Origin of the sequence: Xylanivirga thermophila, from assembly GCF_004138105.1 — a bacterium.
In the GTDB taxonomy this organism is placed as follows: Bacteria; Bacillota; Clostridia; order Caldicoprobacterales; family Xylanivirgaceae; genus Xylanivirga; species Xylanivirga thermophila.
Genome location: NZ_RXHQ01000003.1, coordinates 1 through 115,343 on the forward strand (window position 1 = coordinate 1; position 115,343 = coordinate 115,343).

At 35.1% G+C, this 115,343-nt stretch carries 115 protein-coding genes and 2 other annotated features (1 of these 117 running past the window's edge); of the genes, 106 read left to right on the forward strand and 9 right to left on the reverse strand.

Going from position 1 to position 115,343, the window contains the following annotated elements:
* Positions 1-574: transposase (locus tag EJN67_RS02245; protein WP_165000684.1), on the forward strand; the 574-nt coding region annotated here is incomplete at its 5' end.
* A 180-nt stretch (positions 575-754) separates the two neighbouring features.
* On the opposite strand, the gene EJN67_RS02250 is transcribed toward EJN67_RS02245, so the two are convergent.
* Positions 755-1,618 carry an ABC transporter permease gene (locus EJN67_RS02250; RefSeq protein WP_243641207.1) on the reverse strand — a complete coding sequence of 288 codons (864 nt, stop codon included), beginning with the start codon at positions 1,616-1,618 and terminating at the stop codon, positions 755-757.
* Between the two features lie 24 nt (positions 1,619-1,642).
* Positions 1,643-2,623: an ABC transporter substrate-binding protein gene (locus EJN67_RS02255; RefSeq protein WP_129721741.1), complete on the reverse strand. Its 981-nt coding sequence runs from the start codon at positions 2,621-2,623 to the stop codon at positions 1,643-1,645.
* Between the two features lie 260 nt (positions 2,624-2,883).
* On the opposite strand from EJN67_RS02255, the gene EJN67_RS02260 reads away from it, so the two are divergent.
* From EJN67_RS02260 to EJN67_RS02525, 53 genes are all read left to right on the forward strand, one after another.
* Positions 2,884-3,726: a MurR/RpiR family transcriptional regulator gene (locus tag EJN67_RS02260; protein WP_129721742.1), complete on the forward strand. Its 843-nt coding sequence runs from the start codon at positions 2,884-2,886 to the stop codon at positions 3,724-3,726.
* A gap of 27 nt (positions 3,727-3,753) precedes the next feature.
* Positions 3,754-4,677, forward strand: a complete 924-nt coding sequence (gene murQ, locus EJN67_RS02265) for an N-acetylmuramic acid 6-phosphate etherase (protein WP_129722278.1) — start codon at positions 3,754-3,756, stop codon at positions 4,675-4,677.
* Positions 4,678-4,757: 80 nt separating this feature from the next.
* Positions 4,758-5,717, forward strand: a complete 960-nt coding sequence (locus tag EJN67_RS02270; protein WP_243641208.1) for an ABC transporter permease — start codon at positions 4,758-4,760, stop codon at positions 5,715-5,717.
* A 19-nt stretch (positions 5,718-5,736) separates the two neighbouring features.
* The gene (locus tag EJN67_RS02275) at positions 5,737-6,630 is read left to right on the forward strand and encodes a carbohydrate ABC transporter permease (protein WP_129721744.1); all 894 of its coding nucleotides are present in this window, start codon (positions 5,737-5,739) and stop codon (positions 6,628-6,630) included.
* Between the two features lie 50 nt (positions 6,631-6,680).
* Positions 6,681-8,318 (forward strand): extracellular solute-binding protein, encoded by a 1,638-nt coding sequence (locus EJN67_RS02280; protein ID WP_129721746.1) that lies wholly within the window; start codon positions 6,681-6,683, stop codon positions 8,316-8,318.
* 93 nt (positions 8,319-8,411) lie between these two features.
* Entirely contained in the window at positions 8,412-9,404 is a 993-nt protein-coding gene (locus EJN67_RS02285) for a GNAT family N-acetyltransferase (RefSeq protein ID WP_165000685.1), read from the forward strand.
* 2 nt (positions 9,405-9,406) lie between these two features.
* Positions 9,407-10,108 carry a PIG-L deacetylase family protein gene (locus tag EJN67_RS02290; RefSeq protein ID WP_129721750.1) on the forward strand — a complete coding sequence of 234 codons (702 nt, stop codon included), beginning with the start codon at positions 9,407-9,409 and terminating at the stop codon, positions 10,106-10,108.
* A 15-nt stretch (positions 10,109-10,123) separates the two neighbouring features.
* Positions 10,124-11,203 (forward strand): serine hydrolase domain-containing protein, encoded by a 1,080-nt coding sequence (locus EJN67_RS02295; protein ID WP_243641209.1) that lies wholly within the window; start codon positions 10,124-10,126, stop codon positions 11,201-11,203.
* Positions 11,204-11,228: 25 nt separating this feature from the next.
* Positions 11,229-12,311, forward strand: coding sequence for a DUF871 domain-containing protein (locus EJN67_RS02300; RefSeq protein WP_129721753.1), 1,083 nt, complete (start codon positions 11,229-11,231; stop codon positions 12,309-12,311).
* 3 nt (positions 12,312-12,314) lie between these two features.
* Positions 12,315-13,463 carry an exo-beta-N-acetylmuramidase NamZ family protein gene (locus EJN67_RS02305; RefSeq protein WP_129721756.1) on the forward strand — a complete coding sequence of 383 codons (1,149 nt, stop codon included), beginning with the start codon at positions 12,315-12,317 and terminating at the stop codon, positions 13,461-13,463.
* Between the two features lie 63 nt (positions 13,464-13,526).
* Positions 13,527-15,113 (forward strand): beta-N-acetylhexosaminidase, encoded by a 1,587-nt coding sequence (gene nagZ, locus EJN67_RS02310; RefSeq protein WP_129721759.1) that lies wholly within the window; start codon positions 13,527-13,529, stop codon positions 15,111-15,113.
* 4 nt (positions 15,114-15,117) lie between these two features.
* Positions 15,118-16,047 (forward strand): BadF/BadG/BcrA/BcrD ATPase family protein, encoded by a 930-nt coding sequence (locus EJN67_RS02315; RefSeq protein ID WP_129721762.1) that lies wholly within the window; start codon positions 15,118-15,120, stop codon positions 16,045-16,047.
* Between the two features lie 88 nt (positions 16,048-16,135).
* Positions 16,136-17,326 (forward strand): anhydro-N-acetylmuramic acid kinase, encoded by a 1,191-nt coding sequence (locus EJN67_RS02320; protein WP_129721765.1) that lies wholly within the window; start codon positions 16,136-16,138, stop codon positions 17,324-17,326.
* A gap of 178 nt (positions 17,327-17,504) precedes the next feature.
* Positions 17,505-18,563: a Gfo/Idh/MocA family protein gene (locus EJN67_RS02325; protein ID WP_129721767.1), complete on the forward strand. Its 1,059-nt coding sequence runs from the start codon at positions 17,505-17,507 to the stop codon at positions 18,561-18,563.
* Complete coding sequence (locus EJN67_RS02330) at positions 18,560-19,423, forward strand: Gfo/Idh/MocA family oxidoreductase (protein WP_129721770.1); 864 nt, start codon at positions 18,560-18,562, stop codon at positions 19,421-19,423. The genes EJN67_RS02325 and EJN67_RS02330 overlap by 4 nt, the downstream gene beginning before the upstream one ends.
* Positions 19,424-19,516: 93 nt before the next feature.
* Positions 19,517-20,314, forward strand: a complete 798-nt coding sequence (locus EJN67_RS02335) for a PHP domain-containing protein (protein ID WP_129721774.1) — start codon at positions 19,517-19,519, stop codon at positions 20,312-20,314.
* A 15-nt stretch (positions 20,315-20,329) separates the two neighbouring features.
* On the forward strand, positions 20,330-21,685 hold the full coding sequence (locus EJN67_RS02340) for an ADP-ribosylglycohydrolase family protein (protein ID WP_129721777.1): 1,356 nt from the start codon (positions 20,330-20,332) through the stop codon (positions 21,683-21,685).
* Positions 21,686-21,773: 88 nt separating this feature from the next.
* Positions 21,774-22,805, forward strand: coding sequence for a Gfo/Idh/MocA family protein (locus tag EJN67_RS02345; protein WP_129721780.1), 1,032 nt, complete (start codon positions 21,774-21,776; stop codon positions 22,803-22,805).
* 28 nt (positions 22,806-22,833) lie between these two features.
* A complete protein-coding gene (locus EJN67_RS02350) occupies positions 22,834-24,201 on the forward strand; it encodes an FAD-dependent oxidoreductase (protein ID WP_129721783.1) in 1,368 nt (455 codons plus the stop codon).
* A gap of 2 nt (positions 24,202-24,203) precedes the next feature.
* Positions 24,204-25,022, forward strand: coding sequence for an MBL fold metallo-hydrolase (locus EJN67_RS02355; RefSeq protein ID WP_129721786.1), 819 nt, complete (start codon positions 24,204-24,206; stop codon positions 25,020-25,022).
* Positions 25,023-25,133: 111 nt separating this feature from the next.
* Positions 25,134-26,147, forward strand: a complete 1,014-nt coding sequence (locus tag EJN67_RS02360) for a LacI family DNA-binding transcriptional regulator (RefSeq protein ID WP_129721789.1) — start codon at positions 25,134-25,136, stop codon at positions 26,145-26,147.
* A 24-nt stretch (positions 26,148-26,171) separates the two neighbouring features.
* Entirely contained in the window at positions 26,172-26,954 is a 783-nt protein-coding gene (locus EJN67_RS02365; RefSeq protein WP_129721792.1) for a sugar phosphate isomerase/epimerase family protein, read from the forward strand.
* 11 nt (positions 26,955-26,965) lie between these two features.
* Positions 26,966-27,829 (forward strand): sugar phosphate isomerase/epimerase family protein, encoded by an 864-nt coding sequence (locus EJN67_RS02370; protein ID WP_129721795.1) that lies wholly within the window; start codon positions 26,966-26,968, stop codon positions 27,827-27,829.
* 12 nt (positions 27,830-27,841) lie between these two features.
* Positions 27,842-28,999: a Gfo/Idh/MocA family protein gene (locus tag EJN67_RS02375; RefSeq protein ID WP_129721798.1), complete on the forward strand. Its 1,158-nt coding sequence runs from the start codon at positions 27,842-27,844 to the stop codon at positions 28,997-28,999.
* A 179-nt stretch (positions 29,000-29,178) separates the two neighbouring features.
* Positions 29,179-29,952: a uridine phosphorylase gene (udp, locus tag EJN67_RS02380; RefSeq protein WP_129721800.1), complete on the forward strand. Its 774-nt coding sequence runs from the start codon at positions 29,179-29,181 to the stop codon at positions 29,950-29,952.
* Between the two features lie 17 nt (positions 29,953-29,969).
* Complete coding sequence (locus EJN67_RS02385; protein WP_129721803.1) at positions 29,970-31,142, forward strand: phosphopentomutase; 1,173 nt, start codon at positions 29,970-29,972, stop codon at positions 31,140-31,142.
* 127 nt (positions 31,143-31,269) lie between these two features.
* The gene (gene gcvT, locus EJN67_RS02390; RefSeq protein WP_129721806.1) at positions 31,270-32,364 is read left to right on the forward strand and encodes a glycine cleavage system aminomethyltransferase GcvT; all 1,095 of its coding nucleotides are present in this window, start codon (positions 31,270-31,272) and stop codon (positions 32,362-32,364) included.
* Positions 32,365-32,397: 33 nt separating this feature from the next.
* The gene (gene gcvH / locus EJN67_RS02395) at positions 32,398-32,772 is read left to right on the forward strand and encodes a glycine cleavage system protein GcvH (RefSeq protein ID WP_129721809.1); all 375 of its coding nucleotides are present in this window, start codon (positions 32,398-32,400) and stop codon (positions 32,770-32,772) included.
* Between the two features lie 2 nt (positions 32,773-32,774).
* Complete coding sequence (gcvPA, locus tag EJN67_RS02400; RefSeq protein WP_129721812.1) at positions 32,775-34,124, forward strand: aminomethyl-transferring glycine dehydrogenase subunit GcvPA; 1,350 nt, start codon at positions 32,775-32,777, stop codon at positions 34,122-34,124.
* Complete coding sequence (gcvPB, locus tag EJN67_RS02405; RefSeq protein WP_129721814.1) at positions 34,121-35,596, forward strand: aminomethyl-transferring glycine dehydrogenase subunit GcvPB; 1,476 nt, start codon at positions 34,121-34,123, stop codon at positions 35,594-35,596. The genes gcvPA and gcvPB overlap by 4 nt, the downstream gene beginning before the upstream one ends.
* Positions 35,597-35,608: 12 nt before the next feature.
* Positions 35,609-36,268, forward strand: coding sequence for an L-serine ammonia-lyase, iron-sulfur-dependent subunit beta (gene sdaAB / locus EJN67_RS02410; protein WP_129721817.1), 660 nt, complete (start codon positions 35,609-35,611; stop codon positions 36,266-36,268).
* Between the two features lie 13 nt (positions 36,269-36,281).
* Positions 36,282-37,160 (forward strand): L-serine ammonia-lyase, iron-sulfur-dependent, subunit alpha, encoded by an 879-nt coding sequence (sdaAA, locus tag EJN67_RS02415; protein WP_165000700.1) that lies wholly within the window; start codon positions 36,282-36,284, stop codon positions 37,158-37,160.
* A gap of 225 nt (positions 37,161-37,385) precedes the next feature.
* Positions 37,386-38,999, forward strand: coding sequence for a Na/Pi cotransporter family protein (locus tag EJN67_RS02420; protein ID WP_129721822.1), 1,614 nt, complete (start codon positions 37,386-37,388; stop codon positions 38,997-38,999).
* Positions 39,000-39,140: 141 nt separating this feature from the next.
* Positions 39,141-39,404 carry a DUF4321 domain-containing protein gene (locus EJN67_RS02425; RefSeq protein ID WP_165000686.1) on the forward strand — a complete coding sequence of 88 codons (264 nt, stop codon included), beginning with the start codon at positions 39,141-39,143 and terminating at the stop codon, positions 39,402-39,404.
* 77 nt (positions 39,405-39,481) lie between these two features.
* Positions 39,482-40,510 carry a rod shape-determining protein gene (locus EJN67_RS02430; RefSeq protein ID WP_129721828.1) on the forward strand — a complete coding sequence of 343 codons (1,029 nt, stop codon included), beginning with the start codon at positions 39,482-39,484 and terminating at the stop codon, positions 40,508-40,510.
* A gap of 13 nt (positions 40,511-40,523) precedes the next feature.
* A complete protein-coding gene (mreC, locus tag EJN67_RS02435) occupies positions 40,524-41,378 on the forward strand; it encodes a rod shape-determining protein MreC (protein WP_129721831.1) in 855 nt (284 codons plus the stop codon).
* A gap of 15 nt (positions 41,379-41,393) precedes the next feature.
* Entirely contained in the window at positions 41,394-41,900 is a 507-nt protein-coding gene (gene mreD, locus EJN67_RS02440) for a rod shape-determining protein MreD (protein ID WP_129721834.1), read from the forward strand.
* Between the two features lie 803 nt (positions 41,901-42,703).
* The gene (locus tag EJN67_RS02445) at positions 42,704-45,160 is read left to right on the forward strand and encodes a penicillin-binding transpeptidase domain-containing protein (RefSeq protein WP_165000687.1); all 2,457 of its coding nucleotides are present in this window, start codon (positions 42,704-42,706) and stop codon (positions 45,158-45,160) included.
* A gap of 84 nt (positions 45,161-45,244) precedes the next feature.
* Positions 45,245-45,898, forward strand: a complete 654-nt coding sequence (minC, locus tag EJN67_RS02450) for a septum site-determining protein MinC (protein ID WP_129721840.1) — start codon at positions 45,245-45,247, stop codon at positions 45,896-45,898.
* A gap of 21 nt (positions 45,899-45,919) precedes the next feature.
* Entirely contained in the window at positions 45,920-46,723 is an 804-nt protein-coding gene (minD, locus tag EJN67_RS02455; protein WP_129721843.1) for a septum site-determining protein MinD, read from the forward strand.
* Positions 46,724-46,738: 15 nt separating this feature from the next.
* Positions 46,739-47,026 (forward strand): cell division topological specificity factor MinE, encoded by a 288-nt coding sequence (gene minE / locus EJN67_RS02460; protein ID WP_129722287.1) that lies wholly within the window; start codon positions 46,739-46,741, stop codon positions 47,024-47,026.
* A gap of 97 nt (positions 47,027-47,123) precedes the next feature.
* Positions 47,124-48,272 (forward strand): rod shape-determining protein RodA, encoded by a 1,149-nt coding sequence (gene rodA / locus EJN67_RS02465; protein ID WP_129721847.1) that lies wholly within the window; start codon positions 47,124-47,126, stop codon positions 48,270-48,272.
* A 13-nt stretch (positions 48,273-48,285) separates the two neighbouring features.
* Positions 48,286-48,717, forward strand: a complete 432-nt coding sequence (gene mgsA / locus EJN67_RS02470; RefSeq protein WP_129721850.1) for a methylglyoxal synthase — start codon at positions 48,286-48,288, stop codon at positions 48,715-48,717.
* A gap of 106 nt (positions 48,718-48,823) precedes the next feature.
* A complete protein-coding gene (locus EJN67_RS02475) occupies positions 48,824-49,633 on the forward strand; it encodes a M23 family metallopeptidase (protein ID WP_129721853.1) in 810 nt (269 codons plus the stop codon).
* Between the two features lie 21 nt (positions 49,634-49,654).
* On the forward strand, positions 49,655-50,530 hold the full coding sequence (locus EJN67_RS02480; RefSeq protein WP_129721856.1) for a site-2 protease family protein: 876 nt from the start codon (positions 49,655-49,657) through the stop codon (positions 50,528-50,530).
* 98 nt (positions 50,531-50,628) lie between these two features.
* On the forward strand, positions 50,629-52,488 hold the full coding sequence (locus EJN67_RS02485) for a TIGR03960 family B12-binding radical SAM protein (RefSeq protein WP_279387709.1): 1,860 nt from the start codon (positions 50,629-50,631) through the stop codon (positions 52,486-52,488).
* Positions 52,466-53,143 (forward strand): TIGR03936 family radical SAM-associated protein, encoded by a 678-nt coding sequence (locus EJN67_RS02490; RefSeq protein WP_129721858.1) that lies wholly within the window; start codon positions 52,466-52,468, stop codon positions 53,141-53,143. The genes EJN67_RS02485 and EJN67_RS02490 overlap by 23 nt, the downstream gene beginning before the upstream one ends.
* Before the next feature lie 17 nt (positions 53,144-53,160).
* Entirely contained in the window at positions 53,161-54,756 is a 1,596-nt protein-coding gene (locus EJN67_RS02495; RefSeq protein ID WP_129721862.1) for an Rne/Rng family ribonuclease, read from the forward strand.
* A gap of 465 nt (positions 54,757-55,221) precedes the next feature.
* Positions 55,222-55,301, forward strand: a sequence feature (ribosomal protein L21 leader region).
* 13 nt (positions 55,302-55,314) lie between these two features.
* Positions 55,315-55,626: a 50S ribosomal protein L21 gene (gene rplU / locus EJN67_RS02505; RefSeq protein ID WP_129721864.1), complete on the forward strand. Its 312-nt coding sequence runs from the start codon at positions 55,315-55,317 to the stop codon at positions 55,624-55,626.
* 15 nt (positions 55,627-55,641) lie between these two features.
* On the forward strand, positions 55,642-55,977 hold the full coding sequence (locus tag EJN67_RS02510) for a ribosomal-processing cysteine protease Prp (RefSeq protein ID WP_129721867.1): 336 nt from the start codon (positions 55,642-55,644) through the stop codon (positions 55,975-55,977).
* Positions 55,978-56,277 (forward strand): 50S ribosomal protein L27, encoded by a 300-nt coding sequence (gene rpmA, locus EJN67_RS02515; RefSeq protein ID WP_129721870.1) that lies wholly within the window; start codon positions 55,978-55,980, stop codon positions 56,275-56,277. It abuts the gene before it with no gap.
* A 106-nt stretch (positions 56,278-56,383) separates the two neighbouring features.
* Positions 56,384-57,658: a GTPase ObgE gene (obgE, locus tag EJN67_RS02520; RefSeq protein ID WP_129721873.1), complete on the forward strand. Its 1,275-nt coding sequence runs from the start codon at positions 56,384-56,386 to the stop codon at positions 57,656-57,658.
* Positions 57,659-57,685: 27 nt separating this feature from the next.
* Positions 57,686-57,868, forward strand: coding sequence for a hypothetical protein (locus EJN67_RS02525; protein ID WP_129721876.1), 183 nt, complete (start codon positions 57,686-57,688; stop codon positions 57,866-57,868).
* Positions 57,869-57,915: 47 nt separating this feature from the next.
* On the opposite strand, the gene EJN67_RS02530 is transcribed toward EJN67_RS02525, so the two are convergent.
* Positions 57,916-58,833, reverse strand: a complete 918-nt coding sequence (locus tag EJN67_RS02530) for a hypothetical protein (protein ID WP_129721879.1) — start codon at positions 58,831-58,833, stop codon at positions 57,916-57,918.
* A 114-nt stretch (positions 58,834-58,947) separates the two neighbouring features.
* On the opposite strand from EJN67_RS02530, the gene nadD reads away from it, so the two are divergent.
* From nadD to leuS, 4 genes are all read left to right on the forward strand, one after another.
* Positions 58,948-59,580, forward strand: a complete 633-nt coding sequence (gene nadD, locus EJN67_RS02535) for a nicotinate-nucleotide adenylyltransferase (RefSeq protein ID WP_129721882.1) — start codon at positions 58,948-58,950, stop codon at positions 59,578-59,580.
* 2 nt (positions 59,581-59,582) lie between these two features.
* The gene (gene yqeK, locus EJN67_RS02540) at positions 59,583-60,149 is read left to right on the forward strand and encodes a bis(5'-nucleosyl)-tetraphosphatase (symmetrical) YqeK (protein ID WP_129721884.1); all 567 of its coding nucleotides are present in this window, start codon (positions 59,583-59,585) and stop codon (positions 60,147-60,149) included.
* 56 nt (positions 60,150-60,205) lie between these two features.
* Positions 60,206-60,559, forward strand: a complete 354-nt coding sequence (rsfS, locus tag EJN67_RS02545) for a ribosome silencing factor (RefSeq protein WP_243641210.1) — start codon at positions 60,206-60,208, stop codon at positions 60,557-60,559.
* Between the two features lie 247 nt (positions 60,560-60,806).
* Positions 60,807-63,284 carry a leucine--tRNA ligase gene (gene leuS / locus EJN67_RS02550; RefSeq protein ID WP_129721887.1) on the forward strand — a complete coding sequence of 826 codons (2,478 nt, stop codon included), beginning with the start codon at positions 60,807-60,809 and terminating at the stop codon, positions 63,282-63,284.
* 27 nt (positions 63,285-63,311) lie between these two features.
* Here leuS and EJN67_RS02555 read toward each other — a convergent pair whose 3' ends face one another.
* Positions 63,312-64,658 carry a D-alanyl-D-alanine carboxypeptidase family protein gene (locus EJN67_RS02555; RefSeq protein WP_129721890.1) on the reverse strand — a complete coding sequence of 449 codons (1,347 nt, stop codon included), beginning with the start codon at positions 64,656-64,658 and terminating at the stop codon, positions 63,312-63,314.
* A 148-nt stretch (positions 64,659-64,806) separates the two neighbouring features.
* Here EJN67_RS02555 and EJN67_RS02560 point away from each other — a divergent pair, with 148 nt between their 5' ends.
* From EJN67_RS02560 to EJN67_RS02600, 9 genes are all read left to right on the forward strand, one after another.
* Entirely contained in the window at positions 64,807-65,415 is a 609-nt protein-coding gene (locus tag EJN67_RS02560) for a helix-hairpin-helix domain-containing protein (RefSeq protein ID WP_129721893.1), read from the forward strand.
* A gap of 64 nt (positions 65,416-65,479) precedes the next feature.
* Positions 65,480-66,169 carry a response regulator transcription factor gene (locus tag EJN67_RS02565; protein WP_129721896.1) on the forward strand — a complete coding sequence of 230 codons (690 nt, stop codon included), beginning with the start codon at positions 65,480-65,482 and terminating at the stop codon, positions 66,167-66,169.
* Positions 66,156-67,625 carry a sensor histidine kinase gene (locus EJN67_RS02570; protein ID WP_129721899.1) on the forward strand — a complete coding sequence of 490 codons (1,470 nt, stop codon included), beginning with the start codon at positions 66,156-66,158 and terminating at the stop codon, positions 67,623-67,625. Before EJN67_RS02565 ends, EJN67_RS02570 begins: the two co-directional genes overlap by 14 nt.
* 157 nt (positions 67,626-67,782) lie before the next feature.
* Complete coding sequence (locus EJN67_RS02575; protein WP_165000688.1) at positions 67,783-68,799, forward strand: GerMN domain-containing protein; 1,017 nt, start codon at positions 67,783-67,785, stop codon at positions 68,797-68,799.
* A gap of 34 nt (positions 68,800-68,833) precedes the next feature.
* Positions 68,834-70,366 (forward strand): GerMN domain-containing protein, encoded by a 1,533-nt coding sequence (locus EJN67_RS02580; RefSeq protein WP_129721905.1) that lies wholly within the window; start codon positions 68,834-68,836, stop codon positions 70,364-70,366.
* 201 nt (positions 70,367-70,567) lie between these two features.
* A complete protein-coding gene (gene hydE, locus EJN67_RS02585; RefSeq protein ID WP_129721908.1) occupies positions 70,568-71,635 on the forward strand; it encodes a [FeFe] hydrogenase H-cluster radical SAM maturase HydE in 1,068 nt (355 codons plus the stop codon).
* 14 nt (positions 71,636-71,649) lie between these two features.
* Positions 71,650-72,438: a DUF368 domain-containing protein gene (locus tag EJN67_RS02590; RefSeq protein WP_165000689.1), complete on the forward strand. Its 789-nt coding sequence runs from the start codon at positions 71,650-71,652 to the stop codon at positions 72,436-72,438.
* Between the two features lie 108 nt (positions 72,439-72,546).
* On the forward strand, positions 72,547-73,653 hold the full coding sequence (locus tag EJN67_RS02595) for a hypothetical protein (RefSeq protein ID WP_129721914.1): 1,107 nt from the start codon (positions 72,547-72,549) through the stop codon (positions 73,651-73,653).
* A gap of 57 nt (positions 73,654-73,710) precedes the next feature.
* On the forward strand, positions 73,711-74,532 hold the full coding sequence (locus EJN67_RS02600) for an endonuclease/exonuclease/phosphatase family protein (protein ID WP_129721917.1): 822 nt from the start codon (positions 73,711-73,713) through the stop codon (positions 74,530-74,532).
* A gap of 68 nt (positions 74,533-74,600) precedes the next feature.
* On the opposite strand, the gene EJN67_RS02605 is transcribed toward EJN67_RS02600, so the two are convergent.
* Positions 74,601-75,962, reverse strand: a complete 1,362-nt coding sequence (locus EJN67_RS02605) for a peptidoglycan-binding domain-containing protein (protein WP_129721920.1) — start codon at positions 75,960-75,962, stop codon at positions 74,601-74,603.
* Between the two features lie 184 nt (positions 75,963-76,146).
* On the opposite strand from EJN67_RS02605, the gene EJN67_RS02610 reads away from it, so the two are divergent.
* The 13 genes from EJN67_RS02610 (at position 76,147) to EJN67_RS02670 (ending at position 89,289) form a co-directional block, all read left to right on the forward strand.
* A complete protein-coding gene (locus EJN67_RS02610) occupies positions 76,147-77,829 on the forward strand; it encodes an ABC-ATPase domain-containing protein (RefSeq protein WP_129721923.1) in 1,683 nt (560 codons plus the stop codon).
* A gap of 63 nt (positions 77,830-77,892) precedes the next feature.
* Positions 77,893-79,716, forward strand: coding sequence for a translational GTPase TypA (gene typA / locus EJN67_RS02615; protein WP_129721926.1), 1,824 nt, complete (start codon positions 77,893-77,895; stop codon positions 79,714-79,716).
* 112 nt (positions 79,717-79,828) lie between these two features.
* Positions 79,829-80,248, forward strand: a complete 420-nt coding sequence (locus EJN67_RS02620; RefSeq protein ID WP_129721928.1) for an ATP-binding protein — start codon at positions 79,829-79,831, stop codon at positions 80,246-80,248.
* 126 nt (positions 80,249-80,374) lie between these two features.
* Complete coding sequence (gene thrC, locus EJN67_RS02625) at positions 80,375-81,883, forward strand: threonine synthase (RefSeq protein ID WP_129721931.1); 1,509 nt, start codon at positions 80,375-80,377, stop codon at positions 81,881-81,883.
* 5 nt (positions 81,884-81,888) lie between these two features.
* Positions 81,889-83,463 (forward strand): NAD+ synthase, encoded by a 1,575-nt coding sequence (locus EJN67_RS02630; protein ID WP_165000690.1) that lies wholly within the window; start codon positions 81,889-81,891, stop codon positions 83,461-83,463.
* Between the two features lie 24 nt (positions 83,464-83,487).
* Complete coding sequence (locus tag EJN67_RS02635; protein WP_165000691.1) at positions 83,488-83,826, forward strand: STAS domain-containing protein; 339 nt, start codon at positions 83,488-83,490, stop codon at positions 83,824-83,826.
* A 196-nt stretch (positions 83,827-84,022) separates the two neighbouring features.
* Positions 84,023-84,244 carry a spore coat associated protein CotJA gene (locus EJN67_RS02640; RefSeq protein WP_129721941.1) on the forward strand — a complete coding sequence of 74 codons (222 nt, stop codon included), beginning with the start codon at positions 84,023-84,025 and terminating at the stop codon, positions 84,242-84,244.
* On the forward strand, positions 84,237-84,503 hold the full coding sequence (locus EJN67_RS02645) for a spore coat protein CotJB (protein ID WP_129721944.1): 267 nt from the start codon (positions 84,237-84,239) through the stop codon (positions 84,501-84,503). Before EJN67_RS02640 ends, EJN67_RS02645 begins: the two co-directional genes overlap by 8 nt.
* Position 84,504: 1 nt before the next feature.
* Complete coding sequence (locus tag EJN67_RS02650; RefSeq protein ID WP_129721947.1) at positions 84,505-85,077, forward strand: manganese catalase family protein; 573 nt, start codon at positions 84,505-84,507, stop codon at positions 85,075-85,077.
* Positions 85,078-85,185: 108 nt separating this feature from the next.
* Entirely contained in the window at positions 85,186-85,968 is a 783-nt protein-coding gene (locus tag EJN67_RS02655) for a L,D-transpeptidase family protein (RefSeq protein ID WP_243641211.1), read from the forward strand.
* Positions 85,969-86,088: 120 nt separating this feature from the next.
* A complete protein-coding gene (gene polX / locus EJN67_RS02660; RefSeq protein WP_129721953.1) occupies positions 86,089-87,789 on the forward strand; it encodes a DNA polymerase/3'-5' exonuclease PolX in 1,701 nt (566 codons plus the stop codon).
* 12 nt (positions 87,790-87,801) lie between these two features.
* Positions 87,802-89,034 carry a GTPase HflX gene (hflX, locus tag EJN67_RS02665; protein ID WP_129721956.1) on the forward strand — a complete coding sequence of 411 codons (1,233 nt, stop codon included), beginning with the start codon at positions 87,802-87,804 and terminating at the stop codon, positions 89,032-89,034.
* 66 nt (positions 89,035-89,100) lie between these two features.
* Positions 89,101-89,289: a ferredoxin gene (locus EJN67_RS02670; RefSeq protein WP_129721959.1), complete on the forward strand. Its 189-nt coding sequence runs from the start codon at positions 89,101-89,103 to the stop codon at positions 89,287-89,289.
* 30 nt (positions 89,290-89,319) lie between these two features.
* On the opposite strand, the gene EJN67_RS02675 is transcribed toward EJN67_RS02670, so the two are convergent.
* Entirely contained in the window at positions 89,320-90,711 is a 1,392-nt protein-coding gene (locus EJN67_RS02675; RefSeq protein ID WP_129721962.1) for a glycine--tRNA ligase, read from the reverse strand.
* A 49-nt stretch (positions 90,712-90,760) separates the two neighbouring features.
* Positions 90,761-90,930 (reverse strand) — a binding site (T-box leader).
* A gap of 186 nt (positions 90,931-91,116) precedes the next feature.
* Between EJN67_RS02675 and EJN67_RS02680 the strand changes: the two genes are divergently transcribed.
* The 6 genes from EJN67_RS02680 (at position 91,117) to EJN67_RS02705 (ending at position 95,375) form a co-directional block, all read left to right on the forward strand.
* Positions 91,117-91,383, forward strand: a complete 267-nt coding sequence (locus EJN67_RS02680; protein ID WP_129721965.1) for an HPr family phosphocarrier protein — start codon at positions 91,117-91,119, stop codon at positions 91,381-91,383.
* 38 nt (positions 91,384-91,421) lie between these two features.
* On the forward strand, positions 91,422-92,510 hold the full coding sequence (locus tag EJN67_RS02685) for a DNA polymerase IV (RefSeq protein WP_129721968.1): 1,089 nt from the start codon (positions 91,422-91,424) through the stop codon (positions 92,508-92,510).
* 46 nt (positions 92,511-92,556) lie between these two features.
* Entirely contained in the window at positions 92,557-92,847 is a 291-nt protein-coding gene (locus EJN67_RS02690; RefSeq protein ID WP_129721970.1) for a hypothetical protein, read from the forward strand.
* A 124-nt stretch (positions 92,848-92,971) separates the two neighbouring features.
* Complete coding sequence (locus EJN67_RS02695) at positions 92,972-94,546, forward strand: MASE3 domain-containing protein (RefSeq protein ID WP_165000692.1); 1,575 nt, start codon at positions 92,972-92,974, stop codon at positions 94,544-94,546.
* 21 nt (positions 94,547-94,567) lie between these two features.
* Positions 94,568-94,828, forward strand: a complete 261-nt coding sequence (locus EJN67_RS02700; protein WP_129721976.1) for a TM1266 family iron-only hydrogenase system putative regulator — start codon at positions 94,568-94,570, stop codon at positions 94,826-94,828.
* Between the two features lie 10 nt (positions 94,829-94,838).
* On the forward strand, positions 94,839-95,375 hold the full coding sequence (locus EJN67_RS02705) for an ECF transporter S component (RefSeq protein ID WP_129721979.1): 537 nt from the start codon (positions 94,839-94,841) through the stop codon (positions 95,373-95,375).
* Positions 95,376-95,412: 37 nt separating this feature from the next.
* On the opposite strand, the gene rpmB is transcribed toward EJN67_RS02705, so the two are convergent.
* Positions 95,413-95,604 carry a 50S ribosomal protein L28 gene (gene rpmB, locus EJN67_RS02710; protein ID WP_129721982.1) on the reverse strand — a complete coding sequence of 64 codons (192 nt, stop codon included), beginning with the start codon at positions 95,602-95,604 and terminating at the stop codon, positions 95,413-95,415.
* A 187-nt stretch (positions 95,605-95,791) separates the two neighbouring features.
* Between rpmB and EJN67_RS02715 the strand changes: the two genes are divergently transcribed.
* The 7 genes from EJN67_RS02715 to EJN67_RS02745 all read left to right on the forward strand — a co-directional run bounded on the left by EJN67_RS02715 (position 95,792) and on the right by EJN67_RS02745 (position 102,066).
* Positions 95,792-96,142, forward strand: a complete 351-nt coding sequence (locus EJN67_RS02715) for an Asp23/Gls24 family envelope stress response protein (protein WP_129721985.1) — start codon at positions 95,792-95,794, stop codon at positions 96,140-96,142.
* Positions 96,143-96,181: 39 nt separating this feature from the next.
* Positions 96,182-97,858, forward strand: coding sequence for a DAK2 domain-containing protein (locus EJN67_RS02720; protein ID WP_129721988.1), 1,677 nt, complete (start codon positions 96,182-96,184; stop codon positions 97,856-97,858).
* A 55-nt stretch (positions 97,859-97,913) separates the two neighbouring features.
* Positions 97,914-99,971, forward strand: a complete 2,058-nt coding sequence (gene recG, locus EJN67_RS02725) for an ATP-dependent DNA helicase RecG (RefSeq protein WP_129721991.1) — start codon at positions 97,914-97,916, stop codon at positions 99,969-99,971.
* A gap of 90 nt (positions 99,972-100,061) precedes the next feature.
* A complete protein-coding gene (locus tag EJN67_RS02730; RefSeq protein ID WP_129721994.1) occupies positions 100,062-100,262 on the forward strand; it encodes an alpha/beta-type small acid-soluble spore protein in 201 nt (66 codons plus the stop codon).
* Positions 100,263-100,553: 291 nt separating this feature from the next.
* Positions 100,554-101,114, forward strand: a complete 561-nt coding sequence (gene rsmD, locus EJN67_RS02735; protein ID WP_165000693.1) for a 16S rRNA (guanine(966)-N(2))-methyltransferase RsmD — start codon at positions 100,554-100,556, stop codon at positions 101,112-101,114.
* Positions 101,111-101,593 carry a pantetheine-phosphate adenylyltransferase gene (gene coaD / locus EJN67_RS02740; RefSeq protein ID WP_129722000.1) on the forward strand — a complete coding sequence of 161 codons (483 nt, stop codon included), beginning with the start codon at positions 101,111-101,113 and terminating at the stop codon, positions 101,591-101,593. Before rsmD ends, coaD begins: the two co-directional genes overlap by 4 nt.
* A 23-nt stretch (positions 101,594-101,616) precedes the next feature.
* Positions 101,617-102,066 (forward strand): ATPase, encoded by a 450-nt coding sequence (locus EJN67_RS02745; protein WP_129722003.1) that lies wholly within the window; start codon positions 101,617-101,619, stop codon positions 102,064-102,066.
* 4 nt (positions 102,067-102,070) lie between these two features.
* Here the strand turns inward: EJN67_RS02745 and ylbJ are convergent, their stop codons facing one another.
* Positions 102,071-103,297 carry a sporulation integral membrane protein YlbJ gene (gene ylbJ / locus EJN67_RS02750; RefSeq protein ID WP_129722006.1) on the reverse strand — a complete coding sequence of 409 codons (1,227 nt, stop codon included), beginning with the start codon at positions 103,295-103,297 and terminating at the stop codon, positions 102,071-102,073.
* A gap of 106 nt (positions 103,298-103,403) precedes the next feature.
* Here ylbJ and EJN67_RS02755 point away from each other — a divergent pair, with 106 nt between their 5' ends.
* The gene (locus EJN67_RS02755; protein ID WP_279387710.1) at positions 103,404-104,162 is read left to right on the forward strand and encodes a patatin-like phospholipase family protein; all 759 of its coding nucleotides are present in this window, start codon (positions 103,404-103,406) and stop codon (positions 104,160-104,162) included.
* Here EJN67_RS02755 and EJN67_RS02760 read toward each other — a convergent pair.
* Positions 104,157-105,413: a nucleotidyltransferase gene (locus tag EJN67_RS02760; protein ID WP_129722012.1), complete on the reverse strand. Its 1,257-nt coding sequence runs from the start codon at positions 105,411-105,413 to the stop codon at positions 104,157-104,159. The two genes, EJN67_RS02755 and EJN67_RS02760, sit on opposite strands and share 6 nt — an antisense overlap.
* Positions 105,414-105,555: 142 nt before the next feature.
* On the opposite strand from EJN67_RS02760, the gene EJN67_RS02765 reads away from it, so the two are divergent.
* The 12 genes from EJN67_RS02765 to fabF all read left to right on the forward strand — a co-directional run.
* Positions 105,556-106,377 (forward strand): MBL fold metallo-hydrolase, encoded by an 822-nt coding sequence (locus tag EJN67_RS02765; RefSeq protein WP_129722015.1) that lies wholly within the window; start codon positions 105,556-105,558, stop codon positions 106,375-106,377.
* Between the two features lie 204 nt (positions 106,378-106,581).
* Positions 106,582-107,574 (forward strand): phosphate acetyltransferase, encoded by a 993-nt coding sequence (pta, locus tag EJN67_RS02770; protein WP_129722018.1) that lies wholly within the window; start codon positions 106,582-106,584, stop codon positions 107,572-107,574.
* 13 nt (positions 107,575-107,587) lie between these two features.
* Positions 107,588-108,796: an acetate kinase gene (locus tag EJN67_RS02775; protein WP_129722020.1), complete on the forward strand. Its 1,209-nt coding sequence runs from the start codon at positions 107,588-107,590 to the stop codon at positions 108,794-108,796.
* A 75-nt stretch (positions 108,797-108,871) separates the two neighbouring features.
* The gene (locus EJN67_RS02780; protein WP_129722022.1) at positions 108,872-109,393 is read left to right on the forward strand and encodes a YceD family protein; all 522 of its coding nucleotides are present in this window, start codon (positions 108,872-108,874) and stop codon (positions 109,391-109,393) included.
* Between the two features lie 2 nt (positions 109,394-109,395).
* Complete coding sequence (gene rpmF, locus EJN67_RS02785) at positions 109,396-109,581, forward strand: 50S ribosomal protein L32 (RefSeq protein ID WP_129722025.1); 186 nt, start codon at positions 109,396-109,398, stop codon at positions 109,579-109,581.
* A gap of 146 nt (positions 109,582-109,727) precedes the next feature.
* Complete coding sequence (gene fapR, locus EJN67_RS02790; protein ID WP_129722028.1) at positions 109,728-110,288, forward strand: transcription factor FapR; 561 nt, start codon at positions 109,728-109,730, stop codon at positions 110,286-110,288.
* A 13-nt stretch (positions 110,289-110,301) separates the two neighbouring features.
* Positions 110,302-111,309 (forward strand): phosphate acyltransferase PlsX, encoded by a 1,008-nt coding sequence (gene plsX / locus EJN67_RS02795; RefSeq protein WP_129722031.1) that lies wholly within the window; start codon positions 110,302-110,304, stop codon positions 111,307-111,309.
* A 4-nt stretch (positions 111,310-111,313) separates the two neighbouring features.
* Entirely contained in the window at positions 111,314-112,309 is a 996-nt protein-coding gene (locus EJN67_RS02800) for a beta-ketoacyl-ACP synthase III (protein WP_129722034.1), read from the forward strand.
* Positions 112,310-112,345: 36 nt separating this feature from the next.
* A complete protein-coding gene (fabD, locus tag EJN67_RS02805) occupies positions 112,346-113,281 on the forward strand; it encodes an ACP S-malonyltransferase (RefSeq protein WP_129722037.1) in 936 nt (311 codons plus the stop codon).
* A gap of 1 nt (position 113,282) precedes the next feature.
* The gene (gene fabG / locus EJN67_RS02810; protein ID WP_129722041.1) at positions 113,283-114,026 is read left to right on the forward strand and encodes a 3-oxoacyl-[acyl-carrier-protein] reductase; all 744 of its coding nucleotides are present in this window, start codon (positions 113,283-113,285) and stop codon (positions 114,024-114,026) included.
* Positions 114,027-114,061: 35 nt separating this feature from the next.
* On the forward strand, positions 114,062-114,292 hold the full coding sequence (gene acpP, locus EJN67_RS02815; protein WP_129722043.1) for an acyl carrier protein: 231 nt from the start codon (positions 114,062-114,064) through the stop codon (positions 114,290-114,292).
* A 67-nt stretch (positions 114,293-114,359) separates the two neighbouring features.
* Positions 114,360-115,343, forward strand: the 5' portion of a protein-coding gene (gene fabF / locus EJN67_RS02820) for a beta-ketoacyl-ACP synthase II (protein WP_129722046.1). The gene runs 258 nt beyond the window's last position; the window shows 984 of its 1,242 coding nt (coding positions 1-984); the start codon lies at positions 114,360-114,362; its stop codon lies beyond the right edge, outside the window.

Consider the following 115,343-nt stretch of genomic DNA (forward strand, 5'->3'; position numbering starts at 1 on the left):
CGTAACAATGCTCACCGTTTATATCTCTATGGTTAAAAACCTCCAAAATAGTCTTACTAAAATCTTAAAGGCAATTCACCAATTAATTGACGATGACTTGTCAAAGGATGTGCCTGTAATATCCCCGGCTCTTGAACTTCTTCAAAGTATCCCTGGCATAGGCTTTCTTACAGCTGCTACTATCATTGCTGAGATCGGTGATTTCACAGCTTTCTCGAAACCAAAAAAACTAGTTGCATACTTTGGAATTGACCCTTCAGTGATACAGTCTGGAGAGTTCACCGGTACCCGTAACAAGATGTCTAAAAGGGGCTCAAGGCTGCTTAGGAGGGTGCTCTATACTACAGCTCTTGCCAATATCCGAACTAAACGCAACAACGAGCCATGTAATCCTGTACTGATGGATTTCTATAAGAGAAAGTCACAGAGCAAGCCTAAAAAAGTAGCTTTAGGAGCAGTTATGCATAAACTCGTTTATATCATCTTTGCTGTTCTTAGGGATAGAAAGCCTTTTGAACTACGTACTCCCGAAGAACATGCTAAAATGCTTACAAGAAAGCATACTGCAGCTTAGCAATATTTGTATTTGATATTTAGTTTTCAAAGTTCATTTAACTTATCTTGACCGGCTATTTAAAATCAACAATCTCTAGGTGGTCTTGCTGGCATGCTATTTTTTGATCTCTTAGTGCAAGAACCCTCCGAGAAACTTTCAAAATTATTTTATAAAAGTACTTGACTTTAATTAGCTGGTCTAATTATTCAATGAAAGTTTTACTTTGTCTTTAACCTGGGGAACAACCAAGGTGATTATTACTAAAACCGATGTAAGCAATTTTAAATCGGTACTGTTTAATCCAAGTCTTAAAGCGATTGTAATGCACATCCTGTATACGAATGATCCCAATATTATTGAAAAAGTAATAGTGGATAATTTGGTACCTCCAATGAGCATTTCACCTATTATAACCGATGCCAATCCGGCTACTATAGTTCCTAAACCCATTCCAATGTCTGCAAAACCCTGATACTGTGCAACTAATGCACCGGATAGGGCAATTAGCCCATTGGATAGGCCAAGACCTAATATCTTCATAAGTTCTGTATTGACTCCCAAACTCCTTATCATCTGGGCATTGTTGCCGGTGGCTCTCAGGGCCAATCCCAGTTTAGTGGACAAAAACCAGTCCATTATAAACTTTAGGGCAAAGACCAATATGATGAACAGGAATAAATACATGTACTTACTGTCTATACCCATATTTTCAATAGGGGAGAACACATTTTTCTGATCTAACAGACCTATATTGGATTTACCCATTATACGAAGATTAACGGAGTATAGGGCTGTCATTGTAAGTATGCCTGATAAAAGTTCATTTATATTTCCTTTGGTATTTAGAATGCCTGTTATACATCCGGCTATACATCCGCATCCAAAGGCTATAATCGTAGCTAGCCAGGGATCTGTTCCTTTTGTAATAAGAATTGCAGCTACTGCGCCGCCTAGGGGGAAGCTCCCATCTACAGTTAAATCGGAGAACTTTAGAACTCTAAAAGTAATATATACGCCCATAGCCATAATGCTAAAGGCAAGACCTTGTTCTATAGAAGGCATGAAAATTTCACTCCACATATTATATCACCTCAATATTTCTGCATCGTTCATTATTTCATCTGGTAACTCTATACCTAAGCTTCTCAGTGTCTTTTGATTTACTGCAATGGTTAATTTATCAGACATCTGAATGGACATATTGCCGGGCTTTGAACCTTTCAATATATCAATGGCCATTTTCCCGGTTTGTCTTCCAAGATCATAATAATCTATTCCCTTTGTAAATAGAGCTCCACCTTCTACATGTGCTTTTTCCGCACCTATATGTGGTATCTTATTATCCATGGCCACCTTGGCAACGGCATTTATGGATGATGCTACGGTATTATCTGTAGGGGTATATATAATATCTACTCTACCGACCAAAGACTGGGCAGCTTGATTTACTTCGCTTGAGTTTGTTACAGTTGCCTCTATTATTTCAAGTCCAAGTTCCTTTGCTGATTTTTTTGCAAGGTCTACCTGGATAAGTGAATTTGCTTCACCTGCATTATAGAGCATACCTATCTTTCTGGCGCTTGGAAATGTATTGTGAATTATTTCCATTTGTTCTTTTACAGGAGTTAAATCACTAGTTCCTGTGATATTACCTCCTGGATTATCCATTGATTTTACCAGTTTACAATCTACAGGATCGGTAACTGCCGTTATTAATATGGGCTTATCTTTAATAGTATTAGCCATAGCCTGTGCTGTATTTGTAGCTATAGCAAAGACCATATCTAGATTTTTTGAATCAAATTGTTTTGCGATGGTATTTAAATTGGCGGGTTCGCCTTGGGCGTTTTGAATATATAGCTTTATATTTTTGCCATCTTCATACCCATTTTCTCTTAACTCGTCTATAAAACCTTCTTTTGCAGAATCAAGGGCAGGGTGCTCCACAATTTGAGCTATACCAATTTTTAATACATCATCTGACGAACTGCTTGGATTGCTAGAGCATGCCATAAGGCTGCATAAAATTGTAAGTGAAATTAAAAATGACAATAACCGTTTTACCATACTACTTTTCCTCCTTTTTTGGGAAGAATGCTAGGCACAAAAAAAGCACCCAGTAAGAGCGCTATCATACTCCTACCATTCTACCATGCTACACAATATAATATTTATATTATATATAATATCGTTAAATTGTCAAAAGGTCAATCTATAAACTGTATGAAACTTTTTTACGTTTTTTTAAAAAATATATTGAAACTTTTTTACGTACGTGCTATAATAAAAATGCAAACATTCCATATATAGAAAAGGGATGAATAAATGTGAGAGATATCATTTTTAACATTAATGAGTTAAAGGATACATTTACACCCTCAGAATCAAAAATAGCCCAGTATATATTAGAATATCCACAGCAAGTAACAAATCTTACTATTAATGAATTAGCGAGGGTATGTAATACAAGTGAAGCAAGTGTCGTGAGATTCTGTAAGACATTAAATTTAAAAGGATTTCAGGACTTAAAAGTTAAGATAGCAGCTTCTATTGCTATCAAACATAAAGAACTTGATGGGGGCATAAGCAAGGATGATTCGCTATCTACAATTGTACAAAAGATTGGGAATTTTAATAAACAGGCGATAGAGCAGGCATCATCTGTACTTGATTTAAATGCACTAGAAGAGGCTGTAGAAGTATTGTCAAATGCCAGGAGAATAGATTTTAGTGGGCTAGGGGCATCGGGTATAGTAGCTTATGATGCTATGACAAAATTTATGAGAATCAATGTACCATGTAATTATTACAGCGACAGTCATCTGCAGCTGACATCTGCAGCAAATTTGACAAGGGATGATGTAGCGGTAGGAATTTCCTATTCAGGCAATACGCGTGAAGTTGTGGATGTTTTAAAGATAGCAAAAGAAAAGGGTGCTTATACAATAAGTATTACAAAAGTAGGAAATTCACCTTTAGTTGAGACTGCGGATATAAATTTATATGTATCCTCTCAAGAAGCCATTTTCCGTGCAGGAGCCATGGCATCTCGTATAGCGCAGCTTAATCTAATTGATATATTGTTTGTAAGTGTAGCTATTAAAAAATATGATGAAGTCATCGGTTATCTAGAAAATACCAGTGGGGCTACATCTATTAGAAAAATATAAAATAGGAGTTGTTGAAGAATGGATGAAATGCTTTATTCGTTGATTACAGAGCAGCAAAACAGTGATAGTTTAAATATTGATACCATGAATACCATAGATATTTTGAAAATTATGAACGAAGAGGATAAGAAGGTAGCCTATGCAGTAGAAAGGGAGTTAGGTGAGATTGCATCTGCTATAGATGCAATAGTAGAGAGAATGCAAAGGGGAGGTAGATTACTATACTTTGGTGCAGGAACTAGCGGTAGATTGGGTATACTTGATGCAGCAGAATGTCCACCTACATTTGGTACCCGGCCCGAATTGGTGCAGGGTATAATGGCCGGTGGAGGTGCTGGTGCCTTTAATATCGCTAGGGAGGATATAGAAGATCATAAAGAAGAGGGTGCGGCAGACGTTGTAAAAAACAATATTACGCAACTTGATTCCATAATAGGGATCTCTGCCAGCGGCCAGGCACCATATGTATTAGGAGCATTGGAAGAGGCAAAAAAAAGGGGCGCCCTTACCATATCTATAGCATGCAATGAACAAGCCCTTCTAGATGATGCGGCAGACATAAATATAAATGTGGTAGTGGGACCTGAAATAATAATGGGTTCTACCAGACTTAAAGCCGGAACAGCACAGAAGATGGTACTTAATATGATATCTACAGCTACCATGATAAAGATGGGAAAGGTATATAGAAATCTTATGGTGGATGTAAAGCCTAAAAATAAAAAACTGATTGAACGGGCAAAAAGGATTATAATGCTTGCAACTGGCGTTTCGTACGAAGAAGCTGATAGATATTTCAATTTAAGCAACAAAAATGCAAAGATAGCAATAGTAATGATAGAGGCGGGAGTTTGTTATGAAACGGCATGCGAATTATTAGAGAAGGGAGATGGCTTTGTAGCACAGGCTATAGAAATCTATCAAACTAATATGGGCAATAACGAGATTTGAACTATGTAGCCCTAGAGTTTAGTAACTTTAGTATTATACTTTACCGTTTCGTAATAATTCATATAGAAAGAGGGGGTAAAATGGAGATTGTCAGCACCAAAAAGCAAGACAATGTGGTTAAGCGTAGGCAAGATTCTAAAAAGATGCGAGCTAAGATGTGGAAAGATAGGTATATGTATCTTATGATCCTTCCTGTAGTTATATACTATATAATATTCAAATATTTACCGATGGGATGGCTAAGAATAGCCTTTTATGATTTTAAAATTCTAAAAGGTATAAAAGGTAGCAAATTTGTAGGATTAAAACATTTTAAAGCATTTATTAATAATCCAGATTTCTTGAAAATTATGTGGAACACGTTATATATTAATATTTTAAGTTTACTTTTTTGTTTCACAGCACCAATTATTTTTGCCCTATTATTAAATGAACTTTTAGGTGGCAAATTCAAAAAAACAGTTCAAACAGTTAGTTATTTACCACACTTTTTATCAATGGTAGTAGTTGTTGGCATGATTAAAAATATTTTATCACCTTCTATTGGTGTAGTTAATGCTATAAGAAAAGCCTTTGGAAATGAAGCAATTTATTACTTAGGAGAAGCTAAATATTTTCGACCTATAATGATTCTATCGGGAATTTGGCAAGAGATGGGCTGGGGTTCAATTATATATCTATCTGCATTATCTGGAATAAACACAGAGCTATACGAGGCAGCAGTAATTGATGGAGCAGGACGCTTTCAACAGGTTTGGCATATAACAATACCAGGAATTCTTAACACTATCATAGTTATGCTTATATTGAGGATTGGTTCTTTATTGTCGGTAGGATTTGAAAAAGTATATCTACTGCAAAACCCTCATAATATTGCGGTGTCAGAGGTTTTATCTACCTACGTATATAAAATGGGTATGGTAAATAGCAACTATAGTCTTGCAACAGCAGTTGGTATGTTCAACGGAATAATTAGCTTAATTCTTGTTTCATTAGCTAATCAACTAAGTAAAAAATATTCTGAAATAAGTTTAATATAGTAAAGAAAGGAGATCTCAAATGTCGATTTCCAATAAAAATAGTAAAGGGGAAAAAGTATTCGATGTAGTTAATATAATTCTTATGTTAATATTGAGTATTATATTTATTTATCCAGTATTAAACGTGTTAGCAATTTCTTTAAGTGGAAGTTCACCAGTTTTACGAGGAGAAGTTACATTTTTTCCAAGACAAATTACTGCTACAGCATATGAAAATATATTTGATAATAAGCATATATGGATATCTTATGCAAATACTATCTTTGTAGCAGCTGTTGGATGTATTCTAGGTTTAGGCATGAGTTCTCTTGCAGCGTATCCTATGGCATTTGGTGACTTTTACGGTAAAAGAATATATAGCTTTTTAATTTTATTTACCATGTGGTTTGGCGGCGGTTTGATACCAACATATCTAGTTATGAGAAATTTAAAACTTATAGATTCTCATTGGGCATTGATTTTAGATTCTTTAGCGCCGGCTTATTATATTATCATATTGAGAAGTTTTTTTATGAGCATACCTAATTCATTGATAGAATCAGCAAAGCTCGATGGAGCAAACGATTTTGTTTGTCTTGCAAAAATTGTTATACCTGTATCTAAACCCGTACTTGCCACTGTAGCACTTTGGTTTATTGTAGGACATTGGAATAGCTTTTTGCCGCCTTTAATGTATCTAAATGATAGAAATAAATATACTCTGCAAATAGTATTACATGATATTGTATTACAAGCATCAGGTAAACTATATGAAGTCGAAGGAGCAGTACATGCTGGAGAAGGTAGTATGGTTATACCACAGCAGGTACAAAATGCAGTTATTTTCGTATCATTAATCCCAATGCTTATCGTTTATCCGTTTCTTCAACAGTATTTTGTGAAAGGTGTAATGATTGGCTCTGTTAAGGGTTGATCTTACATTTTATAAATCAATATAAAAAGGAAAGGGGTATTAACACGATTATGAAAAGTAATATGTCAAAGAAAATCATAAGCCTAATACTAGCCTTGATGATGTTGGCAGCTGTATTTACTGGCTGTCAAAAGAATGACTCTGATGCCAAAACATCAGACAAAACATCAGATGTATCAGAAAATACAAACAAAGAGGATGATAAAAAAGAAGACGAAGGGAAAGACGGAGAAGAAGGCGAAACTTTATTTAAGGATACCTTTAAATTTAGCTACATGGGAACTATTTGGGGAGTACACCCGGAAGATGGTAATCCCATATTTGATGAACTGATGAAAAGAACAAATACAGAGATTGATTTTCAATGGTATCCAGTAGCCAATTATGAAGATAAGGTTTCTGTAACATTGGCTTCTGGCAATATACCAGATATGATTGCAGGTGGAGGTACCACCACATTACTAGAACAGGAGGCAATTATACCTCTTGATGATTTACTAGAAAAGCATGGACAAAATATTCTTGCAAATTTAAAAGAGGAAGATTATCCTTATATGAGAGTAGCAACAGATGGCAAAATCTACTCTGTTCCATTTATACTTGATTTTCCGCCTGCATATGCTATGCAAGTTCGTAAAGACTGGCTAGATAAGGTAGGAATTAATGAGATACCTGACACATGGGATGAATGGAAAACAGCATGGAAGGCTTTTAAGGATCAAGATGCAAATGGCGATGGAGATTCAACAAATGAGATCCCATATGCAGGAGATGTTTATTCATTATTGCCTGCGTTTGGTATTAATGTAGCCAACAAAATTGGTTTTACACAAGATGCTGATGGGAATTATACTCTGATGTACGAATTACCTGAATTCAGAAAGTATTTGGAGGAAATGCATAATTTATACAAAGAAGGTTTACTTGATAAGGAATTTGCTACACGGGGAACCTTCGTTGATAATCCTGAACTTGAAAAAGTATGTGATGCTAATTTGGCAGGCTCGATGATGACTTGGGCTGCTAATACTAGGAGAACTACGGAGGTAGTACGCGAGGTAGATCCAAATGCAGCCTTGATTGGAGTAAAGCCTATTCAAGGTCCTGATGGAAAGCGTGGAATACCATCTAGGGTAAGGGTTAGTCCTACCGCGTCAATAACTGTCGCAGCAGAAGATAAAGCAGAAGATATTATTAAATTCTTCAACTATGTATTTAGTGAGGAAGGAATTAAATTAATGTCATATGGAATCGAAGGGGAGCACCATGAGATAATCGATTCAAAACCTTCATTGAAGGCACCTTACAATGAGTCTTTTGAAAATGCTAGGGAAGTTGGACTTAACTTTACTCCATTCCCCCATTTCTTTATGGAAGATGCATTTATGCAGATAATGATGGGAGGAAAGAAATATGAGGAACTTCCAGAGCCTATGAAGTTTTTCAGTGATGCGTTATATGCTGGAGAAGATTACTTTTTTACTCCTACTCCTACTCTAAGCACTGAAGCCTATACTGAAAAGCAAGGACAGATATTTCCGAAACTAGAGGCGTTGCTTGCATCATGTGTAACGGGGGATATTTCTGTTGATGAATTTTATGATGAATATGAGAAGTTAAAACCTGCAGGATTGCAAGATATATTGGACCAGGGCAATGAAGCATGGAAGATGGTAAAAGGAAAGTAAAGATTATTAATATTAAAATTTAACAGGAGGCAATTGACTAATCAATTGCCTCCTATCTCTTAAAAGTAAAAGATAGTGCAAAGGGGAATGAGCATGAAAATAGTAAAATTCAATGATAGCTATATTTCCGATGTAGTAAAACTATGGAATAAAAGTGCAAAGGCAGAGATGCCATATAAACCCTTTACAGAGGCAAGTTTTAGAGATAAATTCATAAATAATCCTCATTTTAGCTATGAGGGCACATTTGTAGGCATAAAAGATGAAAAAGTTATAGCGTTTGCAAATGGTATATTCAAGAAAGAATTTTTACCTGGAGAGACTTATGAAAATACTCCTGGATATTTAACCTTTATATTGGTAGATAAGCCTTATAGACGCAATGGGTATGGAAGTATGATGTTGAAGTCTGTGGAGGATTATTTTATAGCATGTGGGAAAAAACAGGTGCAGATAATCTTTTTTAACCCCATAAACTTAGAATGGTATATACCAGGTTCAAAAAATCACGATCATCCAAATGCCCCTGGTGTAGATATGGATGGGCCTGGATATGAATTTTTAAAAAAGCATGGATATGAAAAGAGAAGTAGGGAAGTATCCATGTATTTAGACCTATCCAAATATGAGCTTAGTGAAAAGACCATATCAAAGCTAGAAGAATTAAAAGCTAAGGGGATTTATATAGAATATTACAATGAAGACAAACATTATGGTTTTGACCAGTTCTTTGATAATTTGAAAAATGAATATTGGAGAAAGGATATAAAGGACAATCTTGCACGCCCGAACCCATTACCTGTAATTGTAGCCAATGATAATGGCAAGATATGTGGTTTTACAGGGCCTATAGATGTGGAAAAAAGCGGTAGAGGATGGTTTTGTGGTATAGGCGTGGATCCTGGCTATGGAGGAGATGGTATAGGTACCACATTATTCTGTATGCTTATGAAGAGTTTTAAAGATATTGGGGCACAGTTTAGTTCCCTTTTTACAGGGCTAGATAATCCGGCCAGAAAGATATATGAGAGGGCAGGATTTACAGTTGTAAAGACTTGGGCAGTTATGAGAAAGGAGATAATGTAGTTATGGAAAGGAAAAAACTTCATATAATGGCTATAGGAGCCCATGTGGGGGATGTGGAGTTATCCTCAGGCATAACCCTTGCAAAACATGCGATATTAGGTGACGATATAACCACTGTAGCACTTACTGCAGGGGAGAGGGGGGCACCATCTTCCATACCAGTAGAAGAATTTAAGGAAATGAATATAGATTCAGCCTCTCAGTTTGCCAAAATGCTGGGAGGAAGATCCATAGTGTTGAATTATAGGGATGGGGAGGTACCTGAAAACGAGGACATAAAATTCCAGATATGTGATATAATAAGAATGTATAAGCCTGACGTGCTTATAACCCACTGGAAAAATAGTATTCATAAGGATCATATGACTACCCACAGAGTAGTAGTTGATGCACATTTCTATGCTGCCCTTGGTACAATGGAGCGTTCAAAACCAGCCCATTGGGCTAAAGGTCCTTATTTTGCAGAAAATTGGGAGGACGCGCAAGGATTTGAACCATATGTATTTATGGATGTTACCGAAGGTTTTGAGCTATGGAAGAGTGCTGTTAGAAAATTATGGCTTACCGAAAATTCTCCGTGGTTTAAATATCTAGATTATTATGATGCTTTAAGCAAGGCACGGGGTGCACTTATCCATAAGGATAGGGCAGAGACATTTGCTATTGATCCATCACAAATGAGGATGGTACTATCATCATTTTAAAAAAGGTAGATGATAATGTTGAGATTGGATAAAAATTTGCTTGATAATGCTTTAGAACTCATACAGCAGGGGGTTAACAAAGGGTATTTCCCAGGGGCAACTGTGGCTATAGGCGATAGGAAAGGGGTATATGTAGTACGACAGTATGGGAAGGCATGTATATACCCTTCCATTGCTGATCTTGATAAGGACACCCTATATGATCTTGCTTCACTTACCAAGGTAGTAGGTACTACGACACTATTTATGAAGTTTTTGGAGATGGGTTTAGTCACCCTAGATGACAGGGTGGAAGAATATATGCCAAAGTTTTCTTGCGGTAAAAAAAGCCAGATTAGATTATTTAATCTTTTGACCCATACATCGGGACTGCCTGCCTATTTGCCACTATATAAGATGTGCTGCGATTATAATGATGTCATAAGGTGCATAGGTGATGTAAACCTAGAATATGATCCAGGTACAAAGGTTGTATATAGTGATTTAGGTTTTATACTCTTGAGATATATACTTGAAAAGGCAGGTCATGCCTCTTTTGAACGGCTATGTGATACATATGTATTTAAGCCTATGGGTATGGAGAATACATGCTTTAATCCCAAAACTAAAAATGTAGCTGCTACTGAAATAGACATAAATACTGGGCGTGTTTTAATTGGTAAGTGCCATGATGAAAATGGTAGATTTTTAAGTGGAATCTCAGGTCATGCGGGACTCTTTTCAAATATATGTGATCTTATAAATTTTTGTAATATGCTTATAAACAGGGGGACTATTTTGGAAGGAAGATTTTTATCAATCCCTGCATTTGAAATGATGACGCGAAATTATACTGCCGGTTTGAATGAGGACAGAGGTATTGGTTGGTGCGTAAAAGGCAGCGGAGGAAGGATTTCATCAGGTGGGGACTTAGTATCTCCTAGTGCATTTGGACATACAGGATTTACTGGTACATCTATCTGGGTGGATATACCACATAATATCTATATTATATTACTCACAAATAGGGTGCATCCGTCTAGGAGAAATGACTCAATAATAAGGTTTAGGAGGGTATTTCATAATGCTGTATTGTCATCTATTGTAGATGACTAGATTTATTTATTGGGAGGGCTATTAAGTGAATATTGGTATATCGGTATTTGCAGGTGATAAATACGATGTGAAATCCAATATGGAATATATAGATATTGCTAGTTCTTTAGGAGTATCAAGAATTTTTACATCGTTTAATGCTGTAATGGGAAATGAAACCGATTTAAAATATGCTATGGAGATAATAAAATATGCCAGGTTAAAAAATATGAATATTATGACCGATGTATCACCAAAGGTATTTTCCTTGTTAGGTGCCGATTTAAAAGATCTGGCGCCTTTCTATAGGTTAGGTACATCTTATATAAGATGTGATTATGGTTTTGATGCAATGAATATAGCAGAGATGTCAAAGAATGATTATGGTATAGGTATTGTTATAAATGCAAGTACTGTAACACAAAAAGAGATAGAAGAAATATTGATATACGCTGGAAATATAAAAAACATAAAAGCTTGCCACAATTTTTATCCCCATCCATATACCGGACTTTCCTGTAGCTTCTTTAATGAAAAGACAAAAATGCTTAAAGAATATGGTGTAGAGGTATCAGCTTTTATACCATCTCAAGTGGGCAGAAGGGGACCTTTATATGAAGGGCTGCCTACTATAGAATACCATAGAAATATGAAACCGGTTTTGGCAGCAAGAGATTTGGTATATGGAAATATGATAGATGCTATATACTTTGGCGATGCCTATGCTTCAACAGAGGAACTAGAGGGAGTCTTAAAAATAGATCCAGATGTGGTGGAATTGGAGATAGAGCTTACTAAAAATGTCTCAAATATAGAGAAAAATATCATATTTTCTCCGTATCATATAAACAGATTGGATGCTTCTGAATATATAGTTCGTTCAGGCAATTCTAGGTTAGAATGGCCTGAAAAGATACTTCCGTCTAATTGTATAGAACGGAATAAGTATGCAGTAACTATAGACAATAAGGGAATGGGGCGATATATGGGCGAACTTCAAATAGTAAGGCAATCCCTTCCATCAGATCCAAGGGTAAATGTTGTTGGAACCATGGGCAATGAAAATACTTTATTACTTGATTATATACAACCAGGGAGAAAATTTAAATTTATTAGGAAGGGTGGATGAGCTATGGATAGGGTAAAGAATGGGATAGATATAATTAGGGATAACAAAAATAAAATAGAAGGTCTGAGAATAGGACTTATAACAAATTATACAGGAGTAGATGAAAGTCTTAACAGCACTATTGACATATTGAACAAAGTGGGCAGACTTGTGTGCCTTTTTTCGCCTGAACATGGGGTGAGGGGAAATTTTCAGGCAGGTGCTCATGTACCTGATTATATTGATGAAAAAACTGGAATTAAGGTCTATAGTCTATATGGTGATATAAAAAAGCCTACCGGCAGGATGATTAAAGATATAGATACTATTATTTTTGATATGCAGGATGTGGGGGTAAGATTTTATACATATTTGTATACGATGGCATACGCTATGCAATCGGCAAAGGAATTCGATAAAAAGTTTATAGTCTTGGATAGGCCAAATCCCATAGGGGGCATGAAAGTAGAGGGGAATATATTGGATAGCAAGTTTTCATCGTTTGTTGGTATGTATCCAATACCTGTAAGATATGGATTGACAATAGGCGAGCTTGCTATGCTTTTAAATCAAGAGTTTGGTATAGGATGCGATCTTGAAGTTGTAAAAATAGCGGGCTGGCAAAGAAGGATGTACTTTGATGATACGCAACTTAATTTTATAGCCCCATCGCCTAATATTCCCAATGTAGACACAGCTATTCTATATGCAGGTACCTGCTTTTTTGAGGGGACAAATGTTTCGGAGGGAAGGGGTACTACCCAACCATTTCAGATAATAGGTGCTCCTTGGATAGATTGTTATCACTTGGCAGAAGAATTAAATGCATTAAATTTAGAAGGTGCGATATTTAGACCTCACTATTTTACACCTACTTTTTCAAAATATAAGGGTGAACTGTGCAGAGGAGTACAAATTCATATAACAGATAGAGAAGCTATAGAACCATTTAAAATTGGTATATATTTAATATCTAAAATATATGAAAATTATGATGAATTTGAGTTTTTGCCTCCATATAAGGAAGGTGGCAGATGCTTTTTTGATTTATTGGCAGGTACTAACAAATTGAGAAAATCCGTTATTGACGGTACTATTGAGGATTATATTGAAGAGTGCAAAGAGGATTTGAAGAAATTTAAAAATATCAGAAGAGAGTATATGATTTATTAACTATTATATAGAATATATGGTATAATTGTATAATGTTATATTTGTATCTATGGGGTGATGAGCATGAATATTAAGGATATGTCATTGGATCAAAAAATAGGCCAGATGCTTATGATAGGTTTTCATTCTAAAAAATTTGATAATCATATCAAAGAAATGCTATATGAACACTATATAGGAAACGTCATATTATTTTCTAGGAACATAGGATCTAAAGATGAAATAATAGAATTAACTGAAGATATTCAAAAAAATGCCATGGAGGTTTTGGGGATCCCTGCCCTTATATCCATAGATCAAGAGGGAGGAATGGTGACTCGAATATCGAATGGAGCTACATTCCTTCCTGGAAATATGGCTATAGCTGCTACAAATGATCCTAAAAATGCATACATAATAGGTGAGATAATGGGAAAAGAGCTAGGGGCTCTGGGAATAAATATGAATCTAGCCCCTGTATTGGATGTGAACAATAATCCATTAAACCCTGTAATAGGAGTACGATCCTATGGTGAGGATCCAAAGAATGTAGCAGAATTTGGAACAAACTATATTAGGGCATTACAGGAACAAGGCGTAGTAGCGACTGCCAAGCATTTTCCCGGGCATGGGGATACGAAGATTGATTCTCATGTAGATCTCCCCCTTGTTTTGCATAGTATGGATAGATTGGAAGAGATAGAACTATATCCATTTAAGGCTGCTATAGATAGTGGTGTAGAAGCAATTATGACTGCACATATTATTTTCAAAGCATTGGAACATCAAGGTAGACCTGCTACTCTGTCACATAATATAATTACAGGACTTTTAAGGAATAGACTTGGATTTAACGGGATTGTAATTACCGATTGTATGGAGATGAGCGCTATAGCAAAATATTTTGGTACGGCAAATGCTGCAGTTATGGCTGTTAAGGCGGGAGCTGATATGATTTTAGTCTCACATACAAGGGAAAAACAAATTGATGCTGCAAGGGCAATAAAGCAGGCTGTTTTAAAAGGGGATATTCCGATTGAAAATATAGATATGTCTGTACAGAGGATTCTGAGTATAAAACGCAAATATAGTATAGGGAATTATTCATTTAACGGTGCAAAGGGTTTAAATGATATTCTAGGCAATAGAGACCATATTGAAAAGGCAAAAGAGGTAAGCCTAGAAAGTGTGACAGTTGTAAAAGATGATAAATGTTTATTACCTATAAAGACCAAGAATATTTTGGTCATATCACCTGAACCGGTACTAATGACAGGTGTAGAAGATTGTAATACAGAAATGGATTCATTTGCGCAGGCGTTGACGGATGAATTAGGTGGCATATACAGTATAATGGACATAAATCCCAATGGAGACTATATAAAAAATATTTCGGTGAAGGCAAAAGATAAAGAACTTATAGTAGTCGGGACGTACAATGCAAATTTAAATGAGGGTCAAGTAAAGCTTATAAATGAATTGTACAAATGTAACCAAAATATTATAGTCGTAGCCTTAAGAAATCCTTATGATATTTCCAAATTCAAAGAAATACCTACTTACATTTGTACCTATGAATATACGCCTCTATCTATTGCAAGTCTAATACGGGTATTAGCCGGTTATAAAATGTCATTAGGAAGGGCACCGGTTACTATTGAAGAGAGGTGAAAACATGAAATATGTGATAGGTATAGATGGAGGAGGTACTAGCAGTACCCTCAGGATATTAGATGAACAAGGAACGGAATTAGGAAGTGGAGTAGGGGGCCCTACAAACATGAGTGCTCAGCCTGTAGAGGAGGTGCGAAATACCCTTGATAATCTCATTATAGGTTCTATAGAGCATGCAGGGCTTAGTATAGGTGAATGTAATGCCCTATGTATCGGTACAGCGGGTGCAGGTAGGGCATACCAAAGTACAATATTAAAAGGTATTATTAAGGATATAGGCATAAAGAAAAATGTGATTGTAAGGAATGATGCAGATATTGCCTTGGTGGCGGGAGCGGGCAAGGAAGAGGGCATAATAGTCATAGCAGGTACAGGATCTATAGCCTATGGCAGCACGTTGGAAGGGAAAAGTTACAGGACAGGAGGCTGGGGCCATATTGTAGGAGATGAAGGAAGTGCTTACTATATCGGCGCAAGGGCATTAACTGAGGCCTTAAGGAGCTATGATGGACGCAGAGAGTCTACTCTACTTTTACCTATGCTAATGGATGCAATAAATGTAGATGATGTAGATCATATGATAAAATATATATATGATGATGGCTTTTTAAAAACTAAAATAGCAAAGTTGGCCAAAGTAGTAGATGAGGCTTATAAAAAAGGTGATCAAACTGCAAAGGAGATATTGAGTGATGGTTCATATGAACTATTTCTATTAGCGGATGCAGTTGTAAGAAAATTGGGCTTTAATGATATCACCACTACGCTGGTGACTAGCGGCAGTGTATTGCTTAAAAACGATTTTGTATTTAAAAATTTTAAAAGATATGTAGAACAAAATTATCCTAAATTGCAAATAGTAAAACTAGATAAGGATGCTGCCTATGGAGCGGCATATATTGCACTTCAGTCTTTGCACGTCTATAGCTAATTGTTTTTTAACTAAGCATTATGTTGGATTTAACCCGACTCATGCTTAGTTTTATTTTATAAATATTTTTGTTGAGGTGTTATGTCATATGCATAAATTAATACGGGTATTAAAAAAAGATATAAAGCTGGTAGTAGGTTTAATGTCGGGTACATCCGTAGATGGTGTAGATGCTGCTTTGGTTAAGATTCATGGGAATGGTATGGATACAAAAACAGAAATGATAGCCTTTAAAAACTATCCGTATGATGAGCAAGTAAGGAAAAGGATATTTGAACTGTTTGTACCTGAAACATCCACTGTAGACAAGGTTTGCCATATGAATTTTCTGTTGGGAGAGATATTTGCCAGGGCAGCATTGGATATAATAGCTGAAGCCGGATATACACCTGAGGATATAGATATTATAGGCTCACATGGCCAGACAATATATCATATGCCTAATCCTATAGATGATAGTGGATATAATGTTCGATCTACCTTGCAAATAGGTGAGTCAGCGGTTATAGCTGAACGAACCGGTATTATAACTGTTGATGATTTTAGGGTACGTGATATGGCAGCAGGGGGTCAGGGCGCCCCCCTTGTTCCCTATACTGAATATATGATATATAGGGATAAGAATAAAAATATAGCCCTACAAAACATAGGAGGTATATCGAACGTTACGGTGATTCCTGTTAATTGTAGTATGGATGAGGTTTTTGCATTTGATAATGGGCCGGGCAATATGGTAATAGATGAGGTTGTAAAAAGGATAACAAATGGAAATCAGAATTATGATAAGGATGGGCAAATGGCTGGGAAAGGTACAATAAATGGTATGTTGCTTGATTATCTTATGGATGATAAGTTTTTTAGATTACCATTACCTAAAACAACGGGTCGAGAGTACTTTGGTAGTGCATATGTAGATAGGCTTATGAATAGGGCTAGGGAGCTTAATATAGAACGGGAAGATTTGGTGGCAACTGTTACTGCTCTTACAGCTAAATCAATAGCTGATAGCTATAAATATTATATTTTGGATAAATATAGATTAGATAGGGTCATAATAGGGGGAGGCGGGAGCTATAATAAAACCCTTTTAAAATTTATTAAAGGCTATCTTAAGAATATAGAGGTAATTACTCAAGAAAATTTGGGATTTAGTAGTGATGCAAAGGAGGCTGTGGCATTTGCCATACTGGCAAATGAAGCTATAAATGGGTATGCAAATAATATTCCAAAGGTGACGGGAGCTAAAAAGCCGGTTGTAATGGGTAAGATAGTAATATGAAAAAATGATCAAAAAGCAAGCACAAAAAGACAAAGACATAGTAAATACAGATGATATACTTAAAATAGTATTTATTTTTATATGTTAAATTATATAGTTTATGGCACATAATAGTTTATGGCACATAATTATATGCATTCTAAATCAATTTAAAGAATTTAGGGGAGGTAGTGTAAATATGGAACAAGTTACTGTAGCAGTAATAGGTTGTGGAAGTATAGCGCGTAATGCACATCTGCCATCATATGCTAAAAATCCGAGGGCAAAGATAAAATATGTTGTAGATATAAAGCCTGAGGCTGCAAAAGAAATGGCGGAGCAGTATAATGTACCAAATGTTCTTACAGATTATAGAGATTTACTTGATGATGATGAGGTAGAGGCAATATCTATATGTACTCCAAATTATACACATGCACCTATAGCTATAGATTGCTTGAATGCTGGGAAAAATGTTCTATGTGAAAAACCTGCTGCAATAAATGCTGAGTTGGTTGAAAAAATGAAAAAGGCAGCCGATCGCAATAATAAGGTGCTTAATATTGGTGTTGTAAATCGCTTTGATAGTGTAGTGAATAAGATAAAAGATATGATAGATGCAGGAGAGTTAGGAAATTTATATCATATATACTGTTCTTTTCGTTCTCATAGATCTATACCGGGCCTTGGTGAATGGTTTACTACTAAATCCATGTCAGGTGGTGGAGTACTTATAGATTGGGGTGTCCATTTTCTTGATCTTATATTCTATTGTATCAGCCCTGAAAAAATATTGACTGTATCTAGCAATGCATATAGCGAACTTGCAAAGAATATGCGGGAATACGTCTATGAAAGTATGTGGGCAGGTCCACCAAACTATAATGGGGTTTATGACGTAGAAGAATTTGTAACTGGACTTATACGTACTTCAGGTCCTACCATAAGCTTAAATGGTGCATGGGCACAAAATATAAATGACCCGGCAATGTTTATAGAATTTATGGGTGATAAGGGCGGTATAAAGTTGCAATACGGTGGAGATTTTACTTTTTATACTACAAAGGACGGAAAACTATATCAAGAGGATTCTTCAGTAGCCCATAATGATAAATTTTATGATGAACTGGATAGTTTTCTTAAATCATCTATAGAGAACCGAAAAAACAGGGCAAATGTAGATAATATACTAATAACTGCACAGGTCATGGATGCCATATATAAATCGGCACAACTGGGTAGAGAGGTGGTACTGTGAAACATATAGGTTTCATTGATTATTATATTGATGAATGGCATGCTAATAATTATCCCGCATGGATTAGAGAAAATATAACTAAAAAGGGATGGGATTGGGATATAAGCTATGTATGGGCTGAAATTGATAATCCTAATGGACTGGATACTGATAGCTGGTGTAAAAAATATAATGTAGAGCGTGTAGATACCATAGAAGAACTGGTAGAAAAGTCAGATTTTATAATGGTTTTATCTCCAGACAATCCCGAAAATCATGAAAGATTTTCAAAGCTAGCATTGATGTCAGGTAAACCGGTTTATATAGATAAGACTTTTTCGCCAGATCTTGCTTCAGGGGTTAGGATGTTTAAAACTGCTGAGCAATATAACACCCCTATGTTTTCGAGTTCAGCGCTTCGTTTTGCCGAGGAGCTTTCTATCTATCCTGATTCAGATGTAAATCATGATAGTATAGAATATGTAGCTACTATGGGACCGGGGTATTTTGACAATTATGCAGTTCATCAAATTGAAATGATAGTGTCATTAATGGGAGTCGGAGCAAAAAGGATTAAAAGTTTGTCTTCTACAAATGGAAGGTTCTTATCAATAGAATATAATGATGGACGAAGGGCCTCTATGCTCCAGATTCAGGATATGCCATTTCAGTTATCTATGCAGCTAAAAGATGGCAAGGGAATATTTATAAAGGAATGTTCTGATACATTTCCCAGGCTTATCGATGAAATAATGAACTTTTTTAATACTAAAGAGATTCCTGTAGCCCAGGAAGAAACCCTTGAAATAATGGCTATTATAGAGGCAGGTAACAAGGCTTTAAAAAATTATGATACTTGGATAGATATATCCCACTATTAAAACAACCTAGTGATGCTCCTTCTTGTCAAATATTAAATTCAAGGAGGAGCATCTTGATATAATTAAAATTTTGTTATGCTTTGAGGTGAAATTATGATAATAGATCACGATTTGCATATACATACAAATTTGTCTTCATGTTCAAACGATCCAGATGCTATTCCTTCCAAGATTATAAAAAAAGCAAGGAAAAATGGATTGAAAACTATAGGATTTTGCGATCATTTTTGGGATGAAACTGTGCCAGGAGCCTCTGGATGGTATAAAGGTCAGGACTTCACACATGTATCCCTTATAAGGAATCAAATACCAAGAGATAAAGAAGGTATAGATGTTTTAATAGGTTGTGAGACGGAATATTGTGGAGGAGGCAAGATTGGCATATCCAAAGCTAGAGTAGAAGAATTTGACTATGTTTTAGTTCCCATATCCCATTTTCATATGAAAGGATTTGTTGTACCGGATACGAATTTGAGTTTTGAGGATATGGCGAATTTGCTAGTTGAAAGATTTATCGAGGTCTTGCAACTAGATATAGCAACAGCAATACCACATCCTTTTTATCCTGTAGGTTATACTCAATATGTAGATGAGATTTTATCATATGTAGAGGATAATGCTTTTTACGATTGCTTTAATATGGCAGCAGATAAAAAGGTGGGGATTGAGGTGTCTAATGTAATGTTTCCCGGAAGCCGTGGCAAGAAATATGATGGATTTCATGATGAAACTTTTTTACGGATTTTGAGTATTGCAAGGGAATGTGGATGTATGTTTTATTTTGGTAGTGATGCCCATGAATTGGATTCCATAGGGTTGGTTAAAAATCTTGGACCTTATGCCCAAAGGATTGGAATAGCTGAAAAACAACTTATGTTAAATATATTATAGAAAAGGGAGATATATATGCATATTACATATTTAACTTTTGCTGAGAGATTATCTGTGGAGATTCTTCAAAGTGCAGATGAAGGAAAGAATATAGAAAAATATATGAATGCAGTTAAGGAGATAAAAACTTTAGATGACAATAAAAAAGAAGAAAAGTCAGCACAGCTAATAGATGAACTGATCTCTATTAATGCAGTAAATGCCCAGATTGATGAACCTTCAGATATTGAAGATATAAGGAAGAGGAGAAGTTCAGGTCCTAGAAGAATGCTTGTAAACATGGATGATGATATACTATATGATAAGATATTTGGAGCGTGGTTAGGAAGATGTAGTGGATGTCTTCTAGGGCAGCCTGTGGAGGGTTGGTATAGAGATAGGATATGGGGATTTGCTAAAGATACTAATAATTATCCAATAAATTATTATTTTTCATCTAAAGTGCCAGATGATATTAGGAAAAAATATAATATAAAAGACGATGGAATTGTGTATAGCTCAAATAAAATAAATTGGATCAATAATATAGAGCATATGGTGGAAGATGATGATACAAATTATACCATATTAGCCTTGTCTATAATTAACCAGTATGGACTTAATTTTACATCAGAGAATGTTGCAGAATCATGGATGTTTAACCTACCTATTTTACATACCTGCAGCGCCGAAAGGGTAGCTTACCAAAACATATCTAATATGATGGATGCACCTCAATCTGCCATATTTAGGAATCCATATAGGGAGTGGATTGGAGCACAGATAAGGGCAGATTTTTATGGATATATAACTCCTGGATATCCTGAATTGGGTGCAGAGATGGCATGGAGGGATGCAAGAATATCCCATACTAAAAATGGTATATACGGTGCCATGTGGGTAGCAGCTATGTTATCTGCTGCAGCTATAACAGATGATATAGAAGAGGTTATAAGGGTAGGGTTATCGGAGATACCTAAAGATAGCAGGTTGGCCAAAGGAATAAATAAAGTTTTTGGATGGCAAAAGGAAGGTTTGAAATGGGAAGAGGCTATAGATAGATTGCATGAAGAATACGATGAAACTATAGGACATAACTGGTGTCATACTATACCTAATGCAATGATTGTAGCAATTTCGCTTATCTATGGTCATGGGGATTTTGAACGATCTGTAGGCATAGCTATATTAGCAGCTTTTGATACGGATTGTAATGCGGCTACAGTAGGTTCTATTATAGGTATGTTACAAGGGGCAGGCAATTTACCTTATAAATGGATAGAACCTTTAAAAGATACTATAATATCAGGTGTACAAGGTTTTGGAAAGATAGCCATATCGGAACTTGCAAGGCGGACTATTCCCTTTGCTAGAAGGACAATGCAATTATAATACCACACAATAAATATACCTAATATATATGCTATAATATAAAGAAAAAGAAGGTTTTTAATATAAAAAATATAACGGGGTGAAAAAAATGGAAAAAGTAAAAGTAGCAATGGTTGGGTGTGGGAGGATTTCAGAGGTATACAGAGAAGTATTTAAAACTTTAAAAGATAAAGTAGAAGTAAAATATTCAGTGGATATTGATAAAGAACGAGCTGAGGAGTTTGCTAGTCATTTTAATGGCTGTAGAGCCATCACGGATTATAAGGAGATACTTGATAGTGAGGTAGATATAGTACATTTGGCTACTCCACATTATTTGCATCCAATAATGGCAATTGATTTTATGAATCACAAGCACCATGTACTTACGGAGAAACCAATGGCTATCACACTAAAAGACGCCGATGACATGATAAAGACATCTGATAAAAATGGAGTAAAACTAGGAGTTATTTTTCAAACACGATATGTAAAAGGTTGTATGGAGCTGAAAAAGTTTATTGAAGAAGGTAAACTAGGTAAAATCTTAGGTGCTAGATCATATCTTTCATGGTCACGCCCTGACAGTTATTATGCAGAATCTAACTGGAAAGGTACATGGGATAAGGAAGGCGGCGGTGTACTGATAGATCAGGCCATCCACAGTCTTGATAGAGTACAATGGCTAGTTGGCTCTAATATTCAGTGGATTGAAGGGTCAATGGCTAATCGTATGCATCAGGTTGTTCGTGTTGAAGATGTTGCTGAGGCACTTGTAAAGTTTGAAAATGGATGCTTATATCAGTTATATGCATGTAATGCTTATCCTATAAATGCACCTATAGAGATTGAAATTGTAGGTGAAAAGGGAAAGGTAGGTCTTGTGCAGGATCTGGCATGGGTAGAATTAGAAGGTCAGGAACGTTATGAAATTCATGAGGGATATGATGGATTGTATGTAGGACCTAGTTATTGGGGCAGCAGTCATATCACTCAAATAAAGGATTTTTATAAGTCTGTTATGGAAGATAAACCCGTGGCTATAGATGGACGTGAAGGCCGTAAAGCGCTAGAACTTGTACTTGGTATATATAAATCAGCCAGAGAACATAAAAGGATAGATTTACCATTCGAAGATTGATATGTAATAATATGGAGGATTTTTAATTATGAGGTCTATTTGTGAGCATGAACGGGTAATACCTATAATAGTTGAAACCGATGTCTTAGTGGCAGGCGGGGGCACGGCAGGTGCTGTTGCAGCCATTTCGGCAGCTCGTGAAGGAGCAAATGTAGTATTAATTGAACAGTTTGGAGGGTTAGGGGGAACTGCTACACAGTCTCTAGTTACCCCTATGATGCATACTTATATAGAAAACAACCCCATGTGTTCATCTATAAGCCAGGAGATAAATGACAGACTGATAGAAAGTGGATATGGGTATAAGGGGAACAATGGTAATGGAGGATATTTTGATCCGTTAATGTTAAAGTATCTGTTGGAAAAGATGGCTGTAGAATCGGGAGTTAATCTTTTATACTATACATTTGTATCAGATGTTATTATCAAAGATAATAAAGTACAAGGCTTAATAATAGAAAACAAAAATGGCCGTAATGCCTTGCTTGGAAAAGTTATTATTGACTGTACAGGAGATGCAGATTTAGCCTGGAAGGCAGGGGTTCCATGTGATAAGGGCGATGAAGATGGGAAAAATCAGCCATTATCCTTAAGATATTTAGTAGGTGGAATAGATTTAGAGAAATTTAGTGATTTTATAAGAAACTATGATAAAAACTTTCGTTATAAAGAATCCATATTCTATTCAGCAGTTACATCCAAGGGGGACGGTGTATTAGATCCTGTATTCAAAGAAGCTATTAAAAAAGGAGATTTAACGGAAGAAGATGCAATATATTGGGAAATTTTTGGAGTTCCCGGTAGGTATGATACTTTAGCTTTTAATTGTCCTGAATTTTTTGAAGATGTGGATGGTACCAATGCATATCATCTTACCAAAGCACAGATTAAGGGCAAAGAAGCTATAATGCGACATTTGAAATTTTATAAAAAATATTTTAACGGGTTTGAAAATGCATATGTTTCAGAAATAGCTCCCATGGTAGGGATTAGAGAGTCAAGGAGGATAATTGGTGAATATAAGCTTAGTGATGAAGATGTATTACTAAAAAGAAAGTTTAACGACTATATAGCTAAATCTAATTATCCGGTAGATATCCATGGCAAGACTCTAAAATATGAAGATTTAAAAGCAGTAGAAGATGATAGACCGTATTATGAAATACCGTATAGATGTTTATTGCCCGTTGATATAGAAAATATGCTTGTTGCCGGTAGATGTATCTCCGCCTCATTTTTAGCCCAATCATCACTCCGCATTCAACCAACTGTTAGGGCAATTGGCGAAGCAGCAGGTATTGCAGCAGCTATTGCAGTAAAAGAGGATATATTATTGCAGCAAATAGATGGGACTAGAATTCGAGAAATTATGATTGATAGGGGAGGCAATTTCTAAAAATGAATATTAAATTTTTAGGTACTGCAGCGGCAGAAGGTTGGCCGGCCTTATTTTGTCAATGCGATGCATGTAAGCGTGCACAAGAATTAGGTGGTAAGAATATAAGAACTCGTGCGTCCTGTCTTATAGATAATAGATATCTAGTGGATTTTTCACCTGATACATATATGCATAAATTAATATATAATCTTGATTTATCGCAGGTTGAGAGTTGTTTTATCACCCATTCCCATTCTGATCATTTTCATCCCCTTGATTTTGAGATGCGACTAGATGGGTTTGCTCATATAAAAGATAGAATACCTCTTAATCTATATGGAAATAGCAAGGTAAAGAAGCTATTTGATTATGCCCTTAGTGGAATGGATTTTACAGACGTAGTAAATTATCATCTTTTACAGCCATTTGATGAAGTAGAGGCGGGAGATGTAAAATTAGTAGCACTTCCAGCAGACCATGATAAGAGGGAGGACTGCTTTATATACATTATAGAGATAAATAGGAAAACTCTTTTATATGGTCATGATTCAGGGTATTATCCAAAAAAAACATGGGATGAATTAGAAAAATATATATTCGATGGTGTTATATTGGATTGTACCTTTGGCCCTAAAGATTGTCGTTCGGGGCATATGGGGCTTTCAACAGATATAGATGTAAAAAATAGGTTTTTAGAGATCGGCTCAGCACATAATAATACTAAGTTCATCATCACTCATTTTTCGCATAATATGAAGCTTATGCACCATGAAATTGAGAAAATAGCAAAATCCCATGGCTTTATAACGGCATATGACGGATTAGAAGTTGAAATATAAAAATAAAGGAATTGATGTTTTATAAAAAGCATGCCATAATTATATTATAAACGATGGTGTGCTTTTTTATAATTAAAAAGGTAACCGATTACCTAGTTGGAGGTAAAGCAAATGGCTACGATTTATGATATAGCAAAAAAAGCAGGTGTATCTGTAGCTACGGTATCCCGTGTATTAAACGGAGTGGATCACCCTATAAAAGAAGAGACTAGAATAAAGGTATTAAGTGTAGCAGAGGAACTAAATTATCATCCAAATACAATTGCAAAAAGTTTGGTGGGGGGAAGGACATATACTATAGCCTTTCTTATTCCCAGCATTGCAAATGACTTTTATACCCAATTGGCAGAGGCTATAGAGGATAAGCTCCATGATAGGGGGTATATTACTTATCTTTGTAATACAAAACGTAATATAGATAAAGAGACTAAATATGTTGAGAGCATCATCGAGAGAAAGGTAGACGGGGTAATATTTAGTCCTACTAGAGTAAGACCAGAAGATAATAGGCAGAATAAAAGAAATATAGAAGAGTTAATAAAAAACAATGTACCAGTTGTAGCTTTTGGTAGTCATTTTGAAGGTGTCAGTCAAATCCATATAAACACATATGAAGGATCTATTAAGGCTACCAGCTACCTTATAGATTTAGGGCATCTAAGAATTGGGTTTGTAGATGGGTTAATGGCAGGTACCAGACGGAGCAGACGAAAAGGCTATATGGCCGCATTAAAAGACAGTTATATAGGAGTAGATGATGAGCTTATTGTTTCAGGGGATTTAACCTTGCAAGGGGGATATGAATGTACGAAAACTTTATTATCTTTAAAAGATCCTCCTACAGCCATAATTACCGTTAATAATCTTATGGCAATGGGTGCGCTGAAAGCTGCTGGAGATATGGGCGTAAATGTACCAAATGAGTTATCTGTAATAGGATTTGATGATAGCGTATTGGCACAAATAATAGAGCCGTCCCTTACGGTTGTCAGACAACCGTTGGGTATTATAGGCGATTTAGCAGAGCAACTTTTAATGGAGCAAATAGAAGATGATGCCTCAATTAGAACTGTAGAAGTAATGCCCGAGCTAATAACAAGGCAGTCTTGCCATAAAGTGAATTAAAATAAATATATGAGGTGATATGTTATGAGTTATCCAATTATTGCTGCCCAGCTTTATACTGTTAGGGATTTTACCAAGATTCCTAAGGATATAGAAAAGACTTTTAAAAAGTTGAAAGAAATAGGCTATAATGCTGTACAGGTATCAGGTATAGGTCCTATAGAACATGAACGCTTAAAACATATGGCAGATGAAGCGGGGCTAAAGATTTGTGCTACCCACATATCCTTTGATAAATTGGAAGATGACTTTGATGATGTGGTAAAGCAGCATAAATTATGGGATTGTGAGTACGTAGGTTTAGGTAGTATGCCTGGAGAATATCGCACTAATGAAGAAGGATTTAAAAATTTTGCCCACAAAGCATCTGAGATAGCTAGAAGACTCAATGATCAGGGCCTTAAGTTTGTATATCATAATCATAATTTTGAATTCACACGATTTGGTAATACAACGGGGATGGATATATTATTTAATGAAAGTGATCCAGATGCCTTTCAGTTTGAAATGGATACATTTTGGGTTCAGGCGGGAGGCGCAAATCCAGTAGACTGGATAAAAAAGTTAAAAGGTCGTATGGAAGTTATACATTTTAAGGACATGGCAGTAGGCTTGGATATGAAACCCATAATGTCAGAGGTAGGAGAAGGAAATCTAAACTGGAAGGATATAATAGATGCCTGCAAGGATATAGGAGTGAAGTGGGCACCTGTAGAGCAGGATATATGTAAGAGAGATCCGTTTGAGAGTTTATCCATTAGCCTAAAAAATTTAAAAAAGATGGGGTTGTCATCTGAGGTAAAATAGGAGGTTACCATATGGATAAGTTTATTTTAAGTGGTTTTGCAGATGAGATAGATATGGATTTAAACATCCAGATGGATGTGATGGATAAATGTAATATTAAGCATATTGAGATGCGAGGTGTCGATGGAAAAGGATTGGTAGAGCACGATAAGGAAAAAGTAAATGAAATCAAAAAGAGGTTGGATGATAGAAATTTTAGAATATCCGCTATAGGCTCTCCCATAGGTAAGATTGACATAACTGATCCCTTTGAAGAACATTTGGATCTTTTCAAATATACTATTGATATTGCCCATACTCTGGATGCAAAATACATTCGTATGTTTAGCTTTTTTATACCAAAAGGGCAGGATCCATATATATACAGGGACGAGGTTATAAACAGGTGGGAAATGTTTGTAGACGCCGCAAAAGACTCAGGGCTTGTATTATTACATGAAAATGAAAAAGACATATATGGAGATACTCCAGAACGGTGTCTTGATCTGTTAAAAACCCTTGATTGTCCTTATGTAAGGGCTACATTTGATCCTGCTAATTTTGTGCAGTGTGGTGTAGAAGTCTATCCACATGCCTTTAATATGCTAAGACCGTATATAGAATATATGCATATAAAAGATGCTTTATCTAGAGATGGAAGCGTAGTGCCTGCAGGATATGGGGATGGAAATATAGATAAGATAATAGGGGAATTATATAAAGAGAATGATAATCCTATGTATTTGTCATTGGAGCCACATCTTGGAAAATTCGCAGGTTTAGTAGCTCTGGAGAAGGATAATAATCGAATAGAAAATTTGCCATCTAGTGGCGAAGAAAAATTTATTACAGCGTTTAACGCACTTAAAAATATATTATCAGAAATTGTAGATTGAGGGTGATATAATATGGATACAGTACGAATTGGGGTCATAGGTATAGGTAATATGGGAAGTTATCATGCCTTATACTTGGCAAATGGAGAAATAAAGGGTGCAATTCTTACTGCTGTGTGTGATATAAATCCTGAACGCATTAAATGGGCAAAGGAAAATTTAAAGGGAGATATAAGGCTATTTGACAATGCAGATGACCTTTTTGAATCAAACTGTGTAGATGCAGTAGTTATTGCTACTCCGCATTATGATCATTCACCTATTGCCATAAAGGCTTTTGAGCATGGGTTACATGTGCTTACTGAAAAGCCTGCTGGTGTTTATACAAGGCAAGTAAGGGAGATGAATGAAGCTGCAGAAAAAAGCGGAAAAGTATTCGGCATAATGTATAATCAGCGTACCAACCCACTATATCAAAAGGTAAGGGATCTGATAACATCGGGGGAATTGGGTGATATTAAGAGAACCATATGGATCATAACCAACTGGTATAGGCCCCAGAGTTATTATGATTCAGGTGGTTGGAGGGCTACCTGGGCGGGAGAAGGTGGAGGAGTACTCCTAAACCAGGATCCCCATCAATTGGATTTATGGCAATGGATGTGTGGTATGCCAAAGAGAGTGAGGGCATTTTGTGCATTTGGTAAGTATCATAATATAGAAGTTGAAGATGATGTTACTGCTTATGTAGAATATCCCAATGGTGCTACAGGGTTATTTGTAACATGCACTGGTGAAGCTCCTGGTACCAATCGATTTGAAGTATCTGGAGATAGGGGTAAACTCGTGATTGAGGATGGAAAGCTTATATTTTGGAGACTTCGTACACCAGAGAGAGAGTTTAATAGCACATTTAAAGGAACTTTTGGTGAGCCAGAATGCTGGAAATGTGAAGTGCCTATAAAGGGAAATGAGACGGGACATAGAGGAATAATGCAAAATTTTGTAGATGGCATATTAAAAGATAGCAATCTGTTGGCACCTGGTATTGAAGGAATAAATGGCCTTCAGATTTCAAATGCCATGCACCTATCATCATGGACGGACAACTGGGTGAATATACCGGTAGATGAAGATTTATTCTATGAAAAGCTAGAGGAAAAGATAAAAAACTCTAATTTCAAGAAGATAATTAAAGAACAGGTAAGCAGTGTAGAAGGTACGTTTTAATAACATTATTGATAAATTTTAATCGCGTCCTATATAGTATACAGTTTTGATTGTCTACTATATGGGATGTTTTTTTGTGTTAGAAAAGGAAATGATCCTATATAGATAGATGTAATTTATGATTTAAATACATTTTTCCATGGTATAATAATATAAGAATAAATAAGGGAGAGATACATATGGTATACAGTGATAATGAACTTCAGTACCATATTCAGTGTAAAAAAGGAGATATAGGGCGCTATGTAATATTGCCTGGAGACCCGGGGAGGTGTGAAAAAATAGCTAAATATTTTGATAGGCCTAAGGAAATAGCCCATAACAGGGAGTTTGTTACTTATACAGGCTATTTGGATAGACAGAAGGTTAGCGTAACATCTACAGGTATTGGGGGGCCGTCTGCTGCTATAGCTTTGGAGGAGCTGGTAAGGGCTGGCGCCGATACTTTTATTAGAGTTGGTACATCAGGTGGCATGGATATAAGAGTAAAGGGAGGAGATTTGGTAATACCAAATGGCGCTATAAGATATGACGGTACGGGAAGAGAATATATGCCTTTAGAATTTCCGGCAGTATCAAATTATGAAGTTTTGACTGCTCTAGTAAACAGTGCATCGGACATGGGATATACATACCATGTAGGTGTAGTTCAGTCAAAAGATTCATTTTATGGTCAACATGAGCCGGAAAAACAGCCTGTTGCTTATGAACTTATAAATAAGTGGAATGCCTGGATGGTGGGAGGTGCATTAGCTTCCGAAATGGAGTGTGCTACTCTTTTTATAGTAGCAACTGTTTTAAAAGTACGTATAGGTGCAGTGATTTTAGCTATGGCCAATCAAGAAAGGCGAAGACTGGGGATGGATGACCCAAAGGTATATGATACTGAAGGTGCGATAAAGGTGGCTCTAGGAGCAATGAGGAATCTTATTAAACATGATAAAAATCTATAAAAGAGAAGGGATAGGGTATGAAAGATAGAAGAGTTGTACTTATAGTTTTGGATAGTTTAGGGATAGGTTATATGCCCGATGCTCATCTATACGGGGATGAAGGGAGCAACACCATTTGTGCATTGACCACAGCCCCTAATTTTAAGATAGAGACGTTAAAAAGATTTGGAATGGGTTGTATTGACGGTATAGATTGTCTACCTAAAACCGATGCACCCATAGCCAGTTTTGCTCGTATGACTGAACAATCAAAGGGTAAGGATACTACAACTGGACATTGGGAGATTAGTGGTATTGTAACACCAACCCCCTTTCCAACATATCCTGAAGGATTTCCAAAAACAATAATAGATCAATTTCAAAAAGCTATAGGGCGGAAGGTGCTATTTAATAAACCTGCATCCGGTACTGAGGTTATAGAGAAATTAGGTGAAGAACATATGTTGACAGGACAGCCCATAGTATATACATCGGCAGATAGTGTATTCCAAATTGCTGCCCATGAAGAAATCATTTCTATAGATGAATTATATGAATACTGCAAGATTGCCCGGGAAATCTTAAAAGGTAGGCATGCTGTTGCTAGGGTAATAGCCAGACCTTTTATTGGTGAGAAGGGAAGTTTTAAAAGGACAGACAGAAGGAGAGATTTTTCACTTGCTCCACCAGCTTCTACAGTGCTCGATGCTATTAGATCATCTGGATATGATGTGATAGGAATAGGCAAAATAAATGACATCTTTGCAGGCAAAGGCATAACCTATAGTATTCATACCCATGATAATATAGATGGTATGTCAAAGATAGAGCTGGCAACAAAAGAATATAAAAAAGGTCTTATTTTTGCCAACCTTGTAGATTTTGATATGTTGTATGGCCATAGAAACGATGTAGTGGGATATGCAAATGCGCTTATGGAATTTGATAAATGGCTGGGAGATTTTATAGGCAAACTAGAAGAGCATGATATGCTAATTATAACTGCTGATCATGGATGTGATCCTTCAACTCCTAGTACTGATCATTCAAGAGAATATACGCCTATGCTAGTATATGGTAAAGGAATAAAAGCAGGAGCAAATTTGGGAACCAGGGATACTTTTGCCGATATTGCAGCTACTGTAGCGGAATATTTGAATGTTGATTACAATACACCTGGTCAAAGTTTTCTAGAGCAAATATTGATATAGAAAAGCATTAAAAGTTATGCTATACTGAAGTTGTAAATTAGGCAAAAAGTTAATATGACAGAGGCAGATAAAAATTACTTGTTGTATGCCTCTGTTTTTTAGTATTATATAGGAAGGAGCAATTAAATTGAAGAAAACGCCTCTATATGATAGACATGCTGTATTGGGTGGGAAGATTATAGATTTTGGGGGTTGGTCTCTACCGGTTCAATATACAAGTATTATAGAAGAGCATAACACGGTTAGAGAAAAGGCTGGGTTGTTTGATGTTTCGCATATGGGAGAAATATTAGTATCAGGCAGGGATGCTCAAGGGTTTATTCAGTACATGGTTACAAATGATATATCTAAAATGCAATCAGGTAGGGTTATGTATTCGCCTGTATGTTATCCTACAGGAGGTGTGGTAGATGACATACTTATTTATAAAAAAGGAGATGAAGAGTATCTTCTAGTGGTAAATGCAGCAAATACCGATAAGGATTTTGAATGGTTTATATCCAATAAAAAAGGACAGGTAGATATAATAAACAAATCAAACGAATATGCACAATTAGCACTTCAAGGACCAAATGCCCAGAGTATACTGCAAAACGTTGTAGATATTGATCTTAATGATCTGAAGTTCTTCAGATTTTTAGAAAATGTAAATATATGCGGTATTAATGCATTAATTTCTCGTACGGGGTATACAGGAGAGGATGGATTTGAGCTATACATATCTCCAAACGATGCGGTATATGTATGGGATATGTTATTGGAAAAAGGAGAGGGATACGGTTTAAAACCAATTGGCCTTGGAGCAAGGGATACTCTACGATTTGAAGCTGCATTACCCCTTTATGGACAGGAAATATCAGAGGATATCTCACCACTAGAAGGGGGATTGGGATATTTTGTTAAGCTTAAGAAGGACAGTTTTGTAGGTAAAGATGCATTGCTTCAACAAAAACAAGAAGGTGTTTTAAGAAGGCTTATAGGTTTTGAGATGGTAGGACGTGGACTTGCCCGCAGTCATTATAAAATAGAAATAGATGAAGTGGAATTAGGTTTTGTCACTAGTGGTAATTTTTCACCTACCTTAAATAAAAATTTGGGCATGGCTATTATAGATGAAAAATATGCAGTTGAAGGACAAAAAATATGTGTTATAGTAAGAAACAAGCCCATTGAGGCTAAAATAATAGAGATCCCATTTTATAAAAAACAATATAAAAAATAATACGATATTAACTATATAAGGAGGTTTAATATTATGGGAAAATTGAAGTATTCAAAAGATCATGAATGGGTAAAGATTGATGGTGACAGGGCATACATAGGAATTACCGATCATGCTCAGAAATCATTAGGGGATATAGTATTTGTGGAGCTACCGGAAGTAGATGTGGAATTAGATGCAGGAGATCAGTTGGCGGTGGTAGAATCAGTAAAAGCTGCATCTGATGTTTATTCTCCTATTTCGGGGACTGTTATAGAGGTAAATGAAGAATTAGATGCATCTCCTGAGCTAATAAATGAAAATGCATATGATAGCTGGATTGCCATACTTAGCATAAAGGATGTATCTGAGCTTGATGAACTTATGGACGAAACAGAATATGAAAAATTCTGTAAAGAGGAGGATTAAACATGTCGGGGTATGTACCTAATACTTGGGAAGAGCAGAGTAAAATGTTATCAGAATTAGGATATCATCATATGGAGGAGCTCTTTAATGACATACCGGATAGTTTAAAGTTAAAGACAGACATGGACTTGCCAAAGTCCATGTCTGAGATAGAACTTAAAAAACATATGCAAAGTTTGGCGAATAAAAACAGAAATATAGAAGATAATGCTTGCTTTTTAGGGGCAGGTGCATATGACCATTATATACCAAGTACAGTGGATTATGTATTGAATAGGGGAGAGTTTTATACAGCATATACACCATATCAGCCGGAAATAAGTCAAGGAACTCTTCAGTCAATATTTGAATATCAAACTATGATATGCGAGCTTACAGGTATGGAGATATCCAATGCTTCTATATATGATGGGGCAACTGCACTAACGGAAGCTGCACTTATGGCATGTGGAGTTACAAGACGACAAGAAGTATTGGTAGCATCTAATGTGCATCCAGAAGCAAGACAGGTTTTAAATACATATGCTTCTTGTCGTGGAATAAAGGTGACAGAGATAGCTCACAAAGAGGGCATAGTGGATTTAGATTTACTAAAGAAGGCTTTGTCCAATGATGTTTCTGCCGTGATTGTACAAACTCCAAATTTTTTTGGTTTTATTGAGCAGATACAGCCTATTATAGAGCTTGTTCATGAATATAAGGCTTTATTTATTGCATATGTTGACCCTATATCCCTTTCTATATTAACACCACCTGGTAACTTTGGTGCGGATATAGTAGTTGGTGAAGGTCAGGCGCTTGGTAATCCTTTGGGATTTGGAGGCCCATATTTGGGTTTTTTTGCTACTACCCGAAAGCTTATGAGAAAAATGCCAGGTAGGGTTGTGGGTGAAACTCATGATTTGGATGGAAAGCGTGGTTTTGTTTTGACCCTACAGACACGTGAGCAACACATAAGACGGGATAAGGCAACTTCAAATATTTGTTCAAACCAAAATTTAAATGCATTGGCTGCTGCTGTGTATATGTCTACGTTGGGGAAATGTGGTATAAGGGAAGTGGCTAAATTATCCCTTAACAAGGCCCATTATCTGTTTGAAAAGTTAGTATCCATACAAGGAGTGGAACCGGCTTTTAGAGATTCTCCGGTATTTTTCAAGGAATTTCCCTTAAGCATATCTATTCCTCCTTTGAAACTTAATAAAAAACTATTAGAATACAATATCATAGGTGGATATGAATTAAGCAGTGTTTATCCTGAAATTTCTAATGGTTGGCTAATAGCAGTTACTGAAAAGCGAACAAAGGATGAAATGGATCGGCTGGTAGAAAAGGTGGGTGAACTTGTATGAATAGGAAAAAAAGACCTCTTATATTTGAATTGAGCCATAAAGGGCGAAAAGGATATTCATTACCAAACTGTGATGTGCCAGAATATCATTTAGAAGAGAAATTACCAAGAAAATATATAAGAACGGAGGAAGCAGAACTACCAGAGGTCAGCGAAGTAGACATAATAAGACATTATGTGTCACTATCAAAGCTTAATTACGGAGTGGATACAGGATTCTATCCTTTAGGTTCTTGCACTATGAAGTATAATCCAAAGATAAATGAAGTTGTAGCAAAATTATACGGTTTTACATCTGTACATCCATATCAATCAAAGGAAACGGTTCAAGGTTGTCTTGAACTTATGTATAATTTGACAGATATGCTATGTGAGATAACTGGAATGGATGCAATGACACTTCAGCCAGCAGCAGGTGCCCATGGAGAGCTTACCGGTCTTATGCTTATAAAGGCTTATCACAGTAATAGAGGGGATACAAAAAGAACAAAGATTATAGTACCTGACTCTGCACATGGTACTAATCCTGCATCGGCATCTATGGCAGGTTTTGATGTTGTGGAAGTGAAATCCAATCCAGATGGTGGTGTGGATTTAGAATCATTAAAAATGGTCATGAATGATGAAGTAGCGGGTCTTATGCTCACAAACCCAAATACACTAGGGCTATTTGATAAGAACATAACTGAAATTTCAGATATAGTTCATGAAAAAGGTGGGCTTCTATATTATGACGGGGCTAATTTAAATGCCATAATGGGGGTAGCACGTCCAGGAGATATGGGGTTTGATGTGGTACATTTAAATCTTCATAAAACATTTAGCACTCCTCATGGAGGAGGCGGTCCTGGAGCGGGTCCAGTAGGTGTAAGAAAAGGTTTGGCACAATTTTTACCTGTACCGGTTATAGCACATAAAAATGATATATTTTATTTGAATTATGATATGCCACTTTCTATAGGAAAGGTAAAATCATTTTATGGTAATTTCAATGTCTTGGTAAAGGCGTATGCATATATATTATTACTAGGTTCTAGAGGATTAAAAGAAGCTTCACAGAACGCTGTGCTGAATGCGAATTATGTTATGCATAAACTTAAAGATCATTATATAGTACCTTACGGTAATCGAATCTGTATGCACGAATTTGTGCTGTCGGCAGAAAATCAAATGCAGTATGATATATCTGCTTTAGATATAGCAAAAAGGCTTATAGATTTAGGAATTCATCCACCAACAATATATTTTCCGTTAATAGTAAAAGAAGCCCTTATGATAGAGCCTACTGAAACGGAGAGTAAAGAAACCCTTGATGAGTTTATAGAGATGATGATACAAATTGCAAACGAAGCAAAAGAAATGCCTGAAAAGCTCAAAAATGCACCATGTGAAGCTCCCGCCCGTCGCCTAGACGAAGCAGAGGCAGCTAGACACCCCATCTTGAGATGGAAAAATGTAGACTATAAAAAATAAGAGGTATGCTTTATGGATGTATTTGATATTATAGGTCCAGTAATGGTTGGTCCATCAAGCTCCCATACAGCAGGAGCAGTACGAATAGGCAGAGTAGCGAGGGTGATACTTGGAGAACCTGTTATAGAGGTAGATATTGTATTTCATGGCTCGTTTGCAAAAACTTATAAGGGACATGGTACTGATAGAGCTGTCATTGGTGGTTTACTAGGTATGGGCACCGATGATCCTCGTATAAAAAATAGTTTGGCTATAGCACAATCACAGGGTATGAAATTTTCATTCGATACTGCAGATCTTGGAGATGTCCATCCAAATACCACTCTTATAAGGGCTTATGGAATAGATGGTAAAAAAATAGAGGTAATGGGTAGTTCCATAGGCGGTGGAAGTATTATAATAAAAAAGTTGAATGGATTGGATGTAGATTTTACTGGAGATTTAAATACTATTATAGTCTTTCATAAAGATGCCCCCGGTGCAGTAGCTAGTGTCACTAATTTGCTTGCGGGTAAACGTATAAATATAGCGCAGATGAAGGTATTTCGCTCCCGCCGTGGAGGGGATGCTGTAATGGTTATAGATGTAGATGATGAACCGACAAAGGATGTGGTTGATTCCATATCTACATTATCTAGCATAAAAGAGACAGTGGTTATTTCACCAGTATGACAGGAGGTTTTTAATAGTGTCCAATTTTGACTCTGTGCAAGATCTTATTGAAAAAGCTAGCAAATGTTCTATACCGATATATGAGGTAGTATTGGAGGAACAGGCTATAGAGATGGGTAAATCAAAAGAAGAGCTATACAATGATATGGCTAGAAATCTTGAGATAATGGAGCAATCAATAGCAAAGGGGATAAAACCTTATGTCAAATCCCAAAGTGGACTTAGCGGTGGAGATGCCTATAAATTACAATCTGCTTTTGAAATGGGCATTACAATAGGCGGGAGTATGCTGGATAAGGCTCTTATAAAGGCATTAGCAATATCAGAAGCGAATGCATGCATGGAACGTATAGTGGCTGCTCCAACAGCAGGATCATGCGGTATTATACCAGCTGTAATTCTCACCATCATGGAAGAAAAAAACATCAGTAGGGACAAGGCAGTTATGGGTCTTTTTACAGCAGGTGGCATAGGCATGGTAATTGCAAAAAGAGCAAGTGTTTCCGGAGCACAAGGAGGCTGTCAGGCTGAGTGCGGGAGTGCATCTGCTATGGCTGCAGCAGCATTAGTGGAGATGATGGAAGGCACTCCCGAGATGGCGGGACATGCATGTGCAATAGCACTTAAAAATGTACTTGGGTTGGTATGCGACCCAGTAGCTGGACTGGTAGAGGTACCATGTATAAAGCGAAATGCTATGGGTGCTGCAAATGCCCTTGTTTCTGCAGATCTTGCCCTAGCAGGTATAAAAAGCATTATACCAGTTGATGAAGTGATAGATGCAATGAAATCAGTAGGAAATTTGATGATGCCGGCATTGAAGGAGACAGCGGAGGCAGGTTTGGCTGCTACGCCTACTGCTTGCAAACTTACAAAACATATATTTAGTTAGGAGTATATGCAGTAAATGGAGTATAATAAATAATCCATTTACTGCATATTGAATTTTTATGGAAGGTACCTGCTTTTCTGACCATTATACATAAAAAAACTTCCAAATACATATAAATCTTAATAAGAGGCCATATTGTCGAATTATGGGGGTTTATTTTATATATTATTTCATATATAATAATTTTCGATGTATAAAGACGAAATAAAGACATAGGAGGAGATCATGGATTTAAAGATGCTAATCATGCTAGCAGGAGGATTAGGTTTGTTCCTCTATGGCATGAAGATGATGGGCGATGGCCTTGAAAAAGCGGCCGGTGACAAATTGAAGAGATTATTGGAGGCATTGACTACCAATAGGATTATGGGAGTTTTGGTAGGTACTGCTGTAACAGCTATAATACAGAGCTCTAGTGCAGTTACCGTTATGGTTATAGGCTTTGTAAATGCAGGTCTTATGACCCTTGAGCAAGCTGTCGGGGTTATTATGGGTGCCAATATAGGTACTACTATTACATCTCAGCTGATAGCCTTTGATCTATCTGGTGCAGCTCCCGTAGCTGTATTTTTAGGTGTTGGATGTATATTTTTTTCTAAGAGAAAATCGTTTAAAAAATTTGGTGAAATACTAGCAGGGTTTGGTATATTATTTATGGGATTGGATATTATGTCATCTTCAATGGCACCTCTTGGGACTAATGAACAATTTCGAAGTCTTATGGTTAAATTCGAAAATCCCATATTAGGTCTTTTAGCTGGTATGCTTCTTACTGCACTTATTCAAAGTTCCAGTGCTTCAATTGGTATACTTCAGGCATTGGCTATGCAGGGTGCTATAACACTTGATTCTGCTATTTTTATATTATTTGGTCAAAATATAGGTACATGTGTTACTGCACTTATTGCAAGTATAGGAACCACTACTACTGCTAAGAGAGCTGCAATTATGCATCTTTTATTTAATATACTAGGTACTATTTTGTTTACTATACTTATTGTTGTAGGAGTACCTTATGTTCCGTTTATTAAATCACTAAGTCCAAATGATGCAGTAAGACAATTTGCAAATGCCCATACTGCATTTAATATAATAAACGTAATTTTGTTATTACCATTGGCAAATTATTTGGTTACCCTTTCTAAAAAGTTAGTGCCGGGAAAAGAATCCGACTCTGAGGGTATGCATCTTATGTATTTGGACGAGCGTATAATGGAAACTCCTCCAATAGCTGTAGCACAGATATTAAAAGAAGTAGGTAGGATGGGCGATCTGGCCAGGCAAAATGTAGAGGTTGCAATGAATGCGTTTTTAAATAGGGATGAAAATGCTACGGAAGATATATATAGAAGGGAAAAGCTTATAAATTTTTTGAATAAGGAAATTACCAGATATCTGGTTATGGCAAATGGACTATCCCTTCAAAATTCTGATTTAAAGCTTATCGGCAGTCTTTTTCATGTAGTTAACGATATGGAACGGGTAAGCGATCATGCAGAGAACTTGGCTGAATATACTGAATATATAGTTGAAAATAATATAAGCTTTTCTCCAGCGGCTATTGAAGAAATGCAGGATATAAACATAAAAGTGATAAATATGTTAGAAGATTCCATAGAAGCGGTAAAAAAGAGGGATAAAGTTTTAGCAGCTAAGGTTCAACCCCAGGAGCGGAAGGTGGACGAGCTCGAAGAATTGCTCAGACAAAGTCATATAGATAGATTAAATAAGGGTGAGTGCACGGTAAATTCGGGAGTGGTATTTCTAGATGTGGTTACTAATCTTGAGAGAATAGGTGACCATGCTAGCAATTTAGCTTATTCTGTAATTGATAACTAATAAATCCAAAACGGTAACATTTTTTTGATAGAATGTGACAATTTTTAATTATATGTAAAAAAAAATTTAAAAAGCTTGTAATCCGATTTAAAAATGTTATACTAAAATAGAAATGTGTTTTTCAAGGGAGGCTTTTTTAAAGTGCGAAGGGCGAATTCCAAAGGGGCTGGTACCCTTTTCTTATTTTTATTAGCTGGTGTTATTGTAGGTAGCACAATAGGAAATATACTAGGTTCATATTTTGATCTGGATATCTTCAATAAAAGTATAGAAATTGGTACACTGGATAAACCATTATATTTGGATTTGTCCATTTTACGTCTTACCTTTGGTTTGACATTTATTATCAACTTTGGGACAATACTAGGTGTTCTGTTGGGAATATATTTCTACCGTAAGGCATAATTTTAATTGTTATCAAATATGCACTTATTGGCTATAATCTATAAATATACTAAGCTTGGAAGGAGTACAAAAAGTCGATGGGTATCTTCAATATGTTTTCTAAGGATTTAGGAATTGATCTTGGAACAGCAAATACATTGGTGTATGTAAAGGGTAAGGATATTGTAATTAGAGAACCTTCAGTAGTTGCGGTTAGAAGTGATCGCAAACAGGTATTGGCAGTTGGTGAAGAAGCAAAACGTATGATAGGTAGAACCCCTGGAAATATAGTGGCTATACGTCCGATGAAAGAAGGGGTTATTGCTGATTTTGATGTCACGCAGGAGATGCTTAAATATTTTATAAAGAAATCAATGGCAAAGAGTATGCATGCCCATCCTCGCATAGTAGTGTGTGTGCCATCAGGTGTTACAGAGGTTGAAAAACGTGCAGTAGAAGAAGCTACCAGGCAGGCGGGAGCAAGGGAAGCATATCTAGTCGAAGAACCAATGGCAGCGGCTATAGGTGCAGGGTTACCTGTAAATGAACCTACTGGAAGTATGGTAGTAGATATAGGTGGTGGCACTAGCGAAGTGGCTATAATTTCCCTTGGGGGCATTGTAACTAGCAAGTCACTGCGAGTAGGTGGTAATAAGCTTGATGATGCTATTATATTCTATATCAAAAAAGAATATAATCTCATGATAGGTGAAAGAACGGCAGAGGAGATAAAAATAACTATAGGTTCAGCATTTCCGAAGGAACAAGAACAGGCTATGGATATACGGGGAAGAGATTTGGTAACAGGCTTACCAAAAACTTTAAGAATAACATCTACAGAGATATTGGAAGCATTAAAAGAACCTGTAAATAGTATCGTAGATGCTATAAAGCTTACTCTGGAAAAAACACCTCCGGAACTTGCTGCTGATATAATGGATAAAGGAATAATGCTCACAGGTGGCGGAGCTTTGCTAGAAGGAATGGATAAGCTTATAAGGCAAGAGACGGGTATGCCTGTGCACATAGCAGAAAATCCTTTAGATTGCGTGGCAATTGGAGCTGGTAAGGTAGTAGAAGAGATTGAGACACTAAAGAAAGTGGCTATTTCTAGTAGAAATTCATAAGGGGGTGTTTTAATTGCCCCAGTCAACCAAAAAGCGCTCTTTTATAATAATTATTATAGTCTGTGCTATTTTGATAGCTCTTATGGTTTTTACGTCTGAAAATCGTCGTAGCAATATGACTGGTATAGAAGGTTTTTTAGGTGAGTTGATAAGGCCTGTGCAGAAACTATTTTATACTATTAATTCTTCTGTTTATAGTCTGTTTGCAGGTATCGGTGATAATATAAATATGAAAGCCGATTATATAAGCCTTCAAAAGCAAGTGGAGGATCTTGAAAAAGAGCTTTTAAATAAGCAGGAGATTGAAAAACAAAATCAGCGTTTAAAAGAACTTTTAGATTTTTCAAAGGAAAATGAAGATTTTGTTGTGACAGGTGCTCGGGTGATTGGAAAAAATGAAGGTGGATGGTTCAACGTTATTATTATAGATAAGGGTAAAAATCATGGGGTAGATGTAAATATGGCAGTAGTTACTGGTAAGGGTTTAGTCGGCAGGGTGTTTCAAGTAGGATCTAATTGGGCAAAAGTTAGGACTATAGTGGATGGACAAAGTGGTGTAAGTGCTATTGTAGAACGTACGAGGGATAATGGTCTGGTTAAGGGAAATAATAGTATCGGTGATGAGGATGGTATGTGCAGAATGGTTTTTCTGCCTACAGATTCAGACTTGATAGAAGGAGATAAGGTCATAACTTCAGGGTTAGGGGAAATATTTCCTAAAGGCATATATATAGGAGAGGTAAAAAAAGTTGTAAAGGAAAAACGTGATTTTTTCAAAACGGCAACTATTGAACCTGGAGTAGATTTTAAGAGACTTGAAGAAGTACTGGTAATAAAGCATGTTCACCATTTTGAAGAAACAGAGTAGGGGATTTGTTGCATTATGAGGATATGGATAATTTTACTTATTTTAATATTTAATGTAGTAATTCAGTCTACTTTGTTGCCCTTTATAGAAATAGGCGGGGTGATGCCCGATACGTTGATGATGCTAGTTATATCCTTTTCGTTGCTGTCTGGGAATCCAACCAGCGCAATTATAGGACTATGTGGAGGACTGTTGCAGGATATATTGTTTGGAAGCCAATTAGGCATATGTGCATTCCAATATATGGTGATAGGCTATTTGGTAGGATTAACCCGTGAAAATTTATATGTTGGACCTGTTATGTTTCCTATGGTGTTTGCAGCAACTGGTATTTTTATAAAACAGATAATGATGTATATATATGCTTTTTTTGTTAAGATGAATTTGCCTATAGGTGATGTTATGCTAAAAATAGCATTGCCAGAGGCTATATATACTGCGATATTGATGCCTATAATATACCATTATATACTAAAGCTATATAAGCATAAATTTATGACAAAAAGGATATATTTTAGATAAGAAGATAACTAGGGAGACATAAAATTAAGAAGTGGGATTTTATAAAGAATAGATATACCCAATTGGGGTTACTATTCTTTTTTTTATTTATTATATTAATAGGCGATATAAATCAATCCATTTTGGAAACTGTTAATATCATTAAATGGATTGATGAAAAACTTAGTAATAAAACTACCATATAAAAAGTCCACATATAAGGAAATAGATGTTAAAATATTAATAGTAGTTTTAATGAATAATTATACAAAAATAGATTGGAGGGAGTACTATGTGCTATGTCCGTGGCAAAATGCTTGACTTTATGCAAATGCAATTTTGTTTTCATTTCCAAGAAGCGGATTAAAGAAGTGAGATCAATATGAAAAAACATTTGCTTTGTTGCTTGCCATTGTTATGTGATTTTGCATTTTTTCTCCTGACTTTGCGACGACAATAGTATGCAGATTGCTATGTTGGATAGCTGTTGTCTTTAGCTCCGATAACATAGAAAATAAACTTATGCAGGATTACAGTGTGGTTTCAGAACTGACTTTCTAATTTATACATTTGGTATATAGATGGGTGTTCATTCCTGTATCTACTTTTAAGATGGTATAGTGAATATTGCTGGATTAGAAGAGTAAATTATAGCATCGGATAATATAGTTGTGTATAAAGGTTAATATACAAAAATATCAAATGTAAATGCTACAGCTACAAACAATTGAAAAACGTTTTAATTAAACTCTTTTTTATTTTTATTATGCATGATACAATATAATAGACATGCTATGATATATTTGAGGAAAAGGTGTATGATTATGAAGAAGTTTTTTAAAAGCAGGTTTTTTGTGTTTTCTCTCATATGTGTATGCTTATTTACAACATTGGGTATTCGTTTGGCCTATTTAACCTTGAAAAAAGGAGAGACATACTATGTTTTATCTCAGGAACGAAAATCCGTAAAATTGACTTTAAGAGGCAGAAGAGGAAATATTTTAGATCGAAACGGTATTCCCCTTGCTATTAATAGACAGATATATGTAGTTGAGATTGATGGGCAGCAGATACCAAACGATCCCAAACAGCTTAATAATATGCTTATAAACCTTATAAATATAGTAGAAGGCAATGAGGATAAATTGGTGGATAATCTACCGATAAAATACGATAAACCTCAGGGCTTTTATTATGATTTGGGCAACAGTGATCCTGATATTCAAAAAAATAGATATAAAAGATGGGCAAGGGATGCAAATATTAAAGGTGATAATTTACCGGCTGATGAAGTTATGAAAAAGCTTAAAGAGAGATTTAAAATAGATGATAATATCCCCGATGAATTGGCACGTAAGGTTGTCTCCATAAGAATGGATTTGTATATGAACAGATATAAAGAATATAGGCCTATACGGGTAGCAGAAAATATAAATGCTAAAACGGTGGCTCAAGTAGAAACGTATCTTGCAGATTTACCTGGAGTACAGACCAGGGTGGAAAGTGGCAGATATTATCCTATGGGCGATACTGCTTCCCATATAATAGGTTACGTTGGTAGAATATCTCAAGAAAAGGCAGAAAACTGTGAAAAAGAGGGATATGATGTATCAAGCGATAAAATAGGTATAAATGGTATTGAGGGCGCCTTTGAAAAATGGCTAACAGGTAGTACTAATGAAAAGCATGGTCTTCTCTGGGCTGAAGTTAATTCTTCCGGCAGGATAGCCAAAGTACTTAAGGAGGAGCCACCGGAGGATGGCAATGATATATATCTTACTCTAGATAGTAGATTGCAAAAATGTGCTGAAGATATATTGGCAGAAGAGATAACCAAAATGCAAAATGGTATGGCTCCATATGATGGAGAACGTAATAGGGCACCGCTTGCTAAAAATGGTGCAGCTGTGATTATCGATGTACATACAGGCGAGATACTCTCCATGGCTAGCTATCCTTCGTTTGATTTGAATCTATTTGTAGATGGTATATCAAGTAAGAATTACAACAAATTAGTTGATGATCCTGCTAAACCATTATATGGGCTTGCATTTCAGGGAGGGATCGCTCCTGGTTCGGTTTTTAAAATGCTAGTTGGTATAGCCGGCCTTATGGAAGGAAAAGTGGGACTTCATGAACAAATATATGATAGGGTATATTATGATGTTTATGATAAATATCATCCGCCGGCTTGTTCAAAGAAATCGGGACATGGTAATGAGGATTTGGTAGATGCCCTAAAACATTCTTGTAACTATTATTTTTATACAGTAGCCGATCGATTGGGTATAGATGCTATAAATCATTGGGCAAAAGAATTTGGACTTATTGGACATACCGGCCTTGAAATACTTGATAAAGATGCCGATTATAATATTGTAGCCAGTCCAGATATAAAAGAAAAGGCAGAAAGATATAATATAAAATCCCAAATATATGCTGAGATGAAGGCATATGGTTATTTTAAGGACTTAAATAGTAATGAACAAAAAGAAGCAAAGGATGAACTTTTAAATGCCCTTGCGGATGTTCCACTATCAAATTCCCATGTTGAAGATACGAAGCTTATAAGAAAGATTTTTGAGGATAAGGGCTATTTTGAATTTAAGGATGAAAATAATGATGGGAAGGATGATATATTTGGTATTACAAAGAAAAAAATGAATCAAAATAAAATAAATGCTAGTTATAGGGTAAGGCAGATACTCGTAGATAGGAAGCGGTGGAAGGGAAATGATACGGTAATAACTGGTATTGGACAGAGCTATACACAAATAAGCCCATTAGGGATAGCTAGATATGTAGCTGCAATAGCTAATAATGGGAATGTGTTGGAGACCCATGTGGTAAAGGATGTAGTATCACCTGAAGGCAAAATAGTAAAAAAGACGGAGCCGGTTGTTTTAAATAAACTAGATGTGCCCCAATCATATTTTGATGCTGTAAAACTTGGTATGCATAAGGTTGTGTATGATTTCGGTGGAGCTGGGGGTGGAGGAACAGCTTCAAAATACTTTAAAGATATGGATTCTAATATTACTTTAGGCGGAAAGACTGGTACAGCTCAGGTAATTGCAGGAAAAGAAGAACGAAACAATGCATGGTTTGTCGCGTTTTCACCATATGAAGATCCTGAGATTGCAGTAGCCGTTGCTATACCAAATGGACGTACAGCTGGTAATGCAGCTCCAGTGGCTAGACGTATACTTGAGGAATACTATAGAATAAAAAATCAGCAAAAAACAGATACGATTCAGGAAACAAATAAACCGCTGCAATAATGCTATTAATATTTAATATATGTTTTATAGAAGGATTTTAAACTTTTTTGACGAAATAATTTAATTGTAGAATGGAGGCAAAAAATGAAAGAGAGTTCGGTATTATTTAAAGGGATGCGAGGTGGTATAAAAGTATATATAGATGACGATGCCGAGCTGTCCCAGATAAAATCAGATCTAACAAGCAAAATAGAAGAGAATATCCATTTTTTTGATGGTACAGCTGTTAATCTTTTTATTATGGGTAAAAAACTTGATCCTCAAGAAAAAGGTGAGATATTAAGTTTACTTGCCCATGATATTGATATAGGTAGTATTAAGTTTGGGGATGCTGTCCATTCCGATCAACAAAATCAGGCTCATCTTGAAAAAGAAGTAAATGCTGCTATGGATGCTGATAGGACAAGATTTGTAAAAGGGACTATACGGAGTGGACAACGAATTTTTTATCAGGGAAATGTAGTTGTAGTAGGTGATGTAAATCCTGGTGGCGAGGTTATTGCAGAAGGCAATATAGTAGTGTTTGGTAACTTAAGGGGATTGGCCCATGCAGGTGCTACTGGCAATAAGGATGCATATGTAGTTTCCATTAGTCTGCAACCTACCCAATTGCGAATAGCTACTGTAATTACTAGACCACCAGAAGAGGATAAGGCTAAAAGTAACTGCCCTGAGATTGCATACATAAAGGATAATATCTTGGTTATAGAACCGTACTCATCTATAAGGATAAAGTAGTTATTGGGAGGAGTGTATTTCATGGGAGAGGTCATAGTAGTAACATCTGGTAAGGGAGGAGTTGGAAAAACTACCACTACAGCCAATATAGGAACTTCCCTTGCAATGGAAGGCAAAAAAGTAGTATTGGTAGATGCAGATATCGGTCTTCGAAATCTGGATGTAGTGCTTGGATTGGAAAATAGAATAGTATATGATTTGGTAGACGTAGTAGAAGGTGTTTGTCGTTTAAAACAAGCTCTCATAAAGGATAAACGATTTGACAGTCTATATTTGCTTCCATCTGCTCAGACAAAGGACAAAAATGCCGTATCCCCTGAGCAAATGCAAAAATTGACTGAGCAGTTAAAACAAGAATTTGATTACATAATAATCGATTGTCCAGCAGGTATTGAACAGGGTTTTAAAAATGCAATTGCAGGAGCAGAACAGGCTATAGTTGTTACTATACCAGAGGTATCAGCAGTGAGAGATGCTGATAGAATAATTGGGCTTTTATCATCAAATGGATTATCCAATCCCCAACTGGTTATTAATCGTTTACGTATAGATTTAGTGAAACGGGGAGATATGATGAATATAGATGATACTATAGACATATTAGGAGTTGATCTATTGGGGGTAGTGCCTGATGATGAACATATAGTTGTAGCTACCAATAGGGGTGAGCCAGTGGCTATAGATAACGAATCCATGTCTGGAAAGGCATTCAGAAATATTGCAAAACGCATAATAGGTGAAGATGTACCTATTATGGAAATGAATGGAGAAGAAACTTTTATGGACAAAATAAAACGTCTGTTTGGTAAAAAGAAATCATACTAGGAGGGGGATACATTGATCGAATTATTTAAGTTTTTTGGAAAGGGACAAGCACCAAGCAAGGATATTGCAAAGGAGAGGCTCAAGTTGGTTTTGGTACATGACCGTGCCAATGTTTCCCCTAAATATTTAGATATGATAAAAGATGATGTTATAAAGGCAGTTTCTAGCTATATGGAGATAGAAGAAGATGCTATTGATATACACCTTACTCGCGTGTGCAATAAAGACGATACATATACTTCTACATTGATAGCCAATATACCAATAAAGAAAATGAAAAACATAGGGAAAAATAAAGGTTAATGTCAAAAAGAGGGGATGCAATGATTGCAATCCCTCTTTTTTGTGTGTTATAATATAGTGGTTGTATATGTAATTATGCCGTGGAGGATAAGACTAAATGTTAGATAAAAAGTTGTTAAAGAACTTTGATTTTATGATTGTAATACTTATTTGCTTGCTTGTTGGTTTTGGGGCAATAGGTATTGGCATAGCTATGCGGTCTCCTACAGAGGGACAGGGCGGTATAACTGAAATGATAGGCAATTTTAATTTGAAATATGTTCAGCTTCACCTTTTATGGGCTGCTACTGGGCTGGTACTTATGCTTATTACTGCCAGTATAGATTATAATGTTTTAAAGGATATGTCTGCATATATATATTGGATAATAGTTGCACTGCTTTTATATGTTGATGCCAAGGGGAATGTTGCTGGAAATGCACAAAGTTGGATTGTACTTGGCCCATTTAAACTACAACCATCAGAATTTGCAAAATTAGCCATAATAATAACCACTGCTAAGGTACTGTCTAAGGATGAGGAAAGTGACGGTAAATTAAGTCATCTGAAAGACTTAATACCCTTAATCGTCAAAATAGCCATTCCCTTGGTTTTGGTGGCAATTCAGCCCGATTTTGGTACTGCTACGGTATTCATGGCTATAATATTTGGTATATTATTTGTAGCTGGTATAAGCTATAAATTGTTGTTTGGCATAATAGGTGCAGGAGTGGCTTGTATTCCTTTGTTATGGTTTGGTTTTTTATCAGATGTTCAAAAAAATCGTATATTGGTATTTTTAAATCCTGGTTTAGATCCTCTAGGGGAAGGATATCATGTGACACAATCTCTCATAGCTATAGGGTCTGGCCAGATATATGGCAAAGGGCTGCTTACCGATAATACTTTAAGTCAGCTAAATTTTCTGCCTGCTAAGCATACAGACTTTATTTTCTCTGTTACGGCAGAGGCGTTGGGATTTATGGGAGGTATTATAATAATATTACTTTATCTTGCGTTAATAATTCGTACTATGAAAATAGCTTCAAAATCAAAGGATAAATTCGGTGCTTTGTTGGTGACAGGAGTAGCTTCTATGATAATGTTTCATATATTCGAAAATATTGGTATGACTATGGGACTTATGCCGGTTACCGGTATACCCCTGCCATTTATGAGTTATGGCGGGAGTTCCATGTGGACAAATATGATAGCATATGGCATGGTACTTAGTGTAGGCATGCGTAGACAAAAGATTAAGTTTTAGGGGGGTCTTGTTTATGAATATAGCACTTATTGCCCATGATAAGAAAAAGACTGACATGGTGAACTTTTGTGTGGCTTATGAAAATATTTTAAAAAAACATAGATTATGTGCTACCGGTACAACTGGCAAGCTTATTGCAGAGGCTACAGGGCTTAATATTCACAGATTTTTATCCGGTCCTATAGGTGGTGACCAACAGATTGGCTCTATGGTAGCCTATAATAAAATAGATCTTGTAATTTTTTTGCGTGATCCTTTGACTGCTCAGCCCCATGAACCGGATGTTAATGCACTTCTTAGATTGTGTGATGTTCACAATATACCTCTAGCTACTAACATGGCGACTGCAGAAGTAATGGTGAAGGCAATAGATCGTGGAGACTTAGATTGGAGATTGATAGTTAACCCACCAGATGACGAGGATAAGCTATTCGGACAATTTTAGATTGTAATTCTTATAATATACCCATAACTCTAAGAAAATTTAGAGTTATGGGTATATTATTATGCCATCCTAAATATATTTTAATTAGTAAGGAGGGAAACATAGGATGGAAGGAAATACTCAAAAGATACCCAATTATCCTCGGACAAAGAGCAAGTATAAATATCGTACTAGACCTGTAAGACAGGCTAATACACATACAACCAGATCATATAATTATAGGGGCTATAATAATGATTTGGAAGATCAAAAAAAGACTGATATGCTACTAGCCAAATTAATCATATGTGTAGTGATAATTCTGCTAATAGTAAGTCTTAAATCTATTGATAAGCCCTTTGCGCAAAAAATAGTTGACAAGGTTAGAATAGCTGTTACTCAGGATTTCGATATGGAGGAATCATTTGGGAAGTTGAAATTTATAGATAAATATATTCCTGAGGATATAAAAACAGTTTTTAATGCAGATAAAGATAAAACATTGCATACAGCAGATGATGATGTGAAAGAAAAAGAAGAGATGCAATTTATAGCTCCCGCCGAAGGCAAAGTAGTGGGTTTTTTCGGTAAACAAGGATATATAAATGGTAAAAGGAATAATACAGGTATAGATATATTAGCTCAAAACGAAGGATATGTATATTGTGTTAGTGGCGGAAAGGTTATTGAGATATGGCAGGACAAAATATATGGCGAATGTGCAAAGATAGATCATGGGAATGGGATATCATCAGTTTATGCAGGGGTAGCAGATATGCAAGTAAAAGTAGGTCAGCAAGTACAACAAGGTGATTCTATTGGGAAAATGTCTATTAATGACAATGGGGAATATGTATTACATTTCAGAATGCTGAAAAAGGAAAAACCTATGGATCCACTGTCTTTTATTAGTGACAAAAATAAAGAAGTACAGTAGGAAGGATGTATAGAAGTTGATATGAAAGTAGGTACTTTTTTTGATATAGATATATATGTAAATAAGATTTTGGTGGTAGCAATGGCCATGGCCATATTTACAGGGCATGGTGCACGAATTACCACCATTTTTTTAGCTATGTTCATACATGAAATGTGCCATGTAATAGCTGCACACATGCTCAATTTAAAGGTACAAGAAATAGAATTATTGCCATTTGGAGGGGCCATACGAATAGAGAGTATATTTGAGATAAACCCCAGAAACGAAATAATAATATCTGCTGCAGGGCCTATATCCAACTTGGTTGTAATAATCATATATAATGCACTGGAGAATATAGGTGTGGTAATGAGTAGTTCAGCAGAGCTATTCCTTAAGTCTAATATAATGTTGGCAGGCTTTAATATACTACCTGCATTGCCCTTGGATGGTGGGAGAATACTTAGGGCTGCCCTTTGCAAACAAATAGGTTTCAAAAAGGCTACAAATGTGGCAGCAAATGGTGGTATTGTTTTGTCTATATTCCTCATTGCTACAGGGATATATGCTGCCTTTAACCAAATATTTAATATTACCTTGTTTTTAGCTGGCTTTTTTCTGATGTATTCAGCTTTTAAAGAGAAAAGGATAGCTACATACGTATTTTTAAGGGATATAACGTATAAAAAGGATATATTGCTAGAAGAAGGCGTACTACCTGTGAGATCTATGGTGGTATTATATAGTATGCCGTTAAAAGAAGTAATAAAGAACTTTACTCCCCATCAATATCATAATATCCAAATAGTAGATGAGCATATGAAAGTAAAAGGGATACTAACTGAAAGTCAAATTGTAAAAGGTGTTATGAATTTTAATATAAATGTACCTATTGGCCGATTATTAAATAAATAAGCAGAAAATAGAGGATTTTTATTTTTTTCGTAGAAAATATAAATGGGTATAAAATAACATGGGACTAAAGTAGCAGTTACTAAGGAGGCAATTATTTATTGGACACACAGTGTTTAGAGAGGATATTAAATCAAGTTGAGAAACCAACCCGTTACATGGGTAATGAATACAACATGGTGGAAAAGGATCCAGCTAAAATTGATATACGATTTGCTTTTGCATTTCCAGATGTATATGAGGTTGGTATGTCTCATCTTGGGATGAAAATATTATATCATTTACTGAATGAAAGGGATGATACTTATTGTGAACGGATTTTTGCCCCATGGATAGATATGGAGCAAAAAATGCGAGAGTGTGGTATTCCATTATTTGCCCTTGAAACAAAAGATTCAATAGCTGATTTTGATTTTATTGGTTTTACACTTCAATACGAGATGTGTTACACAAATGTATTAAATATGTTAGATCTTGCTGATATTCCCCTTTTATCGGAGAAAAGAGGTGAAGAATACCCTATAATCATTGCAGGAGGTCCTTGTGCATATAACGTAGAGCCGTTGGCTGATTTTATGGACCTTGTAGTGATGGGAGAGGGGGAGGAAGTCATACATGAAATATTAGATCTATACAAACAGTGTAAAGCCGAAGACAAAGGGAAAAAAGAATTTTTATTAGAGGCTGCCACAAAAATTAAAGGGGTGTATGTGCCAGCTTTTTATGATGTGTCATATGATGATGCTGGCATAGTAACTTGCATAAAGCCTAATAAGGCGGGAGTTCCATCCACGATACAAAAGCGCATAATAAAAGACTTAGATAGTACGTACTATCCTGATACTATGATAGTACCATTTATGAACATTGTTCATGACAGGATTATGCTGGAGATGTTTAGAGGATGTACTAGAGGATGTAGATTTTGTCAGGCTGGTATGTTATATAGGCCGGTGCGTGAACGGTCGAAAGATAACTTGGTGAGATTAGCAAATCGTTTGGTGAAAAATACCGGATATGATGAAATATCATTGTCATCTCTGAGTAGTAGTGATTATTCGCAGTTAGAAGAACTATGCAGTGAGCTTATGGAAAAATTCGAACCATGTGGTGTATCAATATCTTTACCATCGTTAAGAATAGATAATTTTGATAAAGAGTTTGTAAAGCAGGTACAAAGGGTACGAAAATCGGGTCTTACTTTTGCGCCTGAAGCAGGCACACAGAGATTAAGGGATGTTATAAATAAGGGTGTTACCCATGATGATCTTATGAAGAGTGTTCATACTGCATTTGAATTGGGATGGACAAGCATAAAACTGTATTTTATGATAGGACTGCCTACTGAGACTGAAGAGGATATTAAAGGTATATCAATATTAGCAGAAGGTGTTATAGATAAATACTTTGAAGTAAACAGGGGCAAAAGGCCACCGAAGCCTAGTATAACGGTGAGTACTTCTTCTTTTGTACCAAAGCCATTTACGCCGTTTCAATGGGTAGGACAAGATACGATGGATGATCTTAATGAAAAGCAGAACACTTTAAAACATTATCTTAACAAGAAGTACATAGATTATAATTGGCATGATTCTAAAGTAAGCTATCTTGAAGGTGTATTTGCTAGGGGGGATAGACGTCTAGGGAAAGTTTTGGTAAAAGCATTTAAGAATGGGTGTAAATTTGATAGTTGGGGTGATTGTTTTAATTTTGATGCATGGCTTAAGGCTTTTGATGAAGTAGGATTGGATCCTGCATTTTATGCGAATAGGATAAGGAATAAGGATGAAATTTTTCCATGGAATCACATTGATGTGGGGGTTAGTAGAACATATTTATGGAATGAGTATGAAAAAGCTTTAAAGGGTCAGCTTACCCCCGATTGTAGACTTGGATGCACCGGCTGTGGAGCCATTAGACTTGGGGGAGGTGCTTGTGATGCGCTTAATAGCAAAATATGAAAAGGATGACAGAGTAAAATATATATCACATTTGGATACCATGAGGGCAATTCAACGGGCATTAAGACGGGCAAATATTCCAATAGCTTTCTCAAAGGGTTTTAATCCCCATCCAAAGATATCCTTTGCTCCCGCCTTGTCAGTAGGTATAACCAGTCAGGGTGAATATATGGATATTATACTTGAACAGGCGATTTCTACATCTGCATTCGTGAAAAAAACAAATGATGCATTGCCAAAGGGATTGTCAATTATACAGGCTATAGAGGTGGATAAGAAGACGCCGTCATTAAATAGTATGATAAACATGGCAAGTTACCTTATAAAAGTTTTTGTCGGGAATATAGATGGAGAAAAAATTATAAATGATTTTTTAAATCAGGAGCATATTTATGTAGAAAAAAAGAAAAAAAAGAGTAGCAGAACAATAGACATAAGGGGCATGATATATGATATTAAATTTATTTCAGATGATGAAACTGGATTTGTTTTTAAATCTGATATAAGCACAGGCAGCCAAAAAAATTTAAATGCAGAGTTGTTTGTACGAGCATTTTTATCTTTTATGGGTATACTAAATGCTGAATTCAAAATACATAGAATTGATATGTTCATATATCATAATAATCGTTATATTACCCCAATGGAATTGTGAAATTGGGAGGTGTCCAATTGACCAAGCTAATAGTTGTAGATGTTCATAACAACCAGATCAGGGTAGCTATCTTAGAAGATGGTGATCTGGCAGAATTTTATATGGAAGATGATGATAATGAAGTATTGGTAGGTAATATATATAGGGGAAAGATTATAAATGTATTACCTGGGATGCAGGCTGCTTTTGTGGATATAGGACTTAATAAGAATGCATTTTTATATGTTGGAGATATAAATACGGATAAATCCTTATTTGAGTTTAAAAATGCCGATAATAAAATAGAGCATAGATTAAAAACGCCTTCTATTTCCGATGTAATACGTGAAGGCCAGGAAATAACAGTGCAGGTATTAAAAGAGCCTATGGGAACAAAGGGAGCTAGAATAACCACCCATATAACACTACCTGGACGATATCTAGTACTTATGCCTACTGTAAACTATGTAGGAGTATCAAGGCGAATAGATGATGAGGAAGAACGTCAACGTCTTAGAGAGATAGCTGAAAAGATAAAACCTGATGATATGGGTATTATAGTAAGAACAGCAGCAAAGGGTAAGGATATGCAGGATTTTATCCATGATGCAGAATTATTGTGTAGACTATGGGATAGTATAAAGAAAAAAGAGCAAAAGGGCAAGGTACCTAGGGTACTACATAAAGATGAAAGCCTTGTATACAGGACGGTAAGGGATCTATTTACACAGGATATTGATAAGTTTATAATAAATGATTACAATCAGTATTTACGTGTATTGGAGCTTATGGATGTCATATCACCACATCTCAAATCACGAGTGAATTATTTTGATGATGATAAGGATATATTTGAACGTTATGGTATCAATTACAAGATAGAAAAGGCTATTCAAAAAAAAGTATGGCTTAAAAATGGTGGATATTTAGTAATAGACCCTACAGAGGCATTAACAGTAGTTGATGTAAATACAGGAAAATTTGTAGGACGAAAAAATCTAGAAGATACGGTTTTAAAAACCAACCTAGAAGCGGCTGAAGAAATAGCTCATCAAATAAGATTGAGGGATATAGGTGGTATAATAATAATTGATTTTATAGATATGCAGCAGGAAGAACATAGGCAGCAAGTGCTGGAAGCTTTGAAACACGCATTAAAAAAGGATAGAACTAAGACTAATGTGGTAGGATTAACAGGATTAGGGCTTATTGAAATGACAAGGAAAAAAGTACGTAATAGACTTTCTACTGCATTTTTAAAACCTTGTCCATATTGTAATGGTACTGGCAAAGTATATTCAGAAAATATGATAGTGGCAAAGATAGAGAAAAATTTAGAGCAGTTTTTTAAAAGTTATGATGCCTGGGGTGCAGTAGTAGAAGTACATCCGGCTGTAGCAAGATTTTGGATGGATGATAATGGAAACGAACTAGACATACTAGAAAGTACTCTTAATAAAAGGATTTATATAAGTTCCAATGCAAAATTTCATATAGAGCAGATGAAGATTCGCCCTATAGGAGAACCACAAGATCTTGAGGGAATATTAATGGAATATACCGATGCAGTGTGCGTAGATAGTATAAGATCAAAAGATCAAACAGAAGTTTCGCACTTGATTTTTTTAGAGTAGCAACCTATTGGTATATAAGAGATTGTGAATTTTCGTGAATAAAGTTGTACATTCCGATTTTTACTGGAAAATATAGATAAAAACTTGAAATAAATCAGCATCCTTTCTATAATAGTTTAGTCACTACAAAAAACTTAAAAGAAAAGGATGCTGATAAAATGGACAAAAGTTATTTAAAGCAAATATTTAATTACATATTCAAGGTATACCATATTGAAGAAAAAATCAATACCTTAGAAGCTAGAGTTTCCTCAAAATTCAAACACCAAATAGCTGTAGACTAGTTATATAAAGGCATCAGCTATTGTTAACTGTTGTGATTTCTTCTTTTTAAATCTATGGATAGATATATAATTAGCAATTACCTTATCCACAAGGATTAATTTTTAACTTCCGCAAAAAAATGGGGAAACTCTAATCAAAACAGTTTATTGACAATGCTATAGATAATATGTTAGAATAAATTGTCGTGTAAACCGCTCGGATGTGGTTTTAAAAATTCCTTGTTATGGGGATGCCATTATTCGGCGAGTCTAGGTTAGAGGAGGTGCACAATATATGTATGCTGTAATAAGAACCGGTGGTAAGCAGTATCGCGTTAACGAAGGTGATGTATTAAAAGTAGAGAAGTTGACGGCAGATGAGGGAGCTACCATAGAGTTTGAAGAAGTTTTAGCTATTAGCAAGGATGATGGTTTGCTAGTTGGTACTCCTTTAGTAGAAGGTGCCAAAGTAGAAGCCAAAGTTCTTGGTCATGGTAAAGCAAAAAAGGTAATTGTATTTAAATACAAACCAAAGAAAGATTACAGAAAAAAACAAGGTCATCGTCAGCCTTATACAGAAGTGCAAATTACCAAGATTATTGGTTAACTTGTAGAGGCATATATGATTAATGTAAAGATTTTAAGAGATGTACAGGGATCTGTGCAGGGATTTGAATTGGTTGGACATGCAGGCTATGCACAGGCAGGTCAAGATATTGTGTGTGCAGCAGTGTCTGCCATAGTGCAAACTGCTGTTATGGGTTTATCTGATGTGCTTAATATAGATATAGATTATATGCAGCACAAGGGCAATGTAGTTTGTAGTATTTCTGAAAATATAGACCTGCAAAAAAGGAAGTATGCAGATATAATACTTGAAACTATGATTGTAGGCTTAAAAAGCATACAGCTCGAATATAATAAATATATTTCCATCAAAGAAATGGAGGTGGAATAGATGTTTAAAATGGATCTTCAATTGTTTGCCCACAAAAAGGGAGTCGGTAGTTCCAGAAATGGACGTGATAGCGAAGCAAAACGCTTAGGAGTGAAAAAGGGTGATGGTCAATTTGTTCTAGCAGGTAATATCCTAGTTAGACAGAGGGGAACTAAAATATACCCTGGAGCAAATGTTGCAAAGGGCAAAGATGATACCCTTTTCTCTTTAGTGGACGGCGTGGTTAAATTTGAACGTAAAGGAAAAGATAAAAAACAAGTTAGCGTATATTCAAAGGACGAAATGGTCGCTTTGCAATAATAAAAAAACCTATTGCCTTGAGCAATAGGTTTTTTTATAAAATGATGGATAAAATGTATTGAATTTGTAGTATAATATTGATATAATCCAAAGTATAGGTGATTAGATGTTTGTAGATATTGCAAAAATATATATAAAGGCTGGCGATGGTGGCAATGGTGCCATATCGTTTCGTCGTGAAAAATATGTTCCCAAAGGTGGACCTGATGGTGGTAATGGAGGCAATGGAGGCAATGTAATATTTGTTGTTAATAGCAGTCTCCGTACCTTAATGGATTTTAGATATAAAAGACATTTTAAAGCTGAAGCAGGACAAAATGGACAAGGCAAAGATATGACTGGACGTAATGGGCATGATCTAATAATAGAAGTGCCGCCCGGGACTACGATAAGGGATGAAAAAACTGGGGACATACTGGCTGATTTAATGAATGATGGAGAAAAAAAAATATTGGTTTATGGTGGCAAAGGCGGACGGGGAAATGCCCACTTTGCTACTTCTATTAGGCAAACCCCGCGTTTTGCACAAAATGGGGAAAAGGGTCAGGAATTATGGGTTATCCTAGAATTGAAAATGATAGCTGATGTTGGGCTTATAGGATTTCCTAATGTAGGTAAGTCAACTATCTTATCAATATTAACAGCTGCCCGGCCTAAAATTGCTAATTATCATTTTACTACGCTTAGCCCAAATTTAGGAGTAGTAGAGATTGGTGAAGGCAAATCTTTTGTTTTGGCTGATATTCCTGGTCTTATCGAAGGTGCTCACGAAGGGGTAGGTCTAGGACATGATTTCTTGAGGCATGTTGAGAGGACACGTATGCTCGTGCATGTGATAGATGCTTCTGGCATAGAAGGGAGAAACCCGATAGAGGATTATTATAAAATAAATCAAGAATTAGAAAAATATAGTTCTAATTTAGGTAATAAACCTCAAATTGTAGCGGCTAATAAGTGTGATTTACCTGGGGCAAATGAAAATATAAAATGCTTAATTGAGGAATTGAGCCCAAGCGACATTAAGGTTTTTCCAGTTTCGGCAGCCCAAAATAAGGGGTTTAGGGAACTTTTACATGAAGTTGTTATTATGCTTGATAAACTTCCACCTCCTAAAAAGTTTGAAGTAGAGGAAGTAGATGTTTATTATAGAAAACAAGATAATACATCCTTTGAAATTACCTTTGATAAAGAAGTTTATGTAGTATCAGGACCTGCTATCGATAATATATTACGCAGTGTCAATTTTGATGATTACGAATCATTGCAGTATTTTCAGAGGATGCTCAGAAGGCGGGGAATCATTGATGCCTTAAGGGAAAAGGGCATTAAAGATGGCGATACTGTTCGCATTGATGAATTTGAATTTGAATTTTTATCTTAAATAGAAGTGGGGGTCAAAAAGGCGACCATGGAGTGCATAAAATGCCAAAATTGTAAGATGGGTCAGGCTACGTATTTTTGTGCTGCTAAGAATGATTTTGTTATTGATACTTCCAAATTAGAAGTAGTACAAAAAACACGTGGTGGGTGGAAAAAGGGCGACCCAAATTATGAGCTTCATCGTAGAAAAGTCAGAAAAGAAATAGAGTAACATAAAAGGGGCAGATTATATCTGCCCCTTTATTATTTATTTTAATTTTATTTTATCTTGCTTTCATCTAAGTTAATTGTTTTATTTAGTAAATATATAACCAATGCTATGCATAGGAAAATTACGGCACACAATAGATAATATAAAAATAGCTTATCAGAAATAAACGATAAAACCAAAAACAGTATAGAAAAAATTAAAAATGATTTTGCTTTATCGTTTTTAATTATACTTTTTTTTATATTAGATACATTAACAGTAGAATATATCTCGTTTTGTATAATTTTTTCTATGATTTTCTGTTTTGGCTTTATCCCAATATTGAGCATTATATTGATAAGCTCATCTGGGGATATTAATTTTAACTCTATATCAAGACTTTTAAAATTTAAATTAAAACATTCACTGCTAAATTCATTGGTAGAAAAAATCCATATTTTATTATATCCATTTTCGATTGCATTTCTTGTAATTTTAGTGATTTTACCAGGATAAGTAAACTCACCATTTATAGGTATGTCTAAATAAATAGCAGTTTTGGCACCAAAGTATGTAGCATAGATATATGTATCTACATTTTGTACGTTAGAAATACCTGGAGTATTGGATAGTATAGTTTTTAGAATATAGTTAAATTCTTCGTATGTAAATGTTGATATCTGTTTTTTTAAGTATGAATGTGATACTTCATTAAATTTATCTAATTTTTTTTGCTTTAAAACTTTTTCTTCATGTAGGTATAGTATAATACTTATACCTATTGTTAATCCTAATGATATAATGATAGATGCTATTATTCTATGGGTTTTTTGTATGCTTATAATATAAGAAACTATAAATAATAATAATCTGGAGATAATAAAATCAAAGAGTTTACTTATAAATGATTTGTTATATTTGCCTTTTTTTAGATAATAGCTTTTTTCTACACTTTTTGACATCATATTTCTAATCAAAGTTTTCAAAACTATTCCTCCTCAAGGATAGTTTTGCCATATAAGTAATGTTTTATTCTTTTGGATTTTGAATATATGTTATATAATATCTTGAAGGATAACAAGTATTATGGAGATGTTTATATGAAACAAAAGAAAAAACAGTGTAAATTAGGGATAATGGGTGGTACATTTGATCCTATTCATATAGGGCATCTGCTCATAGCAGAGGCGTCATGCGAAGAATATGATTTGGATAAGGTGGTATTTATACCTACAGGCCATCCACCACATAAAGCGAAAGAATATGTTGGAGAGGCCTATCATAGGTTGAACATGGTAAAGCTAGCAATAGAAGATAACCCCCATTTTGAATGGAGTGACATGGAAATAAATCGTGAAGGAAGAACATATACGATAGATACCCTTAAACAATTAAAACTTATGTTTCCAGATAATGAAATATATTTTATTATCGGTGGCGATACTCTTTTAGAGATACATACTTGGAAACAATGGCAGAATGTTTTAAAATTATGTAATTTTATTGTATATAATAGGCCTGGATATGATGATTCTAGTGTGAGGCAGCAAGTGGTAAAGCTTACCCACCTAGGAGCTAGTATATTTATTGTAGATGGTTGCACAATGGGAATTTCGTCTACAACAATAAGGGCTAGGATAAAACAAAAAAGGTCTATAAAATATATGGTTCCATCATCTATTGAAAAATATATACTAGATCATGGATTGTATATAGATAAGCAGGAGGAATAACTATGGATATTGACCAAATGAATGACAAGTTAAGGGAATTACTTACTAAAAAACGCTATGAACATTCATTGGGAGTTGCAGAGATGGCAAAAAAATTGGCACATTGTTACGGGGCAGACAGCAATAGGGCGTTAGTGGCAGGACTTTTGCATGATTGTGCAAAATGTTTAACAGAGGAGGATAAGACTAAATTATGTAATAAATATAGTCTAGGTGATATTTATTTAAAGTATGGTGATGTTATGCATGGTCCATTGGGTGCATGCTTAGCTCGAGATATATTTGAAATTACAGATGAACAGATATTAAATGCGATCAAGTATCATACTACAGGTCGAGAAGGCATGAATGTTTTGGAGAAGATTATATATTTGGCCGATTACATAGAACCAAGTAGGAATTTTCCAGGAGTAGATGAGCTTAGGAATATTGCTGATCAGAATCTCGATGGGGCAGTATTAAAAGCGTTGGATAATACCATAATATATGTAATAGAATCAGAATGTTTATTACACCCATTGACCATTGAAGCAAGGAATGATATGCTAATTAGTAGAACAAAAGGTTGACAAATTGCATAATATGATTATAATAATAAGGTAAAAAAAGATATGGAGGGAATAGTTTGCCTATAGAACCTAAAAATTTGGCTTTACAGGTTTGTAGCATATTAAAAGAGAAAAAAGCTCTTGATGTAGAGATATTAGATGTGCACAATTTAACTACACTTACCGATTATTTTGTTGTGGCAAGCGGTAGTTCTGAATCACAGGTAAATGCCATTTATGAGGAGTTGGAGCATAAGCTGTCTGAAAAAGGTATAACAGCACTGCACAAAGATGGGGCAGGAAGTAGCCGGTGGATTGTTTTAGATTATGGATGTGTAATAGTGCATATATTTCATAAAAAAGAAAGAGAATTTTATAATTTCGAAAGATTATGGGCAGATGCAGAATTGATAGCAATAGATAATATATAGATTCTATAGATATATATTGTTCATGGGAGGAGTATTAGACAGATACGGAATTTTAAGAGAACTGATGGATGGTGCAAATCAGTATTTCCATCTGTTGAACTCGCCTCATAATAGACCGTGACGGGTTTATCGCCTTATAGATAATTGAGTGAAGTTATGATCAATTAGGGTGGTACCGCGGGTTAACCTCTCGCCCCTAAATATGGGGCGGGGGGTTTTTTATATAAAAAAACGGAGGGAAAAGTGTATGAATTACGATTTTCATGAGATTGAAGCTAAATGGCAAAAAATTTGGGAGCAGGAAGATAAATTTCACAGGGAGGAGCAAAAAGATAAAGAAAAGTATTATATGCTCGAAATGTTTCCCTATCCATCTGGAAAGTTGCATATGGGACATGTGCGTAATTATTCAATAGGTGATGTAATTGCAAGATATAAAACCATGAAAGGATATAATGTGCTTCATCCGATGGGATGGGATTCATTTGGATTGCCTGCTGAAAATGCTGCTATACAACGTGGTGTACGTCCTAATGATTGGACAGTAGATAATATAGCAGCGATGCAAAAACAACTTAAGGAATTAGGTTTAAGTTATGACTGGGACAGAGAAATAACAACCAGTCATCCTAGTTACTATAAATGGACTCAATGGATGTTTTTACAATTCTATAAAAAAGGATTAGCATATAAAAGGAAGGCCTCTGTAAATTGGTGTCCGTCTTGTGGAACAGTATTAGCTAATGAACAGGTGGTAGGAGGAGAATGTGAACGATGCGGTTCACAGGTTCATAAAAAAGAATTATCCCAATGGTTTTTTAAGATTACGGATTATGCTGAACGCTTATTAGAAGATATCGATAAATTGGAAGGATGGCCTGACAAGGTTAAAATAATGCAACAAAACTGGATAGGGAAAAGTCAGGGGGCATTAGTAAACTTTAAGGTAGCTGGAAGTGAAGATACACTGACAGTATTTACTACCAGACCAGATACTATCTATGGAGTATCCTATATGGCATTGGCACCAGAGCATCCAATAGTGAAGAAACTTGTAACAGGCACAGAATATGAAAAAATTGCATCAGAATTTAGAGATAAGATAGAAACATTAAATGAAATTGCTCGTACATCTAACGAAACTGAAAAGGAAGGTTTATTTATAGGGAAATATGTTATAAACCCATTCAATGGTCAAAAGATACCGCTATATATTGCAAATTATGTGCTTATGGAGTATGGCACCGGAGCTGTTATGGGTGTTCCAGCACATGATCAAAGGGATTTTGAGTTTGCTTCAAAATACAATCTTCCCATAGTACCTGTTATAAAACCCAAGGGCAATAATAGTGATATAGATATAAATAATCTTAAGCAGGCATATGATGCCCAGGGTATTCTCATAAATTCAGGGTCTTTTACCGGTATGGAAAATGAAAAAGCTATGCAAAAGATTATAGAGTATATGCAAGAAGAAGGTATGGGAGAGGCAAAAACAACTTATCGTCTAAGGGATTGGCTTATCTCAAGGCAGAGATATTGGGGTGCACCTATACCTATTGTATACTGTGATAAATGTGGTACTGTACCTGTACCAGAGGAGCAATTACCGGTTATCCTACCGACGGATGTAAAATTTACTGGGAAAGGACAAAACCCACTTATTACAAGTGAAGAATTTGTAAATACTACTTGTCCCGTATGTGGTGGCCCTGCAAAACGGGAAGTTGATACAATGGATACTTTTGTATGCTCATCTTTTTACTTTTTACGCTATACGGATCCACAGAATTCTTTGAGACCATGGGATTATAATAATGCAAAGTACTGGATGGCAGTGGATCAGTATGTGGGTGGAGTAGAGCATGCAATACTTCATTTGTTATATTCCAGATTTTTTACAAAGGTTTTATATGATTTGGGTATATCTCCTGTAGACGAACCATTTAAAAATCTTCTTACACAAGGAATGGTATTAAAAGATGGTGCAAAGATGTCTAAATCTAAAGGGAATATTGTAAGTCCAAAAGATATAATAGAAAAGTATGGAGCAGATACTGCTAGACTTTTTATTCTTTTTGCTGCACCACCGGAGAGGGATCTGGAATGGAGTGACAAGGGAGTAGAAGGCTGTTATCGCTTCTTAAACAGGGTATGGAGATTGATTATTGATTATAAAGAAATCTATAAAAATGCAGATAAAAATATAGAACTATCTGATAATGATAAAGAGCTTAGATTTATGACACATAATACTATTAAGAGAGTTACTATAGATTTAGAAGAGAGATTTAATTTTAACACGGCAATTAGTGCCATTATGGAATTGGTTAATGCTTTATATCAATATAAGGATAGCATTCCTTCTGATAATTGGAATAATAAAGTAATTATAGAAGCTATTGACAGTATGCTTCTTATGTTGGCACCTTTTGCTCCCCATATAACAGAAGAATTATGGGATATTACAGGGCATGCAGGAAGTATACACGATCAAAACTGGCCATGCTATGATAAATCTGCACTAGTTAGAGAAGAATTTGAAATGGCTATACAGATAAATGGTAAAGTAAAAGAAAGAATACGTGTATCATCTAATGCAAGCAAAGGGGACATAGAACAAATAGCATTTGAGAACCCCAAAATAAAAGAAACTATAGCTGGTAAAAAAGTGATAAAGGTGATAGTAGTACCTAAGAGGATAATTAATATAGTGATAAAATGAAAAAGCGACCGAATTTCGGTCGCTTTTTCAAAACCAATATCTACGCCTACGTCTTTTATTTTTTATTTTGATAAGAATAAATAAGATCGTTATAAGGACAATAATGATTACTGCCCAATATTTTATTCCAAAATGAATACCAGATTTTTTTAGATTATCAGATAGATTTGGTATGGACTTTTTCTCCATATCCCTGCCAGCTATCAAATCTGATTCTGAAACGGTATGACCATTTAGTATATAAGTAATTTTCCCTAATTTTTGTCCTTTATATATGGGAGCTTTTATATCTGACTGTATTTCAATTATCCTTTTCATATTCGGTATATCCTTTTTATCAAAAATATCTACCAAATCATCAGGCGTCACTATGTCAAGTATACCATTATCATTATCAGCATGGTTCTCTATGTCTAGTTGCTGAATTACCTGCCCTTTTTTTGTTAATTGGTAATGCTCAAAATTTGCAAAACCATAGTCGAATAAATTAATGGAATCAGTCCATTTTCCATCTTTAGAACTATTCAGTACTACGGCGATTAAATCCAATTTTCCATCAGAAGCTGAGGATACTAAACATTGGCCTGCAAGGGAAGTAAATCCTGTTTTTATACCGGTTGCAAAGGGATAATAGTATTTTACATCTTTTTCATTTATAAGTTTGTTGGTGTTTAACCAATAGCGTATTTGGTGTTTGACAGGATCTTTAGGATCCATTAGCATGGGATCTTCCATGCTGTATAAGCAAGTAGATACGACTTCGCGGAAAAAATCATATTTCATAGCTTGTCTGGAGATCATGGCTAAATCGTGAGCAGTAGTATAATGTTCCGGATCATGATATCCATGGGCATTTGCAAAATGGGATGAAGTTGCTCCTGCATCTTTTGCTCTTTTATTCATTATTTCGGTAAATTTGGACAAGGCTTCATCTATTGACATTTTATCATTCTTATACATTTTTCGCGCAATATAAACTGCTGCTGTGTTTGCTGCATCATTACCAGATGGCAATAAAATTCCTCTTATCAAGTTTTCAAGGCTTATTTGTTCCCCTACATGAAGGCCTGCTTTTGTTCCATCGGATTTTATCAAATTGACTTCATTTGATACTGTTATAATATCATCCAAATTTCCAGATTCTATAGCTATTAGTGCCGTTAATATTTTTGTAGTACTGGCTGGATAGGACTTAGCATTTTCATTTTTAGTGTATAATACCTTGCCAGTATGTTGTTCTATTAATATAGCACTTTGTGCTTCGACTGAAGGTGGTCCGTTGCTGTTGCTAGTTTGCCCCAGAACCACGGTAGGGAAAAAGACTACGGAGAAAGCTAAAAATAAGCATAAAATAGAACGTTTTATATTTTGCATATTACACCTTCTTGCCTTAATCTAATTATAATACTTATTTAGTATAACAGAAAAATTCTATTTTTGTACAGTCAAAAGGAAATAAAAAGAGGAATTTTACAATTTTAATAGAATATATTACTAAAATAGTTTAACTTAGGTGATGAAAATGATCAATTTTAATAGGGATGGTCAAAAGATTTTTATTGTTTTACTATCTGTTATAGTTATATTATTTGGATTTATTTTGCTTCGGGAATATGAATCTAAAAATGCAGACGATAATGTAATAGCATTGGAAGATGTTAATGACAAAACTATAGATTTTAAAACGCAAGAAGAAAAGTATATAAAGGTATACGTGATTGGCCAGGTAAAAAGGCCTGGAGTAATAGAAATAGCAGAAGGCAGTAGACTCCTAGATGCTATTGATGCAGCTGGTGGTTTTTTGGATGATGCAGATGATAAACAGATAAATTTGGCTATGAAGGTAAAGGATGAGGGGATGTATGTCATTCCCAAAATTGGTGAACAGCCTAGCAACAATGCAGTGAGCTGTATAGCTTCTATTGAAGAAGATAAAGGAAAAGTAAATATAAATACTGCAAATGAACATGACTTGGAAACTTTGCCTGGCATAGGACCTACTAAAGCAAAAAGAATATTTGATTATCGTGAGCAAAATGGGCCATTTAAAGTAATAGAGGATATAAAAAACGTATCTGGTATAGGAGAAAAAACATTTGAGGGGCTTAAAGATTTTATTACGGTGGATTAGCAAAATTGATTGTTTGTTTTTTATATGGTAAAATATTTTTACAGTATGAAGAAAGGTGATGGGGATGCAAAAAAATATACTTATAGTAGATGATGAACCGGCTATTGTAAAGGGTTTAAAGTTTACCCTAGAACAAGACGGATACAAGATCGATGCAGCCTATGATGGTGAAGAAGCTATAGATAAGTTTAATAGTGGGGATTATGATCTGATTATATTAGATGTTATGCTGCCTAAGGTAAATGGATTAACGGTATTGCAGAAGGTTAGGGAAAAGTCATCCATACCTGTTATAATGCTTACAGCAAAGGGCGAAGATATGGATAAAATTTTAGGTTTAGAGTATGGTGCCGATGACTATCTAACTAAGCCATTTAATATATTAGAGCTTAAGGCAAGGGTAAAGGCTATCTTCCGAAGGATAAATAATTCAAAAGAAGAGGAGCAAGATGATGTTGTACAAATAAAGGATATGATTGTAAATCTAGCTAATCGTACAGTGGACATAGATGGCCAAGAAGTGAACTTAACCGCAAAGGAATTTGACCTTCTACAGCTTTTTGTAACTAATCCTGGAAAGGTGTTTAGTAGAGAAAGTTTGCTTGAAAATGTATGGAGGTATGATTATCTGGGGGATCTAAGGACTGTAGATGTTCATATTAGAAGGCTGAGAGAAAAAGTAGAAAAGAATCCAAGTCAGCCACAATATATATTTACCAAATGGGGAGTGGGATATTACTTTGCCGATAAATAGGAGTTTTTTCTCCAGCCTTCGCTGGAAGATTGCTTTGGCATATCTAGTAATTATAGGCGTAGGATTTATAATTATTAATGTTTCTGTAATGGAAATATTTGAAAAGGATATGTTGAATGATAGAAAAGCGAGTTTTCAAAAATATGCTATTGAGGTGGCGCAGTCCGTATCAAAAGGTTATTTTAATGCTGAGCCCGATGTTATATATGATATTCAGGAGTTAGGAGAAGAAATTACTCGAAAAGAAGGGGAATCTACTAGGATTCTTGTGCTTAATGCAAATGGAATAGTAGATTATGATTCATATAATGATATAGGACCTTCAAGTCTTTTAAAACAAGATTTAAAAAAATATTTGCCCGAGCTAGAACAGGTACTTAGTGGAAGTTCTATAGATGCAAAGGATTTATATATAATAGGGGAAAATCCTTCTGTAAAAAAAAGGGTTTTATATTCTTATGCGCCAATTAGCTATGAAAATTATGGAGTAATAGGCATGGTATTTATATCTTCTTCCCTTTCTAGTTTAGAAGAGCTATTGATGCGTACTAGGAATATGTTAAATCTATACTCCATAATTATTAGTATATCGATAATTATATTGAGTTTTGTCATTTCGAGTTTTATAACACAGCCTATTAATGAATTGACTAATGTAATAAACAAGATGAGTCAAGGACATTTAGATCAAAGGGTCGATATAAGGGGAAGCGCAGAACTCAAACAATTAGGAGAGGCTTTTAATATAATGAGCGAAAAGCTGGAAAGCCTTGACAAAACAAGAAATGAGTTTGTTTCTAATGCTTCCCACGAACTAAAAACCCCCCTAAGTTCCATAAAGGTATTAACAGAATCCCTTTTACAGATGAATCCTCCAGATCCAGATATTTACACTGAATTTTTAAATGATATAAACAATGAGATTGATAGGTTAAATGCAATAATTACCGATCTTCTCACATTGGTGCGGATGGACAGTGGAGAGGCATCTATTAAGAAAGAGGATATAGATATTAAAGAATTAGTGCAAAAAAGCACTAAAGGTTTACAATTGCTTGCTAAAAAGCGTGATATAGACCTGGAGGTATTTTATGATGACAACGATTTGCTGATTGAAGGAGAACCAGTGAAGATACAACAGGTTATTACAAATATAGTGGATAATGCAATAAAATATACCCCTGAGGGGGGAAGGGTATGGATAGATGTATATAGGGGACTGGATAAAGCTATAATAAAAGTGGCAGATACTGGAGTAGGCATACCCCAAGAGGATCTAACTCATATTTTTGATCGATTTTTTAGAGTAGATAAAGCAAGATCTCGGGTTACTGGAGGAACAGGGCTAGGTTTATCTATTGCTCATAAAATTGTACTTTCCCATGGAGGAAATATACATGTAAGCAGCACGGAAGGTAAAGGAACTACATTTTATATTGAATTGCCATTAAAATAGCGTATTATTCACTAAATTGTTAAGCTTACTTAAAAGTTTCGTAAAAGTCTTACGCTATAATATGTCTATTGAGAATATGGGTATGGTAGGCATGTTAAAAATATGAAGTTGATGGATGTTCAATATTCTTATATTATATAAAAGTTTAGGTGTGATTATGAAGAAAAAATTAGTATTTTTTATTACTTTAATATTTATATTATACGTATTTACTGGTTGTACCTATTTTAATCAACCATCAATATTTGGCAAAAAGGATAAGGATATAAAGCCAAATACTGATGATATTAAAGGGAAGGGTATAGATCCAGATCCAAAACCGATAGAAGTAAATATTATGTTATATTTCAAGCATCAGACTGCGGATCTTTTGGTTCCTGAAGAAAGAAAAGTCCAAAAAGATAAGCAATCTATTGAGCAGCTTGTAGTAGAAGAACTACTAAAAGGGCCAAGAAAATTTGAAAGAGTTTTAGTAATGCCACAGGATGTAAAAATATTGGATGTTACTAGAAAAGGTAATACGGTATTTGTCAATCTAAGCAGCGAATTTAAAAAAACTGTAGATCTATCCATAATACCAGGCAAGGAGAATATACCAAAAGAAGAAGAAGTTAAAACATTAGCTGAAATGAAAAGATTGGCAATTTATTCCATAGTTAATTCTCTGACTGATTTGGAAGGTGGATTGCAGGTAAAAATATTAGTAGATAATAAGCAACTAACATACGAAGAAATGGGAGCAGAACTTTTACTAGAAGGTCAACCATCTATAGATAAAAAGACTCCCATGACTGCAATAAGTAGGGAAAAAAAGTTTATACTAAATCCATCTGATGCTGTAAAATATGTTATTGAAGGTTTGTCAGGCAAACCAAATTGGGATTTAGTATACCCGTTTTTAGCTACAAAGATGGCAGATGACAGTACTCTACCTAAATTAGATGAGTTAAAAAGGTTGACTTCAGCAGTTGGAGTAACCATTGAATCAGAGGAAAATCCCATTAATCAGGAAGAGATAAAACCAAATGGTAGTACCGCATTTGTTACTGCCAGCTATACTATAAAATATCCAAACGGTAAAAAAGAAGTAAAAGATAAAGATGTTATAACTGTCGTTAGAGAAGAAGGTATATGGAAGGTGAGATTGCCTGAGTTTTTTGTTAAGTTTGAGTGATGAAAGTTTGAGAAGGACAGGAGGCGAGAGTGCTATGAAAAAAAGTGGGTTGATACTTATTTTAGTATTGATGATATTGATCTCTAGCGGATGTGGACATAGTGTACCCCCTGATGAAACTAACGATAATATGGGCACTCGAGAAAATAAAAATAAGATAATATTAAAAGATAAGGCTTCCGACCGGACGGAATATTCGGCACAGAACATAGAAGATCAAGACGATAATATGCAGAGTGTGAATGTTACTTTGTATTTTTTAGATAATGAAAAGAAAAGTTTAGTATCAGAATCGAAACAGTTAACTATGGGAAATTCTGATCAACTAATTTCTAAAACTATACAATCCCTTATATTAGGGCCTAAATCACCGAAATTAGCAGGCGTATTACCAAAAAATGTAGTTATAGAGCATGTGGAGCTCTGCGAAGATACTGTAACCGTTGATTTTTCTGCAGAATTTTTACAATCTCCTAATTTGCTGGCATCAAGAGTAGCCTTGGTGAATACATTGACAGATTTAGACGGAGTTCAATATGTCAAAATATGCGTTGAGGGACAAGAATTGACTGCCAATGGCAAAAAAGATGGCCCAGCTTTGGGGCTATTATCAAAGTATACAAACAGCTTAGAAGAGGTAGCTGCGCAAGAAACAAATATGATGAATAGCGAAGATATAAGGGAAGTTGAATCTGAAATATATTTTAAAGATGCTGAAGGCAGATACTTGTTACCAGAGATTCGGCCCATATCAATAAAAAATAAGGAATATGCAAAAGCCATTGTGGATTCTTTAATAAAAGGTCCTTCTAGTCCTAATTCAGGTCTATATCCTACCATTTCTAGCGATGTACAACTTCTTGATATAAAGTTAGTAAAGGCACAAAAAGAGGATGAAAAAGATGGGCTTGAATTATATTTTTCAAAAGAGTTTAAGAAAAGTTTTCCTGGAGGTTCTTCTTCGGAATTAACTGCATTAGGTTCTATTGTGTATAGCTTGACCAGTTTACCGAACGTGGAATGGATCCAAATATACTATGAAGATGGTAAAGATAATTTTACCAATAAACCCATAGGCAATATGGATTTGACTAGACCGCTTAAACGAGATGACTTTGGAGATATACTTGGTAGAAGGATAAAGGTATATTTTAGCGATAAGGATTCAAAATATCTCGTGACGGAGTATAGAGCTATAGGGAAAAATGACAAGGCTATTGCAAGACATATTATAGAAGAACTAATAAAAGGACCTGTGAATAATACGGCACATATGAGTGTAATACCTAAGGATGTAAAGGCAAAGGATATTAATGTATGGGTGTCTGGTCAAACTATTATAGTAGATTTGCCTGCAGCGTTTAATGAGAAGGAACTAGAAGGCGGAAAAGATATAATGTCTTTTTATGCTATTGTAAATTCTCTTACTGATCCTGTAAATACTAAAGGCATTAAACAGGTTCAATTTCTTGTTGAAGGTAAGAAAATAGAAAATTTCAAAAATACGACACTGAATGATCCTTTTGTTAGAAATCCAGCTCTTATAAATGAGGATGTGTCACAATAAAAATATAAAAAAGCCTGTAAATGAAGAATATTATTTCTTCTTCATTTACAGGCTTTTTTTAATAAGTTATATACAAGCAATGTTTTTTACTATCTATTGAGAAATAAAATAGCAAATGGTATAATTATATGGATTATTATCAATGGTGTTTTTTAATCATAGTGATTAAGAAAATTTATACGCAATATAAAGGGAGATATTATGAAAGATGTAAGAAATATTATTGATAAGCTCTATGAAAATCATTATTTATCAGGAGATGAACTTATATATTTACTTGATAATGCAATGAATATTCATGTGCAGAACTATTTATATGCTAAAGCACGTGAAACGCGGAAAAAATATTATGGAAACAGAGTGTACATGAGAGGACTTGTTGAATTTACTAATCATTGCAAAAATAATTGCGTCTATTGTGGCATACGTGCTTTGAATAAAAATGTTCAAAGATATAGATTATCTGTTGAATCCATAATTTCTACATGCAAAATTGGATATAATCTAGGTTATAGAACGTTTGTACTCCAGGGTGGTGAAGATAGATATTATGATGATGAAATGATTGTAGACATTGTAAGGCAACTTAAGAAACAGTTTCCTGATTGTGCTATCACTCTTTCTATAGGTGAAAGAACCTATGATGCTTATAAGAAATATTATGAAGCTGGAGCTGATAGGTATCTTTTACGCCATGAAACTGCTTCTAGATCACTCTATGAATTTCTTCATCCAAATTTAAGCTTTGAAAACAGGATAGAATGTTTATGGGATTTAAAGGAAATAGGATATCAAGTAGGAGCAGGCTTTATGGTAGGTCTTCCTAAACAAACAAATAAAAATTATACGGAAGATTTACTTTTTTTAAAGAATTTGAACCCGCATATGGTCGGAATAGGACCATTTATTCCCCATAAGGATACACCACTTGCCAATGAAAAAGGCGGTACCCTTGAAATGACTTTAGTATTGTTGTCAATTGTAAGACTTCTTTTGCCAGAAGTATTATTACCAGCTACTACTGCATTAGGTACAATAGATATAAGCGGCAGAGAAATGGGATTAAAAGCAGGTGCCAATGTGGTTATGCCCAATCTTACCCCCATAGAAGTAAGGGACAAATATGAACTTTATAATGGTAAAATATGTACGGGAGAAGAAGCTGCTGAATGCAGAAAATGCATTGAAGACAGGATAATAAGTGCAGGCTTTACCGTTGATATGTCCAGAGGAGATAATGTTTTGTGGAATAGGGGAGATATCAAATAGTTAAGATGGATGTATTGAAAAATATTTTTATAGGTATGATCATGGGAATATCCAATATTATTCCAGGAATAAGTGGCGGAACAATGGCGGTTCTATTAGGTATATATGATGTATTGATTAAATCAATCGGTAATTTTTCTATAGATTGGAGAAATAACCTATGGTTTTTACTACAGATAGGAATAGGGGCTTTGGCAGGCTTTTTTATATTTAGTAAGTTAGTATCATTCCTGATTTCTGAATATGAGGTTTATGCTAATTATTTTTTTATTGGACTAATTTTGGGAAGTTGTCCTATGATTTATAAAAAGGCAGTGGTAGACAAATGGAATATAAAATATTTTTTGGTGTTTTTGTGCTTTTTAGTATTGCAAATTATTATCTTTGTTTTGAACATATCCGAATCTGAGCATTTTATCATAAGGTTTATTACGTGGAAATATTATATATATATATTCTCTGGGGGTATTATTAGTGCAATTGCAATGATTATTCCTGGTATAAGTGGTTCACTCTCTTTAGTTGTAATTGGTCTTTATTCCACTGTTATTACAGCTCTGGCAGAATGGAATATAACTCTTTTATTACCATTTGCAATTGGATCTGTTATAGGGCTTTTTGTTGGTTCTAAACTAATTTCAAGATGGTTGCAAGAGCATCCTCAAGTTACATATTTATCTATACTAGGTCTAGTATTAGGTTCTATAATATATATTTTTCCAGGATTCTCTGTCGGAGGGCAGTTTTTTATATCTATTCTATGCGCAATAATCGGATTTTTTATTGCATATTTTTTAGGCTAGAATTAATATGCTATGAAATGCACAAAAAAGATTTTTTTACATAAACTATATAGATACCAGTTGCATGGGATGGACTGGGTGTTATGATCAGATCAGGAGGTAGATTTTATGTGTACTCAAGGAATAACAAGGAAGATGTTTTTGGGTTCAAATAGCTACAAGGGATTTGTATCTTTATTTGATTATATTTTGCCTAAAGAGGCAAATAAAATATTCTTTATAAAGGGTGGCCCAGGTGTTGGCAAATCTACATTCATGAAGAATATAGGAAATGATATGCTTAAGCGCGGCTATGATATTGAAGAACATTATTGTTCGTCGGATAGCTTGTCATTGGATGGTATAAGTATACCTTCACTAGGTGTAGCACTAGTTGATGGTACATATCCCCATATCCAAGATCCTAAATGTCCAGGTATAACGGGTGAAATAGTAAATTTGGCTGAATTTTTGGATAATGAAAAGTTGGTTTCTCATAAAAGTGATATAATAGCCCTTAACAAAGATATTTCTAGATGTTTTAAAATTGCATATAGTCGCCTAGCTCAAGCAAAGATACTATACGATGAATGGGAAAGTTATATAGATGAAGCTATGGATCGTCGTATGTTCAATAAAATATTAAATGATGTTATACATATTTTAGATATTAAAAGAGATGTGCCAGAAGATGTATTTTTTGAACCTAGACATGTGTTTGCATCATCTATAAGTCCCCAAGGTATAAAAGACTATATTCCTAGCTTGATAGACGAAAATATGGATCTTTTAATGCTTGACTCTCAACCGGGAATAGGACAAAAAATCATGATCTATATTTCTCAAATGTACAGTTCTAGGGGGTTCTATATGGAATGTTTTCATTCTCCATTTAATCCTGAGCATTTAGATATGCTGATAATACCACAAATAAATAAAGCTATAATAAATAATTGGGGTCCTTTTAAATATGACAACTTAGAAGATAAGACTAGATATAGAATAGATGTTGATGTTTTACTCAAATCTGATGTTTTGAAGCAATACCAAGATGAGTTAAAATACGTTAAACAAGCTTTTAAAGATTTGATTGAGCAATCAATATATTATATAGGTAAGGCAAAGGCAAAACATGATGATTTAGAACATTATTATATAGATGCTATGAATTTTGAGAAAACGCTAATCAAGCAAAATCAAGTATTAGATGATATATTGAAAAAGGCGGTGATTTAGATTTATAATATAGATAGATTTTAGCAAATGATGAATAATTTATGGAGGTCATATTTTATGGATTTTGAAGAACTAATTAGAATAATGAGTTTTAATATTAGATACCGCAATGAATGGGATGATGAGAGAAACAGTTGGGATAATAGAATGCAAAAGGTAACAGATATGATAAGGTTTCATCATACAGATATTGCCGGGTTGCAAGAGGTTTTGATAGATCAACTCAATGATATTGAAAAACAACTTCCATGCTATCAATGGGTAGGAGTAGGAAGGGACGATGGAGCTGAAGAAGGTGAGTTTGCTCCTATATTTTTTAGGAGAGATATATTTTCTCTGTTGGGTAATGGCTTTTTTTGGTTGTCTGAAACGCCGGATATTCCAGGTAGTATAGGTTGGGATGCAGCGTGTATTAGAATTACTACTTGGGTGAAGTTATTGGATAGACGAACCAATACGGAGTTTTTCGTTTTTAATGCACATTTTGATCATGTAGGGAAAATAGCTATGGAGAAGAGTGCTTATCTGTTATTAGATAGGATAGACAAAATAGCAGAAAAATCTCCAGTGATAGTTACTGGAGATTTTAATAATACAGAGGACAGTGAAGTATATAAGATTTTAACAGCTATAGGAGATGCTAGATTGGTTGATAGTAAGTATGTTTCTTTGTATCCGCATCATGGGCCCAATTTTACATTCCATGAATTTAAGGCATTGGATATATTAAAAAGCGAAAATGAAGATTTAAAGCAGACAATTGATTTTATATTTATAAAAAATAATATAAAAGTTTTACAACATGGTACTTTATCTGATACGTGGGATGGAATTTTTCCATCGGATCATATGCCAGTTTTAGCTGATATAAAATTTTAATATTTTTTTAATATTTTATAGTATAAACCTGCTAGTATCTATAGATACTAGCAGGTTTATACTATAAGTCAATATGAATTAAAAGCCTTATAGACCATGGCCTGATGTTCCCCATCAATTTTGTTTGATTGATGTACTTTACTTCCTAGAAAATGTACACAAAATTGACCATTAAATTCGTTATTGTATATAGTCTGACTGCCGTGTGGCATGCCATTCATAGAAGCAGCTATTTTTAATCCTGATGCTGTTTCTATTATTATGGCACGACGAGACCAGCTCCAATTACCACCATAAATTTCTTTCATAATATATGTATCTTGGGAAGTGAGTGGTTCTACGTCTGCATGTAGAATTCCTCCCATACGGTATATGCTAAAAGTTTTTCCAGTGTCTACATCTTTTATTTTAGCAGTAGAACCTCTAGGGAAAAGCTTGTCTACTTTATCCCAATGGAGCATTTGTATTTGGCTTGCAGGGATATTATCATTACTTTCCATTTTGTCTGATGCATTATTATCTGTTCTGTCTGAACCTCTAGATGTAGTAGATTTTGCATTTAATGCAGATACTGTATGAGGACCAACTATGCCATCGGCCGCAATACCTACAGAACTTTGGAATTGTTTAACAGCTTGTCCGGTTTTAGATCCGAAGATATCATCTATATTACCTATTAAAAAACCTTTTTCTTTTAAGATTGTTTGAAGCGTTTTAACGTCATTTCCCACCAAACCACTTTTTAGAAGTCTAGAAGGCTTAAAATCTGAATCTTGTCCTTTATTTGAAGAATCCGTATTTTTATTTGGCATTTCTTTTTTATTTGTATTATCCGACCTGTCTGAGCCTCTGGATGTGGTGGATGTTGTATTTAATGCAGATGCTGTATGAGGGCCAACTATGCCATCGGCCGCAATACCTACAGAACTTTGGAATTGTTTAACAGCTTGTTCGGTTTTAGATCCGAAGATACCATCTATATTACCTATTAAAAAACCTTTTTCTTTTAAGATTGTTTGAAGCGTTTTAACGTCATTTCCCACTAAACCACTTTTCAATAATTGGACTGGCTTAAAAACCGAATCTTGTCCATTGTTGGATACAGGTTTTTGTGAAGAAATATTATCTATACCATATAAAATAGCCATAGTTTTAGGTCCTGCTATACCGTCTGGATTTAATCCTTTACTTTTTTGAAAAGAGATAACAGCATCTTTGGTTATAAGTCCATAGTATCCTGTGAATTCATGGTATTTAAAGAGTCCTAATTCCTTAAGTTGCTTTTGCAATTTTACTACTTCTGTTCCTTTATCACCTAGTCTGAGTATTTGAGGAGATGCAGCTAAAGCGGTATTCGAGCATAATAACATCCCAGATATTCCCAATATAGTTATAGCCGTTGCACATTTTTTATTATATGAACCCCCCATCCAAACTCCCCCTTTAAATAATATACCTATATTTTAATGCAAATATTTACAATAATCAAGGGTAAAATACACTATCGGTATTTTTAAGATAAAATTACATAAAAAATGAAGTGCTTTTAGTAAAAAGCTTTTTTATTTGTGCTATAATCTATAATTGTAATCTAAACCTAGGAGGATTGTTGTTTTGAATAAAGCCAAGGATTTAATGAATATGTTGTCCACTATAGACGGGAAAGGATATAAAAGTTATAAACTGCTAGAGGGTGAGTATATGTTTGAAAAATATACTCTTTGCATTGATCATGTTCAACCTGATCCATATGCTCCTCCATCGAAACTCAGAATGGTAGTACCTCAAAGTTATGCTAATTTTCCAAAATATTTAATAGATAAGCAGTGTAAAAAGGTAGGAGTAATAGATTTCTTAACAAGAAATTTTCAATATAATATAGCTAGATTTTGTCCTAAGTACCTATTTATAGATAGATGCGGCCAAGAGATACTCTATAGGACATCTGTATATATAGATGAACAACGGGTAGAAGTAAGGTTTGAAATGGGAATGCCAGCTGCAGGACGGAGAATTTTAGGTGAAAAAGCAAAACAAATATTCTTCAAGTATTTGCCAGATATTATGCAATCGTCACTTGTATATAAAAACATAGATAGTGAAGCTTTGAAACGGCAAATTAATCTTATGGAAGATAACGAAGTGTTGCGAGATGAGTTGCAAAGACTAGGCCTTTGTGCGTTTATAGCAAATGGTTCGATACTTCCGAGGGAGAGTGGTACATCTGATAAGCCATTACCTATCAATAAGGGGGCAAAGCCTTTTAAAAGCCCTAAATCCCTTGAGGTGTCCATAAAACTTCCCCATAAAGGGCGTATAAGTGGTATGGGTATTCCTAAAGGTATTACCCTTATTGTCGGTGGAGGATATCACGGCAAATCAACTCTGCTTAAGGCATTGGAAAAATGCATATATCCTCATATAGAAGGAGATGGTCGTGAGTATGTGGTTAGCTTGGACAGTGCCGTAAAAATACGGTCTGAGGATGGTAGAAGAATTCATAATACGGATATATCTCCATTTATAAACAATTTACCAAATGGGGTGGATACCCGTAAATTTTGTACTCAAAATGCGAGCGGCAGTACATCACAGGCAGCCAATATAATGGAGGCACTAGAGGCGGGAGCAAAATTATTACTCATAGATGAAGATACTAGTGCGACCAATTTTATGGTACGGGATGCCAAAATGAAAAAACTCATTAGTCCAGACAAAGAGCCTATTACTCCATTTATAGACAAGGTACGATCCTTGTATGTTCAACATGATATATCTACTATTTTGGTAATAGGTGGTGTAGGAGATTATTTTGATGTTGCCGATAATGTTATAATGATGGATGAATATATACCAAGGAATGTTACTGATGAGGCTAAAAAAATAGCAAACGATAAAGATATTAGTATAAATATACAGGCAGTTAATACCTTTGGTCAATTGCCAAATAGGGTTTTGTGTAACCAAAGTGAGTGTCTAAAGAAATGTGATATAAGAACAAAAGGCTTAAATACAATGACTTATAACAAGGATAAAATAGATTTATCACATGTGGAACAATTGATAGACAGCAGCCAGACTAATTGCATAGCTATGTTGGTAAGATATATATTAGTTAATATTGCAGATGATCATAAAACCCTATCAGAGGCCTTAGATGTTGCATATGATATAATCAAAAAAAGAGGTCTGGATAATATTTCACCATATAAGGGTAATCCAGGCAGAATGGCATTGCCCAGGAAATATGAAGTAGCGGCAGCATTAAACAGATGGCCTGATAGAATTTTTTATTGATAGATATGTATGTATATGTTAAAATTTTAACTGGCTTTAAAGAAGGAAAGGATGAAAAAATAGATGAATATAACTAGAAATGATATACGTAATATAGCCATAATTGCCCATGTTGATCATGGTAAAACTACCTTGGTAGACCAGATGTTAAAAAAGAGTGGCATATTCCGTGCAAACCAACAGGTTGAGGATCGTGTTATGGATTCCAACGAATTGGAACGGGAACGGGGAATTACCATACTTTCTAAAAACACATCAGTGTGGTATAAAGATGTAAAAATAAATATTATAGATACGCCTGGACATGCTGATTTTGGTGGTGAGGTCGAGCGTGTACTGAAAATGGTAGATGGAGTAGTATTATTGGTAGATGCGTTCGAAGGTCCTATGCCTCAAACAAGGTTTGTTCTTAAAAAAGCTCTAGAATTAGGTCTTCCGGTTATAGTAGTTATAAATAAGATGGACAAACCTGATGCTAGGCCTGAAGAGGTTATTGATGAGGTTTTAGAGCTATTGATAGATTTAGATGCAGATGAAAGTCAACTGGACTGTCCTTTCGTATTTGCTTCATCGAAACAAGGATTGGCATCTTTAAGTGCAGATGATTTAGGAAAAGATCTGCAGCCATTATTTGATACTATAGTACAACATATACCTGCACCTGTTGGTGATAAGGATGCTCCTTTTCAAATGTTGGTTTCTACTATTGATTATAATGAATATGTAGGTAGGATTGCCATTGGAGAGGTAGGAAGAGGAAGTGTCAAATTGGGGCAGGAAGCCATTCTGTGCAATATGAAGGGGAAAGAAGAAAAGGTACAGATAACTAATCTATATCAATTTGAAGGGCTCAAAAGAGTGCAGGTAGAGAATGCTACCGTAGGGGATATAATAGCAGTATCTGGAGTGGAAGGTATAAGCATAGGTGATACAATATGTGATGTAGATCATGTGGAACCGCTTCATTTTGTTCATATATCAGAACCTACTATTTCGATGCAATTTTTGGTAAATAACAGTCCTTTTGCAGGACAAGAGGGTACTTATGTTACTTCTAGAAATTTACGTGACCGCTTGTTTAAAGAGCTTAAGACAGATGTAAGTCTTAGGGTAGAGGAAACTGATTCTCCGGATACATTTAACGTATCTGGAAGAGGAGAATTGCACTTATCCATATTAATAGAGACCATGCGTAGACAGGGATATGAATTCCAGGTATCAAAGCCTACAGTTATATACAAGGAAATCGATGGAAAAAAATGCGAACCTATGGAGAAGGTGATGATAGATGTACCTGATGAATTTACAGGTACTGTTATCGAAAAACTAGGAAGACGTAAGGGAGAACTTCTTAGTATGGTGAACACAAAGGGCGGGCGTGTAAGGTTGGAATTTTCTATTCCATCGCGAGGTCTTTTCGGTTATAGATCTGAATTTATGACCGATACTAAAGGGCAGGGTATATTGAATGCAATATTTGATGGATACCAGCCCTATAAAGGGGAGATACCTACACGTCAACAAGGAGCATTAGTGGCTTTTGAATCAGGTGAATCTATTACCTATGGGCTCTATAATGCCCAAGAGAGAGGAACTTTATTTATAGAACCTGGTACAAGAGTATATCAAGGGATGGTAGTAGGCCGGAATAGTCGCCCAGGTGATATAGATGTAAATGTATGTAAGAAAAAGCATGTTAGTAACATGAGAGCAGCAGGTTCTGACGAAACTTTGAGGCTAGTTACTCCCAGAAAACTCACTCTTGAGGAAGCTATAGAGTTTATAAATGATGATGAATTGGTAGAAATAACTCCTAAAAGTATACGACTTAGAAAATCTATATTGGATACTGCACAACGTAAGAAATTGCAGAGTAAAAAAGCATAAAAATAATTTAATAATATTAGATTTGTCTGTGTTTTTTTGCTGGTAAGATTTAGCCCCATATGATATAATAAATTTAGCAACCTTTAAAAATATTTTATGGGAGGCGGTCAACTTGATAAAGTTACTTATAGGTCAGAAAGGCACAGGCAAATCAAAAGCTATGATTGAGATGGCTAATAATTCGGCGCAAAAGAGGAATGGAGATGTCATCTTTATTGATGGTGATAGCCGATATACCATGACGCTGGATCGAAGCATTAGGTTTATTGACATAAGCGAATTTGGTATAAAGGATATAAACGTTTTTTATGGCTTCTTATCAGGCATTGTTGCTCAAAATTATGATATCGACTTCATATATGTAGATGGTTTTTTAGAGATGAAGGACGAGGAGCAAATGCAAGATATAGAAGCCTTTTTGCTTAATATTGAAAAACTATCTAAAAAATTCCATGTAAAGATTACTTTATCCATATCTGGAGATCCTATGAATGTACCTGTCTCCTTTGAGAAATATATGATAGATTTTTGATTAAGGACGGACAAAGGTAGAGCCAAGGGATTTCCTTGGCTTTAATTTTGCTTTACTTTAAGTTGACGTCTTCCATATTGCCAATGTATAATGTATAAAAAATGGTATTAGGATGTGAAATATAATATGATTTATGAAAGTACAAGGGATAAAGATAATAAGGTTTCTTCTATGGAGGCTATAAAACAGGGAATATCCCCAGAAGGCGGGCTATATGTTCCTGAATACATACCAAATATAGATGGCAAACTGCTTAAAGACATGGTAGAGATGAATTATAGGGAAAAAGCTATTAAAATACTTAGCATGTATCTTGATGATTATGACAAAGTAGATATTAATAGATGCGTAGACAAGGCTTATAGCAAAATTAAGTTTGATTCAGAAGATATAGCGCCAATTGAGCCTGTTGGAGACAATCTATTTGCGCTGGAATTATGGCATGGCCCTACCTGCGCATTTAAAGATATAGCTTTGCAGCTTTTACCACACCTTATGACTACTGCTGTACAAAGAACAAATGAACAAAATAAATTAGCCATATTAACGGCAACTTCCGGAGATACTGGTACTGCTGCACTAAGTGGATTTAGTGATGTAAAAAATACTTATATAGTTGTATTTTATCCCCAGGATGGTGTAAGTGCAATCCAGAAGATGCAAATGATAACCCAGCCAGGTTTGAATACCCATGTAATAGGAATACAGGGTAATTTTGATGATGCACAGTCCGGTGTTAAATCTATATTTACAAATAAAAAAATAAGATCTAGTATGGAGCACTTAGGATATAGATTATCTTCTGCAAATTCTATTAATTGGGGAAGATTGGTACCTCAGATAATATACTATTTTTCATCATATTTAGATATGGTGAAACACGGATGGATAATATATGGGCAGCCAATAAACGTTGTAGTGCCGACAGGGAATTTTGGAAATATTTTAGCTGCTTATTATGCCAAAAGTATGGGTTTACCTATAAATAAGCTTATATGTGCATCAAATACCAATAATGTTTTAACCGAATTTATTAATACTGGTAGATATGATGTGCAGCGTAAATTTCATAAAACAATATCTCCATCGATGGATATATTGATATCTAGTAATTTGGAACGTTTGCTTTTTGAGATATCAGGGAGAAATACTGAATATATACAAAGGTATATGCAGAAACTTAAAGAAGATAAAGTCTATAAGATAGACGATAATATTTTAAGCAGCATAAAAAACGTATTCTGGGCGGGATATGCAACAGAAGAACAAACTATCGGTTCTATAAAACAAGTATATGAAAAATATGGTTATGTAATGGATCCCCATACTGCTGTTGGATATTATGTTTATGATGAATACAAAAAAATTACGGGAGATTCAACCAAGACAATTATAGCATGTACTGCAAGCCCGTTTAAATTTTGCAAACCAGTATTAAATGCCATTCTTGGTAGCCAAGCATTAGAACAAAATGGAAACGAATTCGATATGTTAGAAAAATTATCTCAAGTATCAGGTAGCTCTATTCCGTGTTCACTAATAAACTTGAAGGATAAACAGATAATACATAAAGATATATGTGAAAAATATCAGATGGAGAGTAAAATATTAAGTATTTTTAAAAGGATGGGGTGATAGATTTGAAAATTGCTATTGGACAAATAAATACAAAAGTAGGTGATATAGCTGGGAATTTGTCTATTATAAAGCATTATATTGATATAGTAAAGCAAAAAGAATGCGATTTAGTAGTATTTCCTGAATTAGCTTTAACAGGCTATACACCTAAGGATTTATTATTTCAATCTAGCTTTATAGATTGTGTTTCAAAGGCTGTTGGCGAATTAATTTCATATACTGACGGCATTTCAGCCATAATATCAGTTCCTATATATGGAGAAAACAACTGCCTTTTAAATGCAACCTTTTTAATACAGGATAGAAGAATAATTCATACAATATATAAAGAACGATTATCAAAATATGGAGATTATTATGAAAAAAGATATTTTCATGCCTATTCAAAATCTCAACAGCATGTTATCAATTTTATGGGTAAAAAGATAGCTATAATACCTGGACTACTAGAGGATATGGATTGTAGAGCAGATATAGTAATAAACATATCGTCATTGCCATACTATAGGGGTAAATTTGATGAACAGGTTAATTACTATAAAAGATATACTTGTAATAAACAGTGTACTCTTATATATATAAATGGGGTAGGGGGCAATGATGAGCTTATATTTGATGGTAATTCATCTGTGTTTCAAGATGGACATATGATCATAAAAGCTGGACTATTTGAAGAAGATATTATATTTTATGATACTAGAGAAATTTATAATAATATAGATTCGGTTGAAGAAGATATACAATGGGCATATAATTCCCTGATATTAGGACTTAGAGATTATTGCAAAAAGAATAAAATAGGGAAGATAGTATTGGGTTTGAGCGGGGGTATAGATTCTGCCGTTAATGCATGCATAGCGGCTGAAGCTATAGGTTCAAAGAATGTATTGGGTGTATCTATGCCATCTAGGTATTCTTCCATGCATAGTAAGCAGGATGCTGAGCAACTTGCAAAAAACTTAGACATTGAATATAGAGTAATACCAATAGAAGATGTATTTATGAAATATTTGTATATTTTCAACACAAGTGGGAAATTATCTCAAGATATAGCAGAGGAAAACATTCAGGCTCGTATACGCGGAAATATTTTAATGTTTATATCCAATAGAGAAGGCAGATTGCTAATTTCATCAGAAAATAAATCGGAAACATATGTTGGTTATTCTACATTATATGGTGATATGTGTGGGGGTTTATCAGTAATAGCTGATATTTTTAAGAAGGATGTATATAGAATAGCTAAATATATAAATATGGAAGAGGAGATAATACCAAATAATATATTAATAAAAGAACCATCAGCTGAGCTAAAAGAAAATCAAAAAGATAATGACGCTCTACCACCTTATGATGTATTGGATAATGTTTTATATATGTATTTGGAGAATAATGATCAAATTGATACTATAATAAATAGTGGCATTAACAGAAATACTGTTTATAATATAATAGATATGGTATATAAAAGTGAATATAAGCGCAGGCAATCTGCTCCTGCTTTAAAAGTTTCCAAATCATCTGTTATGGCTAATAAATATATGCCTATAGCACATGAATGGAAGAATAATAACTAATTTATTTATATGGGGGGAATGTTCATGCAGATATATCGAGAAGGCAGCACTGTATTCATTAAACCTAAAGATGAGATATCATTTTCAACAGTTATTTTGGTAAAAAATAAGATATATGATTTTTTAAATGCTGACGATAAAGTGATTGAATTGGATCTTTCAGATGTAGAATTTATGGATAGTGCAGGACTTGGAATGCTTATTTCATTGGTGAAGATTATGAAAGCTCGAGGAGGTAAATTGGTAGTTGCCTATCCCCAGCTTGGTGTACAAAAGTTATTGGAAATGACTAAGATGGATTCAATAATGGATATAAGGAAGACCCCTGAGCAAACAACAGGCAGTTGGAAAGATTTTGATTAAAGTGTTATACATTTTTGTATGACACTTTTTGTTATTCTTGTTATTTCTATTTTGCAAGAGAATTAAAAATAATATATTAAAACAAGACGGCATTGTGGCCTTTTAATGGCTTTTAATGCCGTCTTGTTTTTGTAACGTTTATATGCATTACGAATAATATAAATTAAAGATATTTATATATGAAAGGAGAATATGCATGAATTACGATTATTCTGTTTATAATTACGGACAGTGCATACCAAGGCCGCAGCCGAGACCATATATGCCAAATGGTGAATTGGCAAGGGCATATATACCATATCAACAATATACAAGAAGTTTTTCACCAATGGAAGCTCTTAAACATGGTACTATGTTTCCAGAATTGGTGAGACCATATAAGGATTATAGGTATGAGGGGGCTAATCATTATGTGTAGGAATGATCTTCTTAATCAAATAAGGGCTATAGAATTCATGACAGTTGATTTAAATCTATATTTAAATACACATCCAGAGGATAGGCGAGCTATAAATGAATATAATAACTATACTCGTCAGCTTATGATGTTAAAAGCCGAGTATGAACGCATATATGGCCCTTTGACGAATTTTGGATACTCTCAAAGTCAGTATCCATGGAGATGGATAAATGATCCCTGGCCATGGGAACAAGATTATTGGATGGAGGAGTGTTAATATGTGGGTGTATGAAAAAAAACTACAATATCCTGTCAGGATAAAGAATCCCAATCCTGAAATGGCAAAGTACGTAATTTCTCAGTATGGTGGTCCGGATGGTGAATTAGCTGCTTCACTGAGATACTTGTCTCAAAGATATAGTATGCCTATTCCCGAAGCAAAAGCGACATTAAATGATATAGGTACCGAAGAATTGGCCCACTTTGAAATGGTAGGTTCTATGGTTTATCAATTAATGAAAGGCGCATCTCCAGAAGAGATAAAAGCGGCAGGTGCGGGAGCTTATTTTGCTGATCATGATAGTGCAGTATATCCTAGTACAGGTACAGGGGTACCATTTACAGCAGCTTATATACAGTCAAAAGGTGATCCTATAGCTGATTTACATGAAGATTTAGCTGCAGAGGAAAAGGCTAGAGCAACCTATGAAAATCTTCTAAAGCTAGCAGATGATCCAGATGTAATAGAACCTTTGAAATTTTTGAGAGAGAGAGAAATTGTCCATTTTCAGCGATTTGGAGAGGTATTAGAAAAAGTACAGGAACATATGAATAGCAAAAAATATTTTTGATTAGATAAAATTTGGGGCTACGAATGGTAGCCCCTTTAATGAGGTGATTCTATCGTGTATGCAAGCAGATATTTACGGATATCTGATCCTTTAATGGAAGGAATTGATGTGCGAAATGTTCAAGAACGTCTTAAAGAGTTAGGATATTATAATGGAGATATAACATCAATATATGATAAAGAAACAGCAGAAGCGGTTAGAAATTTTCAATTAGCAAATGGTCTTATTGGCGATGGAATAGTTGGTCCTATTACATGGAATGCTATAGGGTTAAGTGCTGAAAGTCTTGAATATTTTGATACACAATATAATATAACTGTAGATTTGTCAAAACGTGAGCTTATATTAAAAGAGGGGGAACAAATATTAAAAACTTATCCTGTAGCAGTCGGGAAGCCTTCTACTCCTACACCTGTGGGTAATTGGAGAATAATACAAAAAACGGTAAACCCAGGAGGAGCTTTTGGTGCCAGATGGATGAGACTTAATATTTCATGGGGAGGTTATGGTATTCATGGAACAAATGATCCTGAATCTATAGGTAAAGCAGTAAGCCACGGTTGTGTAAGAATGTACAACGAAGATGTGATAGAGCTTTATGATATAGTGCCTTTAGGCACTGAAGTGAATATATTGGGAAGTGTTTTTACTGGACGAATTCTTTATTTAGGTGTAGAGAATGGCTCAGACATTGCCCAGCTGCAGGAAATTTTACGCAGAATAGGATATTATAATGGTTCCATAGATGGAATATATGGTGAAGGAACAAGAAATGCTGTTATGGACTTCCAGCGAGATTATGGGTTGATAGCAGATGGTGTAGTAGGTGTTAATACCTATGATGCTTTGGAAAAGGCAAACGATACTTTACTAAACGATATGCAGCCATGAACGATAATATATAGCACTTCTGTAATAATCCAGAAGTGCTTTTCACATTTTGGTTAATTTTATATTTGTGGTTTATAATATAGATATCTAGTAGAATAATAGCAAAGGAGGGGATAGGTTGTGGATAAAAAAGAGGTATCCGTAGTTTTAGAGGAGATTGCTCTTTTGTTAGAAATGAAAGGAGACAATCCGTTTAAAATACGTGCTTATACAAATGCTGCCCGTAGTATAGAATTACTAGATCAAGATATAGAAGAGCTAGTTGCAAAAGGTAGGCTAGGGGAAATAAAGGGAATTGGTAAGGCGCTTCAAGAAAAGATAGAGGAATTGGTGACAACAGGTACTTTAAAGTATTATGAAGATTTGAAACAATCTTTTCCTAAAGGTTTATTTGAACTTCTCAAAATACCTGGTTTAGGACCCAAAAGGGTAAAAATAATCTATGATAATTTAGGTATAACAACTTTGGAAGAATTGGAGTATGCATGTAATGAGAATAGATTAGCAGGTTTACCTGGATTTGGATATAAGACTCAGGAAAATATATTGAATGGTATAGAGAATTTTAAAGAATATAAGGATAAATTTTTATTTTCTGAGGCTTATAGAGAAGCTGAGATATTGATTGAATACTTAAAGACTTGCGAATTTGTAGACTATATTGATATTGCAGGAAGCTTGAGACGTAAAAAAGAAATAATAAAGGATATAGACATATTGGTTGGCAGTGATCATGGAGAAAAAGTGATGGACTTTTTTGTAAACTTTACTCATATAAAAGAAGTTGTAGCAAAAGGAACTACAAAAACCAGTTTAAGACTTGAAAGTGGAATAGCCGTTGACCTAAGAGTGGTAAGTACAAAACAATATCCATATGCGCTTCATCATTTTACAGGTAGCAAGGAGCATAATACTGCTATGCGCCATTATGCAAAGCAAAAGAATATAAAGATGAATGAATATGGACTTTTTAATGTGAGCGATAATAGTTTGATATTATGTTATTCTGAAGAAGATATATTTAGTACATTAGGCATGCAATATATTCCACCTGAGATAAGAGAAAATACTGGTGAAATAGAGATAGCGTTAAAAAATCAATTACCTGACTTTGTAATTTTTGACGATATAATTGGAATATTGCATGTGCATAGCAATTATAGTGATGGTAGATGTGCGATTTCTGAACTGGCTGAGTATGCTTATAAGCTAGGATATAAATATATAGGTATATCCGACCATAGCAAGTCTGCCTCTTATGCTCATGGACTTAATGAAGAGGATATAATGCAACAGCATGAAGAGATCGATAGGTTGAATAAAAAATTTAGTCATTTTAAGATATTAAAAGGAATCGAAGTAGATATACTAAAAAATGGTAGTTTAGATTATAATACTGAAGTATTAGAAAGTTTTGATTTTGTAATAGCATCTGTACATTCAAATTTCTCTATGAATAAAGAAGAGATGACAGAAAGAATTTTAAAGGCAATGGACAACCCATATGTTACAATATTAGGACATCCTACTGGCAGACTTTTACTATCTCGTCCTGCATATGAAATAGAAATGGAAAAGGTATTTCAAAAAGCATTAGAAAATGGTGTAGCTATAGAGATAAATGCCAATCCACATCGTCTTGATTTAGATTGGCGTTGGTGCCGAAGAGCAAAAGATTTAGGAATAAAATTTGCTATATGTCCAGATACCCATGATTTGGAAGGATTTTCTCATATGCAGTATGGTGTAGGTATTGCTAGAAAAGGTTGGTTGGAAAAAGGAGATATTATAAATTGCTATGGAGTAGACAATTTCATTTAAGGGGGACAGAGTATGCAGAGTGATTTAATTAAGGAGAGGGCTATTTTAGTAGGAATAGATGTTCAGGGTATGGGAGAAGCATTACTTGAAGAATTGGACCAGTTGGCAGATACTGCTGGAGCCGAAGTGGTTTTTAAAATGGTGCAAAACAGGAATAAGCCAGATGTAGCTACTTATATAGGAAAAGGGAAGGCAGAAGAATTATCTCAAGCGGTAAAATCTTTTGACGCCCATCTTATTATTTGTGATGATGAGTTATCTCCCACCCAAATACGCAATTTAGAGCATATAACAGGCATAAGGGTTATAGATAGGACTTCTGTTATATTGGATATCTTTGCTCAAAGGGCCATATCTAGAGAAGGTAAATTGCAGGTAGAACTGGCACAGTTAAAATATAGGTTACCTAGACTAACAGGGAAAGGCATAGAGCTTTCAAGACTGGGAGGGGGTATAGGAACTAGGGGACCGGGAGAAAAAAAGCTAGAAACGGATAGGAGATATATAAGACAACGCATATATGAGATAGAGAAGGAGCTTAAAAAAGTACAAAAAAGGCGGGAACTTGCGCGGAATAAAAGAAAAAAGAATATGATTCCTGTAATTGCATTAGTGGGATATACCAATGCAGGAAAAAGCACGCTAATGAACATCTTAACAAATTCAGAAGTGTTAGTGGAAGATAAACTATTTGCTACTCTTGATCCCACTGCTCGAAAAATAGTGTTACCTAATAATCAAAACGTTGTATTAGTAGATACTGTTGGGTTTATAAATAAACTACCCCATCAATTAGTAGATGCATTTAAGGCTACGCTGGAAGAAGTGATATTCGCTGATGTGCTTTTACATATAGTGGATATGAGTTCACCTCATATGTTAGAACAGATAGAGTTAGTAAATAATGTATTAAATTCATTAGGCGCACATCAGCCAATTATAATGGTATATAATAAAATAGATAAAGTGAATAGTCTTATACCATTACCTGCTATAAAGCCGCAAGTAAGCATATCTGCCAAGACAGGGGCAGGAATAGATTTACTTCTAAAAGAGATAGAGAATAATATATCTATTGATTATCATCATATTTGTCTATGTATACCTTATGATGAGGCAAATGTTTTGTCTAAATTACATGATGAAGCCAAGGTAATAAATCAGGAATATAGGGCGAGTGGAATATATTTAGAGGTATATGTAGATGATATTACATATAACCAATTGAAGGGTTTTGAAGTTTAACTTATCAAAGTAGAAAATGTGGGCACACTATAAAAACAAGTTGAAATTTAAAAGGGAGGAATATACATGCGTGCTATGGTTGACCAAGATCTATGTATCAGTTGTGGATTATGTATAAGTACGTGTGATGATGTTTTTCATTGGAATGATGACGATAAAGCAGAGGCAATAGATGAAGATGTACCATCTGATTTTGAAGATGAGGTAAATGAAGCAATAGAAGGATGTCCTACAGAAGCAATAAAAGAGATTTAAAAAAGATACGCCAATATTGGCGTATCTTTTTTAAAAAGTTATTTTTTCCCGTAGATAACCTTCAAGCTGATCTATTTTTACTCGGATTTGTTCCATAGTATCACGATCTCTTATTGTAACAGAGTTATCCTCTAATGTATCAAAATCAACTGTAATACAGTAGGGTGTACCAATCTCATCTTGACGTCTATACCTTTTTCCAATACTACCTGTTTCATCATAATCTATCATAAAGTATTTACTAAGTTCTAGGTAAATATTGTTTGCCTGATCCTTAAGTTTTTTGGACAAGGGCAAAACAGCTGCCTTAAATGGTGCTAGAGCAGGGTGTAGTTTTAATAGGACTCTAGAATCGTTGTTATCCAATTCTTCCTCAACATATGCTTGACACAAAAAGGCCAAAGTAATACGATCTGCACCTACAGAAGGTTCAATACAATAGGGAATAAATTGTTCATTAGTATTAGGATCTAGATAATTAAAATTTTCACCAGAATGCTCTGCGTGTTGTTTTAAATCAAAATCTGTCCTGTTTGCAATACCCCATAGTTCACCCCAACCAAATGGGAATAAAAATTCTATATCTGTAGTAGCTTTACTATAATGGGAAAGTTCTTCAGGACTATGATCTCTTAAACGGATATTTTCTTCTTTTAATCCAAACTCAATGAGCCAGTTTTTACAAAAGCTTCTCCAATAATCAAACCATTCCATATCCTCACCAGGTCTACAGAAAAATTCCAGTTCCATCTGTTCAAATTCACGGGTGCGGAATATGAAATTACCTGGAGTTATTTCATTCCTAAAGGATTTTCCTATTTGACCTATGCCAAAAGGTAATTTTTTTCTACTAGTACGTAAAACGTTTTTAAAATTTACAAAGATACCTTGGGCAGTTTCGGGTCTTAGGAAGATTTCAGATTTCGAATCTTCAGTAACACCCTGAAAAGTCTTAAACATAAGGTTGAATTGGCGGATGCCTGTAAAATCATGTTTACCGCAATCGGGGCAAGGTATATCATTTTGTTCTATGTATTTCTCCATTTTATCATTGCTCCAGCCATCTACTGTAATGTCTTCATGCCCTTGTGATTTTAAATAATCTTCTATGAGGCTGTCTGCTCTAAATCTAGTTTTACAAGCCTTACAGTCCATAAGGGGATCATTAAATCCACCTACATGACCAGAAGCTACCCATGTTTCAGGATTCATCAGTATGGCAGAATCCATGCCTACATTATATGGGCTTTCTTGGATGAATTTTTTCCACCATGCCCGCTTGACATTGTTTTTAAGTTCTACTCCCAGAGGTCCATAATCCCAGGTATTAGCTAACCCGCCATATATCTCGGAACCAGGGAATATAAACCCTCTTCCCTTACAGAGTGCTACCATCTTATCCATAGTTAATGATACTGACATTTGTGTTCCTCCAATACTTTATATAATTATAAAAAGCCCTTCATCCCATTAAAGGGACGAAAGGCTATCCTTCGCGGTTCCACCCTTTTTGGTCTTTTTAGACCCTCTTTTTTAAAGATAGCTCCAGAATGCCTTCGTACATCATATCTCCAGGCTTTCACCATCCCTAGGTCGCTTATAGACAGAGGATATACTACTATTTTCCTTCATAGCTATTTTAGTGCATTTTAATTATTACTTAATACTTTAACGTTATAAAAGTTTTAGTTTCATATTATATATTATTACCAAACGACGGCAAAAAGTCAAGATGCAAACAAACATTTATTTATGGGTATTGTTTTTAACGACAAATTACGATAAAATAAACTTTAAGAATTTAATGAAAAGAAAAGGGGACAGTAGATGATAGAAAAGAGCTTTGTCATTCAAAACGAAGTAGGGCTTCATGCACGGCCGGCTGCAAAACTTACGCAGGTGGCTAGTAATTTTAAATCAGAAATCTTACTAGTCAAAGATACAAAGACGGCTAATGCAAAGAGTTTACTGTCAGTATTAGCCCTAGGTATTTTTAGAGATGCAGAATTTAGAATACGTATAATAGGCCCAGATGAGCTAGAGGCCATGTGTAAAATAACTCGATTGATTGAAGATGATATAAACATAAATTAATCAAAAAATATGTAAAATGTCTATTGGGAGTGGATATAGTGTATGATCTGTCTATAATCCATGTTGATATGGATGCCTTCTATGCTTCCATAGAGCAAAGGGATAATACTTTTTTTAGAAATAAACCTATTGTTGTAGGAGGGCACCCTGACGGAAGAGGCGTGGTGAGTACTGCATCATATGAGGCTAGAAAATTTGGTATCCACTCAGCTATGCCTGCTAGACGTGCAAGAGAGTTATGTCCTGGTGCTATATTTTTACCGGTCAATATGGAGAAATATAAAAACGTATCTGAGCAAATTCAAAATATATTTAAGGATTATACCTATACTATAGAGCCCATATCCATAGATGAGGCTTTTTTGGATATGGGGGAACAACATAGAGATGTGATATCGACAGCTCAAGAAATAAAAAATCGCATATACGATGAATTAAATCTCACAGCATCTGTTGGGATATCATATAATAAGTTTTTGGCAAAGTTAGCTTCTGACATGGAAAAGCCAAATGGTTTTACTGTAATTACCCTTAAAGATGCGAAAAAAATATTACCAACCCTTCCTGTAAGAAAGATTTGGGGGGTAGGTGTTAAAACTGAAAAGGAGCTAAACGACATAGGTATTTTTACTATAGAGGATTTGCTTAATTATGATAGGGAGTTCATTTTAAATCATTGGGGAAGACGTGGATATGAGCTTTTATGCTTGGCACAAGGTATGGATAACAGGCCGGTTGAGGCGTATCAACAGGCTAAGAGCATTGGTGAAGAAACTACTCTGTCGAATGATGCTGTTGATAAAGGCATATTGAGAAACTATATAAAAGATTTTGCTATCATTATAGGTAAACGTATGAATAAGCAGGGCATAAAATGTAGGACTATAACAGTTAAAATTAAATACAATGATTTTAGGCTTATAACTAGAAGCATTACATTGGATGTTCCTACCTCTTCATCTTTGATGATATACTCTGAGGCCAATAACATACTAGAAAATAGGATAGAGCTCATAAAGCCTGTCAGATTAATAGGTATCCAATTATCAAATCTGTTGTATCCACATGAACCTAAGCAGGTAACTTTTGAGCATTTTATAGGCAGCAACGGTATAAAAAACCATTAAACAGGGGACCATAAAAATGGCACTATTATGAAAAGGAGTTTTGATTGTGAAAAATAAAAAAGTCCCCCCAAATATTTCTGTTGATAAAATAATAAAGGAGTTTACATATGAGGCGAATAAAAAATTAGATAAGCAATATGAAGGTACTAAACAAGCTATTGTTCAAATTTCTAAAGAAAAGGTACAAAATCTTATGAAAATATATGATATGGGTTTGTGCAAAGAGGATAGAGAAGCTATTGTAAACACTATATCTAAAAGTATGATGCAAAGCTTCTCATTGGGATATGGACTAGGAAAAGCAGAAGGTATAATAGATAGAGATATCTATCTATAAAGCCCAGTGGATATAATCCATATGGGTTTTTTTAATATGCATTGGTAGACATTGGAGATAAAATTCTGTATAATTAACATTATATTAGATAAGTTTGGCCAAATGAAAAGGGGTGGGGACAATAGTGAAACATGTTTTTTCAGCTGATGTGTTTTTGAGTTGGCATATATTTTTAGAAATTGCCAGTATAGTAATGGCATTTAGTATATTTTCAATTACATTTTATACCTTTGAACAATCAAAAAACTTGAAATCCATAATATTTGCATGTACATTTTTTGTAATTGGGATATTGGATATATTTCATTTTTTAACATACAAAGGTATGCCCATGTTTTTAACTGCTCCATCTGCACAGAAGGCCACAGCTTTTTGGGTAATTTCCCGTTTTACTATGGCTGTTGCCTTTTTATATGCAAGTTTTTTATGTCCCTACAGACAAACAAATAAGAGACGTTTTGCGTTTTTTGGAGTAGCTATTGCTTACGCAGTTTTTTGGATATATATTATAAATTATCATATTGATGCATTGCCTAAGCTATATGTAGAAGGGGAAGGATTGACAAATCTTAAGATATTTATAGAATACTGTATCATATGTATACACGGAATTAGCATATACATGTTTTTTAGATCCTATAAAAACAGACAAGAAGACAGGAATTATATTTTTTTAATCATATTGGGATTGATAATTAGTGCATGCAGTGAGTTGGTATTTACTCTTTATATAAGCGTATATGATATATATAACATGGTAGGTCACATTCTTAAGGTTATGGCATACTATTTATTATTTAGGGCATTATTTGTGCGGAATATAGAAAAACCATACGTTAGTTTAAGCCAAGCAGAAAATAAATTATCTGCATATGCAGATAACCTGGAAAAAATGGTAATCAAAAGAACTTCTGAAATACAACAGGCAAAGAATAAATTGGAGCAGGATTTAGACTATGCAAAGAATATTCAATTGGCATTGTTGCCAAATGAATTTCCCAATATACCTGGGATGGACTTTGCGTCCAGGTATTTCCCGTGTGAAAAAGTAGGAGGTGATTTTTATAATGTTTTTAAGCTAGATGAGAAAAATTTAGGCATAGTAATTGGGGATGTTGCAGGTCATGGAGTTTCTGCTGCGATGCTTAATGTATTTATAAACCAAAATATTCATGTAAAAAAACAATATGATGATGGCCGATACAAGATATTTACACCTCGTGGGGTGCTTATGAATCTTTACCATGTTTACAATGAAATGCCTTTTCCTGAAGAAGCATATTTGGTTATGATGTATGGTATATACAATATCAATACACGTAAGTTTTCTTATGCTTCAGCCGGGATGAATGTTACACCTATAATACTAAGTCAAAATGGAGATGTGCGGTTTATAAAGGCTGATGGATTTCCAATATGCAAGTTTGGCAAGTATTTTAAGCCATCATATAAAACGCAAAGTATTGACTTATTCCCTGGTGATACATTAATATTCTATACAGATGGTTTAACTGATATTGATAGATATAGGCCAGAGGTTTTTGGACAAGAAAACTTAAAAGAATTTATAAAAGGGATGAAAGGCTTAAGTGCAAGGGAGACGTGTGATCAGCTTTTAGATGCGTATTTTACATTATTAGAAGACAAGGATATGTTAGATGATGTAACGGTTTTGGTAGTAAAAACAAAAGAATACTAATTTTTTAAAGGAGATGATGGTTTGGAAAAGCGTATAGGAGTTATAGGAATTGTAGTTGATTGTCCAGAAGAATCAGGTCAAACTGTCAGCCAATATATCAGTGAATATTCGTCTATAATAGTAGGTAGAATGGGTGTGCCATATAGAAAGCGTAATATATCTGTTATATCACTTATAGTAGAGGGAACAACTGATGAAATAGGGGCTTTAACTGGGAAATTAGGGAAGTTAAATGGTGTTACAGTAAAAAGTGCTTTGACTTCTAAAAAAATAGTAGATTAGGAGATGCAATATGAAAGATAAAACAAAAAAGATTACATATACAGCGATTTTATTGGCGCTTACTTTGGTATTTCAATCCCTTAGAAATATTATTCCTCAGGGTATGGATCAATACATAATTGGCTCATTGGTAAATGCATGTTTAATTATTTCTGCCATTATAGTAGGTATGGGAGGAGGTATTGCTATTTCCGTAATAGCTCCTTTAGTAGCACTTTTACAGGGGGAAATAGCTTTTCCAATATTGGTACCCTTCGTAGCTATTGGAAATTCAGTTATAGTCATCGTGGTAGCCCTATTATATGATAAAAACAAATATTTGGCCTTATCTTTGGGAACAATATTAAAATTTCTTGTATTATATATAATGATTGTATATATGGCAATACCAATTATTACTCCTAAGTTACCACCTGAAAAAGCAAAGAAGGTAACTAGTTTGTTATCACTCAAGTTTAGTTGGCCCCAATTGGTAACAGCGGCTATAGGTAGTATAATAGCTATTAGCATAGTTCCCGCCATTACAAAGGCAAACAGAGAGCAATAATAATCAAAAAAAGACCCTACATGGGTCTTTTTGAAGTTTACAGAGCTCTTTTTACTTTGCCTGAACGCAGACAACTGGTGCAAACATATATAGTTTTAGGTGTCCCATCTACTATAGCCCTTACCTTTTTTACGTTTGGTGCAAAAGCACGATTGCTTCTGCGATGGGAGTGACTCACCTTATTGCCAAATACTACGCCTTTATTACATACATCACAAACTTTAGCCATTTATTACACCTCCTTCAAAGAAGAAAACATACCTGTTTTTAAAACATTAATATTGTATCATTAAGTTATAGCTTTGGCAAGAAAAACAAAAATATAGTGTTTATATTGAAACAAAATTGTTTATAGTATAGAATATAAGGTAATAGTAGGATCAAATCCTTATCTAGATTTTTAGGGAGGAAATCATATGGGAGTAAAAAAGACTAATCCGTTAGGCGAAATTATAATTACAGATGAAGTTATAGCACGAATAGCAGGTATAGCAGCGACGGAATGTTATGGCATTGTTGGTATGGCTTCTAAGCGGGCTACTGATGGGATTGTTGAGTTATTGGGAAGTGAAAATCTATCCAGAGGGATAAAGGTACGTACCCAGGATAACGTAGTAACTATAGATATATATATAATTGTAGAGTATGGTATATCTATTGCTACTGTAGCGCAGAATGTCATTGAGAAGGTAAAATATACAGTAGAGGATCTAGCTGGGGTGGATGTAGGTAAAGTAAATGTAACCGTTGAAGGGGTTAGGGTTTAAGGGTAGTGTCCCTTAACACCTTAAAGGGAGGTACATAATTTGAAGCAAGAGTTTATTGATGGTATTAAGCTAAAAAAAATGGTTCTTTCATCGGCTCAATTTTTGGATAATAATAAAAAAACAGTAGATGCCCTTAACGTTTTTCCAGTGCCAGATGGAGATACTGGAACCAATATGGCCATGACCATATTGGCTGCTGCTAAAGATTTGGAATCTATTCATGATAACAATATAGATAAAGTAGCTGAAGTTGTATCGAAGGGTGCATTGAAAGGAGCCAGAGGTAATTCAGGAGTCATTCTTTCACAACTTTTTAGGGGGTTTGCAAAAGGTGTGCAAGGTGAGAAAGAGGTGGATACCGTTAAGTATGCTGAGGCATTAAAATTAGGTGCTGATACAGCTTATAAGGCGGTAATGAAACCTACAGAAGGCACTATTCTCACAGTGGCCAGAGTAACTGCTCAGGAGGCTCAAAACATTGCCAAGCAGGAAAAGGATTTTGTGATTTTTTATCAGAAAATAATAAAAATTGCAAAAGATACAGTAGATAAAACGCCAGAACTGTTACCCGTACTAAAGCAGGCGGGAGTGGTGGACTCGGGCGGTATGGGCCTTTTGTATATAATGATGGGAACCAGTCAGGCATTAGAAGGCAAGTTTGATGATACATTAATTGTTAAAAAAGAACCAAATTCAGCATCTATGATACAATCAGATAAAGAAATAGATATAAAATATGGGTATTGCACAGAGTTTTTTATAAAAAATCTCTATCCCCATGTTACTGAAGATGATGTAGATAAATTAAAGGATAAATTATTGAAACTTGGGGATTCTATTGTGGTTGCTAGTGATAGCGATTTCGTTAAGGTGCATGTTCATACAAATATGCCTGGAAAGGTATTGCAATTAGGACTTAGATTTGGTGATCTCTCTACTATCAAGATTGATAATATGAGGGAACAGCATAGAAATCTTAGTGATATTGTACAAGAAAATGACAGCAATTCCTATTCGGATGATTTAAATCCACGGTATCAACAGCCATTGGAGCAACAAAAGAGATTTGGAGTAGTAGCGGTGGCAATAGGTGAAGGCATTGGAACAATATTTAAGGATTTATCGGCTGACTATATTGTACAAGGTGGCCAAACGATGAACCCAAGTATAGACCAATTATTGCAGGCAGTGGAGCAAGTAAACGCTGAAGAAATATTTATACTGCCAAATAACAGCAATATAATCCTATCTGCAAAACAGGTACAGGAAGTTACCGATAAAAAGGTGCATGTGATTCCTAGTAAATCTATTCCACAAGGTATAGCTGCACTATTGGCATATAATCCAGATGTAAATAGTGATACAAACATTGATAGGATGACCGAAGCATTATACTCAGTGAAAACTGGTCAGGTGACATATGCTGTTAGGGACTATAATGTCAATGCATTATCTATAGCTAAGGATGATATAATAGGAATTGAAAATGGTGATATAGTAGCTGTCGAAAAGAATATCGATGATGCAACTCATAAGCTTATTGATGCCATGATTGATGATGAAAGTGAAATGGTTACTATATATTATGGCCAGGATATTTCAAAGGAACATGCTGATTCAATTGCACAATATGTAGAGTCTCAATATGATGATTTAGATGTGGAATGTTATTCTGGGGGACAGCCCTTGTATTACTATATAATTTCAGTAGAATAGATATTAAGGAGGTTTTAACCTCCTTTTTTTAACATTATTTTTATAGGTGATATATATGGATGGGTTAGAACAGGATGTACGATATGTAAAGGGAATCGGACCTAAAAAGAGCAAGTTGCTCAATAAATTGGGTATAAAAACATTACAGGATGCCCTATATTATTTTCCGAGGGATTATGATATATGGGATGACATAAAGAAGGCCAGCGATATAGTAAATGGAGAAGAATGTTCACTGGTGGTGAATTTTAAAGGTAGGGCAAACAATATAAGAACCAGGCGAGGTCTTGTTATTACAAATTGGATAGCAAATGATGATACGGGAAATGTAGTATGTGTTTGGTATAATCAACCCTATAGAGCCTCTATCTATAAAAATTCTATAAAATATTTTATAAGAGGTAAAGTAGAGATAAAGTATGGCAAAATATACATAAATATGCCTGTCGTTGAAGAGTATAATAAGGATAAACATGATGGGAGCAAAATATTATCTATATATGCATTGACCCAAGGAATAACACAAAAAGATTTGCGCAATTTAGTTAAAGAATCCTTGAATAAAACGAATGGGCAAATAATAGACTATATTCCATGTTCCATAAGAAAAAAATACGATTTAGTAGAAAAAAATTTTGCATTAGCAAATATACATTTTCCCCAGTCAGAATATGCAATGGAGCAGGCACGTATAAGACTCGTTTTTGAAGAATTTTTTAATATTAGATTGGCTTTAAGGATTATTAGAGAACAGAATAGACAAAATATAAAAGGTACAAAATTTAAATGGGATAATAGAAAAATACAGTATTTTATACAGGGATTGAGTTTTGAACTTACCATTGCTCAAAAACGTGTGCTGCAGGAAATACTTCAAGATATTTCCTGCGATAAGCCAATGAATAGGCTTATACAGGGAGATGTAGGTTCTGGCAAGACTATATTAGCAGCTATAGCCTTATATTGTGCTTATTTGAGTGGTTATCAGGGAGTTATGATGGTTCCAACCGAAATTTTGGCTGTTCAACATTTTGAATCATTTAAAGAATTATTCCATGGTAAAGGAATTACTATAGAATGCTTGGTTGGTAGTATGAAAGCTAGTGAAAAAATTAATATAAAGGGTAGATTGTCAGAAGGAGATATAGATATTATTGTAGCTACCCATGCAGTATTAGAGGAAGATGTAATATTTAAACATCTAGGCTTGATAGTAACTGATGAGCAGCACAGATTTGGAGTAAGACAAAGGGCTGCATTGCAGGAAAAAGGTGTGCAGCCTCATATGCTAGTAATGTCTGCAACACCTATCCCTAGGACCCTTTCATTGATATTATATGGTGATCTTGATATATCCATAATAGATGAACTCCCGCCTGGCCGCCATCCGGTAAAAACGTATCATGTACCATCATCTATGAGGGATAGAGTCTACAATTTTGTACGTAGACAGGTGCAAGAAGGGCGCCAGGTATATGTGGTATGTCCCCTTGTAGAGCAATCTGAAAAAATAGATTCAGTAGCTGCTGTGGAACTTTTTGAAAGACTAAAAAATGGGCCTTTGACATCTTTACGAATAGATTTGTTGCATGGAAGAATGAAGGGAAGCGAAAAGGATAGGGTGATGGAGAAATTCTCCAATGGCGATATAGATGTGTTGGTATCTACTACTGTGATAGAAGTAGGGGTAAATGTACCAAATGCAACTCTCATGGTTATAGAAAATGCAGAACGTTTTGGATTGGCGCAGCTCCATCAATTGAGGGGTAGGGTAGGCAGAGGAAAATATCAGTCATATTGCGTACTTATTACTGATGTAAATAATTTTCAGATAAGAGAGCGTATGCAGATTATGACAAGGTCGAATAATGGATTTGATATAGCTGAAAAGGATTTGCAACTCAGAGGACCTGGAGATATGTTTGGGGTAAGACAGCATGGATTGCCGGAATTTAGGATAGCTAATTTATTTACCGATATGGAAATTTTAAAAAGAGCCCAACAAGCGGTAGATGAGATATTAAACACCAACTATGACATAACATACAAAAATCTCATTGATTATGTGATGCATGAATTTGATCAAAAGACAAAGAAGATTGCTATGAATTAGTTAATATATTGTCTAGTAAATATTACTAGCGTAATTTTTTTATAATTGGTTACATTAATAATGCATCACTAATACAGGAGGTGATAATCCATGCCAAGTAATAATCGTAAACTTGTTCCTGAAGCAAGACAGGCTCTTGATAACATGAAATATGAGGTTGCTAATCAAGTAGGGGTTAATCTAAAACAGGGTTATAATGGTGACTTAACTGCTAAGGAAGCCGGATATATCGGTGGTTATATGGTTAAGAAGATGATTGAGCAGGCCCAGAGACAAATGGCTGGTAAGTAATAATTATATAAAATCAAAAGGAACAGATCATGTGATCTGTTCCTTTTGATTTTATATAAAAAAATGCTGATGACTTTATGTCATCAGCTTGGGAGAGGAGAAATTGAAGGAAGAGCTCTATGGGGGAATGTTAAATAATTTTAATTATTTAACATTCTTATTATTGCTAAAAAAATATATTTTATACATACTAAATATAAAAAACAATTCTTTTTCATGAATGCTTGTCCCAATTTTCTAATTATGTTAAAATTACATAAAGTGAAACTAGTATTAGGGAGGCAATTGTCGTTGAGAATTATTGCAGGTGAGTGGAAAGGTAAACCGTTAAAACCTGTAAAAGGTATAAAGACTAGACCGACTACAGACAGGGTTAAAGAATCTGTTTTTAATATTATACAGAGTTATATACCTGATAGCTTTGTTTTAGATTTATTTTCAGGTACAGGCAATATGGGGTTAGAAGCATTAAGCAGGGGAGCTAACAGAGCCATTTTTGTAGAAAAAAGTAGGGGAGCTGCTGCTGTATTGAAAGAGAATTGTGCTTCATTAAGATATACTGATAAAGTTGATATTTTTGTAAACGATGTTTTTACTACAATCCCATATTTAGGAAGGAAAGGGCATGGCTTTAATATAATATTTGCTGATCCACCTTATAGCAAGGAAATTGAACCACTGTTGCTAGGTGCTATTTCAAAGGCGAATATATTAAACAATAATGGTGTCTTTATAATAGAACATGCCTCAAAGGATGTTTTACCATCTAGCTTAGACACCTTGAAGAAAGTTGACTACAGAAAATATGGTAATACTAGTATAAGTATATATGAAAAGGATGATGAATTATGATTACAGCAATATATCCAGGTAGTTTTGATCCTGTCACAAATGGACATTTGGATATAATAAAACGTTCTGCAAAAACCTTTGATAAAGTGATAGTAGCAATTGCTCAAAATCCTAATAAGACACCTATGTTTACAATTGAAGAACGTATGGACTTTTTAAAAAGGGTGATAAATGGGTTACCAAATGTAGAAGTTGATCACTTTGACGGTTTATTGGTTGATTATGTAAAAGAAAAGGATGCACATGTTATAATAAAAGGATTAAGGGCAATATCTGATTTTGAATATGAATTTCAAATGGCCCTTATGAATAGAAAATTAGATTCGGATATAGAAACGCTTTTTATGATGACAAGCTATAAATATTCTTTTTTAAGTTCAAGTATGATGAAAGAAGTAGGTAAACTGGGAGGATGCATTGCAGAACTTGTTCCTGATGCTATTTTGCCGGATGTATTGAAAAGGTTAAAAAGCGTATAATAGGTAGAAATGGGGGAATTTTTATGAATATATTAGATCTTTTGGATGAGCTAGAGGATGAGCTAGATAGTGGCTCTACTGTTCCTTTTACGGGGAAAACTCTTATTGTAAAGGAAAGATGTCTAGATATAATACGGGATATAAGGTTACACCTTCCTGAAGAAATAAAACAAGGGGAATGGATAAAGAAAGAACGTCAGCGGATATTGATAGATGCTCAGAAGGAAGGTGAGGCAATAGTAAAGGAAGCCGAACAGCGCATAAATGCCCTAGTTGACGAAAACCAAATAACTCAAATGGCGTATCAACAAGCTAGGCAGATAGTTGAAAATGCTCAAGATAGTGCTAAAGAGATACGATTAGGTTCAAGGGAATATGCTAATGGCATTCTTGAAGAGCTAGAGACTTATCTAAAAAAGCAAATAGAGATACTCGAGCAAAACAAGAAAGAATTAAATTCTATAAAAAAATAATATTTTATCCGAGGGTAGTTGTTTTGTTTTTATTACATAGTCTTATGATTCCATTTAATATCAACCCTAACAATAACAAGATGGTTATTATATTCATAATATAGCGAAAAGAGGCTAAAATGCGCTCAGACCATGTAATATCATAAAACCAGTTATTTTGATTGAATGTTGTAACGTCCTGATTGTAGAATATAGCCATTATACATGATGAAAATATGGCTGCCATTATACCATGCAAGAGTTTGCTTAAAACATAAATACCTACGGATATATTAGTACCAGCTAATAGACTGGCAACTTGACTATGTATTGAAAATCCGCTCCAGCCAATTAAAAAGCTTAATGCAAATACTTTTTGTTCAATAGGAACGAGACTTTGGCTTATTAATTTACACCCTATAGTCATCTCAAAAAGTCCTCCTGTAAGTCCGTTTAAAAGATTGTCATCTAGCTTAAAAGCAACCATAATTGGTTTGAATATATTAGATAAAAAAGATATAAAACCAATTTGTATTAAAAGATCTATTATTACAGAATATAGTACTATAAATCCGCCTATCATAAGTTGTGTGTTTATGGAATTGCGGACAGCATCGCCTAGAAGCTCAGCTATGGTACGGCCGTCCTTTTGCCTTGCTTGGTGCATATTTTCAAATGCGTTATTAAGTGAATAGTGAGTGGTCTTATAATAATTTTGTTTTTTAGAGTTACTTCCATAAAATCTGAACATAAGGCCTAGTACAATGGCTGAAGCATAGTGACCGGCCATTATGCAATTTGCAGCTTGTTGACTGCCTAGCATACCAACTCCTACAGCACCTGCCATAAAAAGGGGACCGGATGTACTGCAAAAAGATAGTATCCTCTGACCTTGTATCTTATCTATATCCCCTTTTTGCTTAAGTTCTGCTACCAGTTTTGCACCCATTGGATAGCCTGACATTGCACTCATTGCCCATATAAAAGAGCTGCTCCCAGGACATCGAAACAATGGATACATAATAGGTGAGAGTAATGTAGATAAAAAATTCACTACTCCAGTACCTATTAATACCTCTGAGCATATAAGAAAGGGCAGCAATGCTGGAAATACTATCTTTAACCATGATTCAAGGCCATAAAGGGCAGATTTGAATGATTCCTGAGGGAATGCAATGATAAGTAGTGTTATGGCTAGTGATACGCATGCGAATGATGCAGTTTTGACTTTGTCTTTTAATTTAATATTCATAATACTTGTCCTCCATAATATACTTTATTTTGATCAAGTTCAAAGTTTAATTTACGTAGTTATATATATAGTTTATTAATGAGGTGACCTAACTATGAAAATAAAAATGGGTTTAGCTTTAGGGGGAGGGGCTATGCGTGGACTAGCACATATAGGTGTACTGAAGGCATTGGAGGAGCAGGGGTTTAGGCCTGACTATATAGCTGGTACGAGCATAGGTGCAGTGATAGGGGCATTATATGCATCTGGAGTGACGCCATATATAATGTCGGGTTTGGCAAATAATTTAAATGCTAGATCATTCTATGACATAACACCACCTAGAAAAGGATTCATAAAAGGCAACAATATAGAACAACTTATTGCATTGCTTACAAAAGGTAGAGAGTTTAAAGAGTTAAATATTCCCTTATCGGTAACTGCTACAGATTTAACAAAATGTAAGCTGGTGGTATTTACAGAAGGCAAGGTATATAAGGCTGTAAGGGCCAGTATATCGGTGCCGGGCATTTTTATCCCTGTAGAGGCTGGAGATATGGTATTAGTAGACGGTGGTGTTTTGGAGAGAGTACCAACCAGGATAGTCCGAGAAATGGGAGCCGATATAGTTATAAGTGTAGATGTAGGTTTTCAGGGACAGCATAAAAAGCCTGATAAATTGACAGAGGTTATATTTCAAGCTTTTGAAGTAATGGAGCTCGAGATTTTAAAGCATAAGACAGTGCAAAGCGATATTGCCATATATCCAGATGTTTCCAATATTGATGCTACTTCATTGGAACAGGCTGAGGAATGTATACAAGCAGGGTACAAAGCTACAATAGAGAGTATGGATAAAATAAAAAAGCTATTAAGCATTTTATAATATTACCGGATTTTTTTTAAAGTCCCATCCTCCTATGCGATATTCAGGGTTGGGACACGCCAGTGCATATATGTCCGTAGCCAATACATCAAAATGGAACATATCTTCTAAGGCCTTATTATTAAATCGTGAATAATGGGCAGCCTTATTTATTACAGGAATACTGGAACAATTTTGAATCTGTCTTATAAGGGGAGTGGCTTTTTTATTAAAACCCAATATGCGTATATATTGAGGCCCTCCTGTTTTTCCGAATTTTTCTATTTTTTCACTGGTAATATTTAATATTCCATTTGTCAATATACGCTGAAGACGTGTATAGGTATAGCGTTTGGTTTTTGACTTTTGTAAAAAATCTTTTAGATCTCTGGCCAATATGCTGCATTTTTTTATCCTATTCTGCAGGCCTTCTTCTACATCCATCCAATTGGCCATCTCATCAGCTGGTGTGCGTCTCAATAATCCTAATATTAAACTATCAAAGGCTTCGGCTTTTAAAGGGCCTTTGCCAGATATAATGGCATTTTCAAGTATAATAAGAGATGAATAGGGTAAAGTGTTTTCTACCATATTCGAAAGTCCCGATTTATATATTTCATTTCTTATTGCAGTAGCACTTGAAATACCTTTTTGTAGTGATGTAGAATGATACTGAGCTTTTATTCTTTTAAAAGTCACAGGCTTTATCTGACTGTCAGTTTTTTTTAGCGCCTTTAAATATTCAATTGCCAGGATGGAATTTGGACTGTTCAGTATCTTTTTTATACTTGTATCTGATATATCCATGTCATTTATTTTCATATATTTTATAATTGCCTTGTACCTTGCTACAGGGAACGAAACGCCATTTATCAACTCATCTTTTAAAAATTCTTTGAATTCTAGGGGTTCTTCCGCTAGTATATTAGCTATTTTTTGTAGTATATCCATATCTTCTGTTTCACTGCCAAAACTCATATGAGTGACAACCCCTGTTTTATTGAGTAGTTCTACTCCTCCAAAGGCGAATAATTCTGCGGTTTGGCATGCATATATAACAGGTAGCTCTAATACTATATCAACGCCGTTTTCCAGTGCCATGCTAGTGCGTGTCCATTTATCAAGCAAAGCTGGTTCACCCCTTTGGGTAAAATGTCCTGACATGATTGCAATGGTATAATCAGGTTTAATTATTTGAATTGATTTTCGCAAATGATACAGATGCCCATTATGAAAGGGATTATATTCTGCAACTATACCTAAAACTGTCATTATGGCCCTCCGTTTTCAAAAATATTAGTTTTTTTTATTGTATCATTAATAAAAAACTGGTCAAGTCAATGATGTATGTTTTTTAAATTCAAATATGATATACTAATACATATTGATATAATTTCATATTTGGGGTGGTATTATGATTATTTTTAAAGATAATGCTATAACTGTTTTCCAAAGTGTTTTATACAAAACCAATTCAACAATTATAAAGACAGATGATGTATTATTGGTTGTAGATCCAAGCTGGTTACCAAATGAAATAATAGGTATGAGACATTATGTGGAAGACAACCGTGGAAAAAGGGATGTATATCTTATATTTACCCATTCAGATTATGATCATATTATAGGTTACAAGGCTTTTAAAGATATCAAAACAATAGCAAGTGAAGAGTTCATTTCCAACCCAAACAAGGATATAATAATAGATCAGATAAAAAACTTTGATGATCATTATTATATAACGCGAGATTATGAAATAGCTTATCCTGAAATTAATTATAGTGTTCGTGAAGATGGTCAAAGACTAAACATTGGGGATACCTGTCTGACATTCTATAAGGCGCCTGGCCATACGAAAGACAGTATTTTTACAGTGATAGATAACTTAAATTTACTGATAGCAGGTGATTATTGTAGTGATATAGAATTTCCTTTTATATATTACAGCAGTACCGAATATGAAAAGACGCTATCAAAATTAAATCAAATTATAGGTATTCATGAAGTACAGACGTTGATTCCAGGGCATGGTTCGATTTTATGTGATGTGAACATGATGCAAGATATTCAGCTAAGATCATCAGAATATATAAAGCAACTAAAGTTCTCTATAGCTAATGGTTTGGATGATGATCTGGAGAATTTTGTAGATACTATTCCATTTCCACAATCCCATAAGAAATCCCATAAAGATAATATAAAGCAAATATTGACTGAGGTAATGGAAAAATCTTAATAATAGAATTGAATATAGGTATTAGAAATAGTATATACAGGATAAAATAATAATTAAAAACAACTTTATTCTATTTAAAAAGCTATAATATAGGAGGAATATAGGCATAAATGTAGAATACATAATAGGTTGCGGATTTTCGATGCAATTTTTGTTGCATTTTGGTATTATAGTAAATTAAAAGTTGTGAAGGGAGATAAAATTATGGATTTGATGACTGAAATTCGCCAAAACGCTCGGCAATTAAAGAAGACTATTGTACTACCGGAAGCAATGGATTCTAGGATGCTAAAAGCAGCTAGCCAGGCTAAAAATGAAGGACTGGCAAATATTGTACTTTTGGGCAATGCAGATGAGATAAATAAAAAGGCTGCAGGTTTAGATTTAGAAGGTATAACTATAATAAATCCTGAAAAGTCGGATAAGTCTTCATATTATGTAGATCAATTAGTAGAAATACGAAAGAAAAAAGGCATGACCCATGAAAAAGCAGCGGAATTAATAAAGAATCCTTTGTATTATGGCGCTATGATGGTAAAATTGGGAGATGCAGATGGTATGGTAGCTGGTGCTGTAAATACTACAGGGGATGTATTACGCCCGGCACTTCAAATAATAAAAACTGCTCCTGGTATATCTGTGGTTTCAAGTTGCTTTATAATGCAGGTACTATATAAAGAATTTGGGCATGATGGTGTATTATTATTTGCAGATTGTGCAGTTAATCCATCTCCTACGGCAGAACAGCTCGCTTCTATTGCAGTAACATCTGCAAACACTGCAAAATCCCTTATAGGCATGGAACCAAAGGTCGCCATGTTATCCTTTTCTACAAAGGGCAGTGCACAGCATGAGCTAGTTGACAAAGTAGTTGAAGCAACAAAATTAGCCAAGGAAATGGCTCCTGATGTTACTATTGATGGAGAGATTCAAGCAGATGCAGCGTTGGTGAAGGAAGTTGGTTCACTGAAATGTCCAGGAAGCTCAGTAGCAGGAAAGGCTAATGTATTGGTATTCCCAGATCTTCAAGCTGCGAATATAGGTTATAAATTAGTCCAGAGGTTAGGTAAGGCAGAAGCTATAGGTCCTGTTTGCCAAGGTATGGCAAAGCCTGTAAATGATTTATCAAGGGGTTGCAGTGTTGAGGATGTAGTTAATGTAATAGCTATAACAGCAGTTCAAGCACAAAATCTATAAGGAGGAGATTTAATTGAAAATACTTGTAATAAATGCTGGCAGTTCATCCCTTAAATATCAGCTAATCGACATGACAGATGAAAGTGTTTTAGCAAAGGGTAATGCCGAACGCATAGGGATAGAAGATTCTATATTAAAACATTTGCCCACGGGACGGGAAAAGGTGGAAATTCCTGCACCTATGAAAACCCATACTGAAGCTATGAAATTGGTTATTAAAACCCTTATTAATCCTGAATATGGAGTTATAAAAGATATGGATGAAATAGCTGCTGTAGGGCATAGGGTACTACATGGTGGAGCAAAGATTTTCCAATCTGTTGTGGTAGATGATGATGTAAAAAAAGTTATAAAAGAAAACTTCGATTTGGGACCTCTTCATAATCCTGCAAACTTAATGGGTATAGAGGCTTGTCAGGATGTTATGCCTAATACACCTATGGTAGCAGTTTTTGATACTGCTTTTCATCAAACTATGCCGGAAGAGGCATATATGTATGCTCTACCCTATGAAGCATATGAAAAATACTCCATAAGGCGATATGGATTTCATGGAACTTCCCATAGATATATATCAAAGCGTATAGCTAAGCTATTAGGTAAATCACCTGAATCCATAAAAATTATTACCTGTCATCTAGGCAATGGTTCAAGTGTCGCAGCTATAAACGGTGGTAAATGCGTGGATACAAGTATGGGACTGACACCATTAGAAGGATTACCAATGGGTACTAGATGTGGAAGCATTGATCCAGCTATAATACCTTTTTTGATGGAAAAGGAAGATATGACTCCTGAAGAGATGAATGTTTATATGAATAAAAAATCAGGTGTATTAGGTATATCTGGCTTAAGCAGCGATTTTAGGGATCTTGAAAAGGCGGCTATAAAAGGTGATAAAAAGGCTACTCTAGCTTTGGACATGTTTTGCTATAGTGTTAAGAAATATATAGGGGCTTATGCTGCTGCTATGGATGGAGTTGACTATATAATTTTTACTGCAGGTATAGGAGAAAATACTCCTTCTGTCCGAGAAAAAGTGTGTGCTAATTTAGATTACATGGGAGTAAAAATAGACAAGAAAAAAAATAATCAAATTCCTGGAAAATTAGGAAAAGAAGGCTGTATTTCAGCTAATGACTCAAAGGTAGGTATATATGTTGTTCCTACGAATGAGGAGTTAATGATTGCACGGGATACAGTTGAAATTTTAGGACTCTAATTCCTGTAATGTATACTTGACAAAACTTCAGGGTATTTATATAATTAATTTCGTTATTATATGGGGTGATTGCCGTTGATAATAGATGTATCGGATATTTTAAATCAAGGAGATACGTCAAAAAAATTTTGTGGCAATATAAATCTGGATGATATTTCATTTCAAGGAGATAGTATATCGTTTCCAGAGCCGCTAGATATAAGCGGTTATATAAAAAACACAGGTGAGTCATTGGAAATGTATGCCAAGATAACTGGTTATATGGTATTGCCATGTAGCCGTTGTTCGCTTTTGCATAAAAGGCCTATAGATATGCCCTTAAATCTAAGGTTTAAGCGCAATGGAGAACCAATAGACTCAGAAGATCTAGATGTATTTGTTTATACAAATAAACAAATAAAGTTAGATGATATAGCACTAGAATATATATTGTTGGATTTACCCATCAAGCGCTTGTGCAACGATGAATGTAAGGGGATATGTCCCCATTGTGGTATAAACCTGAATGAACATGAATGTGATTGTGTAAAAGAGGATATTGACATTAGAATGGAAGCGCTGCGAGGGTTCTTCGCTGATAAAGATAAGGAGGTGTAGATATGGCAGTACCAAAGCATAAAACTTCAAAAGCTAGGAGAAACAAGAGAAGGGCTAATTGGAAATTGGCATCCCCCAGTGTAATGGCATGCCCCCAATGTGGGCAACCAAAGCTGCCCCATAGAGCCTGCAAAAGTTGTGGCTATTATAACAAGAGACAAGTTATAGATGTAGAATCAGCTAAATAAATAAACGTAAAAAATGCAACCTTTCAAAATAGATGGAGGGTTGCATTTTTTTGCTATAAAAATATTGCATAAAACAAAAAGATATTGTATACTACTTTTAGTACCAGATACTAATATTAGATATTAAGTATTGGAGTGATATTTGTTTGGCAAAAAAGTTATTGCCTAAAAGGGAGCGTCAGCAAAAGTTAATAGAGTTGTTGCATAGTGATCCTTTTGTTACTGATGAAGAATTAAGTGAATGCTTTAATGTGAGTATACAAACCATCAGGTTAGATAGATTGGAGTTAGGCATTCCAGAGCTTAGGGAGCGCATTAAAGTTGTGGCTGAAGGTAACTATGCTAAGCTAAAATCTATAGAAGGCAAGGAAATAGTAGGAGAACTAATAGATATAGAGCTTGGTAAGAGTGCTATATCCATACTTCAAACTGATAAAAGTATGGTATTTGAAAAATCAAAGGTAGTAAGGGGACATTATATATTTGCTCAGGCAGAATCACTTGCTATAGCAGTTATTGATGCAAAAGTTGCTCTAACAGGTGTAGCGAATATTAAATATAAGAAGCCAATATATGCAGGGGATAAATTGATAGCAAAAGCAGAGGTTATGAGGCAAAGGGGAAATAAATATTTTGTATGGGTGCGTACAAAGATAAAGGATGAAGAAGCTTTTAGAGGTAAATTTATTTTAGTTTCAATAGAATAGCAGGAGGATGGTTATGAATATTATTGTTGATGCCATGGGCGGGGATTATGCACCAAATGAAATTATAAAAGGTTGTATTCAAGCAGTAGACGAATATAATACCAATATATCATTGGTTGGGCAAGAGAATCTCATAAAGAAGCAGTTATCTATCCTAAATGCAGATGTTTCACGATTTGAAATCATAAATGCAGATGATATTATATTGCCGGATGATAATCCGGTATCTGCCATAAAGAATAAAAAGGAATCATCTATGGTCAAAGGATTAGAGATGATAAAAAAAGATCCCCATAGTGTATTTATATCAGCAGGTAATACAGGTGCTCTTATGGCAGGCAGTATTTTAAAAGTAGGGAGGATAAAAGGTATAGATCGACCCGCTCTTGCTACATTTATGATAAATACTGCCAACAAGGGAGGTTCCCTTTTAATCGACGGTGGTGCAAATGCAGACTGCAAGCCTGATAATTTAGTACAGTTTGCAATAATGGGTAGCATATACATGGAAAAAGTTTTAGGCAGAATTGATCCTACTGTAGGACTTATAAATATAGGCATAGAGGATACCAAGGGCAATCAGCTCACTAAAAAAGTCTATACATTGCTTAAGGATTGTAGATATATAAATTTTGCTGGGAATGTAGAGGCAAGGGATATACCTAGAGGACATGCTGATATTTTAGTATGTGATGGTTTTGTGGGAAATGTTGTATTGAAACTTACAGAGGGAGTAGCAAGTACACTTTTTGATATGTTAAAGGAAGAAATGACAGCAAATTGGACGCGTAAGCTTGGTACCCTTTTACTAAAGCCTGGGCTTAAAAACTTTAAAAAGAAGATGGATTATGCAGAATATGGTGGCGCACCATTATTGGGAGTAAATGGAGGAATAATAAAAGCCCATGGTAGTTCAAATGCAAAAGCTATAAAAAATGCCATTAGACAGGGATTATTGTTCATGGAAAATGGCGTATTAGATACAATTGCCAATTCTATTGAACATGAAAAGGAGGAATAAAAAGATGACTGACGGTTTTAATTGCGGTATTCTAGGTACGGGCAGTTTCGTACCTCCAAATATTATTACAAATGAAGATCTTGAAAAGATGGTGGATACCAGTGATGAATGGATAGTCAGTAGGACTGGCATAAAAGAGAGGAGAGTAGTCGATAAAAATGTTGCGACTTCAGATATTGCAGCTATCGCCGCTCAAAGGGCTATTAAAGATGCAGGTATAGATGCAAAAGACTTAGATCTTATAATAGTTGCTACTGTTACACCTGACATGAGCTTTCCGTCTACAGCATGTCTACTGCAGGATAGACTAGGAGCTGTGAATGCTGCAGCATTTGACTTGGAAGCTGCTTGTTCAGGATTCCTCTATGGAATTATTACTGCAAAGCAGTTTATCATAACAGGAACTTATAAAAATATATTAGTAATTGGAGCAGAATGTTTAAGCAAGATTATTAACTGGAAGGACAGAAATACCTGTGTACTCTTTGGGGATGGAGCAGGAGCTGCAGTTTTAGGCAGGGTAGAAGAAGGGTATGGGATATTATCAAACTGCCTTGGAGCTGATGGAGCTGGGGGACAATTTCTATCATTAAAGGCAGGAGGTTCTAGATTACCTGCTTCAGTTGAGACTGTTGAACAAGGTCTTCATTATGTCAGCATGAAAGGCAATGAAGTTTTTAAATTTGCTGTAAAGATTATGGCGTCTGCAGCTGAAGAAGCTGTTAATAAAGCAGGATTGACAGCAGATGATATTGACTATCTTGTACCTCATCAGGCGAATATAAGAATAATTGATGCTGCAAGGAAAAGGCTCAAGTTGGATGAAAATAAAGTATATGTAAATTTGGATAGATACGGTAATATGTCCTCTGCTTCTATACCGGTAGCCTTAGATGAAGCGGTACATAGCGGAAAAATAAAAAAAGGCCATAATATTGTGATGGTGGGCTTTGGTGGCGGGCTTACCTGGGGTTCGTGCCTTATGAAATGGGGAAAATAGTAGTATATTATAATATAGAGCATAGGAGGTTTGACAATGGCAAAAATAGCTTTTACTTTTGCAGGTCAAGGAGCTCAATATGTAGGTATGGGAAAAGAGTTTTATGATAATTTTAAGGAGGTCAGACAGCTTTTCGATGGGGCTGGTGATATTCTTGGGTATGATGTAAAAAAATTATGCTTTGAAGGTCCAGAGGACGAGTTAAAAAAAACTGAAAACACTCAACCTACGGTGTTCATGATAGGAGTAGCAGCTATGAAAGTTTTAGAACTTTCAGGGATACTTCCCGATATGACTGCAGGCTTGAGTTTAGGTGAGTATGGAGCTTTATGTGCAGCAAAATGCATTACTTTTGAGGATGGACTCGCTTTGGTGCAAAAAAGGGCGCGATTTATGCAACAGGCAGTTCCTTTGGGTAAAGGAGGAATGGCGGCCATATTGGGATTGAATCAGGAGCAGGTAATTGCATGTTGTGATAAAGCAGCATCTATAGGTATAGTGGAACCAGCAAATTATAATTGTCCCGGGCAGATTGTATTATCAGGTGAAATAGAGGCAGTTAAAGAAGCATGCCGAATTGCAAAGGATATGGGAGCAAAACGTGCAGTACCTTTGGCGGTTAGTGCGCCATTTCATTGTTCTATGTTAGGTACTGCTGCAGAAAAACTGGGAAATGAACTGGACAAGGCAGAGGTAAAAGATCCTTCGATTCCCGTAATCTCAAATGTGGAAGCAAGAGAAGTAAAGGATGCACAGCATATAAAAGAATTGCTAAAAAAACAGGTAACTCATTCTGTAAAATGGCAACAAAGCATAGAATATATGATATCAAAAGGTGTCGATACGTTTATTGAACTTGGACCTGGCAAGATATTAACTGGCTTTTTAAGAAGGATTGACAAGGGAATGAAGATGTACAATGTAGAGGACATGAAAAGCCTTGAAAATACTTTAAAAGGGATGGAAATATAATATGTCTATAGAAGATAAAATTGCCCTAGTAACGGGGGCATCAAGGGGTATAGGCAAAGCAACAGCTATTTATTTGGCTGATTTAGGTGCTAATGTTGCTATTAACTATTCTTCAGATGAACAGGGAGCAATGTCTGTAGTAGAAGAAATAAGAAAGCATGGGCGGAAGTCTAAAGCATTTAAAGCCAATGTGTCATGCATGGAAGATGTACAGGCGATGATGGATGAGATACGACAAGAATTCGGGGGATTGGATATACTGGTAAACAATGCAGGAATAACCAAGGATGCATTGCTTGTTCGTATGAAGCCTGAAGATTGGGAAAAAGTTATAGATGTTAATCTTAATGGTGTGTTTAATTGTACAAAAAGCGCTGCAAGGATTATGATGCGTCAACGCCGTGGCAATATAATAAATATATCGTCTGTTATAGGTTTAACTGGCAATGCTGGTCAGGCAAACTATGCTGCTGCAAAGGCAGGCATAATTGGTTTTTCAAAGTCAATAGCTAAAGAATTGGCATCAAGGGGTATTAGAGTAAATGTAGTTGCACCAGGTTTTATACAAACTGATATGACAGGCATGTTGCCCCAAAATATAAAGGAAGAACTATTATCTAAGATACCTTTAGGCCGATATGGTGATCCTATGGATATTGCCCATTTGGTAGGTTTTTTGGCTAGTGATGAGAGTAGTTATATAACTGGTCAAGTAATTAATGTTGACGGTGGGATATTAATATAATATTATCATTATGTAGCATTTGAAGGGAGGTGAACATGTTGAGTTTCGATAAGATAAAGGCAATAATTGTTGATCAATTGGGAGTTGAAGAAGATGAGGTTACTATGGAGGCTTCATTTATAGATGATTTAGGAGCAGACTCCCTAGATATTGTAGAGCTTATAATGGCTTTAGAAGATGAATTTAATATGGAGATACCCGATGAAGATGCGGAGAAAATTTCTACTGTAGGTGACGTTGTAGAATATATTAAGAAAAATGCTTAAATTTTTAAGGTCGGGTTTTCTATTAAGAACCCGACCTATCTATCCTATAAAAAGTAGGAGGTTTCAAATGAAAAAAAGAGTTGTTATTACAGGTATGGGAGCTATAACTCCTCTAGGTAATACTGTGGATAGTTTTTGGAATGCTCTCTGCCAAGGTCAAAGTGGAGTAGATACGATAACCAGATTTGATATTTCTGAATATACTACTAAAATTGCAGGATGCGTAAAGGACTTTGATCCTCAAGATTATATAGATAAAAAAGAAGCAAGGCGTATGGATCTTTATACACAATTTGCTATGGCAGCTACTAATATGGCAGTAAAGTCTGCAGAATTAAATCTGGATACTATAGATAAAGAACGATTTGGTGTAATATTGGGCACAGGTGTAGGCGGCATTCAAACAATGGAAAATCAAAAGGAAATATTAATAAATAAAGGCCCAGGGAGAGTAAGTCCATTTTTTATACCTATGATGATTGCTAATATAGCAGCTGGTCATATTTCAATAGCATTAGGTGCAAAGGGAGTAAACTATACTGTTGTCACTGCATGTGCATCAGCTACTAGTGCTATTAGCGAATCGTTTAAAGCTATACAATTAGGAGATGCGGATATAATATTAACAGGTGGCAGCGAAGCAGCAGTGACTCCAATATCTCTAGCAGGTTTTGCATCTATGAAGGCTTTGTCCTCTAGAAATGATGATCCAAAAGGTGCAAGTAGGCCATTTGATTCTGATAGAGATGGATTTGTATTAGGAGAAGGTGCTGGTATACTAATTTTAGAGAGTTATGAACATGCTATTAAGAGAGATGCACCTATACTTGCTGAAATAGTAGGTTATGGAGTTAGTGCAGATGCTTATCATATTACTGCTCCCGCCCCTGAAGGTGAAGGTGCCGCCAGAGCTATGAAGATGGCGCTTGATACTGCAGGTGTAGATGCTAAAGAAGTAGACTATATAAATGCCCATGGAACTTCAACTCCATATAACGATAAATACGAAACAATGGCTATAAAATCAGTATTTAGAGACCATGCATATAAA

Excerpts from the sequence above, each read along its gene's own strand:
- EJN67_RS02250 (WP_243641207.1), bottom strand. The coding sequence starts at position 1,618 with ATGCCTTCTATAGAACAAGGTCTTGCCTTTAGCATTATGGCTATGGGC.
- EJN67_RS02255 (WP_129721741.1), bottom strand. The coding sequence starts at position 2,623 with ATGGTAAAACGGTTATTGTCATTTTTAATTTCACTTACAATTTTATGC.
- murQ (WP_129722278.1), top strand. The coding sequence starts at position 3,754 with ATGCTTTATTCGTTGATTACAGAGCAGCAAAACAGTGATAGTTTAAAT.
- EJN67_RS02270 (WP_243641208.1), top strand. The coding sequence starts at position 4,758 with ATGGAGATTGTCAGCACCAAAAAGCAAGACAATGTGGTTAAGCGTAGG.
- EJN67_RS02275 (WP_129721744.1), top strand. The coding sequence starts at position 5,737 with ATGTCGATTTCCAATAAAAATAGTAAAGGGGAAAAAGTATTCGATGTA.
- EJN67_RS02280 (WP_129721746.1), top strand. The coding sequence starts at position 6,681 with ATGAAAAGTAATATGTCAAAGAAAATCATAAGCCTAATACTAGCCTTG.
- EJN67_RS02285 (WP_165000685.1), top strand. The coding sequence starts at position 8,412 with ATGAAAATAGTAAAATTCAATGATAGCTATATTTCCGATGTAGTAAAA.
- EJN67_RS02290 (WP_129721750.1), top strand. The coding sequence starts at position 9,407 with ATGGAAAGGAAAAAACTTCATATAATGGCTATAGGAGCCCATGTGGGG.
- EJN67_RS02295 (WP_243641209.1), top strand. The coding sequence starts at position 10,124 with ATGTTGAGATTGGATAAAAATTTGCTTGATAATGCTTTAGAACTCATA.
- EJN67_RS02305 (WP_129721756.1), top strand. The coding sequence starts at position 12,315 with ATGGATAGGGTAAAGAATGGGATAGATATAATTAGGGATAACAAAAAT.
- nagZ (WP_129721759.1), top strand. The coding sequence starts at position 13,527 with ATGAATATTAAGGATATGTCATTGGATCAAAAAATAGGCCAGATGCTT.
- EJN67_RS02315 (WP_129721762.1), top strand. The coding sequence starts at position 15,118 with ATGAAATATGTGATAGGTATAGATGGAGGAGGTACTAGCAGTACCCTC.
- EJN67_RS02320 (WP_129721765.1), top strand. The coding sequence starts at position 16,136 with ATGCATAAATTAATACGGGTATTAAAAAAAGATATAAAGCTGGTAGTA.
- EJN67_RS02325 (WP_129721767.1), top strand. The coding sequence starts at position 17,505 with ATGGAACAAGTTACTGTAGCAGTAATAGGTTGTGGAAGTATAGCGCGT.
- EJN67_RS02335 (WP_129721774.1), top strand. The coding sequence starts at position 19,517 with ATGATAATAGATCACGATTTGCATATACATACAAATTTGTCTTCATGT.
- EJN67_RS02340 (WP_129721777.1), top strand. The coding sequence starts at position 20,330 with ATGCATATTACATATTTAACTTTTGCTGAGAGATTATCTGTGGAGATT.
- EJN67_RS02345 (WP_129721780.1), top strand. The coding sequence starts at position 21,774 with ATGGAAAAAGTAAAAGTAGCAATGGTTGGGTGTGGGAGGATTTCAGAG.
- EJN67_RS02350 (WP_129721783.1), top strand. The coding sequence starts at position 22,834 with ATGAGGTCTATTTGTGAGCATGAACGGGTAATACCTATAATAGTTGAA.
- EJN67_RS02355 (WP_129721786.1), top strand. The coding sequence starts at position 24,204 with ATGAATATTAAATTTTTAGGTACTGCAGCGGCAGAAGGTTGGCCGGCC.
- EJN67_RS02360 (WP_129721789.1), top strand. The coding sequence starts at position 25,134 with ATGGCTACGATTTATGATATAGCAAAAAAAGCAGGTGTATCTGTAGCT.
- EJN67_RS02365 (WP_129721792.1), top strand. The coding sequence starts at position 26,172 with ATGAGTTATCCAATTATTGCTGCCCAGCTTTATACTGTTAGGGATTTT.
- EJN67_RS02370 (WP_129721795.1), top strand. The coding sequence starts at position 26,966 with ATGGATAAGTTTATTTTAAGTGGTTTTGCAGATGAGATAGATATGGAT.
- EJN67_RS02375 (WP_129721798.1), top strand. The coding sequence starts at position 27,842 with ATGGATACAGTACGAATTGGGGTCATAGGTATAGGTAATATGGGAAGT.
- udp (WP_129721800.1), top strand. The coding sequence starts at position 29,179 with ATGGTATACAGTGATAATGAACTTCAGTACCATATTCAGTGTAAAAAA.
- EJN67_RS02385 (WP_129721803.1), top strand. The coding sequence starts at position 29,970 with ATGAAAGATAGAAGAGTTGTACTTATAGTTTTGGATAGTTTAGGGATA.
- gcvH (WP_129721809.1), top strand. The coding sequence starts at position 32,398 with ATGGGAAAATTGAAGTATTCAAAAGATCATGAATGGGTAAAGATTGAT.
- gcvPA (WP_129721812.1), top strand. The coding sequence starts at position 32,775 with ATGTCGGGGTATGTACCTAATACTTGGGAAGAGCAGAGTAAAATGTTA.
- gcvPB (WP_129721814.1), top strand. The coding sequence starts at position 34,121 with ATGAATAGGAAAAAAAGACCTCTTATATTTGAATTGAGCCATAAAGGG.
- sdaAB (WP_129721817.1), top strand. The coding sequence starts at position 35,609 with ATGGATGTATTTGATATTATAGGTCCAGTAATGGTTGGTCCATCAAGC.
- EJN67_RS02420 (WP_129721822.1), top strand. The coding sequence starts at position 37,386 with ATGGATTTAAAGATGCTAATCATGCTAGCAGGAGGATTAGGTTTGTTC.
- EJN67_RS02430 (WP_129721828.1), top strand. The coding sequence starts at position 39,482 with ATGGGTATCTTCAATATGTTTTCTAAGGATTTAGGAATTGATCTTGGA.
- mreD (WP_129721834.1), top strand. The coding sequence starts at position 41,394 with ATGAGGATATGGATAATTTTACTTATTTTAATATTTAATGTAGTAATT.
- EJN67_RS02445 (WP_165000687.1), top strand. The coding sequence starts at position 42,704 with ATGAAGAAGTTTTTTAAAAGCAGGTTTTTTGTGTTTTCTCTCATATGT.
- minC (WP_129721840.1), top strand. The coding sequence starts at position 45,245 with ATGAAAGAGAGTTCGGTATTATTTAAAGGGATGCGAGGTGGTATAAAA.
- minD (WP_129721843.1), top strand. The coding sequence starts at position 45,920 with ATGGGAGAGGTCATAGTAGTAACATCTGGTAAGGGAGGAGTTGGAAAA.
- rodA (WP_129721847.1), top strand. The coding sequence starts at position 47,124 with ATGTTAGATAAAAAGTTGTTAAAGAACTTTGATTTTATGATTGTAATA.
- mgsA (WP_129721850.1), top strand. The coding sequence starts at position 48,286 with ATGAATATAGCACTTATTGCCCATGATAAGAAAAAGACTGACATGGTG.
- EJN67_RS02475 (WP_129721853.1), top strand. The coding sequence starts at position 48,824 with ATGGAAGGAAATACTCAAAAGATACCCAATTATCCTCGGACAAAGAGC.
- EJN67_RS02480 (WP_129721856.1), top strand. The coding sequence starts at position 49,655 with ATGAAAGTAGGTACTTTTTTTGATATAGATATATATGTAAATAAGATT.
- EJN67_RS02490 (WP_129721858.1), top strand. The coding sequence starts at position 52,466 with ATGCGCTTAATAGCAAAATATGAAAAGGATGACAGAGTAAAATATATA.
- rplU (WP_129721864.1), top strand. The coding sequence starts at position 55,315 with ATGTATGCTGTAATAAGAACCGGTGGTAAGCAGTATCGCGTTAACGAA.
- EJN67_RS02510 (WP_129721867.1), top strand. The coding sequence starts at position 55,642 with ATGATTAATGTAAAGATTTTAAGAGATGTACAGGGATCTGTGCAGGGA.
- rpmA (WP_129721870.1), top strand. The coding sequence starts at position 55,978 with ATGTTTAAAATGGATCTTCAATTGTTTGCCCACAAAAAGGGAGTCGGT.
- obgE (WP_129721873.1), top strand. The coding sequence starts at position 56,384 with ATGTTTGTAGATATTGCAAAAATATATATAAAGGCTGGCGATGGTGGC.
- EJN67_RS02525 (WP_129721876.1), top strand. The coding sequence starts at position 57,686 with ATGGAGTGCATAAAATGCCAAAATTGTAAGATGGGTCAGGCTACGTAT.
- nadD (WP_129721882.1), top strand. The coding sequence starts at position 58,948 with ATGAAACAAAAGAAAAAACAGTGTAAATTAGGGATAATGGGTGGTACA.
- yqeK (WP_129721884.1), top strand. The coding sequence starts at position 59,583 with ATGGATATTGACCAAATGAATGACAAGTTAAGGGAATTACTTACTAAA.
- leuS (WP_129721887.1), top strand. The coding sequence starts at position 60,807 with ATGAATTACGATTTTCATGAGATTGAAGCTAAATGGCAAAAAATTTGG.
- EJN67_RS02555 (WP_129721890.1), bottom strand. The coding sequence starts at position 64,658 with ATGCAAAATATAAAACGTTCTATTTTATGCTTATTTTTAGCTTTCTCC.
- EJN67_RS02560 (WP_129721893.1), top strand. The coding sequence starts at position 64,807 with ATGATCAATTTTAATAGGGATGGTCAAAAGATTTTTATTGTTTTACTA.
- EJN67_RS02565 (WP_129721896.1), top strand. The coding sequence starts at position 65,480 with ATGCAAAAAAATATACTTATAGTAGATGATGAACCGGCTATTGTAAAG.
- EJN67_RS02575 (WP_165000688.1), top strand. The coding sequence starts at position 67,783 with ATGAAGAAAAAATTAGTATTTTTTATTACTTTAATATTTATATTATAC.
- EJN67_RS02580 (WP_129721905.1), top strand. The coding sequence starts at position 68,834 with ATGAAAAAAAGTGGGTTGATACTTATTTTAGTATTGATGATATTGATC.
- hydE (WP_129721908.1), top strand. The coding sequence starts at position 70,568 with ATGAAAGATGTAAGAAATATTATTGATAAGCTCTATGAAAATCATTAT.
- EJN67_RS02595 (WP_129721914.1), top strand. The coding sequence starts at position 72,547 with ATGTGTACTCAAGGAATAACAAGGAAGATGTTTTTGGGTTCAAATAGC.
- EJN67_RS02600 (WP_129721917.1), top strand. The coding sequence starts at position 73,711 with ATGGATTTTGAAGAACTAATTAGAATAATGAGTTTTAATATTAGATAC.
- EJN67_RS02605 (WP_129721920.1), bottom strand. The coding sequence starts at position 75,962 with ATGGGGGGTTCATATAATAAAAAATGTGCAACGGCTATAACTATATTG.
- typA (WP_129721926.1), top strand. The coding sequence starts at position 77,893 with ATGAATATAACTAGAAATGATATACGTAATATAGCCATAATTGCCCAT.
- thrC (WP_129721931.1), top strand. The coding sequence starts at position 80,375 with ATGATTTATGAAAGTACAAGGGATAAAGATAATAAGGTTTCTTCTATG.
- EJN67_RS02635 (WP_165000691.1), top strand. The coding sequence starts at position 83,488 with ATGCAGATATATCGAGAAGGCAGCACTGTATTCATTAAACCTAAAGAT.
- EJN67_RS02640 (WP_129721941.1), top strand. The coding sequence starts at position 84,023 with ATGAATTACGATTATTCTGTTTATAATTACGGACAGTGCATACCAAGG.
- EJN67_RS02645 (WP_129721944.1), top strand. The coding sequence starts at position 84,237 with ATGTGTAGGAATGATCTTCTTAATCAAATAAGGGCTATAGAATTCATG.
- EJN67_RS02650 (WP_129721947.1), top strand. The coding sequence starts at position 84,505 with ATGTGGGTGTATGAAAAAAAACTACAATATCCTGTCAGGATAAAGAAT.
- hflX (WP_129721956.1), top strand. The coding sequence starts at position 87,802 with ATGCAGAGTGATTTAATTAAGGAGAGGGCTATTTTAGTAGGAATAGAT.
- EJN67_RS02670 (WP_129721959.1), top strand. The coding sequence starts at position 89,101 with ATGCGTGCTATGGTTGACCAAGATCTATGTATCAGTTGTGGATTATGT.
- EJN67_RS02675 (WP_129721962.1), bottom strand. The coding sequence starts at position 90,711 with ATGTCAGTATCATTAACTATGGATAAGATGGTAGCACTCTGTAAGGGA.
- EJN67_RS02680 (WP_129721965.1), top strand. The coding sequence starts at position 91,117 with ATGATAGAAAAGAGCTTTGTCATTCAAAACGAAGTAGGGCTTCATGCA.
- EJN67_RS02705 (WP_129721979.1), top strand. The coding sequence starts at position 94,839 with ATGAAAGATAAAACAAAAAAGATTACATATACAGCGATTTTATTGGCG.
- rpmB (WP_129721982.1), bottom strand. The coding sequence starts at position 95,604 with ATGGCTAAAGTTTGTGATGTATGTAATAAAGGCGTAGTATTTGGCAAT.
- EJN67_RS02715 (WP_129721985.1), top strand. The coding sequence starts at position 95,792 with ATGGGAGTAAAAAAGACTAATCCGTTAGGCGAAATTATAATTACAGAT.
- recG (WP_129721991.1), top strand. The coding sequence starts at position 97,914 with ATGGATGGGTTAGAACAGGATGTACGATATGTAAAGGGAATCGGACCT.
- EJN67_RS02730 (WP_129721994.1), top strand. The coding sequence starts at position 100,062 with ATGCCAAGTAATAATCGTAAACTTGTTCCTGAAGCAAGACAGGCTCTT.
- coaD (WP_129722000.1), top strand. The coding sequence starts at position 101,111 with ATGATTACAGCAATATATCCAGGTAGTTTTGATCCTGTCACAAATGGA.
- EJN67_RS02745 (WP_129722003.1), top strand. The coding sequence starts at position 101,617 with ATGAATATATTAGATCTTTTGGATGAGCTAGAGGATGAGCTAGATAGT.
- ylbJ (WP_129722006.1), bottom strand. The coding sequence starts at position 103,297 with ATGAATATTAAATTAAAAGACAAAGTCAAAACTGCATCATTCGCATGC.
- EJN67_RS02755 (WP_279387710.1), top strand. The coding sequence starts at position 103,404 with ATGGGTTTAGCTTTAGGGGGAGGGGCTATGCGTGGACTAGCACATATA.
- EJN67_RS02760 (WP_129722012.1), bottom strand. The coding sequence starts at position 105,413 with ATGACAGTTTTAGGTATAGTTGCAGAATATAATCCCTTTCATAATGGG.
- EJN67_RS02765 (WP_129722015.1), top strand. The coding sequence starts at position 105,556 with ATGATTATTTTTAAAGATAATGCTATAACTGTTTTCCAAAGTGTTTTA.
- pta (WP_129722018.1), top strand. The coding sequence starts at position 106,582 with ATGGATTTGATGACTGAAATTCGCCAAAACGCTCGGCAATTAAAGAAG.
- rpmF (WP_129722025.1), top strand. The coding sequence starts at position 109,396 with ATGGCAGTACCAAAGCATAAAACTTCAAAAGCTAGGAGAAACAAGAGA.
- plsX (WP_129722031.1), top strand. The coding sequence starts at position 110,302 with ATGAATATTATTGTTGATGCCATGGGCGGGGATTATGCACCAAATGAA.
- EJN67_RS02800 (WP_129722034.1), top strand. The coding sequence starts at position 111,314 with ATGACTGACGGTTTTAATTGCGGTATTCTAGGTACGGGCAGTTTCGTA.
- fabD (WP_129722037.1), top strand. The coding sequence starts at position 112,346 with ATGGCAAAAATAGCTTTTACTTTTGCAGGTCAAGGAGCTCAATATGTA.
- fabG (WP_129722041.1), top strand. The coding sequence starts at position 113,283 with ATGTCTATAGAAGATAAAATTGCCCTAGTAACGGGGGCATCAAGGGGT.
- acpP (WP_129722043.1), top strand. The coding sequence starts at position 114,062 with ATGTTGAGTTTCGATAAGATAAAGGCAATAATTGTTGATCAATTGGGA.